This window comes from Pseudomonas luteola NBRC 103146 (assembly GCF_002091675.1).
Lineage (GTDB): Bacteria > Pseudomonadota > Gammaproteobacteria > Pseudomonadales > Pseudomonadaceae > Chryseomonas > Chryseomonas luteola.
The window spans coordinates 1-115,343 of sequence record NZ_BDAE01000014.1 but is presented as its reverse complement, the minus strand read 5'-3'; the positions used below and the strand labels follow the sequence as shown (position 1 = coordinate 115,343).

At 54.2% G+C, this 115,343-nt stretch carries 101 protein-coding genes and 4 pseudogenes (1 of these 105 running past the window's edge); 60 read left to right on the top strand and 45 right to left on the bottom strand.

Features of this window, described 5'->3' with window-relative positions; translation table 11 throughout:
• From PLU01S_RS15755 to PLU01S_RS15725, 7 genes are all read left to right on the top strand, one after another.
• A protein-coding gene (locus PLU01S_RS15755; protein WP_074828298.1) for an EAL domain-containing protein crosses the window boundary here: on the top strand, positions 1-2,433 show its 3' portion. The gene continues 18 nt to the left of window position 1, outside the view; the window shows 2,433 of its 2,451 coding nt (coding positions 19-2,451); its start codon lies off the left edge, out of view; it ends in the stop codon at positions 2,431-2,433.
• A 195-nt stretch (positions 2,434-2,628) separates the two neighbouring features.
• On the top strand, positions 2,629-3,033 hold the full coding sequence (dksA, locus tag PLU01S_RS15750) for an RNA polymerase-binding protein DksA (protein ID WP_074828302.1): 405 nt from the start codon (positions 2,629-2,631) through the stop codon (positions 3,031-3,033).
• Positions 3,017-4,255 carry a zinc metallochaperone GTPase ZigA gene (gene zigA / locus PLU01S_RS15745; protein WP_074828305.1) on the top strand — a complete coding sequence of 413 codons (1,239 nt, stop codon included), beginning with the start codon at positions 3,017-3,019 and terminating at the stop codon, positions 4,253-4,255. The genes dksA and zigA overlap by 17 nt, the downstream gene beginning before the upstream one ends.
• 188 nt (positions 4,256-4,443) lie before the next feature.
• Positions 4,444-5,514, top strand: coding sequence for an ABC transporter substrate-binding protein (locus PLU01S_RS15740; protein ID WP_233432214.1), 1,071 nt, complete (start codon positions 4,444-4,446; stop codon positions 5,512-5,514).
• Positions 5,511-6,551 carry a FecCD family ABC transporter permease gene (locus tag PLU01S_RS15735; RefSeq protein WP_074828310.1) on the top strand — a complete coding sequence of 347 codons (1,041 nt, stop codon included), beginning with the start codon at positions 5,511-5,513 and terminating at the stop codon, positions 6,549-6,551. Before PLU01S_RS15740 ends, PLU01S_RS15735 begins: the two co-directional genes overlap by 4 nt.
• Complete coding sequence (locus PLU01S_RS15730; protein ID WP_010798953.1) at positions 6,548-7,309, top strand: ABC transporter ATP-binding protein; 762 nt, start codon at positions 6,548-6,550, stop codon at positions 7,307-7,309. Before PLU01S_RS15735 ends, PLU01S_RS15730 begins: the two co-directional genes overlap by 4 nt.
• Before the next feature lie 402 nt (positions 7,310-7,711).
• Positions 7,712-8,509 (top strand): undecaprenyl-diphosphate phosphatase, encoded by a 798-nt coding sequence (locus PLU01S_RS15725; protein WP_074828313.1) that lies wholly within the window; start codon positions 7,712-7,714, stop codon positions 8,507-8,509.
• 324 nt (positions 8,510-8,833) lie between these two features.
• On the opposite strand, the gene PLU01S_RS15720 is transcribed toward PLU01S_RS15725, so the two are convergent.
• Positions 8,834-9,451, bottom strand: a complete 618-nt coding sequence (locus tag PLU01S_RS15720) for a histidine phosphatase family protein (protein ID WP_074828315.1) — start codon at positions 9,449-9,451, stop codon at positions 8,834-8,836.
• Between the two features lie 130 nt (positions 9,452-9,581).
• Positions 9,582-11,945, bottom strand: a complete 2,364-nt coding sequence (locus PLU01S_RS15715) for a DNA polymerase II (RefSeq protein WP_074828318.1) — start codon at positions 11,943-11,945, stop codon at positions 9,582-9,584.
• Between the two features lie 279 nt (positions 11,946-12,224).
• Here PLU01S_RS15715 and ppnN point away from each other — a divergent pair, with 279 nt between their 5' ends.
• Entirely contained in the window at positions 12,225-13,598 is a 1,374-nt protein-coding gene (ppnN, locus tag PLU01S_RS15710; protein WP_074828321.1) for a nucleotide 5'-monophosphate nucleosidase PpnN, read from the top strand.
• Between the two features lie 135 nt (positions 13,599-13,733).
• Positions 13,734-14,753 (top strand): transporter, encoded by a 1,020-nt coding sequence (locus PLU01S_RS15705; protein ID WP_074828324.1) that lies wholly within the window; start codon positions 13,734-13,736, stop codon positions 14,751-14,753.
• Positions 14,754-14,761: 8 nt separating this feature from the next.
• Here PLU01S_RS15705 and PLU01S_RS15700 read toward each other — a convergent pair whose 3' ends face one another.
• The 9 genes and pseudogenes from PLU01S_RS15700 to PLU01S_RS15660 form a co-directional block, all read right to left on the bottom strand.
• Complete coding sequence (locus tag PLU01S_RS15700; protein WP_074828326.1) at positions 14,762-15,586, bottom strand: ABC transporter ATP-binding protein; 825 nt, start codon at positions 15,584-15,586, stop codon at positions 14,762-14,764.
• Complete coding sequence (locus PLU01S_RS15695; protein WP_074828328.1) at positions 15,583-16,644, bottom strand: FecCD family ABC transporter permease; 1,062 nt, start codon at positions 16,642-16,644, stop codon at positions 15,583-15,585. Before PLU01S_RS15695 ends, PLU01S_RS15700 begins: the two co-directional genes overlap by 4 nt.
• Complete coding sequence (locus tag PLU01S_RS15690) at positions 16,641-17,645, bottom strand: FecCD family ABC transporter permease (RefSeq protein WP_074828330.1); 1,005 nt, start codon at positions 17,643-17,645, stop codon at positions 16,641-16,643. The genes PLU01S_RS15695 and PLU01S_RS15690 overlap by 4 nt, the downstream gene beginning before the upstream one ends.
• The gene (locus PLU01S_RS15685) at positions 17,642-18,562 is read right to left on the bottom strand and encodes an ABC transporter substrate-binding protein (RefSeq protein WP_074828333.1); all 921 of its coding nucleotides are present in this window, start codon (positions 18,560-18,562) and stop codon (positions 17,642-17,644) included. Before PLU01S_RS15685 ends, PLU01S_RS15690 begins: the two co-directional genes overlap by 4 nt.
• Positions 18,563-18,628: 66 nt before the next feature.
• Positions 18,629-20,845, bottom strand: a complete 2,217-nt coding sequence (locus tag PLU01S_RS15680; RefSeq protein WP_074828336.1) for a TonB-dependent siderophore receptor — start codon at positions 20,843-20,845, stop codon at positions 18,629-18,631.
• 95 nt (positions 20,846-20,940) lie between these two features.
• Positions 20,941-22,294 (bottom strand): annotated as a pseudogene (locus tag PLU01S_RS15675) (histidine kinase sensor domain-containing protein).
• Positions 22,291-23,001 carry a response regulator transcription factor gene (locus PLU01S_RS15670; protein WP_074828338.1) on the bottom strand — a complete coding sequence of 237 codons (711 nt, stop codon included), beginning with the start codon at positions 22,999-23,001 and terminating at the stop codon, positions 22,291-22,293. The pseudogene PLU01S_RS15675 and the gene PLU01S_RS15670 overlap by 4 nt, the downstream one beginning before the upstream one ends.
• A gap of 216 nt (positions 23,002-23,217) precedes the next feature.
• Positions 23,218-24,045 carry a M48 family metallopeptidase gene (locus tag PLU01S_RS15665; RefSeq protein WP_074828341.1) on the bottom strand — a complete coding sequence of 276 codons (828 nt, stop codon included), beginning with the start codon at positions 24,043-24,045 and terminating at the stop codon, positions 23,218-23,220.
• Positions 24,046-24,237: 192 nt separating this feature from the next.
• A complete protein-coding gene (locus PLU01S_RS15660; protein WP_074828343.1) occupies positions 24,238-25,254 on the bottom strand; it encodes a zinc-binding alcohol dehydrogenase family protein in 1,017 nt (338 codons plus the stop codon).
• 334 nt (positions 25,255-25,588) lie between these two features.
• Here PLU01S_RS15660 and PLU01S_RS15655 point away from each other — a divergent pair, with 334 nt between their 5' ends.
• The 7 genes from PLU01S_RS15655 to PLU01S_RS15625 all read left to right on the top strand — a co-directional run bounded on the left by PLU01S_RS15655 (position 25,589) and on the right by PLU01S_RS15625 (position 33,147).
• Positions 25,589-25,846 (top strand): hypothetical protein, encoded by a 258-nt coding sequence (locus tag PLU01S_RS15655; RefSeq protein ID WP_010798938.1) that lies wholly within the window; start codon positions 25,589-25,591, stop codon positions 25,844-25,846.
• Positions 25,847-26,019: 173 nt separating this feature from the next.
• Positions 26,020-27,984, top strand: coding sequence for a DNA topoisomerase III (locus PLU01S_RS15650; RefSeq protein ID WP_074828347.1), 1,965 nt, complete (start codon positions 26,020-26,022; stop codon positions 27,982-27,984).
• Positions 27,985-28,136: 152 nt separating this feature from the next.
• On the top strand, positions 28,137-29,051 hold the full coding sequence (locus tag PLU01S_RS15645; RefSeq protein WP_074828350.1) for a DUF2242 domain-containing protein: 915 nt from the start codon (positions 28,137-28,139) through the stop codon (positions 29,049-29,051).
• A 116-nt stretch (positions 29,052-29,167) separates the two neighbouring features.
• Entirely contained in the window at positions 29,168-29,413 is a 246-nt protein-coding gene (locus tag PLU01S_RS15640) for a hypothetical protein (RefSeq protein WP_010798935.1), read from the top strand.
• Between the two features lie 214 nt (positions 29,414-29,627).
• Positions 29,628-31,352, top strand: coding sequence for a ubiquinone-dependent pyruvate dehydrogenase (poxB, locus tag PLU01S_RS15635; RefSeq protein WP_074828353.1), 1,725 nt, complete (start codon positions 29,628-29,630; stop codon positions 31,350-31,352).
• A 257-nt stretch (positions 31,353-31,609) separates the two neighbouring features.
• On the top strand, positions 31,610-32,245 hold the full coding sequence (locus tag PLU01S_RS15630) for a DUF6348 family protein (protein ID WP_010798933.1): 636 nt from the start codon (positions 31,610-31,612) through the stop codon (positions 32,243-32,245).
• Between the two features lie 338 nt (positions 32,246-32,583).
• Positions 32,584-33,147: a DedA family protein gene (locus PLU01S_RS15625; RefSeq protein WP_019364552.1), complete on the top strand. Its 564-nt coding sequence runs from the start codon at positions 32,584-32,586 to the stop codon at positions 33,145-33,147.
• Positions 33,148-33,187: 40 nt separating this feature from the next.
• Here the strand turns inward: PLU01S_RS15625 and PLU01S_RS15620 are convergent, their stop codons facing one another.
• Positions 33,188-34,159 (bottom strand): dienelactone hydrolase family protein, encoded by a 972-nt coding sequence (locus PLU01S_RS15620; protein ID WP_074828355.1) that lies wholly within the window; start codon positions 34,157-34,159, stop codon positions 33,188-33,190.
• 332 nt (positions 34,160-34,491) lie between these two features.
• Between PLU01S_RS15620 and PLU01S_RS15615 the strand changes: the two genes are divergently transcribed.
• Positions 34,492-35,226: a FadR/GntR family transcriptional regulator gene (locus tag PLU01S_RS15615; RefSeq protein ID WP_074828358.1), complete on the top strand. Its 735-nt coding sequence runs from the start codon at positions 34,492-34,494 to the stop codon at positions 35,224-35,226.
• A gap of 41 nt (positions 35,227-35,267) precedes the next feature.
• Here the strand turns inward: PLU01S_RS15615 and PLU01S_RS15610 are convergent, their stop codons facing one another.
• The 7 genes from PLU01S_RS15610 to PLU01S_RS15585 all read right to left on the bottom strand — a co-directional run bounded on the left by PLU01S_RS15610 (position 35,268) and on the right by PLU01S_RS15585 (position 42,546).
• A complete protein-coding gene (locus tag PLU01S_RS15610; protein WP_074828362.1) occupies positions 35,268-36,434 on the bottom strand; it encodes an oligogalacturonate lyase family protein in 1,167 nt (388 codons plus the stop codon).
• 127 nt (positions 36,435-36,561) lie between these two features.
• Positions 36,562-37,206, bottom strand: coding sequence for a hypothetical protein (locus PLU01S_RS25415; protein WP_139208874.1), 645 nt, complete (start codon positions 37,204-37,206; stop codon positions 36,562-36,564).
• Between the two features lie 15 nt (positions 37,207-37,221).
• Positions 37,222-38,292, bottom strand: coding sequence for a sodium:solute symporter family transporter (locus PLU01S_RS25410; protein WP_139208876.1), 1,071 nt, complete (start codon positions 38,290-38,292; stop codon positions 37,222-37,224).
• Positions 38,293-38,425: 133 nt separating this feature from the next.
• Positions 38,426-39,988 carry an MFS transporter gene (locus tag PLU01S_RS15600; RefSeq protein WP_074828365.1) on the bottom strand — a complete coding sequence of 521 codons (1,563 nt, stop codon included), beginning with the start codon at positions 39,986-39,988 and terminating at the stop codon, positions 38,426-38,428.
• 184 nt (positions 39,989-40,172) lie between these two features.
• Complete coding sequence (locus tag PLU01S_RS15595; RefSeq protein ID WP_019364558.1) at positions 40,173-40,907, bottom strand: oligogalacturonate-specific porin KdgM family protein; 735 nt, start codon at positions 40,905-40,907, stop codon at positions 40,173-40,175.
• 153 nt (positions 40,908-41,060) lie between these two features.
• Positions 41,061-41,324, bottom strand: coding sequence for a hypothetical protein (locus tag PLU01S_RS15590; RefSeq protein WP_074828370.1), 264 nt, complete (start codon positions 41,322-41,324; stop codon positions 41,061-41,063).
• Positions 41,325-41,391: 67 nt separating this feature from the next.
• Positions 41,392-42,546 carry a mandelate racemase family protein gene (locus PLU01S_RS15585; protein WP_074828580.1) on the bottom strand — a complete coding sequence of 385 codons (1,155 nt, stop codon included), beginning with the start codon at positions 42,544-42,546 and terminating at the stop codon, positions 41,392-41,394.
• Positions 42,547-43,327: 781 nt separating this feature from the next.
• Here PLU01S_RS15585 and mqo point away from each other — a divergent pair.
• The gene (gene mqo / locus PLU01S_RS15580) at positions 43,328-44,959 is read left to right on the top strand and encodes a malate dehydrogenase (quinone) (protein WP_074828373.1); all 1,632 of its coding nucleotides are present in this window, start codon (positions 43,328-43,330) and stop codon (positions 44,957-44,959) included.
• Positions 44,960-45,435: 476 nt separating this feature from the next.
• Here the strand turns inward: mqo and PLU01S_RS15575 are convergent, their stop codons facing one another.
• The gene (locus PLU01S_RS15575) at positions 45,436-46,383 is read right to left on the bottom strand and encodes a LysR family transcriptional regulator (RefSeq protein WP_074828375.1); all 948 of its coding nucleotides are present in this window, start codon (positions 46,381-46,383) and stop codon (positions 45,436-45,438) included.
• Positions 46,384-46,469: 86 nt separating this feature from the next.
• Here PLU01S_RS15575 and PLU01S_RS15570 point away from each other — a divergent pair, with 86 nt between their 5' ends.
• The 8 genes from PLU01S_RS15570 to PLU01S_RS15535 all read left to right on the top strand — a co-directional run bounded on the left by PLU01S_RS15570 (position 46,470) and on the right by PLU01S_RS15535 (position 53,438).
• Positions 46,470-46,898 carry a DMT family transporter gene (locus PLU01S_RS15570; RefSeq protein WP_074828379.1) on the top strand — a complete coding sequence of 143 codons (429 nt, stop codon included), beginning with the start codon at positions 46,470-46,472 and terminating at the stop codon, positions 46,896-46,898.
• A gap of 10 nt (positions 46,899-46,908) precedes the next feature.
• Positions 46,909-47,397, top strand: coding sequence for a DMT family transporter (locus PLU01S_RS15565; RefSeq protein WP_074828382.1), 489 nt, complete (start codon positions 46,909-46,911; stop codon positions 47,395-47,397).
• Positions 47,398-47,770: 373 nt separating this feature from the next.
• Positions 47,771-48,217, top strand: a complete 447-nt coding sequence (gene aroQ / locus PLU01S_RS15560; RefSeq protein WP_010798918.1) for a type II 3-dehydroquinate dehydratase — start codon at positions 47,771-47,773, stop codon at positions 48,215-48,217.
• 5 nt (positions 48,218-48,222) lie between these two features.
• Complete coding sequence (locus PLU01S_RS15555) at positions 48,223-49,083, top strand: shikimate dehydrogenase (RefSeq protein WP_074828386.1); 861 nt, start codon at positions 48,223-48,225, stop codon at positions 49,081-49,083.
• Between the two features lie 41 nt (positions 49,084-49,124).
• Positions 49,125-50,453 carry an MFS transporter gene (locus PLU01S_RS15550; RefSeq protein ID WP_074828388.1) on the top strand — a complete coding sequence of 443 codons (1,329 nt, stop codon included), beginning with the start codon at positions 49,125-49,127 and terminating at the stop codon, positions 50,451-50,453.
• Positions 50,454-50,548: 95 nt separating this feature from the next.
• Positions 50,549-51,097 carry a TRAP transporter small permease gene (locus tag PLU01S_RS15545; protein WP_074828391.1) on the top strand — a complete coding sequence of 183 codons (549 nt, stop codon included), beginning with the start codon at positions 50,549-50,551 and terminating at the stop codon, positions 51,095-51,097.
• Complete coding sequence (locus PLU01S_RS15540; RefSeq protein ID WP_074828395.1) at positions 51,097-52,377, top strand: TRAP transporter large permease subunit; 1,281 nt, start codon at positions 51,097-51,099, stop codon at positions 52,375-52,377. The genes PLU01S_RS15545 and PLU01S_RS15540 overlap by 1 nt, the downstream gene beginning before the upstream one ends.
• A 50-nt stretch (positions 52,378-52,427) precedes the next feature.
• Positions 52,428-53,438 (top strand): TRAP transporter substrate-binding protein, encoded by a 1,011-nt coding sequence (locus PLU01S_RS15535; RefSeq protein WP_074828399.1) that lies wholly within the window; start codon positions 52,428-52,430, stop codon positions 53,436-53,438.
• 57 nt (positions 53,439-53,495) lie between these two features.
• Here PLU01S_RS15535 and PLU01S_RS15530 read toward each other — a convergent pair whose 3' ends face one another.
• The gene (locus PLU01S_RS15530; protein ID WP_019364568.1) at positions 53,496-54,170 is read right to left on the bottom strand and encodes a TetR/AcrR family transcriptional regulator; all 675 of its coding nucleotides are present in this window, start codon (positions 54,168-54,170) and stop codon (positions 53,496-53,498) included.
• Between the two features lie 94 nt (positions 54,171-54,264).
• Entirely contained in the window at positions 54,265-56,175 is a 1,911-nt protein-coding gene (quiC, locus tag PLU01S_RS15525; protein ID WP_074828403.1) for a 3-dehydroshikimate dehydratase QuiC, read from the bottom strand.
• Positions 56,176-56,578: 403 nt separating this feature from the next.
• Here quiC and PLU01S_RS15520 point away from each other — a divergent pair, with 403 nt between their 5' ends.
• The 5 genes from PLU01S_RS15520 to PLU01S_RS15500 all read left to right on the top strand — a co-directional run bounded on the left by PLU01S_RS15520 (position 56,579) and on the right by PLU01S_RS15500 (position 62,510).
• Positions 56,579-57,028, top strand: a complete 450-nt coding sequence (locus PLU01S_RS15520; RefSeq protein WP_074828406.1) for an MEKHLA domain-containing protein — start codon at positions 56,579-56,581, stop codon at positions 57,026-57,028.
• Positions 57,029-57,101: 73 nt separating this feature from the next.
• Positions 57,102-57,803 carry a response regulator transcription factor gene (locus PLU01S_RS15515; protein WP_074828408.1) on the top strand — a complete coding sequence of 234 codons (702 nt, stop codon included), beginning with the start codon at positions 57,102-57,104 and terminating at the stop codon, positions 57,801-57,803.
• Positions 57,803-59,158: a HAMP domain-containing sensor histidine kinase gene (locus tag PLU01S_RS15510; RefSeq protein ID WP_074828410.1), complete on the top strand. Its 1,356-nt coding sequence runs from the start codon at positions 57,803-57,805 to the stop codon at positions 59,156-59,158. The genes PLU01S_RS15515 and PLU01S_RS15510 overlap by 1 nt, the downstream gene beginning before the upstream one ends.
• Positions 59,159-59,307: 149 nt before the next feature.
• Positions 59,308-61,542 (top strand): TonB-dependent siderophore receptor, encoded by a 2,235-nt coding sequence (locus PLU01S_RS15505; RefSeq protein WP_074828413.1) that lies wholly within the window; start codon positions 59,308-59,310, stop codon positions 61,540-61,542.
• Between the two features lie 50 nt (positions 61,543-61,592).
• Positions 61,593-62,510: an alpha/beta hydrolase gene (locus PLU01S_RS15500; RefSeq protein ID WP_074828416.1), complete on the top strand. Its 918-nt coding sequence runs from the start codon at positions 61,593-61,595 to the stop codon at positions 62,508-62,510.
• Between the two features lie 117 nt (positions 62,511-62,627).
• On the opposite strand, the gene PLU01S_RS15495 is transcribed toward PLU01S_RS15500, so the two are convergent.
• On the bottom strand, positions 62,628-63,401 hold the full coding sequence (locus PLU01S_RS15495; protein WP_074828419.1) for an SDR family NAD(P)-dependent oxidoreductase: 774 nt from the start codon (positions 63,399-63,401) through the stop codon (positions 62,628-62,630).
• Between the two features lie 188 nt (positions 63,402-63,589).
• Between PLU01S_RS15495 and PLU01S_RS15490 the strand changes: the two genes are divergently transcribed.
• A complete protein-coding gene (locus PLU01S_RS15490) occupies positions 63,590-65,848 on the top strand; it encodes a xanthine dehydrogenase family protein molybdopterin-binding subunit (protein WP_074828422.1) in 2,259 nt (752 codons plus the stop codon).
• 43 nt (positions 65,849-65,891) lie between these two features.
• Here the strand turns inward: PLU01S_RS15490 and PLU01S_RS15485 are convergent, their stop codons facing one another.
• Positions 65,892-66,104, bottom strand: a complete 213-nt coding sequence (locus PLU01S_RS15485; protein ID WP_074828423.1) for a hypothetical protein — start codon at positions 66,102-66,104, stop codon at positions 65,892-65,894.
• Between the two features lie 162 nt (positions 66,105-66,266).
• Positions 66,267-68,480: a TonB-dependent hemoglobin/transferrin/lactoferrin family receptor gene (locus tag PLU01S_RS15480; RefSeq protein ID WP_074828426.1), complete on the bottom strand. Its 2,214-nt coding sequence runs from the start codon at positions 68,478-68,480 to the stop codon at positions 66,267-66,269.
• A 182-nt stretch (positions 68,481-68,662) separates the two neighbouring features.
• Between PLU01S_RS15480 and PLU01S_RS15475 the strand changes: the two genes are divergently transcribed.
• The 4 genes from PLU01S_RS15475 to PLU01S_RS15460 are packed head-to-tail and all read left to right on the top strand — an operon-like array spanning position 68,663 to position 72,400.
• The gene (locus PLU01S_RS15475; protein ID WP_074828429.1) at positions 68,663-69,721 is read left to right on the top strand and encodes a hemin-degrading factor; all 1,059 of its coding nucleotides are present in this window, start codon (positions 68,663-68,665) and stop codon (positions 69,719-69,721) included.
• On the top strand, positions 69,691-70,605 hold the full coding sequence (locus tag PLU01S_RS15470; RefSeq protein WP_074828432.1) for a heme/hemin ABC transporter substrate-binding protein: 915 nt from the start codon (positions 69,691-69,693) through the stop codon (positions 70,603-70,605). The genes PLU01S_RS15475 and PLU01S_RS15470 overlap by 31 nt, the downstream gene beginning before the upstream one ends.
• 50 nt (positions 70,606-70,655) lie before the next feature.
• The gene (locus PLU01S_RS15465) at positions 70,656-71,633 is read left to right on the top strand and encodes a FecCD family ABC transporter permease (protein WP_162493727.1); all 978 of its coding nucleotides are present in this window, start codon (positions 70,656-70,658) and stop codon (positions 71,631-71,633) included.
• Positions 71,633-72,400 carry a heme ABC transporter ATP-binding protein gene (locus tag PLU01S_RS15460; RefSeq protein WP_074828437.1) on the top strand — a complete coding sequence of 256 codons (768 nt, stop codon included), beginning with the start codon at positions 71,633-71,635 and terminating at the stop codon, positions 72,398-72,400. The genes PLU01S_RS15465 and PLU01S_RS15460 overlap by 1 nt, the downstream gene beginning before the upstream one ends.
• A 47-nt stretch (positions 72,401-72,447) precedes the next feature.
• On the opposite strand, the gene hemB is transcribed toward PLU01S_RS15460, so the two are convergent.
• Positions 72,448-73,422 (bottom strand): porphobilinogen synthase, encoded by a 975-nt coding sequence (gene hemB / locus PLU01S_RS15455; RefSeq protein ID WP_074828440.1) that lies wholly within the window; start codon positions 73,420-73,422, stop codon positions 72,448-72,450.
• Positions 73,423-73,759: 337 nt separating this feature from the next.
• Between hemB and PLU01S_RS15450 the strand changes: the two genes are divergently transcribed.
• Positions 73,760-74,083 carry a DUF6482 family protein gene (locus PLU01S_RS15450; RefSeq protein ID WP_019364224.1) on the top strand — a complete coding sequence of 108 codons (324 nt, stop codon included), beginning with the start codon at positions 73,760-73,762 and terminating at the stop codon, positions 74,081-74,083.
• 206 nt (positions 74,084-74,289) lie between these two features.
• Here PLU01S_RS15450 and PLU01S_RS15445 read toward each other — a convergent pair whose 3' ends face one another.
• The 4 genes from PLU01S_RS15445 to PLU01S_RS15430 form a co-directional block, all read right to left on the bottom strand.
• Positions 74,290-74,469, bottom strand: coding sequence for a hypothetical protein (locus tag PLU01S_RS15445; RefSeq protein ID WP_074828446.1), 180 nt, complete (start codon positions 74,467-74,469; stop codon positions 74,290-74,292).
• Positions 74,470-74,690: 221 nt separating this feature from the next.
• Positions 74,691-75,278 carry an SIS domain-containing protein gene (locus PLU01S_RS15440; protein ID WP_074828449.1) on the bottom strand — a complete coding sequence of 196 codons (588 nt, stop codon included), beginning with the start codon at positions 75,276-75,278 and terminating at the stop codon, positions 74,691-74,693.
• Between the two features lie 123 nt (positions 75,279-75,401).
• Positions 75,402-76,073: an HAD family hydrolase gene (locus PLU01S_RS15435; RefSeq protein WP_074828452.1), complete on the bottom strand. Its 672-nt coding sequence runs from the start codon at positions 76,071-76,073 to the stop codon at positions 75,402-75,404.
• 69 nt (positions 76,074-76,142) lie between these two features.
• Positions 76,143-77,381, bottom strand: a complete 1,239-nt coding sequence (locus PLU01S_RS15430; RefSeq protein WP_074828455.1) for a hypothetical protein — start codon at positions 77,379-77,381, stop codon at positions 76,143-76,145.
• Between the two features lie 1,001 nt (positions 77,382-78,382).
• Here PLU01S_RS15430 and PLU01S_RS15425 point away from each other — a divergent pair.
• Complete coding sequence (locus PLU01S_RS15425; protein ID WP_074828458.1) at positions 78,383-78,625, top strand: hypothetical protein; 243 nt, start codon at positions 78,383-78,385, stop codon at positions 78,623-78,625.
• Positions 78,626-78,823: 198 nt separating this feature from the next.
• Here the strand turns inward: PLU01S_RS15425 and PLU01S_RS15420 are convergent, their stop codons facing one another.
• Both PLU01S_RS15420 and PLU01S_RS15415 read right to left on the bottom strand, forming a co-directional pair.
• Positions 78,824-80,131 (bottom strand): ABC transporter substrate-binding protein, encoded by a 1,308-nt coding sequence (locus tag PLU01S_RS15420; RefSeq protein WP_074828460.1) that lies wholly within the window; start codon positions 80,129-80,131, stop codon positions 78,824-78,826.
• A 392-nt stretch (positions 80,132-80,523) separates the two neighbouring features.
• Positions 80,524-81,462, bottom strand: coding sequence for a L,D-transpeptidase family protein (locus tag PLU01S_RS15415; protein ID WP_074828462.1), 939 nt, complete (start codon positions 81,460-81,462; stop codon positions 80,524-80,526).
• Between the two features lie 306 nt (positions 81,463-81,768).
• Here PLU01S_RS15415 and mrdA point away from each other — a divergent pair, with 306 nt between their 5' ends.
• Positions 81,769-83,616, top strand: coding sequence for a penicillin-binding protein 2 (gene mrdA, locus PLU01S_RS15410; protein WP_376748348.1), 1,848 nt, complete (start codon positions 81,769-81,771; stop codon positions 83,614-83,616).
• A 37-nt stretch (positions 83,617-83,653) separates the two neighbouring features.
• On the opposite strand, the gene PLU01S_RS15405 is transcribed toward mrdA, so the two are convergent.
• Both PLU01S_RS15405 and PLU01S_RS15400 read right to left on the bottom strand, forming a co-directional pair.
• Positions 83,654-84,580, bottom strand: coding sequence for a TIGR03571 family LLM class oxidoreductase (locus tag PLU01S_RS15405; RefSeq protein WP_074828466.1), 927 nt, complete (start codon positions 84,578-84,580; stop codon positions 83,654-83,656).
• 12 nt (positions 84,581-84,592) lie between these two features.
• Positions 84,593-85,798, bottom strand: a complete 1,206-nt coding sequence (locus PLU01S_RS15400; RefSeq protein WP_010798884.1) for an MFS transporter — start codon at positions 85,796-85,798, stop codon at positions 84,593-84,595.
• Positions 85,799-85,896: 98 nt separating this feature from the next.
• On the opposite strand from PLU01S_RS15400, the gene PLU01S_RS15395 reads away from it, so the two are divergent.
• From PLU01S_RS15395 to PLU01S_RS15370, 6 genes are all read left to right on the top strand, one after another.
• Entirely contained in the window at positions 85,897-86,814 is a 918-nt protein-coding gene (locus PLU01S_RS15395) for a LysR substrate-binding domain-containing protein (protein ID WP_074828469.1), read from the top strand.
• Positions 86,815-87,100: 286 nt separating this feature from the next.
• Complete coding sequence (locus PLU01S_RS15390; RefSeq protein WP_074828472.1) at positions 87,101-88,807, top strand: putative bifunctional diguanylate cyclase/phosphodiesterase; 1,707 nt, start codon at positions 87,101-87,103, stop codon at positions 88,805-88,807.
• 190 nt (positions 88,808-88,997) lie between these two features.
• Positions 88,998-89,195 (top strand): hypothetical protein, encoded by a 198-nt coding sequence (locus tag PLU01S_RS15385; RefSeq protein ID WP_074828475.1) that lies wholly within the window; start codon positions 88,998-89,000, stop codon positions 89,193-89,195.
• Between the two features lie 309 nt (positions 89,196-89,504).
• Complete coding sequence (locus tag PLU01S_RS15380; RefSeq protein WP_074828476.1) at positions 89,505-90,113, top strand: TetR/AcrR family transcriptional regulator; 609 nt, start codon at positions 89,505-89,507, stop codon at positions 90,111-90,113.
• A complete protein-coding gene (locus PLU01S_RS15375) occupies positions 90,110-91,339 on the top strand; it encodes a multidrug effflux MFS transporter (RefSeq protein WP_074828479.1) in 1,230 nt (409 codons plus the stop codon). Before PLU01S_RS15380 ends, PLU01S_RS15375 begins: the two co-directional genes overlap by 4 nt.
• A gap of 89 nt (positions 91,340-91,428) precedes the next feature.
• Complete coding sequence (locus tag PLU01S_RS15370; RefSeq protein WP_074828481.1) at positions 91,429-91,890, top strand: nuclear transport factor 2 family protein; 462 nt, start codon at positions 91,429-91,431, stop codon at positions 91,888-91,890.
• 83 nt (positions 91,891-91,973) lie between these two features.
• Here the strand turns inward: PLU01S_RS15370 and PLU01S_RS15365 are convergent, their stop codons facing one another.
• A complete protein-coding gene (locus tag PLU01S_RS15365; protein ID WP_010798877.1) occupies positions 91,974-93,380 on the bottom strand; it encodes an APC family permease in 1,407 nt (468 codons plus the stop codon).
• A 517-nt stretch (positions 93,381-93,897) separates the two neighbouring features.
• On the opposite strand from PLU01S_RS15365, the gene PLU01S_RS15360 reads away from it, so the two are divergent.
• Positions 93,898-94,674 (top strand): hypothetical protein, encoded by a 777-nt coding sequence (locus tag PLU01S_RS15360; protein WP_074828484.1) that lies wholly within the window; start codon positions 93,898-93,900, stop codon positions 94,672-94,674.
• A 106-nt stretch (positions 94,675-94,780) separates the two neighbouring features.
• Positions 94,781-94,936: pseudogene (locus PLU01S_RS26750) on the top strand (response regulator); the annotation flags it as partial.
• Positions 94,937-95,076: 140 nt separating this feature from the next.
• Here the strand turns inward: PLU01S_RS26750 and PLU01S_RS15350 are convergent.
• Together PLU01S_RS15350 and PLU01S_RS15345 are read right to left on the bottom strand one after the other, a co-directional pair.
• Positions 95,077-95,448: a hypothetical protein gene (locus tag PLU01S_RS15350; protein WP_074828489.1), complete on the bottom strand. Its 372-nt coding sequence runs from the start codon at positions 95,446-95,448 to the stop codon at positions 95,077-95,079.
• A gap of 269 nt (positions 95,449-95,717) precedes the next feature.
• Complete coding sequence (locus PLU01S_RS15345; protein ID WP_074828490.1) at positions 95,718-96,596, bottom strand: glycoside hydrolase family protein; 879 nt, start codon at positions 96,594-96,596, stop codon at positions 95,718-95,720.
• Between the two features lie 686 nt (positions 96,597-97,282).
• Here PLU01S_RS15345 and yghU point away from each other — a divergent pair.
• A complete protein-coding gene (yghU, locus tag PLU01S_RS15340; RefSeq protein ID WP_074828583.1) occupies positions 97,283-98,122 on the top strand; it encodes a glutathione-dependent disulfide-bond oxidoreductase in 840 nt (279 codons plus the stop codon).
• Positions 98,123-98,267: 145 nt separating this feature from the next.
• Here yghU and PLU01S_RS15335 read toward each other — a convergent pair whose 3' ends face one another.
• The gene (locus PLU01S_RS15335; protein WP_010798870.1) at positions 98,268-98,699 is read right to left on the bottom strand and encodes a carboxymuconolactone decarboxylase family protein; all 432 of its coding nucleotides are present in this window, start codon (positions 98,697-98,699) and stop codon (positions 98,268-98,270) included.
• Positions 98,700-98,959: 260 nt separating this feature from the next.
• Between PLU01S_RS15335 and PLU01S_RS15330 the strand changes: the two are divergent.
• From PLU01S_RS15330 to PLU01S_RS25955, 3 genes and pseudogenes are all read left to right on the top strand, one after another.
• Positions 98,960-99,124 (top strand): annotated as a pseudogene (locus PLU01S_RS15330) (IS5/IS1182 family transposase); the annotation flags it as partial.
• 385 nt (positions 99,125-99,509) lie between these two features.
• Positions 99,510-100,085, top strand: coding sequence for a GAF domain-containing protein (locus PLU01S_RS15325; RefSeq protein ID WP_233432216.1), 576 nt, complete (start codon positions 99,510-99,512; stop codon positions 100,083-100,085).
• 30 nt (positions 100,086-100,115) lie between these two features.
• Positions 100,116-100,358 carry a hypothetical protein gene (locus tag PLU01S_RS25955; RefSeq protein ID WP_174588321.1) on the top strand — a complete coding sequence of 81 codons (243 nt, stop codon included), beginning with the start codon at positions 100,116-100,118 and terminating at the stop codon, positions 100,356-100,358.
• A gap of 252 nt (positions 100,359-100,610) precedes the next feature.
• Here the strand turns inward: PLU01S_RS25955 and PLU01S_RS15320 are convergent, their stop codons facing one another.
• Positions 100,611-100,862, bottom strand: a complete 252-nt coding sequence (locus tag PLU01S_RS15320) for a DUF1654 domain-containing protein (protein ID WP_074828496.1) — start codon at positions 100,860-100,862, stop codon at positions 100,611-100,613.
• 175 nt (positions 100,863-101,037) lie between these two features.
• Positions 101,038-102,099, bottom strand: coding sequence for a LacI family DNA-binding transcriptional regulator (locus tag PLU01S_RS15315; protein WP_233432217.1), 1,062 nt, complete (start codon positions 102,097-102,099; stop codon positions 101,038-101,040).
• A gap of 371 nt (positions 102,100-102,470) precedes the next feature.
• Here PLU01S_RS15315 and PLU01S_RS15310 point away from each other — a divergent pair, with 371 nt between their 5' ends.
• From PLU01S_RS15310 to PLU01S_RS15300, 3 genes are all read left to right on the top strand, one after another.
• Positions 102,471-103,394, top strand: a complete 924-nt coding sequence (locus tag PLU01S_RS15310; protein ID WP_074828502.1) for a TIM barrel protein — start codon at positions 102,471-102,473, stop codon at positions 103,392-103,394.
• Positions 103,395-103,419: 25 nt separating this feature from the next.
• On the top strand, positions 103,420-104,589 hold the full coding sequence (locus PLU01S_RS15305) for a Gfo/Idh/MocA family protein (protein ID WP_074828505.1): 1,170 nt from the start codon (positions 103,420-103,422) through the stop codon (positions 104,587-104,589).
• 377 nt (positions 104,590-104,966) lie between these two features.
• Positions 104,967-105,500: a glyoxalase superfamily protein gene (locus PLU01S_RS15300; protein ID WP_074828508.1), complete on the top strand. Its 534-nt coding sequence runs from the start codon at positions 104,967-104,969 to the stop codon at positions 105,498-105,500.
• A 118-nt stretch (positions 105,501-105,618) separates the two neighbouring features.
• Here the strand turns inward: PLU01S_RS15300 and PLU01S_RS15295 are convergent.
• The 5 genes and pseudogenes from PLU01S_RS15295 to PLU01S_RS15275 all read right to left on the bottom strand — a co-directional run bounded on the left by PLU01S_RS15295 (position 105,619) and on the right by PLU01S_RS15275 (position 108,594).
• A pseudogene (locus PLU01S_RS15295) lies at positions 105,619-106,049 on the bottom strand (HIT family protein).
• A 504-nt stretch (positions 106,050-106,553) separates the two neighbouring features.
• Positions 106,554-106,712 (bottom strand): hypothetical protein, encoded by a 159-nt coding sequence (locus PLU01S_RS26405; protein WP_349681642.1) that lies wholly within the window; start codon positions 106,710-106,712, stop codon positions 106,554-106,556.
• A 332-nt stretch (positions 106,713-107,044) separates the two neighbouring features.
• Complete coding sequence (locus PLU01S_RS15285) at positions 107,045-107,476, bottom strand: DUF3597 domain-containing protein (protein ID WP_010798861.1); 432 nt, start codon at positions 107,474-107,476, stop codon at positions 107,045-107,047.
• 140 nt (positions 107,477-107,616) lie between these two features.
• Positions 107,617-108,063 (bottom strand): DUF421 domain-containing protein, encoded by a 447-nt coding sequence (locus tag PLU01S_RS15280; RefSeq protein WP_074828511.1) that lies wholly within the window; start codon positions 108,061-108,063, stop codon positions 107,617-107,619.
• A 9-nt stretch (positions 108,064-108,072) separates the two neighbouring features.
• Positions 108,073-108,594, bottom strand: a complete 522-nt coding sequence (locus tag PLU01S_RS15275; protein ID WP_074828517.1) for a hypothetical protein — start codon at positions 108,592-108,594, stop codon at positions 108,073-108,075.
• 166 nt (positions 108,595-108,760) lie between these two features.
• Here PLU01S_RS15275 and PLU01S_RS15270 point away from each other — a divergent pair, with 166 nt between their 5' ends.
• From PLU01S_RS15270 to PLU01S_RS15245, 6 genes are all read left to right on the top strand, one after another.
• Entirely contained in the window at positions 108,761-109,162 is a 402-nt protein-coding gene (locus PLU01S_RS15270) for a low affinity iron permease family protein (RefSeq protein ID WP_074828518.1), read from the top strand.
• 173 nt (positions 109,163-109,335) lie between these two features.
• Positions 109,336-110,553, top strand: a complete 1,218-nt coding sequence (locus PLU01S_RS15265) for a methyl-accepting chemotaxis protein (RefSeq protein ID WP_233432218.1) — start codon at positions 109,336-109,338, stop codon at positions 110,551-110,553.
• 24 nt (positions 110,554-110,577) lie between these two features.
• A complete protein-coding gene (locus PLU01S_RS15260; RefSeq protein WP_019366686.1) occupies positions 110,578-110,952 on the top strand; it encodes a response regulator in 375 nt (124 codons plus the stop codon).
• A 21-nt stretch (positions 110,953-110,973) separates the two neighbouring features.
• Positions 110,974-111,291, top strand: a complete 318-nt coding sequence (locus PLU01S_RS15255) for an STAS domain-containing protein (protein ID WP_074828522.1) — start codon at positions 110,974-110,976, stop codon at positions 111,289-111,291.
• A gap of 9 nt (positions 111,292-111,300) precedes the next feature.
• Positions 111,301-113,481 carry a chemotaxis protein CheA gene (locus PLU01S_RS15250; protein WP_074828524.1) on the top strand — a complete coding sequence of 727 codons (2,181 nt, stop codon included), beginning with the start codon at positions 111,301-111,303 and terminating at the stop codon, positions 113,479-113,481.
• Positions 113,482-113,495: 14 nt separating this feature from the next.
• The coding region (locus tag PLU01S_RS15245; protein WP_084339933.1) for an MCP four helix bundle domain-containing protein at positions 113,496-115,343 on the top strand (1,848 nt) is incomplete at its 3' end.

Here is a 115,343-nt window from a genome sequence, read left to right as displayed (position 1 = left end):
GCCACCAGCCAACGTACTCATCGAGTCGTATGGCCCTTCATCTTTATCGTCTGCCTGCAGGCGCTGGTGGCTGTTGCCAGTCTGAATCTGCTGTCGACTGTCAGAGGCTATGTGACGGCTGAGAGCTTATGGAGCAAAAGCCTGGGCAACGCCATGCTGGCGTTGAACACTTACATCGATACGGGCGAGCCGAGCCACTACCAGATGTTTCTGGACTACTTCAAGGTCAATCAGCTCGATCGGCAGGCGCGTGACCTGCTAGCGGCACGTGGCAATCCTGAAGAGGCTTATAGACTGCTGGTTGCGGCGGGCAATCACCCTGCTGACATGCCGGGTATGATCCGCCTGTTTCGCTGGGCTCATACTGTCGATCCACTTCGGCAAGTTATCAATCATTGGCATGTGACCGATCCTCATATGGATGAGCTTCAGGCTTTGGCTCAAACGGTATACGCCCGCTCAGCGGACGCGTCGCTGCGAGACCGTGAGCACTGGAAGCAACAATTGCTCATGCTGCATAACCGTATGCTGCCGGAAACCATTGCCTTTTCTCGTGTGCTAGGGGAAGCCTCACGTCACTTCATTCACGTCCTGCTTCTCATCAATTTGGGAACTGCTCTGCTGCTGGTGGGCCTGACGACCTGGCGGATGCATACGCTAGTCATGCAGCGCCGCGCGTTCGAGCGGGCACTTCAAAAAGAGAAAGAACGGGCACAGATTATCCTCGCCTCTATCGTCGATGCCGTTATGGCAGTCAATGCCAATGGGCGTCTGGAATATCTCAATCCGGCCGCGGCGCGCCTGATTGGTCATACAGCGGAAGCGGCTGTAGGAAAGCCTGTCGATGCGCTACTGGATATCCAGACTGAAGACAGTGGCTCCTTAGTCCCAGCGCCTGTCAGCACTCGGCTATTTGCAGGCGAATGGCAATCCAGCGACGTAACCACGCACTACACCTTGCGCAGCAGTAACGGCAAGTCACTTCCCGTTGCCCTTGCCAGCGCTCCATTGGGACAGGTGAATGGACAGGCGGGCGCTGTCCTGGTGTTGCATGACCGGACTCGCGAACGGGAATACCTTGATCAGCTGGCATGGCAGGCCGCTCACGATCCTTTGACAGGGTTGCTTAACCGACGCGAGTTCGAGCGGCGGCTAACACTGCTGCTGGAAAACACACAGGACAAGCACGCGTCTCTGCTTTTTTTCGATGTAGACCAGTTCAAGATCGTCAATGACACCACCGGCCACTTTCAGGGCGACCGCCTGCTGCTGCAGCTCTGCACCTCCCTTCAAAGCCTCTTGGATGCCAACGACACGTTGGCAAGACTGGGAGGTGATGAGTTTGGTGTATTGCTGGAAAACTGCACCCCTGAGGCTGCCGAGTCCCTTGCCGAGCGCTTGCGGCTGCTGGCCCGCAGTCAGGACTTCCAGGCAGCAGGCCAATCCTTCAAGGTGGGCCTGAGCATCGGTATCGTCCATCTGGGCGGCCGGGAACTCAGTAGTGAAGATGCCCTACGCATGGCGGATCTTGCCTGCTATGCCGCCAAGGACAAAGGCCGCAACCGGATCCAGGTCTACACCTATGATGATAAGGAAATGACCCAGCGTCAGGGCGAAATGACCTGGGTGCAGCGAATTCACAAGGCGCTGGATGAGAATCGCTTCTGTCTTTACGCGCAGCCTATCTATGGAGTTGGCCCACAGACTGCACATGATCGCCATGTCGAGGTCCTGCTCCGGCTTCACGATGAACAAGGCACGCTGATAGGCCCGTTCGCGTTCATTCCTGCTGCCGAACGCTACGGCCTCATGGGATTATTGGATCGCTGGGTCATCAACGAGGCCTTTGCTATCTGCGCCACCTTGCCGCCGGAGCTGTTACGCGTATGCGCTATTAATCTGTCAGGCTCGTCATTGGGCGATATGTCCCTGATTGATTACATTCAGGATCGTTTGGCCCTGCACGCAGTTGCGCCCAACCGGATCTGCTTTGAAATTACCGAAACCCACGCCATAGCCAACCTCAATGCCGCACGTACGTTTATCGAGACCCTAAGAGAGTTGGGTTTTCGCTTCTCTCTAGATGATTTTGGCGCAGGGATGTCTTCGTTCACATACCTCAAACATTTGCCGGTGGACTATCTCAAGATCGATGGCAGCTTTGTGAAAAACCTGCTGGAAGATCCGGTCGACCGAGCCACTGTTGATGTGATCAATCGTTTGGGTCATCTCACCGGCAAACGCACCATTGCCGAATTTGCAGAGACTTCCGCCATTATCGAGGCCTTGAAAGTGCTCGGGGTGGATTATGTACAGGGTTATGCCGTCTCCCACCCTCAGCCATTCACCCGTCAGATATGCGCTCAATGGGCTACCGAACTATGGGCGCCTGAGGAGCCTCAGGCAGACACAAAGCCTGTTCATTTCAACTGAATCTCTCACTGCCCCAACGGATCGGTTGGGGCACGTTGACTTTTAATCCCCTTCAGATGCGTGGTTACACTTATAGACTGGCTGCGTAGCTCGGCCTAACTGATCTCGCTACCGTAAAAGGCACAGCTGGAGAGGCATTGATTCGTCCTAAACGATCCTGTATTGTTATGTTATAACATTTATAGGTTATTTCTTATGAACGAGCATGAGCTCATGGCACAACCTGTAGAAGCCTATATGAGTGAAGCCCAACAGGCTTTTTTCAAACAGCGGCTGGAGACCGAACGGAAAGAGTTGTCTCGCCAGATCGATGCTGAATTCCAGGCCCTACGAACGCTTGAGTATTCTGCAGATGCCGCGGACATCGCCACCCGGGAAGAGCAGCAGCAATGGCAGCTACGCCAACTGGAGCGCCAGAAAAAGCTGATCGACAAGATCGACGCCGCTCTCGATCGCTTGGCTCAAGGTACCTACGGCTGGTGCGAGGAAACGGGTGAGCCTATAGGCCTTGGCCGACTCCTGCTACGCCCGACGGCCACCCTTTGTATCGAAGCCAAGCAACGACAGGAACAACGTGAACGCCATGTCCGCCAGGATTGATCCCTCCCCTTCTCTTTCTTCATTGCCTGTAACGGTACTGTCCGGCTTTCTGGGTGCCGGCAAGAGCAACTTGCTGAACCATATCCTTAAAAACCGTGAAAACCGGCGGGTTGCGGTCATCGTTAACGACATGAGCGAAGTCAATATCGACGGAAGCGAAGTGCAACGTGACGTCAGCCTCAATCGCGCGGAAGAAAAACTGATCGAAATGAGCAACGGCTGCATCTGTTGCACGCTGCGTGAAGACCTGCTTGAAGAAGTCAGCCGCTTGGCACGTGAAGGCCGCTTCGACTACCTGCTCATCGAGTCGACTGGCATTTCCGAGCCGCTTCCGGTTGCCGAGACGTTTACCTTTCGAGACGAACAGGGTACCAGTCTTGCCGATCTCGCACGGCTCGACACATTGGTCACCGTTGTAGATGGTGTCAACTTTCTGCAGGATTACCAGAATGCCGACAGCCTGGCTTCGCGCGGTGAGACGTTGGGTGACGATGATGAGCGCTCCATTACCGACTTGCTAATTGAGCAGGTAGAGTTTGCAGACGTCATTCTGATCAGCAAGATAGACCTGATCAGCCAGGCCGAACGCGAAGAACTCGTTGCGATTCTGAAGCGACTCAATACCCATGCCCGTATTCATTCAATGGTAATGGGTGACGTCCCACTGGACATGATTCTCAACACCGGCCTTTTCGATTTTGAACGCGCCGCACATGCGCCGGGCTGGCTCAAGGAAATGCGTGGCGAGCATATTCCTGAAACGCAGGAGTATGGCATTGCCTCTACGTCCTATAAGGCACGCCGCCCCTTTCATCCCCAACGTTTCTTCGACTTTTTGAATCAGGATTGGCATAACGGCCGACTGCTTCGCTCCAAAGGATACTTCTGGCTGGCCTCCAAGCCAGAAGTAGCCGGTAGCTGGTCTCAGGCGGGAGGGCTCATGCGCCATGGCCCGGCGGGCCAATGGTGGCGCTTCGTCCCTAAAACGTCCTGGCCTCAGGATGAAGAAAGCCTGGAGAGCATCATGGCTTGCTGGAACCCGGAGGTAGGCGACTGCCGCCAGGAACTCGTGTTTATCGGTCAGAATGTGGACTTCAACCTATTGAAGAATGAGCTTGACTGTTGCCTGCTAACCGATCAGGAGTTTGCACTAGGGTCGCACGTCTGGCGTACCTGGCCCGATCCTTTTGGGGACTGGACAGACGATCAGGCAACCAACTGATCGGACACCACAGTAGATTGTAGAAGCGTGCTTCGCTCTTTCATGCCGAGCATTACTTGGTCGCACCGTTGTGAATGAGTGTAGAACCTGCCTTAAACCCTTTACGTTATTCAGGCTCAAGCATGGATAGCGGCTTGAGGGTTATCATGGGCGTTTAATGGGACGTGTCATCCCTTACAAGGAATATCATGCGGTTTGCTTGTGTTAAATCGGCGATGCCTGCTCGTCGACTCATTCCACTGCTGGGATTACTTCTGGTATCAGTCACCTCATTTACCAGCGTTGCCTTGGCTGAAAACCATACGACCTATCCGCTTACCGTGAACAATTGCGGACATACACTGACCTTTGCGGATTCGCCCAAGCGAGCCGTTACGCTGGGACAGGCCAGTACAGAGTTGTTGCTCTCACTGGGCCTGGCTGATCGTATGGTGGGAACAGGCATCTGGTTCGGTCCGATTCAGCCCACCCTCAAGGCCGATAACGATAAGATTCCTCGGCTTGCTGATAACGCACCCAGCTTTGAAGCGGTCGCCAACACATCGCCGGATTTCGTCGCTGCGCAATACACCTACCATGTTGGTCCGAATGGCGAAGTGGCCACGTTCGAACAGCTGGCGTCACTGGGTATCCCTGCCTATATAGCGCCGAGCGATTGCGAGGGGAAAGAGGTAACGGCTACGTCCAATGCCGACGGTAGCCGCACCAAACCGTTCACGCTCGATCTAATAGCTCAGGAAATCCACGAGCTTGCACGTATTTTTGATGTCCAGGCGCGCGGGGATGCCCTGGCCCATCAGTTGGATGAGCGCTTGAAGCAGGCTATTGCCCAAGCCGGGCAACACAAGCATATGCCTCAGTCGGTCGTGTACTGGTTTTCCAGCTCACGCCTGGAAGGTGATCCATGGGTAGCCGGTCAGCAGGGTGTCCCGGCGTATATTTCAGAGGTGCTCGGCCTGAATAACGTTACCCAGAGCAACGATGAATGGCCCAGCGTCAGCTGGGAGCAGATTGCCGCCCAGGATCCGGATCTGCTTGTCATCACGCGGATGGAGAGACGCCTCTATCCGGCAGACGATGTGGAGAAAAAACTTGCCTTTCTTCGCAGCGATCCCGTAACACGTCAGCTCAAGGCCGTCCGGAATAATCAGATTATCGTTGTGGATGCGCAGTCACTTAATCCTTCGATGCGCGTTCTGGACGGTATCGAGGCGATTTCCAGTGCTCTGGAAACGTCTCACTCCAGGCCAGTCCAATGATACAACCGCTGTCCAATGATCGCGGCAGGCCCTGGCGCCTGCTGTTTGCGTTGCTGTCACTGGTTTCGCTGGGCGTTTCGATATTAATGGCGGCATCGCTGGGAGAAATGCAGATTCCCTTCGATATTACGCTGAAGGCCATCCTCAATGGGCTGGGCTGGGGAGACTATGTACTTAACCCAATTCAGCAAGGCATTGTCTGGGAATATCGACTGAGCCGCGCTCTGGTCGCTGCATCCTGCGGTGCCGGGTTGGCATTATGCGGTGCGATTCTGCAAGCTCTCCTACGCAATGCGCTGGCCGAACCCTACGTGCTGGGCATTTCGGCGGGTGCGTCTACCGGAGCGGTTGTCGTTATGTTGCTGGGCATAGGTGCCGGCACCCTAAGTCTCTCAGTTGGGGCATTCCTAGGTGCAGTGCTGGCCTTCGTACTGGTTCTGCTTCTGGCAGCAAAGCTCAACAGTGGACCGACCCGCATTTTGCTGGCAGGCGTAGCAGGCTCCCAGCTTTTCAACGCCCTGACGGCGTATATCGTGTCGACGTCCGCCAACGCCGAGCAGGCTCGAAGCGTGATGTTCTGGCTCCTGGGGAGTCTGGGCGGTATCCGCTGGCCGGACGTCACCCTGGCCGTGGGTGCGGTCGGCATTGGCCTCGTGGCCTGCCTGTTTTTCGCCCGTACGCTGGATGCGTTCTCGTTTGGTGAAGAAACCGCAGCCTCTCTGGGTGTTCCGGTAATCGCCGTGCGCCTGATTCTTTTTGCGCTGACAGCACTGATTACCGCTACGATGGTCAGCCTTGTAGGCGCGGTAGGGTTTGTAGGCCTGGTCATTCCCCATGCCGCACGCTTTCTGGTAGGTCCGTCGCACACTCGACTTCTGCCCGCATCCATTTTGCTGGGTGCCAATTTTCTCGTGCTGGCGGATATCGTCTCTCGCATACTGGTTCCCCATCAGGTCCTGCCTATCGGGGTCGTGACCGCGCTGGTAGGTGCGCCGGCCTTTGCGCTGATCCTGTATCGTACGAGGACATCACCATGACCCTGGCTGCACATCGCGTCTCCTGGTCGGTGAGTCGTCGCCTGCTGGTGGATGGCGTAACGCTGGAAATTCCCAAGGGAGGCGTCATAGGTCTGATCGGCCCTAATGGGTCGGGAAAATCTTCGCTGCTCCGGTTGCTGGCAGGCTTGCGCACCCCTACGGACGGCAGCGTCACGCTGGATAACGACCCGGTAAGCCGCCTGCCTCGCCGTACGGTGGCGCGGCGAATCGCTATGGTCGAGCAGCACGCTTCGACCGAGGCTGACCTATCGGTCCTGGAAACGGTACGTCTGGGCAGAACGCCTCACCGAACGGTACTCTCGCCCTGGACAGCCAGGGATGACCAAGTGGTGGAGCAAGCGCTACAGCATGTTGGCATGCACAACAGCCGGCATCAGCGTTGGCACACGCTTTCCGGTGGTGAGCGCCAGCGGGTACAGATTGCGCGCGCCCTGGCCCAGGAGCCAACCGAACTGTTGCTGGACGAGCCGACCAACCATCTGGATATCCAGCATCAGCTCGAGCTGCTTTCACTGATTCACCGCCTTCCACTGACCTGCGTCCTGGCCATCCATGATCTGAACCTGGCGGCTATGTTTTGCGATACGCTGGCCGTTCTACACAAAGGCCGCTGCATTGCCTCAGGACGGCCGCAGGAGGTGCTTACGGCAGAGCTTATCCATTCGGTGTATGGCGTCAGAGCAGAGGTAGCCCCCTCCGCCTATCACGGAAGACTGCATATTCAATACCTGATATGAGTCGCGCCACGTCTCAAGTATCGAGGGGCCGGAATAACGCCTGCCTGTCAGCCCGAACCATAGCCAGTTTCAACAGCCATCTCACCCTGTGTATGTCTTCTTTATCCGACTGATACAGCCAGTACCGTCACCATCGCCAACCCAATCGGCAATGCTTCCTTACTAGATCGCTTGTAAAAATTACGTGAAAAAAATGTTTAACCTTTGTGGATGATTCTGAAAATGGGATCTTTTTGAGTGAAAGGAATCACACTCTCAAAATCATATTGGCTTTGAAAGGAACTAACCCCATTTTTGTCCCCCAATGCAATTCATGTTTGGGCAACTGCCTGCTGTGTTTGCATCGCAGGGCTAGCAGTGTCCAGCTTTAACTCAGTTACCGCTATGCAGTAAGGACACCTAATGGAATGGTTCCACGTATTAATCCTTTCACTCATTCAAGGGATTACCGAGTTTCTACCTGTCTCCTCCTCCGCACACCTGATTCTACCCTCCCAGCTCTTTGGCTGGCCGGACCAGGGGCTCGCCTTTGATGTGGCCGTACATGTAGGAACCCTTCTTGCGGTGGTTCTGGCCTTTCGTCATGAGGTTCTGGCGACAGCCATGGGCTGGACCCGCCAAGTTGTAACGCGCCAGTCGAGCCCGGAAAGCCGGCTTGGCTGGGCGATCATTATCGGTACTATTCCAGCAGCACTGGCAGGCCTCATGCTGGAGCATTACATCGAAAGCTATGCCCGTGCAGCCTTGGTAATCGCGACCTCCACCATCGTTTTCGGCTTGATCCTGTGGTGGGCGGACGCCAAAGGCAGCCGTACCCGGGACATGGATAGCCTGAGTTGGCAATCAGCCCTGGTGATTGGTCTGGCGCAAGCACTAGCGCTGATCCCCGGCACATCACGCTCCGGTATCACCATGACCGCAGCGCTACTGCTTGGTTTTACGCGTCAGGCAGCAGCCCGTTTTTCCTTCCTGCTGTCGATTCCGCTCATCCTGGCTGCCGGGGGACTCAAGACCGTTGAACTGATCCAGACGGGCACCGATGCACAATGGGTCGATATTGCCTGGGGTGTCGGGCTGTCGTTCATCTCAGCATTGCTGTGCATCAAGCTGTTCCTGAAGGCCCTCGACAAAATCGGCATGCTTCCATTTGTGATCTATCGCCTCGTGCTTGGCGCAGTGCTGTTCGCCTTGTTTATCTAAATCACTCACACAGGGCGGTCTGCTACAGGCGGCCTGCCCTGGTGAAAACTAGATGTTTTCAGCGCAAAAACAAAAACCCCGCCGAAGCGGGGTTTTTTACTCACTCTCTCTGCATCCTGCAGAGCAGCCATCCTGGCTAATCAATCATCCGTGATCTGATGCAGCACATCCTGTGCTCAAGTGATGCGCATAGAATACAGAGCAATACAGGAACGCCATAGCGCCAACCCTGCACACAGCGTGTAAGCCTTTTGCTATACCGAGCGGGAAATAGGCTGACACGGTTCTAAAACCCCTAGTCTCAGCATTGGCAGATGGCAGAGCTCAGTTGCCGCTGGGAGCCTGACTTCCCTTTAGCCAGCAGAAGGATTCAGGGCGAAGCATGAGTACCTGCCCTTGCGGAATCAGCAGGTGTGGCGCCTGTTCGTATGGAATACACCCATATAGCGCCATCAACGTTCGGATAATGCCTGCATGGGCAACCAGCACGGTGTCTTGCTTCAGATCTTCTCGGAAATAAGCCAGTCGAAGCAGGGCCTGGGCATAACTTTCGCCCTCTTCGAACTGGAAGTTAAAGGCGTCCTTTCTCCAGTGGGTAAAGGCCTCAGGATAGCGGCCCTCAATCTCATCCCAACGAAGCCCCTCCCATGTACCAAACGAAATCTCAGCAAGGCGTTCGTCGGCACGATACTGCTCGGGTGCCAACGTGAGCTGGGCCCGAACGATCTCCATTGTTTCACGGGCGCGAATCAGAGGACTTGAAGCGAAGTCCAGCGCACCAGGACTGGGTAACAGCCAATCGAGCAGAACCCCCACCGCCTGTGCCTGCTCTCGACCCTTGGCGTTGAGCGGTATGTCTCGGCGGCCCTGCATGCGACTCTCAACGTTCCAGTCGGTCTCTCCATGCCGGATCACATAGAGCGTTGGTGCCTGAGCAGTCATCACATGCTTCCTTATCGGATCAGTTAAGCGGCGGGACCACAAGCCTATCACTTCACCTCTTCATATAAACATCTTATGGCCTCTTGCCGTATCGGTAGCCTGAAAGAGCGCTTGATGGATGCGTCTACTATCAAAAGAGATCCAGCTGAACATCGATCAACCTGGCGAACCGGTCATTCACGAAAGGCAGGATAGCGTCAGCGATGGGCTTGAGCTGGCGCTCGATGTAATGGTCATAATCCACCGGCGATCGACGCGCTTCGAGCGGTTCCGGGCCGGCTTTCGTCATCAGGTAACTGATCCATCCGCCGTTCTGGTACTGCCTCGGTCGACCTTTTTCGTCGTTGTAAGCATCTGCCATGCGGGCCGCTCGTACATGCGGTGGCACATTGCGCTGGTAGTCATCCAGGCGACGGCGCAGGCGCTTACGATAGACCAGCAGCTCGTCCAGTTCGCCTGAGAGGGTCTGGCTGACATAGCGCTGGACGTAATCCTGGTAGGGCTCGGCATTGAAGATGCGTAGATAAAGCTCCCGCTGAAAGCGCTGGGCCAATGGCGACCAGTCGGTGCGTACCGTTTCGAGCCCTTTAAAGACCATCTCGTCCGTACCGTCAGCGCCTTTTACCAACCCCGCATAGCGTTTTTTACTGCCCTCTTCAGCACCGCGAATGGTGGGCATGAGAAACCGATGGAAGTGCGACTCGAACTGCAGCTCAAGGGCGCTGGCCAGGCCGTAGGTCTCCTGTAGATGCTCGCGCCACCAACGATTGATGAGTTGGACAAGAGACCGACCTATCTGCTGAGCCTCGGCCTCGGCATGGGGACGACCGAGCCAGACAAAGGTCGAATCGGTATCGCCGTAGATGACGGTATACCCCTGGGCCTCGATCAGCTCGCGCGTCTGGTGCATGATTTCATGCCCGCGCATCGTGATTGATGACGCAAGACGGGTATCGAAAAATCGACAGCCGCTTGATCCCAATACACCGTAAAACGCATTCATGATGATCTTCAGCGCTTGGGAAAGCGCCTTGTTCTGTTCCCGCTTGGCCGCCTCACGCCCTTCCCACACACGCTCCACCATCGCGGGCAGACAATGCCGGGTGCGGGAAAAGTGCGCACCCTTGAAACCAGGGACAGCGTAGTCATCGCCGGGTTGGCGCAGCCCCTCGATCAGCCCCACCGGGTCAATCAGAAAGGTCCGAATAATCGACGGATACAGGCTTTTATAATCCAGTACGAGCACAGAATCATACAGCCCGGGCCGCGAGTTCATGACGAACCCTCCCGGGCTCGCCTCCGGCACCTTTTCGCCTAGATTGGGCGCCACGAAACCCTGCCGGTGCATGAGTGGCAGGTAAAGGTGCGTGAAAGCTGCCACCGAACCCCCGCTACGGTCTACCGGCAGGCCCGTTACGCTGGCTCGCTCCAACAGGAAAGGCAGAAGCTCCGTCTTTTCAAAGATGCGGGTAACCAGCTCGCAGTCCTTGAGGTTGTAGCGTGCAAGCGAAGGTTTATCCTGCGCGAACATGCGATTGATCGATGCCATCCGTTGATAGGGATTATCGATGGCCTTGCCTTCGCCCAAGAGGCTCTGGGCAACATTCTCCAGGCTGAATGAGGAAAAGGACCACGTAGCTGAACGCAACGCTTCAATTCCATCGAGTATCAACCGTCCCGGTGCTGATACGAAATAGTGCCTATGCTCGCTCCCCTGCTCCCTCCATTCGACGGCCTCGTTGCCACGCCCCAGCATGAGTGGCATTCCGAAGCGTTGCGCATGTTCCCGCAGGATGCGTAGGTCGAACTGTACGAGGTTCCACCCAATAATGGCGTCGGGATCATGCAAGGTGAGCCAGCCATTGAGCCGCTCAATCAGCTCGGCACGTGTCTGGCAGTATTCCAGACAGAAATCAACGGCCTCGGTGTCACCGTTGGCGGGTCCGAGCATATAGACCTGCCGCTGGCCACACCCGTGCAGACCTATGCAATACAGATCGCCTCGTTCGTTGGTTTCGATATCCAGGGAGACCAGTTTTAAATGCGGTCGGTAGTCAGGCGCGGGCTTGAGCTGGGCCTGCAGGACTGCGCCGTGCGCGTCAGGAGTACCGGTGAACCAGACAGGTGCTGTAATGAAGCGCTCCATCAGATATCGCTCGGGTGGCCGGATATCCGTTTCGTAGATATCCAGCCCGGCGTCCTTGATCTGTCTGGCCAGCTGGATCAGCTGTCGATGCTGGTGACAATAAAGCCCCAGGACTGGCCGATGACGAAAATCAGACAGCGCCAGCGGGCGCAGTTCCACCTCCCGCTCGTGCTCAATCAGTCGACGAATCGGCTCAACCTGTTCCAGCGGCACAAACGCCACGGAACGCTGCATGGCCAGGCGTACCCGCCGTGGTCCCTCATCGGTCGCCAACCAGAACTCTACTTCCGTACCGGCCGCTGTATCACGCCAATGGCGGGTCAGGACGAAACCCTGTTGTAGATCCACCGCTACTTCCTCAGTACTAACCGCCGCATTCTACCCAGTTGCCGCGTCATGCCTGTATTGGTAACTCACGTGAACAAGGGATAGAGTGGGATACATGCGCCACTTGCGTTGGGAATCTTTTCGCGTCAGGGAGAAGCCAATGATACAAATTGCTGTGATTTCACAGCTCGCCGGTGGTCAGTACCGAAGAGAACACTCTGCACTACACGATCGCCTCGGCGATCATCATCCTGATGTTACACGCGTTAGCGTGGTGGTATTCGTCATAAGGAATCAAGCATGGCTCCAAGACACGTTATCAATGCCTCCGTCAGCCCCAAGGGGAGCCTGGAAACACTTTCGCAACGCGAAGTACAACAACTGAGTACTGCCGGTTCAGGAAGCGTCTACACCCTGTTCCGCCAATGCGCCCTGGCGATCCTTAACACGGGCGCCCACAGTGATAATGCCAAGACTATTCTTGAGGCCTATCAGGATTTTGAGGTTCGCATCCATCAGCAGGATCGAGGCGTACGGCTGGAACTGATCAACGCACCGGCAGATGCCTTCGTCGACGGCGAAATGATTGCCAGCACTCGTGAGATGCTGTTCAGTGCACTACGGGATATCGTCTACACCGAAAGCGAGCTGGAAAGCGTTCGGATCGACCTGAATACCTCGCAAGGCATTACCGATTACGTATTCCACCTGCTACGTAATGCCCGCACCCTGCGACCCGGTGTAGAGCCTAAGATGGTTGTCTGTTGGGGCGGCCATTCAATCAGCACCGAGGAATATAAGTACACCAAGCGGGTCGGTCATGAATTGGGCCTACGCAGCCTCGATATCTGTACCGGTTGCGGCCCGGGCGTGATGAAAGGCCCAATGAAAGGCGCCACGATTGCCCATGCCAAGCAGCGGATCTCGGGCGGTCGCTATCTGGGTCTGACCGAGCCAGGCATCATTGCCGCCGAAGCCCCCAACCCGATCGTTAACGAACTCGTGATCCTGCCGGACATTGAAAAGCGTCTGGAGGCTTTCGTACGGGTTGGCCACGGCATCATCATCTTTCCAGGTGGAGCAGGCACGGCGGAAGAGTTTCTCTACCTGCTCGGGATTCTCATGCACCCCGAAAATGCCGGTCTGCCTTTCCCGGTGATCCTGACCGGCCCAAGCAGCGCTGCACCGTACCTGGAACAGCTACATGCCTTCATTGGCGCCACATTGGGCGAAGCGGCGCAAAAGCATTACAAGATCATCATCGATGATCCCTCTGAAGTGGCGCGTGAAATGGCCAAAGGCCTCAAGGCCGTCAAACAGTTCCGTCGCGAGCGTAACGATGCCTTTCACTTCAACTGGATGCTCAAGATTGAAGAGAGCTTCCAGCGCCCCTTCGATCCAACCCATGAAAATATGGCGAGCCTCACCTTGAGCCGCGAGGTGCCGCCCCATGAGCTGGCCGCCAATCTGCGTCGGGCGTTCTCAGGCATTGTGGCAGGTAACGTCAAGGACAAGGGTATCCGGCTGATCGAGCAATACGGTCCCTACACAATTCATGGTGACCCGGCCATCATGAAACCGCTGGATCATCTGTTGCAGGCCTTTGTGGACCAGCATCGGATGAAGCTGCCCGGTGGCGCGCCCTATGTACCCTGCTACCGTGTCGTCACCTGAGCCAGATCTGGGAGAGCAGCCCATGCTCTCCCAGTCCTCGAACAACAGGATGTTCCACATCCGCTCACCCGTCATCCTTTTGTCATATTCTTTGGTTTTACTCAGCGATTTATTACTCCTCCGTTTTGGGCTGGCATGGATCAATCGCTGCTTTCAGGCGTGCAATACTCTGACCTTTCCGGAATCCTTTATGGATTCATATTCCGCCCCGGCGAGCCTGGCGAACAGATCGACACACTTCGAGTAACAGAGGCACTTGAGCGACTAGAGGAACGAGACGAGTTTGTCTGGTTGCATCTGAACCTGGCCCATGCCGCTTGCAAACGCTGGATGATGACCCACCTGGATCTGCCCGACTACTTTTTTGAAATCCTGAGTGAAGGGTCACGCTCTACTCGTCTTGAACATGTCGATGCAACCCTGCTCGCGGTTGTCAACGATGTCGTCCTGAACTTCGGACAGGCTGCCTATGATGTAGCCACGCTGTATGTCTGTGCCAACCGGCGCATGCTGATCAGTGTACGGCATCAACCGCTTCGTTCGGTGGACCGCCTGCGCGCGGCGGTCAAGAAGGGCGAGGGCTTTCGCTCCCCGCTGGAACTCCTGATCCACCTGCTGCGTGACCAAGAAGAGGTACTTACCCAGATCGTTCGAGAAACCAACCTGAGTGTTGATCGTATCGAAGACCGCCTACTTTCTACCCGACTTGCCGACAACCGCGCCGAGCTTGGCAACATGCGTCGTACCCTGGTGCGAATCCAACGCCTGCTGGCCCTAGAACCCAACTCCCTGATGCGGCTGCTCAATCGCCCGCCGCGCTTTCTCATGGAGGAGGATGTAAGGGAGCTACGGGCAGCGACCGACGAGTTTTCACTGGTTATCAGCGACTTGGCCGTGCTGATTGAGCGGATCAAACTCATTCAGGAAGAAATCGCCGCACAGATCAACGAACAAACCAGCCGCACCCTTTTCACCCTGACACTGGTCACGGTGCTGGCCTTGCCGATCAATATCGTGGCAGGTTTCTTTGGAATGAACGTGGGCGGCATCCCCCTCGCCGATGCGCCTCACGGCTTCTGGATATTGGTCATCCTGGTTGCCAGCTTTACCTTATTGGCAGGACGCTGGGCCTTCAGGAAAAGAAACGACTATTGAGCGTCCCATTAGCGCGGGCTGACCCCGGCGATCAAAGGTGTTCCGCTAACCGGATCCTTCAATAGAACACAGCGGACGCCATACAAGGTCTCAACAAGCTCAGGGGTGACAATGTCGGCCGGGACACCTTCAGCAATAATACGACCAGACTGCATGGCGACCAGATGATCGGCGTAGCGGCAGGCCTGAGAGAGGTCATGTACCACCATGACCACCGTCTTGCCCGCATTGGCCAGCATGCGAATCAGCTCAAATACCTCCAGTTGATGCCCAAGGTCCAATGCAGAGGTTGGCTCATCAAGCAGGAGTAGCGGCGTCTGCTGAGCAATGGCCATGGCAATCCAGGCACGCTGGCGCTGCCCACCCGACATCGAATCAAGCGGCCGCTCGGCCAGTTCAATCAGATCCGCTGCTTTTAATGCCGCATCAACAACAGCTTCGTCATCTGTAGACCATTGCCTTAGCAAGCCCTGATGAGGCTGCCGGCCAAAGCGGATTAGGTCAGATACGGTCAATCCATCCGGTGCGCTGGCATCCTGGGGCAGCAGTGCAAGCTGTCGGGCAACCTGCCGGGAAGGCAGCTCACCAATGACCTTCCCATCGAGTAGAACCGCACCCGCACGCGGCTTGAGCAGTCGAGCAAGACCCGCCAGAAGCGTAGACTTCCCGCACCCATTGGGCCCTACAATAGCGGTGACCCGCCCCGGCTGGATCCTAAGATTAAGCCCATTGATAATAGTCGTCTGACCATGAGAAAGCTCGAGAAGACGGGTCTCCAAAATAACCGAATGCTCATTAGTCGCTATCAGCAACGGTGAAACAGTACTACTCATAACGACTTCCGGACAGGTTGACGCAATAAAATCCAGAGCAGGTAAGGTCCGCCGATGACAGCAGTCACTACACCTACTGGAATTTCAATAGGAGCAAACCAGGCTCTTCCCACCCAGTCTGCCAGGATCATCAGAAGGGCTCCTGCTAATGCAGAGGTCACGATAGGGACACCGCGCTGTCCGACCAGATAGCGGGCCGCTTCGGGTGCCAGCAAGGCGATAAGCCCAACAGGACCGGCAACCGCGACCGCTAACGCCGTGAGCAGAACAGTTAGCATAAGGATCTGTACCCGGGCCAGGCGTATACGCACGCCCAGCCCGATGGCGACCGAATCGGAAAACCTGAGAACCTCTAGGGTGCGTCCCAAGATCTTGGCTAGCGGTAAACCTATCAGCAAACCAATAGCCAATAGTTGAACCGAGGCTGGGGAGCGTGCGTTAAGACTGCCAACCGTCCAGGGATAGGCCTGGTTGGCCGCATCGATGGACGAACGTGCCAGCATCAGATTGGTCAAGGCGCCAAACAATGCACCAACTCCGATTCCAACAACAATGAAGCGATACCCACGTGCGCCAGCACCACCGCCCAAGGCAAACGCCATGGCCGCCGCAGTTGCAGCACCACTCAAAGCAAGAACCGACGGCGCAAGGCTTGTCGAGACAGCAACGATGGAAGCGACAGCAAAGGCCGTTGCACCATTGTCGATACCAATAACCCCGGGCGTTGCAAGCCGATTACGTGCCAGGGTTTGTAACATGCACCCTCCCAACCCGAATGCGGCCCCTGTCAAAAGTCCAGCCAGGAGCCGGGGAAAGCGAAGCTCTTGAATCAAAAATAAATGCATGGGATCGCCGTGCCCGATGACAGCCTTCAGCGCCAGCCAGGGATTAAGCCCGGTTACGCCATACGCCAGGCTGATACCGCTCATGAGGATCAACAGCACCGCCAGGCACAGCGCAACGACACTGCCTCTCCGCGAGACGAGTACACTCACCTGACGGCCTGCCTGTAGCCACCAAAACCGAGCTGTAACTGGAGATGAAAAAGGTTTGGTCATAGGGAAGGCAGGCGATGTTGACGGACGACTATCATCAGGATTGGCGCACCGATGAAGGCAGTCACAACACCAATGGGAAGCTCGTAAGGTTTGACCAAAAGGCGCGACAAGATATCAGCCAATAGCAGCACCGCGGGCCCCAGGACAAGTGATAATGGAAGGACACGGCGGACATCAGGCCCGACCATTCTCCGCGCCAGGAACGGCACAACCAATCCGACAAAGCCAATAGGCCCAGCTACTGCAGTGGCAGTCCCTACTAAAATGGCAACGCCTAGTAGTGCGATCAATCGGGTCAATTGAGGGTGATGCCCTAATCCAATGGCCATACGCTCTCCCAAGCTCAAGGCGGCCAGGGGTCTGACCAAAGGGGCCACGACCAACAGGCCTGCCAGTGTGCCCGGCAGCGCCCAGGACAGGGTATTTGCGGGCCTGCCTGCCAAGGCGCCAATGACCCAAAACCGAATTTCATCGGCAGTACGCTGGTCATACAGGAGCAGTAAGGTACTGGCGGCGCCCAGAATTCCTGTGAGCGCCATTCCCGCCAGGATCAAGCGAACAGGGTCGGCGTCAAATCCGCGCACTTGAGTCACCGCCACAACGAGCAGGCATCCAAGCATGGCTCCAGTAATGGCCATGCCAAGATTGACAGTAGCTGCGCTGGCGCCGAGCGCAATGGCAACCACCATGGCAAAGGATGCACCAGCGCTGACACCCAGGAGTCCGGGCTCCGCAAGCGGATTGCGGGTTGCCGTTTGCAAAACGGCTCCACCAACGCCAAGGGCCATACCTACAAGAAGTCCCAATAACGTGCGCGCCCCACGCAGCTCGAGGACAACAAAGCGAGCTTCATCGTCCCCACCCCCAAGCAAGACATTGATGCTACGGAGCACGGAAACCTCCCCGGCACCAAGCAGCAAGCTGGTGAGCAGAATCACCAGCAGCGTTAGACAACAGGCAATAAGCGGAACATCCAAACGAGGCGAAGCGGACACCTTCATTTGAGAACGATACGCTCCACGTCATCCAGTACATGCTCAGCAGCCAGCGGACCTGACCCGCTGCTCCACACCTGCCCATCAACCGTGGCCACCTGCTTCGCCTGAACGGCCTTCAAGCGAGTAAAGGCAGGCTGCTTGCGAGCAGCCTCCAAGGCCTCATCACCTTTCTCATTCAAGGTGGCCAGGAAAATCCAGTCTCCATCAGCGCTGGACAGGTTCTCAAGGCTCAAGATATCGCTATGAGGACGATCTTTGAGCTCTGAGGCCAGTTGCGTACTGGCAAAGCCTAGTTGCTCCAGTAACTGGCCTGCAAAGAGATGGCTCGACATGACCATCGGTCCCTGTGGATTCCAACGAACGACCGACAACACTTGCCCTGGTTTGACTTGCGTCTTCAATTTGACAACACGCTGGTCTATCTGATCGAACTGCTTTTTCAATTCATCACTACGGTTGAGCGCCTGGGCATAAAGCTCTGCGTTGGCTCGCCAGTCAGCTAACGACTCCCCTCCTTTTGGTACTACCGTCGGAGCAATCAGGCTAAGTTTGGCATATTGTTCTTGCGGTAAATCCTGTCGCGCCAGGATAAGGTCCGGCTTCTGGTTGAAAACTGCTTCCAGATTAATTTCACGAGCCGTACCCACGATAGCGGGCTGCCCCGCCTGATCCTGCAGATAGTTTGATACGCTGGTGCCACCACGACTCGCCAGCGTAGCGACTGGTTTAATACCTACTGCCAGCGCGGTATCCATAGCCGCCTCATCCAGCACCACGACCCGCTTAGGTGTATCCGGGGTTTTCAGCTCGCCGTGGGCAGTGGAAACAGTAGCCGCCAAAGCTGAACCTGCCGTGGTAGTTAGCACGAGACTGCATAAAAGAACGCTAAGACGGAAAATACTGGAATCAACACGCTTCATGACACAACTCCACAATAGAAATACGGCACGGGCAGCGGGTTAGCCAGGCGGCCCAAGTAAATAACATTAAAACGAGGCGGTAAAGGAAGCAAAATACGCACGACCCGGCTCGTTGTATGTAACCGCACCGGCGCTCGAAGCGTTGCCCTCTCGATAGATGCGCTTGTCGAACAGATTATTCACACCAAAACGCACTTTGTAATGCTCGTTGAACTCATAACCACTGCTGACGCCTACCAACGTATACGGATCAATGTCCTTCTGGGCAGCAGCCTCATAATCCTTATTGGTACGCCGAGAGTATGAAGGAGCCTCCTGCTTTCCATAATGGGTAACATTAAGCTGTGCAGAGAGTTTTTCAGTGACGTACCAGTCCAGCGTACTGTTGATGGTGTATTTGGGAATAATGCTCAAGGGGTCGCCTGTCTGCTTATCCTTGGATTCGATCATATAGGTAAAGTTGGTGTTCCAATCCACGGTATCAGTCAGCGGAATGAACAGGTTGCCTTCAACCCCTTGGACAACCGCCTTACCGGTGTTCTCCCACTCCAGTACACGAGGCCCGGTGTCGCCCAATCGATAGATAAATTCGTTTCCGCCCACGATTTTGTTTTTGTAATCGTTACGGAAATAGGTCGCACTGGCTCTCCATGTTCCGACATCATAAGCCAGACCCAGCTCCTTATTGATGCTGATTTCAGGCTTTAAGTTTTCGTTACCGACCAGATAGCAGCCTCCGTTTCCAGACGTAATCGCTGTACAGCCGTTACCACGGCTGTACAGAAGATAGTTTGGATTGCTCTGATACAGATTCGGTGTTTTGTAAGCACGCGCAATCCCACCCTTGAACGTCAGTCGGTCCGTGATCTCATGGGACAAGTTAAGACTTGGGCTCCAATTATCACCATAGGTCTGATGGTCATCGAAGCGTAGTCCAGGGGTCAGCACCGTCCGGTCTGTAACCTGCACATTATCTTCAACATAAAAGGCGTAGCTGTTGGCTGTCGTCTTGGTCTGGGTGCGATCAAAACCTGCTATCTGGCCAGGCTCAGGATCAGAAGACTGAGCACGCAGAGAACCAGGGTCACTTAGCGACTCGTGTAAATACTCGGCGCCAATGGTTAAGACCTGAGGCATTGCGCTGTCGATAGGCAGATCAAGATTGCCAAAGGCGCGGGTATTGCGCAGGCGCGACATAAACGCGCCATCCCCTTCACTTGGCCCACCCTCTGTACGGCCTGAAAGTCCCTCGTTCAGACGCCAGTTGCGGGTGTAATCATAGGAAAGGCCCAGTGTGGAATTACCCCAATCCCACGTTCCCTTATGCTTCAACGTAAAGCTGGAGCGCTGCAATACATTGGTTTCATGGCCGTACAGACTTCGAACAAAGGCATCGTTGCCGCCAGAGTTATTGAGCATCGTGTCGCCGGCATAAATGTTGCCCTGGCGGCTGTAGGAAGTTTCAAAATCGAGGACTTGCTGCGGATCAAGTTGCCAACTGAGTAGAGCATTGATGTCCTTGTTGCGTACGCCTTCCCGACCCGCCGTGACACTGCCTTCCGAGGTCTGATGTCCTTCATTGATGCTCAAAGCATCTGCATCAGTCCTGGCGATATTGCCATAGACTCGAAATGCCAGAGCTTCCGTCAGCGGACCGCTCAGGTTGAAATTGGCACGGCGTCCGTTGCCTTCATCGCCGCTTTCGGGTTCCAGGGCATAAAACGTCATCGAGCCATGCCATTGCTCCGTAGGACGCTTGGTAATGATGTTGATGACCCCACCCATGGCACCGGAGCCATAACGGGCCGCCGCCGGGCCACGCAGGATTTCGATACGCTCGACTTCTTCAGCTGGAACCCAGTTCGTCTCACCCCGCGTATCACGGTCACCGTCCCAACCATAGCGGACGGCATTTCGGGAGGTACTGGGCAGGCCATCGATCAGAATCAGCGTGTTCTCAGGCCCCATACCTCGCAAGTCGATTTGCCGATTGTTACCGCGCGCGCCACTGGCACTGTTGCCTGTGAGATTGACACCGGGCTGGCGCCGAATAATCTCCGACAGATCATTGGCCGGTGGTTGCCTGGCAATATCCTCTGCAGTAATCACTGAGGAACCCAAGGCCTGCCTGGCCTCTTCCTCGGCGGTACCCATAACCGTGGTAGCTTCCATCTCAACCGGCTCGCTGGAGCCATACTGGGCAAGCGCAAGGCCGGAATGACTGGCAAGAGCCCCACACAGTACGATGCTCAGTCGCGTGGATGAATGAGGAATACGCAGCATGACCAACTCCTGTTTTACAAATCTCGAAACGAGACCGCTCCAAAGTTGGCGCAAATGCTATTCATTCCCATTTGAGAAGAAAGCTTTTTTACAATCTATACAATTTCAGCAGCAGGCAAGCGCACGGTCACACGAAGCCCTGGATTGCAGTTTTCAGCCCAGATAGCTCCGCCCTGAATCATCAGTGCCGATCGGGCGATGGAAAGACCCAGGCCGAATCCGTCACCGCCAGGCCGGGCACCATTGAGCCGGGTAAACGGCTCGAAGATGTAGTCGAGCGCACCTTCTGCAACCCCTGGACCTTGGTCTTGTATCCACAGCAACCACTCGCTGCCCTCACAATGCCCCCCCCAGAATCACATCTCCTCCTTCCGGTGAGTGACGAATCGCGTTGCGCAAAAGGTTTTCCAGGGCACGGGCCAGACTATTCAAATGAGCCTGTACACAGCAATTGTCTGGTAAGCGATATACAAAAGCGTCTCGTGACCAACCCGTCTCGAAACAGGCATCCTCAATGAGGATATTCCAGAGCGACTGCATGTTGATCGGCTCGCATAGCAGCGAGGGTCTATCCGTATCCAGCCAGGCCAGCTCCAGTGTGGTCTCGACCAGCTCCTGCATACCGGCTAACTCACGCTCAAGGCGGGCACGCAACGTATTCGCATCCTCGGAGGACTCGCACAGCACACGCAGCCGTGACAGCGGTGTGCGCAGCTCATGGGACATATCTCGCAGAAGTCGTTGCTGGTAGTCGACATGACCTTCCAGCCGCTCCGCCATGTGATCAAAGGCGCGTCCCAGCTCACCCAGCTCATCGCTGCGAGCGCTTACGCCGATTGTAGGCTTTCTGCCTGAGCGACAAGCAGAGGATGCCTGCTCTTGGAGCCATCTCAAAGGCACCATGAGCTGACGATAGAGCAGAATACATAACAGAAACATGGTAGCCATGGGAAACAGCCCATGGATCACCAGACGGCCCAGAACGGAAGGCTTGCCGGACCACATGCGCTCGGGCAATTCCATTGCCAGACGGCCCGCTGCAGGATGTTGAGGAAATGGAATATCCATTACAGGCAATTCGGTAGCACGGCCACTCAACGGCCAATCCAGACGGCGCATAAAGCTGAACCGATCGGCATCACCAGGCGTCAGAGCGCGCTGACCTAACGGCTGATAAAGACGATCAACTGCTACAGCCCAAACCTGTTCTCCCTCTCGGATACGTCGTAATGCAGTTTCAACGCCCTCCTTGCCTTGTGTCCTCCATGCCTGTTCAACGGAAGCAGCATAATTCAGCAGTTCCTCTTTATCGGCTTGTGCCAGTTCGTAATGACTGTGCTCCATGCTGCGTCCCCAGCTTAAGCTCAGCCAGACGATGACCAGACAGGCGGCGATGGTAAGACCAGACAGCTTCCAGAACAGGGAATGCCGATACGGGAGTCGTATCATGAAGACGAACACACCAGCACGTAGCCTTTCCCCCAGGCTGTACGAACTTCGCAAGCCGAGTAATCAATGCTCTGGAGCTTGCGGCGAATATGGCTGACATGCATGTCAAGACTACGATCGTAGCGTGAGTAGGCACGTTGCAGAGCTTCCTGATACAACACTGGTTTGCTGAGTACCTCTCCAGCGTGCCGGTTCAATAGCTCGAGAATACGAAATTCCGTTGTGGTCAGTTCCGCCCATTGCCCCTTATAAACCACATCGGTCCGGATAAGATCGAAGTACAGCTCTCCCTGCACGGTTGGCGCTGTCTCCATGGCCGAGCGCTCAAACGCGATGCGCCGGAGCAGCGCTCCGATTCGCACATCCAGCTCCGCCATGCTAAAGGGCTTGGGTAGATAATCATCTGCTCCCTTTTGAAAGCCGACGATACGATCAGACTCGCTACCCAGCGCCGAGACCAGGATAACCGGCACGGCACTATAGGAACGAATCTGCTCCAGTAGGTGAAGCCCATTGCCATTGGGTAACAGAATATCCAATACTACCAGATCGAACACCTGTTCTTTCAACAGTGTGGCGACTCGACAGGCATCACTGCATAGCACTACCGCATATCCCCTCGCCGATAGCTGAGCCTGCAGGTGCATACCCAACACCGGATCGTCTTCAACGACAAGAATATTGAGCAGGGAAACAAAGGAATTCATAGCGTTTGGGGAACAGCCAAAGGGTTTTAAAAGTACCCGTCCGAGGCTTTTTTCACGTAGACAGGTGTTAACACTGATGTTAACTCGAAAGCAGAAGAAGGGTATTGCTGCTCGTTAAGATACCCGGGCGGATCTTAATTAATGTCTTAAAATCGCCTGAATAAGGATATCGCAGTGCATATCCTTATCCATATAAGCCATGGATAAAGATCGAACTCAAGACTTGCGGCTGGCTTGGTACAAGGGCATCACCTTGGGGACGGCTGCTTGAATCGAGGCCATGCGGCTCTCATCAGAGGGATGCGTGCTCAGAAGCTCAGGTGTCTTATTGCCCATCCTGGCTGAGGCTTGTGCAAATTTCTGCCAGAGGCTCAACGCCGCATTGGGGTTATAGCCCGCCCGGGCAGCCAACTCCAGGCCAATCAGATCTGCTTCGTTTTCATTTGATCGACTGAACGGGAGAGATAAACCAACTTCCGTTACCTTATTCGCAATTTGCATTGACGATTGGTTGAGGCCCAGCAAGGCGCCACCAAGGCTTTGGCCTAGTTGCAATGCATACGCCCGAGACATTTTTTCCCTGCTGTGCTCACGGAGCGCATGGGCAATTTCATGCCCCATTACCGCTGCAAGCTCATCATCGGTAAGTTTTAGCTGTTGGATCAGACCGGTATAAACAAAGATCTTGCCGCCCGGACCGCAGTTGGCATTGAGTTCATCATTTTTGACCAAGTTGACCTGCCAATCCCAGGCAGCAGCATCGGGACGGAAGTAGCTAACCCTATCGATCAGCCGCTTGGCAATCGTACGGACACGCTTGCCCTCTGCTGTCTCGTTGGCGAGCGCACCGGATGATTTGGCCTTGTTGACTGAACTGGAATACGACTCTGCGTACATCCGATCAACCTGCTGGGCAGACAGCATGCTGAACATGTATTGCTTACGCTCGACCCCTACTGCTCCGCCACTGGTTGTATTGACTACTTGGCAGCCAGTAAGAAAAAGCGAAAACGAAAGACCCGTTATGAATAAGACACGACGCATATGCTTTCCCTAGCGTATGTTGAGCCGACCTGCTTGTCAGCACGATAAATGAATCAAAAACAGCCTATGGCTGGTGCGTTAGTGTAATCGATTTAAATTCTAGAAACATATACCACCGCCGGATGAATAATTGACGCAGGCGCAAGCGAGGCCGTAAAGCAGAAGCGATACGGCGTCGTGGTATCGGAAAGGTTATCGCTCGATCAAAATCTTCAAGGTTGAAGCGCGCTCCGCATCCCAGTACGGCAGGGCCTGCTCGGCATCCTGGAAGGGAAACACCTTGGAAATCAGATCATCTGGAGAGTGATCCAAGGTCTCCAGATAGCGAACGACGGCTGTAAAGTCTTCGGCTGTTGCATTACGGGAGCCCATGATGTCCAGCTCCTTCAGGTTGAACAGTTGCGTCTTGTAGGAAACCGGCTCCTTGGCGTACCCCACGTACACCACACGTCCAGAAAAGGACACGATATCGATCGCCTGGGTAAACGTGGCCGGCAGGCCCACACATTCGATGACGACATCAGCCCCGTCACCGTCAGTCAGTGCTTCGATCTGCTTGTCCACATGACCAGACGAGGCCACGATAGTATGTGAAGCACCGTATTTACGCGCCATTTCGGTCTTGGTCTCGGAGACATCCATCGCGATGACTGTTGCACCCCGTGACACAGCTCCGGCCACGGCGCCCATGCCTATCATTCCACAGCCAATGACCACCACTCTGTCCCCCTTGGCAACCCGCCCGCGTCTCGCGGCATGGAAACCTACCGATAGGGGTTCAACCAGTGCCAGATGCCGTGCTGGCAAGGTATCGTTCAGGATGAGCTTCTCGTAGGGCAGTACGATCTGCTCGGCCAACCCGCCGTTCTGCTGAACGCCGAGTGTCCGGTTCGTCTTGCAGGCATTCACGCGTCCCTGACGGCACGAGGTGCAGTGACCACATGCAGTGTAGGGCACCACAATGACGCGCCGCCCTGCACGATAGTCCAGCGGTACGCCCGGTCCTGCCTTGATGATTTCTCCACCGATCTCATGGCCAGGAATACGAGGCAGTGCCACTAACGGATTCAACCCTTTATAGGTATTGAGATCGCTACCGCAGAGTCCTACATGGCGAACCGCTACCTGAACCTCTCCAGGCCCTGGCTCGATGGCCTCGACCTCATGGAAGCGGCACTGCAACTCCTGTTCGATCATGAGAGCTTTCATAGGGATCCTTTCATTGTTGTGATTATTAAAGGTTTCGCCATTGTGAAACGACGTTTCATTTTAGAGTCTACTGTCAGGGGTCGGATCGTCAAGGTGCATATAGCGTTTACATTCAGCCAGGAATATCACCCTGCCTTGCAACATAGTCGTCAAGTTCTGGTCACATGAGTCGATTACCTTCAAGGTAGATCCAAGGGACTGCTGACTTGCCGGGTTGACCTGGCTCAACTTCCGACGAAGTAAGCGATAAATATGCGTTTTTGTAATACGGCCATCATTGAATCCTCATGCATATCGCATTACGCTCAGAGGGTCGAAATCACTGGATTAACTCATGCGTGACGAAGCGTGCTCAGAAGGGCTAACGCGACTGGCTACCTCAGCGGTAATGAGAGGACGGCCTGAAAATGAAATTCTGGGTTGGATGCTGAACAACGGTATTCGCCCCTCTGCAGCCATCAAGGCGTTAACAAAGGCCAAGCGCCAGCGTCAGGAGTCAGGCTTGAAAAAGCTTAAACTCTCACTGGTATGCCTTTTTACCCTGATGTTCTCTACTGCCATTCTTAACATGGTGGATCTCTTGAAGTTCTAATGCAGAACCGGTTGGGCCGAATGACAGTATGATCGACGGCCCACTTCGTACTTTATCGATTCGCCAAATAAAGCTGGCAGCGTGCATTATCTGTATGCATATACAGATTTCGATTGCCTCTGCGCTGCGGTTTTAGCATGCTTACGCTATTGTTGATTTGAATGACGATAGCTATGCGGCTCTTCCTGTGCGAAAAACCTTCCCAAGCCAAAGACATTGCCAAGGTGCTGGGCGCTACTCGCCGTGGCGAAGGCTGCTGGACAGGCCCGCAGGCCACTGTAACCTGGTGCATTGGCCACCTGCTTGAAACAGCCCCGCCAGATGCCTATGACGATCGGTATAAGCGGTGGAATCTGCAAGATCTGCCTATCATCCCGGAAAAGTGGAAAATGCTCGTCAAGCCCAAGACCGCAAGCCAATTCAAGGCGGTCAAAAGGCTGCTTGGCGAAGCCCGGGAATTGATCATTGCAACGGACGCTGATCGCGAAGGCGAGATGATTGCCCGCGAACTGGTCGAACATTGTCGCTACAAGGGGCCTATCCAGCGTCTGTGGTTGTCGGCGCTGGATGATGCTTCCATTCGTAAGGCGCTGGCTACGCTAAAACCCGGCGCTGATACCTTCAGCCTCTATCATTCGGCGCTGGGTCGCTCGCGTGCCGACTGGCTGATCGGCATGAACATGAGCCGTCTGTTTACATTACTGGGCCAACGGTCAGGGTATCAGGGCGTCCTGCCCGTAGGACGTGTGCAAACCCCTACCCTGCGACTGGTAGTCGACCGTGATCGCAGCATTGCCAACTTTGTGCCTGTACCGTTCTGGGCAATCGATGTGTTGTTGTCTGCCGAGGGCCATCAGTTTACGGCCCAATGGAAGGCTCCTGAGGATGTCTGCGACGATCAGGGCCGCTGCCTGCGCCAGGATATCGCCCAGAGTGCAGCAGAGGCGATGCGCCAGACAGACACTGCTCAGGTGATGAAGGTACAGACCGAACGCATGCGTGAGCTTGCTCCATTGCCGTTTGATCTGGGCACGCTGCAAGAGGTGTGCTCGAAAAAGCTTGGCCTGGGCGCCCAGGAAACGCTGGATATTGCCCAGGCGCTATACGAAACCCATAAGGTCATTACCTATCCGCGCAGCGATTGCGGCTATCTTCCCTTGAGCCAGCATGGCGAAGCCCCAGCCATCATGGCGGCGCTTGAGCGCTCCGACTCCTCCCTTCTGCCTCTCAAGGCGCACCTGGACCTGAGGCGCCGCTCGCGGGCCTGGAATGATGCAAAGGTCAGCGCACACCACGGCATCATTCCAACCGCAGCTATCAGCAGCCTGGATCGGCTGACGGGCAAGCACAAGGCAGTCTATACCTTGATCCGCGCCCGCTACCTGGCGCAATTTCTCCCAAACCATGAGTACGACCGTACTCAAGCCGATTTTGACTGCGCAGGACAGTTGCTCAGGGCTGTAGGCAAGCGCATCGTCGAGCCAGGCTGGAAGCGAGCCCTGCCGGAAGCACTTACGCCAGCAAAGGGAAAGGAAGCGCCAGCACCACAGCCGCTGCCCATGCTTTCCAAAGACCAGTTATGCACTGTGGTGGATGTTCAGCTCAAAGACCTTTGGACACAACCGCCCAAACCCTTCACCGAAGGTGACCTGATCAAGGCCATGAAGAAGGTAGCCAAACTGGTGGACGACCCCAAGCTCAAGCAAAAACTGAAGGACACCACAGGTATTGGGACGGAGGCGACACGCGCCGGGATCATTCAAGGGCTGCTGGACCGCGGTTATCTGACCAAGCAGGGTAAGGCTCTGCTCGCCACGCCTGCTGCCTTCAGTCTGATCGACGCTGTGCCTCGGGCTATTGCCGATCCCGGTACAACCGCTATCTGGGAGCAAGCGCTGGATATGGTTCAAACCGGAGAGATGAGCCTTGAAGAGTTCGTGACCAAGCAATCCGCCTGGATGAGCAAACAGGTCGAGCGCTGCATGGGGTTGAACCTGACCTTTAGCGGGCCGGCTATTCCAGCGGGGCGTAAGTCCACGCCGTTCAAGAAAAAGCGCAAGGCGGCTCCGCGCAAGGCCTCAACCAAGACGGCACTAGGTAATGGCAAGCGGTCACGCCAGCTTGTCAGTCCGGCTTGATAAGAGGACACATCCGGTCACCTAGCACCCACTTGATATCTTTTTAGCCTTACTCTTCCGTAGTAGCATTGCATTCTGTTTAATGCGTTCTCTTCATGCCCGTTGTACGCCATGCGCTTCTTGTCTGGCGTTGGCTGTTTTCAGGATCTGCAATGTCAAAATCGATTGGTATCGGCGCACTGGCACTGGCCACTATGCTGACCGGCCTGGCTGGCTGCTCGAACAACAAGCCTGCCGTGTACGAACACGAAAATTTCGATGACTCGGGTACGTTTTCGCGTAGCTATCCGGTAAACGATACGGCTGCCTGCGAAGCAGCTCGACGTGCGCTGCTCAGTCAGGGCTATATCATTACCAGCAATGATCCAAAGCTCGTCAGTGGCCGTAAGAGCTTTCAGCAGACCGGAGAGAACCACCTCGAAATCAGCTTTAATGTTGTCTGCACGGCCAATACCCCCAACGATCATGGATCAACCATCTTTGCCAACGCGCTTCAGGACCGTTATGCGCTGAAAAAGCTCAATAACTCGGCGAGCCTGGGAGTAGGTGTGCTCGGCTCGGTATCGATGCCTATCGGCTCGACAAACGACTCCATGGTCAAGGTCGCCAGCGAGACGGTTACGTCAGGCAAGTTCTATAGCCGCTATTTTTCCCTGGTAGAAAGCTTCTTGCCGGCTCAGGCCCAAAAGGCCAACAAAGGAATACATCAAACAAAAGCAGCGCCCGCGCCGAGCCCACTCGCCAGCACGCCCTCTTCTGCACAGCCCAGCCAACCTGCACAGGCGCTGGCACCGAAGCCAGCCTCGGCGGCACCTGCTCCTGAGACACGCCCGGATCCTGATGCGGGGTTTTCTTCTGTACCCGTACCATTACCGCCCCAAGCGCCGCCCATTACACCTATCGACACGTCAGCCTTCGAGCAATTTACTGCGCCAGCCGCCGCTCCAGCCTCTCCCACAACCGAGCCCGCCGCTTCGCCAGCGTCGGCTGACACGCCCACTTCATCAGGTCAGCCTGAAAACGCCACGGCACCCTCGGATGACTTGCTGGAGCTGCTTGAAGAGTGAGGGTCGGGTATGACTCTGGATTGCCGAAAGCCTGCAAGGCGTTGAGGTCAAGAACTCTAACCATGCGCGCTACGTCTATAGCGTAACGCCGTGCAGGCAGTCGATAGAGTGACACCATGAAACAACGCACCGTTCAGGACGAAGGCAATACCACGTGGACCTGTGTAGAGGCTTTCTCGGGAGGAAGCCAGAAAACGGCCAAAGCGGCCAAGAGTCTTACCAAAGATGCCGAAGGCAACGTTACCGTGGTATGTACGCCTAGTGGTGGTGAGCAGTCAGTACGCGTGAGCTTGCCTGAAGCATGGATTGACAAGACGTCTGACCAAGCCCTGCTGGACGCCATTCAATCCGCCAAGGGTTAGTCCTGCCCTATCTTCCTCCAGAAATCGATTGAACTTAGCCTGGAACGCCTGCTTCGAAAGAGCTTCGATGGCAGGCTGATCTAGAGCGTACTTGTTTGCAGCATCGCTATCTCATCATCTGGATGGCTGCAATCCCTGGCGTTAAACCGAACCCAGCCACGTCCTATGCTGCCTTGAGCCATCGATCATTTACTTTGTCAAAGGACGAATCGTTATGGCTAAGATCACCATTGCCCAGCAGTTGGCTACCACACTGGAGCAGGCAGGCGTACAGCGTATCTGGGGCGTCACCGGAGACAGTCTGAATGGCCTGAACGATGCCTTGCGCAAGATGGAAACCGTCGACTGGATGCATGTACGCCACGAGGAAACCGCAGCCTTTGCGGCCGGGGCGGAAGCAGCAGCTACGGGCAAGCTGGCGGTATGTGCAGGCAGTTGTGGGCCAGGCAACCTGCACCTGATCAACGGACTTTATGATTGCCACCGAAACCACGTACCGGTCCTGGCAATCGCTGCGCACATTCCCTCATCGGAAATTGGTCTTTCCTACTTTCAGGAAACCCATCCTCAGGAGCTTTTCAAGGAATGCAGTCATTTCGTTGAGCTCGTCAGTAACCCGGCACAAATGCCCGAAGTCCTGCATCGTGCCATGCGGGCCGCCATCCTCCAGCGCGGCGTTGCGGTCATCGTGATTCCCGGCGATGTGGCGCTGCTGGAAGTGGACGTCGGGAAGACCGCCTGGCCGGTTCTCAATCCGCCTCGCCTGATGCCTTCGGAGCAGGATATCAACAGACTCGCCACCTTGCTCGCGGATAGCAAAGCCGTGACATTGATGTGCGGTAGCGGCTGTGCGGGCTACCACGACGAAGTCGTTGCGCTGGCCGATACGCTCGGTGCACCTGTCGTTCATGCGTTACGGGGTAAAGAGCATGTCGAATGGGATAATCCGTTCGATGTTGGCATGACGGGCCTGATCGGCTTCAGTTCCGGCTACCATGCGATGCTCAATTGTGACACGCTGATTTTGCTCGGTACTGATTTTCCCTATCGTCAGTTCTACCCAACCAATGCCAGGATTGTACAGGTCGACATCAACCCTCAGGCATTAGGCCGCCGAACCGCCCTGGACTTGGGAATCACCGCCGATGTAGGCGAAACCATTCGTGAGCTTTTGCCACGACTGGAGCATCGTACCGATCGGCACTTCCTCGAGGATTCGCTCAAGCACTACGCCAAGGCCCGTGAGGGACTGGATGATCTGGCCAAACCCTCCCAACCCGGTCGACCTATTCATCCGCAGTATCTGACCCGGGTCCTGAGTGAGCTGGCGGATGAGGATGCCATTTTCACGGCAGACGTCGGAACCCCAACGGTATGGGCTGCCCGATATCTGAAAATGAACGGCAAACGCCGCCTGATCGGCTCGTTCAATCATGGCTCCATGGCCAATGCCATGCCTCAGGCGATAGGGGCTCAGGCAGCTTATCCCACGCGCCAGGTTATCTCGATGTCCGGTGACGGTGGTTTCGCCATGCTCATGGGTGATTTCATCTCGCTGGCCCAACTGGGTCTACCGGTCAAAGTGGTGGTTTATGACAATGCCACATTGGGCTTTGTCGCCATGGAAATGAAAGCCAGCGGTTATCTGGATACTGGTACCCAGTTGCAGAACCCGGATTTTGCTGCGACGGCCAATGCGATGGGCGTCAAGGGAATTCGTGTCGACAGTGCCGAACAGCTGGAGCCTGCCTTACGGGAGGCCCTGGCCCATGACGGCCCGGTACTGGTCGATGTCGTGACGGCTACACAGGAGCTTGCCATGCCGCCCGCCATCAAGCTCGAGCAGGCCAAAGGCTTCAGCCTTTATCTGTTGCGGGCGGTTATGAATGGCCGTGGCGATGAAGTCCTGGAGCTGGCACGTACCAATCTGTTGCGCTAACGCTGCTGTGCAAAAAAGTTCACCACGCACACCGCGTGGTGAACTTGAATGTTTCAAAAGATGAGCAAGAACTCAGATCCAATAATGTAAAGGCATTTGGATTGCTCATTGCCGCTGCGCTCCCTATGATCCGCGCCTTTATGAGCCACGCGTGATCGCCGGCAGATTTTACTCTGCGGCCCGGCCTATTGACTCTCGTCAGTTCTGAGCCCCGGCAAACTCGGCATGCTCTTCCTTATTTACTGACGGCTACTCCTATGACGACCTTGAACCCAACCGACGCACTCAAACTGATTCTAGAAAAACACGGCCTGACCGGTGCTGTATATGATGGCTGGGTAGCGCCCAACAATCAGCTCCCGGCCATACGTGCCCGCTGGTATCCCGGCGAAGGCAGCGGGCGCCTGGATATTCATGTGATGGTCGAAGAGGGCGTGCTGGTCGAAGAGATTTTTGCAGGTATCGGTGAGGGTGATGAGGGGCTGGCAAATGCCTTCGAAAACTTTATCGCCAACTCATTGCATGTCTTGTTGGCAGCGTTCTGGGAAGTCGATGCAGCCGAACACGTTTCGGTTGAAAACTGGCTGATCAATGAGCGTCGCTACCGGGCCTATGTAGGCAACCTCGGAATCCGCGCCGCCAAAGGAAGCACCAGCGAGCTGCCGGAGAATCTGGTGCCGTCGATTCATACCACCATTCAAAACATGCCGTTGAAAGGCAACACCCACTGGTTTCGTACGTTCTTCTGCAACTACAACCAGGAGCACCGCTTTGAGGCACTCAGTGACAATATTCATTGGGAAGAAGGTGCTTCGAACCTGCAGGCGCTTCCGTGGAGCCGTGACGACGGCTACTTCAGCGTACGCAATTTCGTGGTGCTGCGGGCAGTCTAACTCAACAGCCTAGCGCCAGAGCGGTTTATCCCATGAACCGCTTTGGCGCTATCGGCAGTATCGGTGAATCATACCTGTAAGCCATCAAGGATCTCGCTAAGTGATCATCAACGGTGCTTCCCTTGATCAGGTGCCAGTAACTCTCTAGCTAGCTTGGCAAAATGGCGATCCGTTTGCGAAATCCTTTCGTATAGCGATACGCAGAGGGTTCATTTGCCCTTTCGAAAGGCGGTTATGCCAAAATTCCCGGATCGCTATCTCAACGAGGCCTGGTACGCGCGACCAACGCCTGGACGGTATTGTTTTTGAGACAATACCTGGATTATCAGGACCGCAACATGCTTGAACCGAACGAATGGATAACCCACTACGGCTACCTGGCCGTCATGGTCGGGCCGCTTATCGAAGGCGACGGCTTGGCCATATTGGCAGGTGTGGCTGCCCGCCATGGTTATCTGAATTTTTTCCTGACCATTCTGATGACGGCCATTGGCGCAATGATCAGTGATCAGTTCCTCTTCTTCATCGGAAGGCGATATGGCGATCCCGTCCTGAAGAAGTTTCACCGTCATCAGCACCGAATCGAGCGAGCACGCCAACTGATTCAGCGCTATCCATCGCTATGGGTGATCGGGACGCGGTTTGCGTATGGCTTCAGAACCATTGGCCCAATCATCATCGGCACCAGCGGCATCCCTGCCAGACGCTTCGTACCACTGAATATCGTTGGCGCCTTTCTCTGGGCAACCATCATGGTCAGTATTGGCTACGGTGTGGGAGAGTTCGTGCAACGGCTTTTTGCAACCCAGCCACATGCCGGACTATGGCTGGCAGGAATAGCCGCCACCTTACTGGCTATCGTTGCCGCAATCTGGTTCTTCCGTCGGCGTCGCCACGCCTGATCCTGTCACCCAGCCTTGGCAAGAGGCTGGGTAATTCGTTTTACGGTTTATCCAATACGTTTTTCAGAAACGCCAATACATCCTCTGTGGCTTGCCGTGTGGCATCGGCATTGGGCCCTACATGGGGATCATGCGCGACGCAGGCGTCGGTATAGCGGAACGGCTCCCCCGTTTCCTGATTGATCAGCGCGCCCTGCTCACCCTCAACAATCTGGCATGCCCGTACCGTCTGACTGCCTTGTGCTACACGTACAGGCTGAGAGGCAGGACTGTCGAAACCATGGTGGGCCTCAGGATAGCGAAACACCTTTACATCGGCGCCTGCCTTGGCCAGGCGATCCAGGTAAGGAGTGCACCGGGACAAGGGATCGTAGTCATCTGTCTCGCCATGAAAGACCCGAATGGGTTTGTTTACCACCTTGTCTTCATCCTTGAAGGAAATGGAGCAGTCAGGATAGAAGGCAATATAGGCCGCGAAGCGGGCGTCTCCCGCCATCCATTCCTTCTGGAAGCGAGCAAGGCTGGCATAAAGCGACGCCTGGCCACCTCGAGAGAAGCCCATCAATACGATACGGGAGGCATCGATACGAGGCTGACTGGCCAACAGCGCCAAGGCTCGGTATTCATCCAGAATGAAATTGAGCCGTCCCAGCTGAGCTTGGTCCTTACCGGTACTGATCAGCTCGCGGCCGGTGAATCCATCGAGCACAAACGTGGCGATTCCCTGCTGGTTAAGGGTGCGCTGCCAATAGGCAATGTTATCGCCAATACCACCGGAGCCATGTTGGAGAATGACCGCCGGAAACGGTCCCTCCCCAGCTGGCAGGCTCAATCCGGCAGTTAAGGTGACAGGCCTGCCTGACTGCCCGGTAAGGAACTGGGTATCACTCAGGGTCTGGGAGGCATAGGCATAAAACTCCTGGCGCGCGGGAATATCCGAGTGCTCCTGGGCCTGGGCAACTGCCACCAGACTTCCAAGTACCGCCAGGGTGGCAAGGGCGGAACGTTTCATTCTTGTTGTCTCGCTTATGGCTATGGCTTGTACCTGACCATAGCAAAACAACCCGGTAGGTTTATACCCTGCTCTGCCTTACGGTCCGAGCAGCCTGACTGATCAGTCAGTAACCGAGACCGTCAATTTTCATGTGACGCAGATCGCTCTGATACCAACGTGCCTTCAGGCATGTTTCAGGCATCAAAGCTCAATGGCATCGAAAGCCATCTTCCTTGCACAACGGCACATAAAGGTGTTCGGTTCGCCATGCTTTTCTTCTGAGCGGATCAGCCGAAATGTGTATGCTTGCTGCGGAAGTCATCGAGCCCAGAAAAATAAATGAGCCCCTTATGATCGACAGGCCTTCCCAAAAGCCAAAACGTCTAGCTGAAGAACTGGTTGCCCGTTTGTCGCAGTACATTCGCGATGGGATTTTCAAGCGGGGAGAAAAATTGCCTTCGGAACTGGAAATTTCCAGTAGCGAAGGATTCAGTCGCAGCGTGGTGCGAGAGGCGCTGCTGCGTCTGCAAGCGGCGGGTCTGGTCGAAACACGCCGCAGTGTCGGCACCTTTATTGTTGATATGCCGCCCCCGCCTACTCTGCAATTGGGACCGGAAACGATTTCCACGCTGCAGGATGTGTTGAGCCTGCTGGAGCTACGCATGAGTCTGGAAGTCGAGGCGGCTGGGCTGGCAGCGCAGAATCGTAGCCCGCAGGAGCTCAAGGAGATCGAGCTGGCCCTGCTTTCCATGAAAGACAGTGGCCCGAAAACAGGCATTGCCATCCATGCGGACTCACAGTTTCATCTGCGCATTGCCAAGGCATCCGGCAACGCCTATATGTTCGACATCATGAAGCATCTGGGTACAAAGCTCATTCCACGTACCAAGATGAATTCGGCCTATGCCGCTCAGAAGGATCGCGTCGCGTATCTTGATCTGGTGTATCGCGAACATGAAAAGATCTATAGCGCCATTGCGCTGCAGAGCCCTGATTCGGCACGGGCGGCCATGTACCTGCATTTAAGCAACAGTCGTGTACGCCTCTATCAGGCTCACGAGGCTCGCCATACACTTTACGAGTAAGGGCGCTCATGCCCAGCCACTGGCCGGGCATGACATGTCAATCAGGTAAACAACGTGTCGGGCAGCGTTGCCAGATACACGGCGGGCTTGCCTTCGAAATCGGAGCTGAATAACACCTTGCGATTATCCGGCGTGAACGATGGATGTGGATGGGTCACCTGTCTGTCGCCATCCAGTACCCGCCAGGAGCTATTGTGCGCAGCCAGGCGCGCAGTTTGCTGGCGTTTCACGTCGAAGACATAAAGCCAGGGGTCGTTCTCGATTGTATACCCCTGAGTGTCCTTTACATCGACAGGCGTACCGGAACCGTCACCTACCAGCATCGTGCCGTCTTCATTGCTCATCAGGTGCGAGCAGGCCGGCATCTCCATCAGCATCTCATTGGTTTCGGTGTCGGGATCAAATCGCCAGATCTGCCGCGCCTGCTGGCCCTTTGGATAGATGACATAGATCATGGCGGAGCCATCCGGCACCCAGAACTCGTGGGTACAACTCTCCCCCGGCTTCTGCTCCCGCACCTTGCGTACATTGGAGCCGTCCTCATCGACCAGCCACATCCGGGCATCCACCATGTCATGAGGACCTTCATGGCAGAACGCAACAGTATGATCGTGATAGGGGCGATAAATGGGATGCCCGAGCCAGATCGTGTTTTCGTGAACGACACGAGCCTCTCCTGTGCCCAAATCGACGCGAATCAGTCGGCAATGGGGGTTACTGGTAAAGAATGTCCGGAACACTTCCCAGTCGGTCAGCGGCGTCCAGTCCGAGCGGGCGATCTCGATTCCAACTAGGCTTGTGCAGGCACTGTTCGCTACCCATGTACCATACCCAACCCAATCACCGGCTACCTGATAGACCGTTGTTTCCTCCAGCGTTGCCAACTCCACACGGCGTAACTGACGCTCGTTTTTCACATAATAGAGATAACGGTCATCTTGAGATAAAAAGCCGCCAAAAGTATTATCACCAGCGCCTTCCGTTAGCTGTACCGCCTGTTTTTTCTGAATATCGAGTAGATAATAATTACGGTTATTATCAAACTCGGCTGCAAATAACAGCTTGGCACCATCATTGGTAAAACATTTCTGATAAAAATAGTTTCGGTGACACACTGTATCGGTGGGTGTAAGGCGTGTTACTTCAGCACCAGTACCTTCATCACTATACGTATGGTAATCCAGTTCAATATGGGAACCCTTTGCCATAACACACCTCTGTTGTTTTCAATGACGTTCTATTGGACTGTTTATAAGTTGCTCAACAATATGGATTCGCCCTCTTCGCTATCGATAACGAAGTCTTAGTTCTGAGCGTTAAACACTTATTATCTGCTTATGTTCTACTACTGCCTGCCCAATGTCGCAGTGCTAATCCTGATATCAGTACCGTTCCTACAATAGCGGCATGCAACCAGCGCCCCTGGGGAGCCTCAGCCAATAGAAGAAGTGGAAGTAAAAGCAGCCCCATACCTGTTACCAGGGCGCCTAGCCTCCTGGCTTGGGAAGGATCGACGCAGGCAATCTCATCGGGCTGCAGGGGACGATACATATTGCGAAAGAATAGCGTGAGCTGTTGCCGCCTCTCGGTGTTACGGGTAGGGCTATACCAGACGCGGGTCCCGATAAAAAAACCACCCGTGAAAACCACATGCGCCAGAACCGTCACCCCAAACTTCAGATCGCTCGCCTCACGTTCGGTGAGCGTATACGCACCCAACCACGCAGGAAGCGCCACGGGGTTGAAGCCAATATAAAAGATCAGCGATACCGCTGCGCCGACCAGCACCGTACTCCAACCCGCCCAATCCGGGGTCTGTCGTACGACCACAGCCAACAGAGCAGGAATGGAAAGGGGCAGAAGAAACAGGGAGCTGACCATCATTGCCAGCTCGAAGAACCCTATGCCTTCCTGCTCGGCCATCCACCACGCTGTCAGGGTGGCCAGGGCGCCATTGAGCAGCGTCACCCAGCGACCCATGGCAAGCAAGTGGGCCTACCCATGGGCAGGACGCTGATAAACATTACGAATAAAGATCCCCGCATTGCGATTGAGCGCAGTGCTCATGGGAGCAATGGTCGCAGCCACCATCGCGGCTAATGTAAGCCCGACCGTACCGGCTGGCATTGCCTGTTGAACAAAGTAGAGATAGGCCGCGTTTCCTGCCTGCTCGCCCAGTTGAGGGTACTGCCCCACAAGATCTGCACCTTGCGTGGCGGCTACCCACGGCGGAATAAACCATAGGACAGGGCCGACCACAAAAAGAACCCCGGCCAGAAAGGCTGCCCGCCGAGCCTCATGCTCGTTTCGAGTAACCAGAAAGCGATAGCAGGTAATCGCGTTGTTGGTCGACAGCACCTGCTGCATCAGGATCATGGCAATCCAGAACAACAGGATCTGCCACAAACTCATGTCGTGCCCCTGCCAAAAATCCACGGGAAAGCGCTCGACGATATTGCCTGGCCCACCGCCTGTGTATAGCGCAAAGCAGCCGGTTACCAGGGTAATTGCCAAGATCAGAACCAGCTGGATGACGTTGGTTGCGTTGACTGTCCAGGCACCGCCACTGGCGGAAATGAAGGTAATGACCGTACCGGTGATGAGCAGGGTCGGTACCATGCCAAAGCCGGTCATCGACGCGAGGATATAGGCCAATCCATTAAGCCAGATGGCGGCCGTGAGGGTTGAGAGCGGGAACTGCAACCAGGTAAAGAGTTGCTCGGTCGGCTTGCCAAAACGCAGGGCAATCACCTGCATCGAGGTTTCAACCCGAAGCTTGCGGTAACGTGCCGCAAAGAACAGACAGGCGATGAAAAATCCCAGAGCATTGCCCCAGAACAGGACCAGAACGGGAAAGCCATCGGTAAAGGCCTTTCCTGCGGCGCCGGTAAACGTCCAAGCGCTGAACTGCGTCATAAAGGCAGTCGCTCCGGCCATCCACCAGGGCATGGAACCACCGCCATTGATGAACTGACTGCTGCTCTGTGCGTAACGACGAAAGCACCAGGCTGCCCATACGATGAACAGCAGATACAGAGCAATAACGGTGATATCCAGAGCATTCATCTAGACAATCCAGTTGCAAGGATCAGCACTGCTTACATTTCGGCCCACCAAGCGGAATAGTCTTTTTATGGCGGGCGAATGCCTTGTCAGAAGAGTAAGCAGGCACCGGCACTGAGTACCAGTGCCATAGCGGTTACATGGCTGTCTTGGGCGTTGGTGCGAATTCTGGCGTAATCTGCATCCTCCTGCAGAGTGCATTGTTACCCCAGCACTCTTCGTAAGGATGTCCTACCAGATCTTCAATCACCGCACGGGCATCAGGCTTGATGTCCAGAGGGTTGCCACCTGCCTTCACACGAGCCACTTCATCCAGGACAACTTTGTGCGTCTGACGATTCAGACGCATCTGCGTGCTATAGACGATTGCGATCAAGGCAAGACTGACAACACCGATACAGAACACCAGGGCGATGGCCGTTACAGCCGTTTCCGGCTGGGTCTGAGCCTTGGACTGGAACCCGTAGTAGCTCAGGATAGCCCCCATAATGAAGACAATGATGGAGCGGACGATCTTGCCGCAGAATGTCATCGAACCTGCATAGATGCCCTCGCGACGACGGCCGGTATAGATTTCGTCCACATCCGCCAGGAAGGTATAGACCGTCCACGGGATGTAATACACACCACCCGTGCCGATACCGAAAATAACGGTGATAGTGAAGATCGCAATGGTGGCGACATGGGTTGGCAGGTCAAAGAAGTGCAACAGGCTGTAGCAGCCAACGGCAAACATTACGACGGACAAGGCAAGAATGTACGGCTTGCTGAAGCCCCACTTTACACAAAACGCTATGAAAAGTGCGGTGGAGAACAGCTGCATGATCGAACTCAAGCTGTTGAGTCCTGCAACGATAGTTGGGTCGTACTGCAAAACAAAGATCACGAAGTACGTGAATACCGTAGCAAACAGCCACTCTGCGCCAAATCCAAACAGATACATGCCAAGGTGCTTACGGAAAATCCTCAGCGCAAAGGTCGAGTACGTGTCCTGCACCAGTGACAGCAGCGTACGGCCCAATGACTGCTTGGCCTTGCGGATCTGGGTTTCTTCGCTACTGCGTTCCCATGTCGAGAAATACAGACAGGCCACTGCACCCATGAGAATCGCGCCGTAGGTTAATCCAGTCAGGAAAAACGGCTCAGCGGAGTTCTTTCCATAGATCAGGATGTATTGGCCGGGGATGAAGGCGGCCAGAAAGTTGGCAATCTTTCCGAAGATAGCCTTATAACCTGTCAGCTTCGAACGAACAGCGAAGTCGTCCGTCATCTCGGTCGCCAGGGTTTCATAGGGGACCATGATAGACGTATAGATCAGCTCAAAAATTACATATGTGCTGAGGTAATACCAAAAGCCGAATCCCTCCACCCAAAGTAGTGGGTAGAACACCATCAGCGGTACGCCAATCAACAGGAAAAAGCGGCGACGTCCAAAACGCCTGCCCAGCCAGGTATTACCGAAGTTATCGGTGAGATAACCCATCAAAGGATTACTGATTGCATCGATAACGGTTGCAATGGAAAAGATCAGTGACGCTTGGATCATCGATAGACCACAGAACGTCGTATAAAAATACAATAACCAGGCGCCGCTGATAGCAAGTGCTCCGCTACCCAGTAAGTTACCTCCTCCATACGCCAATTGATGCCTTAGCGTGATTTTCCGCCCTACGTGGTGCCCAGCAGTATCGCTTCTCATATTATTCACCGAATAAAAGAGAACATGACTTCGTTGTTCTGAAATGATGTTCTTGTTGTTTCAGAAGCACGAATGAAGGCAACGTCAATGAGTTACTTGAGATGCAAACCCGTGGGTCTGTATTTCAAATCATCTTCATTGCAACTTCACGATTATTTATTTTGCGTTTTATAGCGATTACTTTTTAAAAGCTGTAATGCACCCCTACACGTAAGCGCATTTGGCGATCACTATCAGTAGAGTTAACTTTTACATCACCTACTTCGAAGAACGGTTGCCAGCGTTTATCTAATTTATATTTAAAAGCCAATGCCTGTTCATAATCATTTTTCTTACCGTTATAACGGGTATAGTCGGCCTTGAAATAAACCAAGTTATATTCATATGACCATTTCCCGCCCGGGGCATAGCCCAGCCAGCCATCGAAGCGATGGACGTGCTGGTCACGCTTGGCTCTATCAGGCACGGAGTTGTCGACCTGATTGCGATCCAGCTTGCGGGCCTCGTAGCGGTAGCGTCCGCTGATTGTCCACTGATTGTTTACCTTGTAACCCAGGCGCGCGCCGGTTCGATAAGTCGTTGCGTTTTCCACTGCAACCAAACTTATAAAGGGTGCAATCGTCCATTGAGGAGTGAGGGAGTACCGATAATCAGCCGTAAATTCGTGACCATCCCCTACGGTGTTATCAAACGCGACGTCCTTACGGCTGCCTCCAGTCTTGTACTTCAGTTCCCCTTCGAAACCGAGTCCATTGTCCAGACGTATACCGATCAGAACGCGATCAGAGTGAAGTTTGGAGTCTTCTAAATACTGGTGCCGATAGTTGATATAACCCGAATCGGCAGCCTGAGCATTGCCTGCCAAAACGGTGATTCCCAGAGAGGTCGCAACAGCTAGCGTCTTTATTGTTATCTTCATGATCTTATTCTTGTTAATAACGTACAGAGAGATTGAATAGGCTTAAGCGGTAACAGCCCGGCATTCAGGGGTGTACGGCTCCCGATCTATTCGGCGGCACGATTGGTTCAGATGGTTAACACGCGAACGGCAAGCCAGGCCTGCCAGCGGCGCTTAGGCAGGACTTTTGGCCCGGCCGCGCCGACCATTACATCGGCCGGTCATCGCCAGAGGTAATGGCAGAGCAACAAGAGAACAGGAGCGGAAAGCCTGTAGCCGGTTGATACGGCAGGGTATCGAGGCGATGCACGAGGAGGACTGAGCATGAATGTGCGCTGTACCAGCCAGCCCCAGGTTATACAGTTCCGGTACTCGCCTGGAGATACGGGCCAGGCACTCGAAGAAGACATGCGAGAGGCGAAAGGTGTTCAGGTTCATAGCTCAGTCCTTTTTTATAATTGTTCAAGACCTGCCTGGGCATGATTAGCCCAGGCACAACCGTGGATCAGTGCTGGCTCACGATATGGGCTTCGATATAGGCAAAGTTGATGTCCTCACCCAGGCCAGGACGGTCAGGCAGGTGGACGTAACCGTCCTTGTCCATGGGGTCGACGATACTGTTGAGATAGGCAGGTACGTCGTCATACTCCAAGAACGGATGCAATAGCCCGCGCTCGTACCAGGAGCAGTTCTTGATTCCACCCACGACAGCCAGATTGGGTGCACCATTACCATGAACTTCACAATCCAATCCGAACGCCTCAGCCAGGTGAGCGACTTTGACGCATGGGCCAATACCGCCTACGCCAGCTACCCCGGCGCGTAGAATGTCACAGGACTTTCCACTCACCCACCCCGCGCGGCTGTGATACTTGCCGCCCAGGCTTTCAGGCCCCAATACAGGAATGGTGAGGTTTTCAGCCAGCCAGGCATACGACTCTGCGGACTCCTCCATCATAGGCTCTTCAAACCAGGCAAAACCCAGCTTTTCGATTTCGCGTCCGATGTAGAGGGCATCAGTACGGTTGTACCAGTGGTAGCCATCAAGCATCAGGGCAATATCCGGGCCTACTGCCTCACGTACGGCGGCACAGGCTTTTACGTCCATCTTGGCATCGGGTGCGAAGGAAATGGGCGGCATCCAGGTATGCAGCTTGATACCCTTGTAACCACGGGCTACGAGCTTTTCGGCAAAACGCGCATATTCGTCAGGTGTTGACAGGCCATCAGGCAAATCATCGCCACACATGGTAGAACCATAGGCCAAGACCTTGTCTCGGTAGCCACCCAACAGCTTGTAGACTGGGACCTGGAACTTGCGGCCAGCCCAATCCCAGAGCGCTTGCTCCACCAGGGCCAGGCTGCGGTCGGTAAGTTGACCTGCACTTCCCCGCTGCCAATGCGCCAGATCCTGCCAGAGTCGTTCACGATTAAGCGCGTTCTGTCCAACCAGTACCTTGCGTACAAAATTGTCAATGATGTATGGGCGAAGCAGTTCCGGAGCGCCAAAGGCATAACCTTCGCAACCGTCCTCCGTGGTGATCTTCAACAATGCCATACGGGCCTGGACTTCATCTCCCGGATGGGAATGCCCTGCGCTATCGACAGCACGGCGAGTGGGATAGGAAAACACATCGACACTGACACGGGAGATATTCATAAGAGGAAGGCTGTCCATGACTATTGTTCTTTTTGGAGCAATTTCCGGTATGTCGTCATACCACGTGACACAGTATTTTTCTTGAGCGCTATTTTGTCAAGGAGGCTACAGCTTCCAGCTTGAGACTTTAATAGAATTGAAAAATTACGCCAAATAGGCTCTAAAAGGCTAATCCTGGCGGATATGTAACCTCAGTAAGCTTATAAGCAGATCAAGTAATTTATTTTTTCAAATCTGAAAAGGTGATGACTGACCGGTCAGCGTCTCCTGCAGAAGACAACATGGTCGTCTTACCACGCGAGGATAGGAAGCCTAGGTGTTGATTGCAGGCTGGTACAGGAGGGAGGACAGAACGAGCAGAGCAATACCGGACGACCTGCACGTGTCGATGATAATGTCCTGCCGACTTCCTGCCAGACATTAAACTTTAGTCTTATTGACCGGAACTTTAAGGTGTGACTTTCCGTCGCGGCTTTTTCGCGATATTCTACTGGACACGTTTCACTGAGCGCCCAGATAAACCTCTCATGATGTATCCGCTACACCCAACGCAATGTAGTGACATTTTCGAGTGGATGTCCTGCCACCTCTTGATCCGGACCTTGAATTTTTTTGGCTGTACGCGTGTTTCATGTCGAATCGACCCGACCTTTCATTCGACCTGATGCGTTACAGATTCAAAAAAAAGTGTGCCTTGCCCACTCAAGCAAATGTGTAGATGGCCGATAAGACAGCGCTATCTGATTTCATTTGCTTGTATGCCTAACTAGAGAAAATCTGCATGAAAAAGCGTGTTCTCGCTGCTCTGTGCTCCAGCATGTTCGCGATGTCCGGACACAGCTGGGCCGACGATAATGCCCCTGTCGATGTTGTACTGATCGGCGGCGGTATCATGAGCGCTACCCTGGCTACCTACCTGGAAGAGCTTGAGCCCACCTGGACGATCAACATGTACGAGCGTCTGGACAAGGTAGCCGAAGAAAGTTCCAACGGCTGGAACAATGCCGGAACGGGCCATTCTGCCTTCGCGGAAATGAACTATACGCCCGAACTCAAGGACGGCACCATCGATGTCACCAAGCCTCCGAAGATTACTGAAGGCTTTGAGATTTCCCGTCAGTTCTGGTCTTTCCAGGTCAAGAACGGTGTATTGAAGAACCCCAGATCGTTCATCAATACCACGCCGCACATGAGCTTTGTCTGGGGTGACGACAACGTCAACTACCTGCACAAGCGTTATGAAACCATGCAGAAAAACGCGCTGTATGCGGGCATGCAGTACTCGGAAGACCACAGCCAGATCAAGCAGTGGGCACCGCTGATCATGGAAGGTCGTGACCCTGCGCAGAAAGTGGCAGCGACCTGGATGCCAGCAGGGACTGACGTAAACTTTGGTGAAATCACTCGCCAGCTGGTAGGTTCGCTGGAAAATCATTCGCAGTTCAAGCTTTCAGTGAACAGCGAAGTGCGCGATATCAAGCGCAACCCCGATAACACCTGGAAAGTAACCGTTGCAGACCTGGCCAATGGCGGCAAGGAAACCTCAGTGAACACCCGCTTCGTCTTCATTGGTGCAGGCGGCGCTTCTCTGATGCTGCTGCAGAAAACAGGTATTCCTGAAGCCAATGGCTATGCTGGTTTCCCGGTTGGAGGCCAGTTCCTGGTAACTGAAAATCAGGAAATCGCCAAACGTCACGGGGTAAAAGCCTACGGCCTGGCATCTGTGGGCGCGCCGCCCATGTCCGTGCCGCACATTGATAGCCGTACGCTGGATGGCAAGCGCGTTATTCTGTTCGGACCGTTCGCAACCTTCTCGACCAAGTTTCTGAAGAACGGCTCGCTGATGGACCTCATGCATTCCATGACCAGCAACAACACCTGGCCCATGATGCAGGTGGGAATGGACAACTTCGATCTGGTCAAATACCTGGTTGGTCAGTTGATGCAGTCTGATGAAGACCGCTTCGCTGCGCTGAAGGACTACTACCCGAACGCTCGCAAGGAAGACTGGAAGCTCTGGACCGCCGGCCAGCGCGTACAGATCATCAAGAAAGATGCGAACGGCAATGGCATATTGCAGTTTGGTACCGAAGTGGTTTCCGCACAGGACGGTTCCGTTGCTGCGCTGCTGGGTGCCTCGCCAGGTGCTTCGACTGCTGCGCCCATCATGCTTCATCTGATGGAAAAAGTATTCAAGGATAAGGTTGCGACGCCAGAATGGCAGAGCAAGCTTAAGGAAATCATTCCGTCCTACGGTCAGTCGCTGGATAACAATGCTCCGCTGATCAAGGAAGTCCGCAGCTACACAGCTGGTGTACTCCAGCTTAAAGATGCTACCGCTACCCAGCAGGCAGCGTCTGAAAACAAGGCTGAAGAAAATCAGCCGACTGAGGCAAAAACGGCTGCGCTTTAAACAGCTCGTTTACCTTGGTTAAGACGGCACCTTCGGGTGCCGTTTTTTATGTCCGTCAGCAAGCGTCTTCATGGCGCATTCCGCCTAGCGTTAGGGCCATCAACCATAGCCCAGACTGAATAGTACAATCCGCGCAAAAAGAATGAGTCCCAGCCAGGAAGCAATGAACTCGATATCGTCTTCGCTCATCTTGAAAACCTTACTTGAAGCCTTTAACGAGATGCAGATACAAGCTTGGTAAGACGAAAGATGAATGAGTTCGCCTGCGAACGGGCTTTTAGGCTGAAAGGGCGTTGTAGAGCGTCTATATCAGACTACTGGTACAGGATCAGATACTTGTAACGCGACTGAAGCGGTAAATAGTCGTGAAGCAGATTAACAGTATCGCGTTCTCCCACATAGCCGACGTCTGCCCAACTTTTCACGCGCATCCCAAAGTCAGTCGTGCGGGTACAGGCATCGAGGATTAAGCGCTCTCAACGCTGAACGGACAAGCCATTGTCCCAGTAGGGTGGCTGACCGACGTGATGAAACAGGAAATCCAGAAAAACCTTCACCTTGGCTGAGCGCATGCGGTTCTCCGGATAGATCACATGCACCGCATAGGTTTCGAGATCCTCTGACGCTTCCCAGTCCGTCAACACTGCCACCAGTGCACCGCTGCTTAGCGCCTGATGCACGAGCCATGTCGGGAACAGTACGATCCCCTCCCCAAGCACCGCCGCCTCAAGCAGGCATTCGGCATTATTGCTTCTAAAGCTACCTTTGGCCTGATAGGCCTGAAAGGGTGTCTGGCTTGTAGAGCGGAAATACCACTGACGCACACCGCGCATTCCCTTGTAGACCAAGCAGTTGTGATGCTCAAGCGCCCCGGGACTTTGCGGTATACCCTGCCGTTCCAGATACACCGGCGCAGCACACACCACGAACCGTTGCTCTCCTAAACTGCGCGCCACCAGGCTGGAATTTTCCAGGCGTCCTACTCGGAAAGTAATGTCAGCCCCTTCCTGCACAGGATCAATAAACGCATCCGTTAATGTCAGCTCGACGTCTATTTTTGGATATCGCTTTTGAAACTCTACCAGCAATGGAACCAGATGCAGACGCCCCAGCGCGACGGCAGCATTGAGCCGAAGTGTTCCCTGTGGCTCTGAAGTGTCTCCACCAATCTGCTCCGCCGCCATATCCAGCTGAAGCAGGGCGTCCCGAACATGCTGGTAATAGCGCTCCCCTGCCTCGGTCAATCGGACTGCCCGAGTGTGGCGATACAAGAGCCGCTGCCCCAACGTCGCCTCCAACGCAGAGATATGGCGCGAAACGGATGAGGCAGGCAAATTGAACTCTGCACCTGCCTGCGTAAAGCTCTTGACCGACGCGACCCTGACGAACAGCCGCAAGGCCAGCATGGAAGGCGAGTTGCTCATAAAACAATAGTTATTTGTCTGAAAGCCGATTGTTCCAATTATGACAACTTACTAGCGTAGCGCATTGTTTTTTCTTGAGGATGAACATGCAACACGCTCTGATTCTGTTAGTTGTGCTGATTGCCGGCATGGGTCTGTCGATGGAGGCGGGCCTGTTAGGGCCGCTGGGAGGGGAAATAGGTCACTTCTCCGCTACCTTGTCGATTTTTCTCGTTGGCGCCGCACTGCTCACATTTGCGCTGATTTTTGCGCGCCCGAAAATGGCCCAATTATTCAGTCAGCCACGCTGGCTGCTGGTGGGCGGCATTCTGGGTCCTATCTATGTCGTCGTACTGACCATTGCCACGCCGCTGATTGGTGTCGGGATGACCATGGTGGGCATCCTGTGCGGCCAGGTAGGAGCCAGTCTGGTTATCGATCATTTTGGTCTGCTAGGCAGCACACGCCGTCCCGTCGACCGGTATCGCGTAATGGCGTTCCTATTGATCTTGGTCGCTCTCTGGCTGATTCACTGAGGTATATCCTATGCTCCAGTTTCTGGTTCTTTTTGCCGTATTGGGTAGTGGCGCCGTACTCAGTGCCCAGTCCTCTATCAACGGCCGGCTTGGCGCGCAGGTAGGCGTGCTGGAAAGCGCCTGGCTGACTTTTACCAGCGGTGCCCTGCTTACATTTTTGCTGGTGTTTTTCTTCGAACCCCCTCATCCCATGACACTTTTCACTGCTCCAAAATGGCAGCTGATCGGTGCGCTGTTTGGCGTTGTGTACATGCTCGCGATGGTGTTTTCCATCCCTCGCGTTGGCACCGCTGCCGCTACGGTAGCCGTCATTACTGGTCAGCTGCTGATGAGTCTTCTCATCGATCACTTTGCTTGGCTGGGGAATGCCGAGCGACCCTTGGATGTGTCTCGACTGGTTGCTATCGCACTGCTGTTTGGCGCTCTGGCGCTGATCTACCAGAGTAATCGGATACAGGAATGTTCGCCTCAGGCTGATCCCGTGGAGGAGCGTACCTGACAAACTGGCAGGAGGTGTCTTGAGTGATGCCTTCTGCCATCCGCTCCTCCTTCCCTAGAGTTATAGGGATGCTTGTTCGTTGGGTAAGCGCCTAGGGCAGGCTTCTCTCTTTCCTCATCATGGACGATAACCGCACGTTTTTGTATCTCAGCACACTATCTCCTTCTCGACAGAGAAATTCGCGTTCCATCAATAATCTTTTGATCTTCCAGGTTTTTTTCCGACCTCTTTTGATGATGCTGTCATTGGTAAGTCGATTCCCCCAGGCAATAGATAAAAAGCACCTTCTAGGCGGATTGACTGTATTAACCAGTTAGTACACTTTGTTATTCAGCGTGTCCAAACATCATAAGAACAACACGGAGTGCTCTGGATGACCTGCTCTCTTCTCATCCTCAACGGCCCAAACCTTAACCTGCTGGGAACCCGTGAACCACAGATCTATGGTTACGAGACCCTCAACGATGTCGCTCAGCTTTGTCATGAAGCAGCCGACACGCTCGGCCTACAGATCGATTTCCGCCAAACCAACCACGAAGGTGAGCTGATCGACTGGATTCACCAGGCGCGAACCGCCCATGCTGGAATCATCATCAATCCCGCGGCCTGGACTCATACCTCCGTTGCGATCCGAGATGCCCTGACAGCGGTAGCGCTGCCCGTGGTGGAAGTCCATCTCTCCAACGTTCATCAGCGCGAAGCCTTCAGGCATCACTCCTTTGTCTCACCCATTGCCGTAGGGGTCCTATGCGGCTTTGGTGTGGCGGGCTATCGCATGGCCATCGAGTACTTCGCTCACGTCTTCACGAACAAGAAGTGACCATTATGTCCACTCTATTTTCTCCTTCTGTCCTGGCCGGTCTGATTGGCTCAGGTATTCAATCCTCCCGTACGCCTTCCATGCATGAGCATGAGGGTGATGCGCAAGGCATTCGTTACCTCTATCGGCTGATCGACCTTGATGCGCTTGGCCTTGAGGCGTCCGCTCTGCCTGAACTACTCACAGCAGCCGAGCGCATGGGATTCACAGGTCTGAATGTCACCTTTCCCTGCAAGCAGGCCATTATCCCACTGCTGGATGAGCTTTCAGAGGAGGCCTTGGGTATTGGCGCCGTCAATACCGTAGTGTTCAAAGCGGGCAAGCGGATAGGTCATAACACCGATTGTCTCGGGTTTGCGGAAGGATTTCGCCGTGGGCTGCCAAACGTCTCACGCGAGCGCGTTGTGCAGATGGGCGCTGGCGGTGCCGGGGCAGCCGTTGCTCATGCCTTACTCCGCGAGGGGGTAGCTGAATTGACGGTCTTTGATGTCGATAAGGACAAAGCCCACGCGCTCGTCGACAACCTCAAGGCTATTTTCGGTCTTGATCGTGCATGCGTGGGAACAGACCTGACCGCCGCCATGCAGGCGACTCAAGGGCTGGTCAACACGACACCGGTGGGTATGGCCAAGCTGCCAGGCATGCCGCTACCGGCCGAACTGCTCAGGCCCGAGGTGTGGGTAGCTGAGATCATTTATTTTCCACTGGAAACTGAACTGCTCAAGCACGCCCGCGAGATCGGTTGCCAGACGCTGGACGGTAGCCGCATGGCGGTCTTCCAGGCTGCGAAGGCGTTTGAGCTCTTTACCGGGCAGCACGCTGATTCCCAGAGAATGCAGGCGCATTTCGCCAGCCTGGGTGACTGACAAGCCTTCTATTTCGTGCCAAGCGACACAGGACAATAACAATGCATGCCGATAGTAAACTAGGCCAGATAGTGCAGGCCCCTTCTCACGCTGGAACCACATCCCAAAAGCCAACCCGGGCACGCTTCGTGATTCTTGCCCTGCTAGCGGTCGGAACCATGATCAATTACCTGGACCGGACCATTCTGGGTATCTCGGCGCCGGTCATGACCCAAGAGCTTGGGATTGATGCGGCGGTCATGGGTCTGATCTTCTCTGCTTTTTCCTGGACGTATGTGCTGGCTCAGGTACCCGGTGGCGTGTTTCTCGATCGGTTCGGATCGAAATTCACCTATTTTGCCTCGATCACCTCCTGGTCGTTCGCTACGCTGCTGCACGGATTTGCTTCAGGCTTCTATACCCTGCTGGGATTGCGCCTGATGCTGGGGTTTGCCGAAGCACCGTGCTTTCCCACCAACAGCCGAGTGGTCAGTACCTGGTTCCCTCAGCAAGAGCGTGCCCGCGCCACGAGTATTTATACCGTGGGTGAATACATCGGCTTGGCCTTTCTCAGTCCGGTACTGTTCATGATTCTCGCGCACTTTGGCTGGCGCGCGCTGTTCATGATCATCGGAGCCATTGGCATCGCCTTCGGCCTGCTCTGGTGGAAGCGCTACCGTGAGCCCCATGAAGACCCTGCCATGAATCAGGCGGAGCGGGAGCACATCCAGGCTGGCGGTGGCTTGTCAGCCCCCTCGCAGGAACGCGTTCCCTTTACGTGGAGCAATGTCAGCCAGTTGCTCAAGTACCGGCAGATCTGGGGAGCGTGCATCGGTCAGTTTGCCGGTAACGCCACCCTGGTTTTCTTTCTGACCTGGTTCCCCACCTATCTGGCCACCGAGCGCCATATGGGTTGGGTAAAGATGGGGTTCTTTGCGGTACTGCCGTTCATTGCCGCAGCCGTAGGTGTGATGTTTGGTGGCTGGTTGTCCGACTGGATCATCAAACGCACCGGTAACGCCAGCGTAGGTCGCAAGCTACCCATCATCAGCGGGCTATTGCTGGCTTCTACCATCATCGCGGCGAACTATGTCGACAATGACACCCTAGTCATCGCTATTCTCTCCATCGCCTTCTTTGGACAAGGCATGGTGGGCCTGGGGTGGGCAGTCATTTCTGACATCGCGCCCAAGAGGTTCATGGGCCTTACCGGCGGCATCTTCAATCTGGCGGCCAATCTGGCCGGCATCATTACGCCGCTGGTGGTCGGCTTTATCGTAGCCACCACGGGTTCGTTTGTGGGAGCACTGCTGTTTATCGGTGTTCTTGCCCTAATCGGTGCGTTTTCGTACATCTTCATTTTAGGAGAGGTGAAGCGTATAGAACTTTAAAAGGCCCGGCGCAGGGACGCGCGGAGCCTGGCTGTCGTTTTTTCTCGTGATTCATAACAAACACAACACACGCAGAGAAACCTAAAGGCATGGTCATGAAAACAATAATCGACCTGTACTTTCGCTTCATCAAACTTCTACTGGTGCTGTGCATGCTTGGCATGGTGGCTCTGGTGTTCGGCAACGTTGTCTTGAGATACGCCTTCAATTCCGGCATCAGCGTATCGGAAGAACTGTCGCGCTGGCTGTTTGTATTCATGGTGTTCCTTGGGGCTATCATCGGCCTCAAGGAGCGCTCGCATATCGGCATGGGTAGCCTGCTCGCAGCCCTGCCAGCCCGCGGCAAGCGCCTGTGTCTCACCCTTTCTCACCTGATCGTGCTGTACATGCTGTGGCTGATAATCCAGGGCAGCTGGCAACAGGCAGTCATCAATAAAGACGTACTGGCGCCGGCATCAGGACTGTCCATGGCAGTGTTCTATTCGGCTGGGCTCGTCTTTGGGATCACCTCGGTCGGCATCATGGTGTACGAACTCTATGCCGCACTGTTCCTTCCCCTGCCGTCTGTATCCTCGCCCTCCTCCAAGGACAAGCAGACACCGTTCGTAACCCCGCCCAAGACAGCCTCAGGGGAGCGCAGCTGATGATTCTTTCCGTTTTCCTGGGCTCTCTGGTCGGCAGTATGGTCATCGGCATGCCGATCGCCTTTGCGCTGCTCGTCGCAAGCGCCGCCATGATGTATTACCTGGATCTGTTTGACGCTCAGATCATTGCGCAAAACCTGCTTAACGGTGCCGACAGTTTTCCATTGATGGCGGTACCGTTTTTCATGCTCGCAGGCGAGATCATGAATGCAGGTGGCCTGTCTCGCCGGATCGTGAACATTGCGATGTCCATGGTAGGGCACAAGCGAGGTGGACTTGGCTATGTGGCGATTATCGCCTCGTGCCTTCTGGCTTCGCTGTCCGGTTCTGCCGTCGCCGATGCCGCCGCCCTTGCCGCCCTTCTGGTACCGATGATGGTCTCGGCTGGACACAGCCGCGAACGGTCGGCAGGCCTGATCGCAGCAGGGGGCATCATTGCGCCCATCATTCCTCCTAGCATTGGTTTCATCATTTTCGGTGTCGCCTCCGGTGTCTCCATTTCCAAGCTGTTTCTGGCCGGTATTGTGCCGGGGCTCATGCTCGGTGCGGCTCTGGCGGTTGCCTGGTGGTGGATCGCTCGCAAGGAGGTCGTAGAAACCTCACCCAAGCGTTCCGGCCGGGAAATTGCGCAGACGCTCATCGAAGGCAGCTGGGCATTGGGGCTGCCGCTGATCATCGTGTTTGGCTTGAAGTTCGGCGTCTTTACACCGACCGAGGCCGCTGTGGTTGCTGCGGTCTATGCGCTATTCGTGGCAACGGTGATCTACAAGGAACTGAAGCTCAGCGATCTGTATGAACTCATCCTGAGTGCGGCAAAAACCACCTCGGTCGTCATGCTATTGGTCGCTGCTGCCATGGTTTCGTCTTGGTTGGTGACCATAGCCGACCTCCCCGGCCAGCTGGTTGACCTGCTCGATCCGTTCATGGACAAACCCACCGTACTGCTGCTGATGATCATGCTGCTGATTATTATTGTCGGCACCGTCATGGACATGACGCCCACCATCCTGATCCTGACGCCTGTGCTGATGCCAACCGTTGTTCAAGCGGGTATCGACCCTGTGTATTTTGGCGTGCTCTTTTTGATCAACACCGCCATAGGACTCATCACACCTCCGGTCGGAACCGTCCTAAACGTCGTATGTGGCGTCTCCGGGATCCAGATGAATGAAATCATCCGCGGTGTCTGGCCGTTTCTCTTGGCGCAGTTGCTGGTACTGCTCCTGCTGGTCATTTTCCCGGTGCTAGTGACAGGTCCAATGAAATTCCTGGCGGGCTAAGTCACTGCACCCCGTTTCGCAAACAACAAAAACAAGATGGAGCTTTCAAGATGACGATGATCAAAACAGCTTTGGCTACCGCCTGCGCAATCGGTGTGTTGTATGCCAGCACGGTAGCTGCCGAGGTACGTAACCAGACCTTACGGTTTGCCTTCCAGAATGTGAAGGAACATCCTCAGGGTCAGGGCGCACAGAAATTTGCAGATCTGGTGAAGGAAAAGAGCGAGGGCAAGATCAAGGTGCGGCTCTTTCCAGGCGGCACGCTCGGCGGTGATCTGCAAACCGTATCGGCCATTCAGGGCGGCACACTGGACCTGACCGTCCTCAATGCCGGTATCCTGGCGGCCCAGGTAAAGGACTTCGCGATTCTGGATTTCCCCTTCCTCTTCAATGATGCTCAGGAGGCTCAGCAGGTCATGGATGGTCCGGTGGGCCAGGCACTGGCCACACGCCTGGAAGGCAAGGGCCTGCATACCCTGGGGTATTGGGACTTGGGCTTTCGCAACATAACCAACAGCAAGAAGCCCATCGCCCGCTGGGAGGATCTGCAAGGCTTGAAGATCCGTGTCATACAGTCACCCAGCTATCTGGAGACATTTTCCGCATTGGGCGCAAACCCCGTTCCGATGCCCTTCCCCGAAGTGTATACGGGCCTTGAGCAGCGAACCGTTGATGGGCAGGAAAACCCTAATACCGTGATTCTGGGCAGCAAGTTCTACGAGGTGCAGAAATACCTGTCGGTGACACGCCACGTGTACAACCCGCAATCGTTCATCATAGGCGAAAAGTCATGGAGCAAGCTGAACGAGGACGAGCGCAAGGTCATTACCGAGGCCGCCGCTGAGGCTCAGGCTTATCAGCGCATGGTCTCCGGGCAGGCTCAGGACAGTGCCTATCAAACCTTGAAAGGCCACATGGCCGTCAATGAAATCACGCCGGAAGAGATGGATCGGTTCCGGGAAAAGACCAAGCCAGTCATTGAAAAACTGGCGAAGGATGTCGACCCCGCTCTGGTCAAGATGCTGGATGACGAAATACAAAAAGCGCGGAAGTCACGGTAAGCCCGCCTCTCGATACCGCTGCATGAATTGATGCAGCGGTATTCGCGTTCCAATCAGTCATTTGCAGACATAGCGCAGCACTACGTCGCAAATGAGTTCCTTGTGCCGCTCCCGGTTATCTGCATCCGTCAGGTCGATCTGGTGGATCGATGAAAAGGTATAGCGGTTGGACACCCGATAGAAGCAGAACGAGCTCATCATCATGTGCAACTCAAGCGGATCCAGCCCCTCCCGAAAAACGCCCTGTTCTACGCCACGCACCAGAATCCTAGAGATGGTCTGAACAATCGACGAGTTGACTGAGGTAATGGCCTGTGACTGGCGAATGTAATTTCCCTGATGGATATTCTCGATACACACGATCCGAACGAAATCGACATTCAGATCATGGTAGTCAAACGTGAACTCGACCAGTCGCCGAATGGCCTCTACCGGTTCGAGCGCATCCAGATGCATCTGGGACTCGGTCGAGCGGATCTCCCCGTAGAGCTTTTCCAGCACCGCAGAGTAGAGCTGATCCTTGCTCTCGAAGTAGTAATAGATCATGCGCTTCGATGTTCGGGTGCGCTCGGCAATGGCATCGACTCTCGCCCCGCTCAGGCCGTTTTCCGCAAACTCGGCAACCGCCGCCAGGAGGATTTCCTGCTTGGTTTCTTCGGGGTTGTTCTTTCGTGGCAGTCGGGGAACAGACTGCGTTTTTACAGCATCGGGGCTAAGGGATTCGGCAGCCATTATTGGTTGTGTCATTGGCAGGTTCAAAAACCTTATGGTAGTTGTTGTTATTGGATTAAGGTAGGGCTATGCCACGTAGGGCACAGCCCTACCTTCAAAGACGTCCGGCCGTCTTTCGGGTGCGCGCCTGAGCCATGGCCGCCAGGCGGACCGGCGTATTGGCAGCACCATAGCCACTGTAACTGTTTTTGCGTTGTAGAACTTCGAAAAAGAAGCGATCCGCGAACGGCTCCGTATAAACATGGAACAGCTCGCCTCCCTGTGCGTCCCGATCATAGAGCACATTGTAATAGGCCAACCGGCTCAGGTAGTCATCGTCAAAGCCGTACCGCGCTGAGAGGTCGTCGTAGTAGTTATACGGAATCTCCAATAACGGCACTCCGGCCTCCTTGGCCTGGGCAGCGGCCGCAAAGATGTCATCACATTCGAATGCGATATGGTGGACGCCTGATCCACGGTAGCTCGACAAGGCTCGGGAGATGGCCGTATTACGGTTTTCCGAGATGTTGAGCGCCATACGTATCGACCCGCAGGGACTGCGCAGCGCACGGCTTTTCACCAGACCATAGGGATCCGGCAGCACAACTTCATCGTCAGCCTTGAAATTAAGCAGGCTCTTGTAGAACAGTACCCAGGTGTCGAGGCTGTCTGCGGGCAGCGCCATGGCCACATGATCGATGGTGTTGAGTACATCGTCCGTGGACGAGGTTGCGCTCAGGTTGAAGTCTGTATCGTAGATCGAGCGCCCATCCGTGCCAGAGGCGACAAAGTAGATCAGGCCTCCATCCGGTGCACGTACCGCAGGAATCTCACGCTCGTTCGGGCCTACCAGGCCGCGATATGGCTGCGCACCATACTGGCAGGCACGTTCCATGGCCTTTGCGCTATCACTGACCCGCAGGGCCTTGGCACACAGCGAAGGTCCATGAACTTCGAAAAAGTTATGGGCAAACGAATAAGGCTCGGCATTGAGTACGAGATTGGTGCTGCCTTGCCTGAGCAAGGTAACGTTCTTAGAGCGATGCTGCCCGGCCTGAGCAAAACCCAGACGGGTTAGCCATTGCGTAAGTTCTGCACGAAGTGGCTCGTCTACGGCAAACTCCAGAAATTCGATACCGTTAAATTCGAGCGGCGGCACCGGATCGAACAACAGCTCCGGCGCAACCGTATCGGCAGGCGGTTCATTGGCCAGGCGGTTGCGGGTTTGTTCCTCCAGGTAAAGCAAGGAACGGAAACCATCAGCCGCATTGGCCCGTGGGGGTGCTGCGCGAAAACCATCGTTGAATACTTCAAGTGAGAGCGGACCGGTATACCCCGAGCGCAGGATCGGCGCCAGGAAACCGGCCAGATCAAATTCACCCTGCCCCGGGAAGCAACGGAAGTGCCGGCTCCACTCCAGTACATCCATATTGAGAATCGGTGCATCAGCCATTTGCACAAAAAAGATCTTGTCACCCGGAATACTGGCGATACCGGCAGGATCATCCTTCAATGACAGGGTATGAAAACTGTCCAGCAATACGCCCACGCTGGGGTGATCGATCTGTTGCACAATCGACCAGACCTGATGCCAGGTCTTGACGTGCCGCCCCCATGCGAGGGCTTCGTATCCTATGCGCATGCCGCGTGCACCCGCCCGCTCACCCAGCAGGCGAAGGTCATCCACCAGAATAGCTTCCTCGCCTATCGAGTCGACCGCTACGTTGCTGCACACCAGCATCAGATCCGTACCGAGCTCCTGCATCAGGTCAAACTTGCGCTCGGCCCGGTCCAGGTTACGGGGCAAACGGTCACGCGGACACCCCTCGAAATCGCGGAAAGGTTGGAACAATGTGATGGCAATTCCCAGGTCAGCGCATAATCGACGGATTTCTCGCGGCGTTCCGCCGTAAGTGAGCAGATCGTTTTCAAATATCTCTACACCGTCGAAGCCTGCGGCAGCAATGGCTTCCAGTTTTTCAGGCAGGGTTCCACTCAAGGAAACCGTGGCAATCGAGCGCTGCATAATCAGACCCTCTTGGCAGGCATATTGTAGGACCCAGGCCGCTCGGCTGCCCGGATCGGTTTTCTTTGCGCCTACAGCGGTAATAGGTATCAACTCTGGATAGCTTTCACCTTCATAGTGCCACTTTTATAAATTATTTTGTACTCACTGGTTAGTTTATGTTCGATAAACGAACATATCTGCCTTGCTGTTTTAGGTACTTCTGGGTAGCGGTAAGCAAACTTAAACATCGATACACGGTATGGCTCGCCCAAGGGAGGTGATCATGTCCCGGAAAAAAGAGGCAGCCTTCTGGTATTGAGCAGATTGACAGGACTAGCTCTTTTCACATGAGGGCGGCTTTTGTACGTTGGCACTCCCTTCATGGTTCATGCACGGCGCCTTTATGAAAGAAGCAACTCCTATGAAGACTGATGTCCTGCTGTTTACGTTACTGGCTACGTCCTACGAGCAGCACGTGGGCAAACGTCTTGTACCAGTGCCGCTCGCCGGGCAAGCTGCGGCCGATTGGTTGTACTACTCCGCCCCTTTCTGCGTCCTGGCCCATAACGCCGAAAATGACCCTGTGTTCATGTACGCTAACCAGGCGGCGCAACAGCGCTTTGGCTATAGCTGGGAGGAAATTACCCAACTCCCCTCACGCCTGTCTGCCAGTCCACAGGATCGCGAGGAGCGGCAGCGCTTCATCGATCAGGTGAAGCGCGACGGTTATTCCAGCGGTTATAGCGGTGTTCGGGTCATGAAGAGCGGCCAATGCTTTCTGATACAGAACGCAACGCTCTGGCAGCTTCATGATGCGCAAGGGCATTACCAAGGGCAGGCGGTGCTGATTCCTCAGTCAAAAGACTTATAGCGTTAATCCGCATTTGCTTTCAGATATCGGCATTCGGATACTACGCACCCGTTAATGACTCTCATCTGCATTCATGTCCGCACAGCCTCATGTCCTACTTGTTGAAGATGACCCGGTTCTAGCCGAAGGCATTCAGCAGCACCTGTTAGCCCGTGGCTTTACCCTTATCCATGAGAGCCGTGGTGATAATGGCCTGGACGTGGCCTGTACACAGCGCTTCGATCTGGTGCTGCTGGATATCCTGCTGCCAGGGCTCAATGGTCTGACAGTACTGGAGAGGCTCAGAACCCAAAGTGCAGCGCCGGTCATACTTATGTCCGCACTGGGCGCTGAACAAGATCGAATCACTGGTTTTACACGGGGTGCGGATGATTACCTCCCCAAGCCGTTCAGCCTTGCCGAGCTGGATGCCCGTGTAGATGCGCTTTTGCGTCGAGTCTCCATGGAGCGGCAGCGAAATATTAACCCACCCGTGGCGGCTCCCGGGCTGCCACACACCGATGATCAGCGACAGGATATCCGTCTGGCGGGCCAATGGGCTGAGCTCACACACTCTGAATACCGACTGTTTACAACGCTGCTAAGGCATCAGGATGAAACACTCAGCAAGGCCTATCTTTACCAAGAGGTCTTCAGTCGCAGCTATACCCGACTTGATCGCGGACTCGATGTGCATGTTTGTAACCTGCGCCGCAAACTCCAGCGTATCCATTGCCAGCGCGTGGTGATCCAGTCTGTCTGGGGAAAAGGTTACGTGGCACGGATACAGCCCTGATGCGCCTGCGTCATTCGCTTTTCTGGAAACTAGGTCTAATGCTGGCCGCCTTCTGCCTGCTATTGGTATGGCTGGTGTGGACGTGGGGGTTGCAGGTTGAGCGAAGCAGTTATTTTCTCGACACTTCCGCTCGCGCACTCCTATCCCGTTATGCTGCCGAGGCAGAGCAACTATGGCTACGAGATCAGAATGCCGAGGCGATAGAAACCTGGCAACGTCAGCTCGAAACCAAAGAAAACACCTGGGCACGGGTAATAGGGCCGGACCTCCGAGCACTTGGTGAGACACCCCTGACACCCCAGGAATATGCTCGCCTTACCTTTATGCGCAAGCTGGACTGGCCCATGAGTCGCCGGCTACAGGATGAGCTCCCCTACGTCAGCATCGAGTTCCCTCTCCATCCCGAGCAGGGTCGGCTGGTTCTTCAACTACCGCAGCGCTTCTTGCCCACAGGGCTTACCCCCTGGACCCATATCGTGACTCACGGTGTAATGCCGGTATTGTTGGCGCTCACTCTTGGCCTGCTTCTGTATTGGCATCTAATCGTACCGCTCTCAAGATTGCGCGAGCGTGCTGCAGCCCTGGAAGCAGATATTCTTGAGGTCCCATTAGGTGCGCCGCTGAGCAGACGGCACGATGAATTGGGCGAGTTGGCCCGCGCCTTCGATCACCTGACGCGCCGGCTACTGGATCAGATAGAACAGCAGCGCCGATTGCTTCGCGACCTTTCCCACGAGTTACGTACGCCGCTGGCTCGCCTGCGGGTGGCCAGCGACAGTCATCTGGCCTTGCCTCAACTCAAACGTCGCCTCGAAAGTGATGTACAAGATATGCAGCAACTCGTAGATGACACACTTGACCTCGCTTGGCTGGATACCGAGCGCCCCCGCCTTCATCAGGAGGACGTATCGCTTCTCGGGATCTGGGAGGCGCTGGTTGAAAACGCCTGCTTTGAAAGCGGCTGGGCACCAGACCGTTTGATGTACACCGTGGACCCGGCCTGTGTAGTCCGTGTACATATCAATGGCATCATGCAAGCGCTGGAAAACCTTTTGCGTAATGCTATCCGGCACTCCCCTTCGAGCGGACGCGTGCAGCTGACCGGAGCACGTGAAGGCGCTTACTGGTTGATTCATCTTGATGATCAGGGACCTGGCGTTCCTGAACATGAACTGGAAAACATCTTTCAACCCTTTTACCGGCTCGCAGAAGAACATTCCTCACGTAGCGGCTTTGGCCTGGGGCTGGCCATCGCGCAGCGAAACGTTCGTCTTCAAGGCGGCGACCTTTGGGCCCGAAACACAGGTCGTGGCCTGCGCATGACGTTGCGCCTTCCTGCTGGGCAAAGTGTTTAGATTGTTAATACGCTTTACTGGCAAATAGCAATGACTATCATTTGCGCAAACACACCGACTGCGTTCTTATCCCATCAGCGCCGAACGCCCAATGGGCAGGCATTTTGCTGCTGGCGCGATACGGAAGTCGTTTCTACAGGAGTTTGCGTATGCCCTCGATTCCCGCCCGCCGAACCCGCCTTGGTCTGGCCGTTCTGAGCTGTCTGTACGCTCATGTTACCGCTCTTCACGCTGAGGAAAATGTCACGCAGTTAAACGATGAGGTGGTCCTCGGTACCGCCGAACAGGAGCTCAAGCAAGCGCCTGGGGTTTCGATCATAACCGCTGAGGACATTAAAAAGCGCCCTCCCGTCAACGATCTCTCACAGATCATTCGAACCATGCCAGGCGTCAACCTAACCGGCAATTCCAGCAGCGGCCAGCGCGGTAACAACCGCCAGATCGATATCCGTGGCATGGGTCCGGAAAACACGTTGATCTTGGTAGACGGTAAGCCTGTCGCCAGCCGCAACGCCGTGCGTTATGGATGGCGAGGCGAACGTGATACTCGAGGTGACACCAATTGGGTGCCTGCGGATCAGGTCGAGCGCATCGAGGTCATTCGCGGACCGGCTGCCGCACGGTACGGCAATGGTGCGGCCGGCGGTGTGGTCAATATCATCACCAAGGGCACGACCCAGGAAACTCATGGTTCAGCCACGCTTTACCACAGCTTTCCCCAGCACAGCGATGAGGGCGCAACCGAACGGGCCGACTTTGGTCTTAGCGGCCCTCTTACCGAGACGTTGAGCTATCGCGTCTATGGCAACGTCGCCAAGACGGACTCGGATGATTGGGACATCAATTCGGGCCATGAGTCTACCCGTACCGGTAACCAGGTTGGCACACTACCGGCAGGCCGAGAGGGTGTACGCAACAGGGATATCAATGGGCTACTCAGCTGGCAGCTTACACCTGATCAGACGCTGGAATTCGAGGCGGGATTCAGCCGTCAAGGCAATATCTATACGGGCGACACGCAAAATACCAACAGCAACAGTTACGTGAAAAACCTAATGGGCCACGAAACCAACCGGCTCTACCGTGAGACCTACGCTGTTACCCATAAGGGTAACAGGGACTTTGGAAGCAGCCTGGCCTATCTGCAATATGCCAAGACTCGTAACAGCCGCATTCAGGAAGGTCTGGCCGGCGGTACTGAAGGTATCTTTTCCGGAAATAATGCAAACACCTCCGTGTTGCGGGATATCACCGCCCATGCCGAGGTGAATATGCCATTGCAGACGTCGGAGGTCGATCATGTGCTAACGCTGGGCAGCGAATGGGTCCATCAGGAGCTTGACGACGCCACTTCCACCAGTCAGAGCGTCAGTGAAGGTGGCAGTGTCCCCGGGCTTTCGGGCAGCAACCGCAACAGTACCGCATCAGCAGAAATCTTCTCACTGTTCGCCGAGGACAATATTGAACTCAGGCCAGGCACGATTCTGACACCCGGACTGCGCTTCGATCATCATGATGTAGTTGGCGACAATTGGAGTCCCGCACTCAACCTTTCACAAACGCTGACGGATACCGTCACGCTCAAGGCAGGTATCGCCCGCGCCTACAAGGCGCCGAACCTTTACCAGCTCAATCCCAACTACCTGCTCTATAGCCGTGGTCAGGGTTGCTATGGACAGAGCACAAGCTGCTATCTACAAGGCAATCAAGACCTTAAGGCTGAGACCAGCATCAACAAGGAGCTGGGACTTGAATACCAGCATGATGGCGTTGTCGCCGGTTTGACCTACTTTCGTAACGACTACAAAAACAAAATCGAGTCCGGCCTGAACCCTACAGGGCGTGCGAACGGCGGCACCGGCAGCTACGCTAACTCTAATATTTATCAGTGGGAAAACATCCCTAAGGCATTGGTAGAAGGCCTCGAAGGCACGCTTACGCTGCCGCTATCCAAAGACGTGACCTGGCGTAACAACTTCACCTACATGCTGAGATCCAAAAACAAGGAGACCGGGGACGTACTGTCAGTGACGCCCAAGTACACCCTTAACTCCACCTTGGACTGGCAAGTGCAGGAAGACCTTTCACTTCAGCTCAACGTGACCTGGTATGGCAAACAAAAACCCAAGAAGTACGATTATCAGGGTAATCGCGTAACAGGCTCGTCCAACAACCAGCTCTCGCCCTATGCCCTTGCAGGTCTTAATGGCACCTATGCGCTAACTAAGAACGTCAGCGTAACGGCAGGTATAGAGAATCTGTTCGACAAGCGCTTGTTCCGTGAGGGTAATGCCCAAGGCGTCAACAACATTGCAGGGGCTGGGGCTGCTACCTATAACGAGCCAGGCCGCACCTTCTTCTCCAGCGTAACCGTTTCGTTCTGACTGTAAGCCCCGCTGCGTAATAGCTCCGCAGCGGGGCTAGGATTGACCTTATGCGTATCCCAATGATACTGGCGGCGGTGCTGACATGCCTTGTCAGCCTGCCCTCACTGGCCCGGCCTAATCTTGAAGAACCCATGGACAGCCATATCCTGTCGCAGTCTAACCTTCCCTACGGATTCAGCGACTTCCACCTACGAAGTCAGGATGGAAAGCGCGGCTACCATATCTGGATCGCTACGCCGCATCGGCCTGCTCCCGCGTCCGGCTATCCGTCCCTGTTTCTGCTGGACGGTAATGCTGCCCTCGGAGCATTGAGCGAGGATAACTTGAAGCAACTGGCAGAAGGTAGTTCGCCTGTTCTGGTGATTATTGGACACGACACGCCTCTGCGATTCGACCCGGATACGCGGAGCTACGATTTTACTCTGCCTACCCAGGCGACTGGACCGACCCGAGATAGCCTAACCGGCTCGCCAACTGGCGGAGCTGACCATTTTCTAGACTGGCTGGACCTTACGCTGGCGCCTGAACTGGCAAAGCGGATCATGCTTGACCCCAACCATAAAGCGATCTGGGGCCATTCGTATGGTGGGCTCTTGGTACTGCATGCCCTGTTAACGCGTCCCGGCAACTTCCGGTCCTACTATGCGGCCAGTCCTTCACTATGGTGGGGTAACGGCCAGCTCTTGCAAGAAGAAGCCAGCTTTGACAAACGCCTCGCAGATACCTCTGTATGCCTCTTTGTCTTGCGTGGTAAAGACGAACCCGCCTATCCGTCCAGGCTGCTGGCGGAATCGGCATCTCGGGTAACCACTTCCACAGCAGAAGCACTTACTATGCGGCTGGTTCAGACCCCCGGGGTGAGCGGTCAATACCGTGAGTTTGAGGGGCTAGGCCATGGCGCGATGTTTAACCGATCGCTGAGCTGGACACTGACGCATTATTCAGCAGGTAATGCTTGTAACTGACGAAAGCCGCTAGCTAATAGGTATGAGGCTAGCGTTTGCGTCTTCAAGATAACATCAGATCTGGTTGGTACAGCATCGCCAACCAGATCCGTAGGTATTCCAACACCAAGTACGCCACTAAGCGCCCTGCCCCCAATTCATTTCCAGCCCGCCATCAATCGTAAAGTTCTGACCGGTGACGTAGTCGGACTCAGGGCTGACCAGATATAGCGCCAGCTCAGCAATCTCCTCAGGATAGCCGGGACGCTTCCAGGGAATATTGGGCAGCTCTTCCTCGCGCTTTTGCGGATCGTCGACTCGAGCCTCTGTCATCGGGGTTCGGATAAGCCCTGGCGCAATAGCGTTCACATTGATCTTGAGCGGCGCAAGTTCCAGCGCAAGGCTGCGCGTCATGGTAAGAAGCCCACCTTTGGCAGCACCGTAAGGCACATTATTGGGGCTGGGGATTGAGTCATGAACAGACGTGATATTGAGGATCTTTCCCTGCCCGCCGGCCTGCTGGCGGCGCCGGATGAACTCACGGGCACAGAAAAACGGCCCGTATAAATCGGTTTTGATCACCAAGTCGAATTCTTCAGTAGTCAGTTCGGTAATGGGTTTGCTTTTGCCCGTACCGGCGTTATTAACCAGAATATCGGGTGTCCCCAGTTCCTCGTCCACTGCCTTGAACAGGGCCGACACACTGTGTTCGTCTCTGACATCCACTTGCCTTACCAGACCGCGGCCCCCTGCGTTGCGGACTTGCTCGAGGGTGTCCTGAGCACCTTGCTGATCGGAGTGATACGTAATCGCCACATGAGCACCTTCCCGCGCGAGCACGGCTGCCATCGCCTTTCCCATACCCGAATCAGCACCGGTTATAACCGCGATTTTACCTGCCAGCTTGCTCATATCGTCTCCTTATAGGTAGGTTGAGATGTATGAGGGCCATACCCTCACGGTTATTACGATGGACCGTGTGTATCCCACCTCTACTGCCCCACTCGTCAGGCAAAGGAACAAGGCACCTACTGGAACCGCCTTTTTGACCATGGTGTCCCCATTAGAGAGAGGCTGGCTTCTGTTATGAGGTTTCTGCAATGAAAGCGCCACACCGTCTCGAAGCGTATGACAAAGTCACCGGCAAGGCCTGCTACACAGCGGATCTTGCCCATGGGCCGGGAGACGGACCACTGGCTCATGCAGCCGTGGTTCAAAGTACGCAAACAACAGGACGCATTGAGGCTATCGATACGGCCGCCGCGCTCGCACTGGAAGGGGTGCACTGTGTGATGACGCACATGGACGCGCCAAAACTCAAACCCGTTCATACCCTGCCAGGTGGAGAGCTGACGCGTTTTCAGCCGCTCCAGGATAGCCGGCTGCATTACAACGGGCAGCCTGTTGCGCTGGTGATCGCTGACACTGCTGAGCAGGCACAGCGCGCCGCTGCCTGTGTAACAATACGTTATGCAGCCCCCGAGCAGCTGCCCTTACTGGTTTTGGACGAACAAAAGGCCGAACGGCCACAAATGGTGGGGGCCGGTGAGCCTGGCACGACGGAGCGAGGCGATCCTGATACCGCCTTTGCAATGGCCGAGCAGACATTCGAGCAGGTCTACGAGACGGCTTCTCACCATCACAACGCCCTGGAGCCTGGCGCCGCAATCGCTGCGTGGGATAGCCATGGGCGACTGACACTGTACCTCGGCACGCAATATTCCTATGGTGATGCATATGGCTTGGCTCAGGCCTTTGACATGGGCCTGCAAAAGGATTTCATGGAGGTCATGAAAACCGGCTCACCTGAAGAGGCATTACGCGACAAGGTCCGGATAATCGTGCCCTTCGTGGGTGGCGCCTTTGGAGGCAAAAAGGGTAATGTTCACCCGCTCTTGGCGGCCATGGCGGCAAAGCGGACCGGGCGACCCGTCAAGCTTGCCCTGACACGACGCCAGACCTTTTCCATGATGCCCTATCGCGGGGCCACCCGGCAGCGGGTCCGTCTGGGTGGTGGGAAGGATGGCCGATTACAGGTACTGATGCAGGACGCCTTGATCCAGAACTCCACCACATCTAACTTCATCGAACCCGTTGGCGAAATGACGCCCAAGCTCTACGCCTCTAAGCATCTACGTACGCAGCATAAAACCGCAAGGCTCGATGTTAATGCACCCAGCTGGATGCGTGCGCCCGGTGTGGCGGTAAGCCAGTTCGCGATTGAAAGCGCTATGGATGAATGGGCCTATCAGCAGGGTATTGACCCTTTGGAGGCCCGCCTACGTAATTATGCTGACCAGGAACCGCAGAGCGGTCATGAGTGGTCAAGCAAATCCCTCAAGGACTGCTATCAGGCAGCGGCTGAACGTATTGGCTGGCAATCACGCGATCCTCGTCCGGGCGCACACCAGGAGGGCCGATTCAAGGTCGGCTACGGCATGGCAACGTCCATTTACCATGTCGCACAGATGGCCGCTTGCGCCCGTATGCGGGTAAGGGCAGACGGAACAGCGGTCGCCTCTTCGTCAACCCATGAGATCGGTCAGGGCAGCGCCACGGCCCTGTCACAACTTGCCGCCGAAGCGCTGGGGCTGCCGTTGGGCAGTGTCACACTGGAATGGGGAGACACACGACTGCCCTACAGCTCATTGACGGCCAGCTCGTCGACAACCCTGAGTCTTGGCGCAGCGCTTCACGCCGCAGCCGATGCGTTGCGCCTGAAGCTGGGTACGCTAGCCAGTACAGATCCCGCCTCGCCGCTTTATAGGACAAACCCGGCAGAACTGAAGCTCCAGGAAGGCGGCCTTGTTTCACAGACAGGTCGCCAGGAGTCATTCGTATCGTTACTGACGCGTCACCAACTGGATTACCTTGAAGCCGAGGCCGGTACCGCAGATCAGATCAATCCACCCGAGGTAGGACGCGCCGCGTTTGGCGCACAATTCGTCAAAGTGCTGGTAGATCCGCAATTGGGTACTCTCAGGGTTGAGCGTCTGGTAGGCGCCTTTGGCTGTGGTCGCATTGTGAATCCAACCCTTGCCCATAGTCAGCTCTTGGGCGGAATGGTATGGGGGCTGGGACAGGCATTGATGGAAGAGACGCGTCTTGACCGGCACAACGGCCGCTGGATGAATGCAGACCTCTCCGAGGCTTTGATTCCCACTCAGGCAGATGTGCCGGATCTAGATATCATCATGATTGAAGAAGATGACCGCCGCGGCCATCCCCTTGGCATCAAGGGTCTTGGCGAGATTGCTGTCGTTGGCGTAGCCGCTGCTGTCGCCAACGCCATTTTCCATGCAACGGGACAGCGGATTCGAACCTTACCCCTAACCTTGGATAAGCGGCTTATTCTGTAAACAAGCTACCAGCCGATAACACTGTCAGGCTTGTCATAGGCGCTCAGACTTGCCCTGCCGGCGTATCAGCAACCGCACGAGGGGGCGTCGTATCAATCACGGGAGAGAATCCATGCACTCGTGTCGGCGCTGGCTTGAAGAACAAGGCAACCAACCAGCTGGCCATGAGACTTAGAACGGCAGGAAGCGCATGATCCGCTTGCATAAAGGCAAAGCAGGCGGCGATACCCAGCCAGATAATAACGTAGTAACGCATAATGACTTCCTCACCAAAGTGGACTTCGAGGCCATAAGCAACAAGGCGAGCGGATTTTTCCCTAAAGTGAGACTTATGTCCAAAGATATTTGTAGACCCGCCTCCAATTCGAAGGTAGAGGCGGTCAGCTCCTGTTTTACTGACGCCCCTTACCCCAAACACTCAAATTTCCCAGACAATATTCATCGATACATTTCGGCCAGGCTGACTCAGGCGGTCGATATTGGCTGGCGCCAGCATTCCGCCCTCTCCGGTTGTGTCATAACCTCGTAGGTCATCCCACAGCCAGTATTTCCTGTCGGTGAGGTTGTAGAGTCCAGCGTTGACCGTGAGATCGCGGGTGAGCTTGTAGTAAGCCGTAAGATCCAGTACGCCAAACCCCGGCGTGCGAAACTGCGTACTACCGTCGGCAGCGTGATAGCGCGCGTCATCGACACGCTTCTTGCGTTGTACCAGTGTCCAGTCGAGACGACCGCCATATTGACCTGCACGATCGTCGTATCCGAGGCTGAAGACCCCTGTCAGCGGACTCACGCTATTGAGCGGCTGACCAGTATCATCGTTGCGGCCCCAGGCGTAGGCGATGGTGCCTTCGCTGTAGGCGCCCTCAGGCAGGCCAACGGTGTCCAGTTCCAGATGCCCTTTGGCTTCGGCGCCTTTGATCGTGGCATGACTGATATTGCTGGACTGGAAAACAGCATAACTGCCCCCTCCGCCCAGGGCATCCTCTTCAATAAAATCGCGATATTTGTTATAGAACACCGCGACACTGAAATTGCCCTGATCGAAGTGTCCTCTAAACCCCAACTCAACGCCACGGCTGGTTTCCGGATCAAGGTCGGTATTGCCCACCACTTGGTAACCTGCGCTTTCATTGGTGAAGTTGCCATATAACGCTTTGGGTGTTGGTGTGCGGAAGCCCTCGGCGTACTGGCCGAAGGCACTGTAATGATCATTGAAGCGATAGGTCACGCCTAGTTTTGGTGAAACGTGGTGCCAGCTCTTTTCGCTATCATCGAAAGCCGTACCGCTGGCCAACCCGGCGAGATAGGCTGTATTGGCATCCGGCTTCAGCGTCGTATGGTCATAGCGTAACGCTGGCAGAAAGGTCCAGGCCCCTATATCGATCTGGTCCTGAACAAACGTTCCCCAGGTGTCCACCGCAGGCGATGGAAAATCGCTGGCATAAAGATTAGCCACACCACGGTTGGATGTCCCTGTCCGCAAGCCGTTGACCTCCTGGTGCTCATAACGCAGTCCATAAGTTACCAGATGCTCGCTCTCGCCCATGGCGAAATGCTTGTCGAGTTTGTTATCGAATGCCCAAGTATGCTCTTCATACGTGGTCTTACGGTAATAGCTGGCGCTGCTATTGGGCTGGTAAGTGCGCTGATCCGTCCCACCGTTTTGGTAGCTGAGCAACGTGGTCCAACGATCAGCGAAGCCGGTAGTCAGGCTCAGTGCGTTTTCTAGACTGAAGCGCTCTCGTTCCTCTACATCAACGACATTACGTCCCAGATAACTGCGCGTCTGTACGCCGAAAATACGGGTCGGTGCACTTTTGATATCACCGTCCAAACGTGAGCGATAATGCTCATAGGCCAATTGCAAACGGCTGTCGTCACCGTAGTGATAGCCTAGTTTCGCCAGCACGTTGTAGCTGTCGTGATCCTCCGGGTTGGCTGCGGTACGGCTGCTACCGAGTCCATGATGGCCCCCATACGACTCCGTTTCGTGCCCACTGCGCTTGCCATAATGCACCAGCGCATCGAAATCGCCGGTCCGGCCTGCCACTGTACCGGAGGTCAACCAACTACGATCAGCGGAGCTGTATCCTGTCTTGAACCGGGCACCATAGTTCCTACCCTCTCTGAGCAGATCTTCTGGATCAAGCGTGAAGTAGCTGACAGCACCACCGATGGCATCACTTCCATACAGAGCAGAAGCCGGGCCACGCAGAATCTCTACCCGCTTGACAAGGTCGGGATCGACATAATTTCGCCGGGTATTGGCATAAGGACCAAACGCATACGCGTCCGGTACCGTCACGCCATCAATCTGGGTCAAGACTCGGTTGCCGTCGATCCCCCGGATATTGAAACCGTTAATGCCAGCTGCGTGCCCTGTACCTCCTACACTGACACCCGGCTCATGCCGCACCAGATCCCTGATGGTATTGATATTTTCCCGGTCTATATCCGTCTGTTCCTTGACCGTGACGGTAGTGGGAACGGCGGTGATCGGCTGTTCGGTAAAGGTTGCAGTAATTGTAGTGACTGGAAGAGCGCTGGCGCTTTCGGCGGCGGCTGTAAAGCCAGGTGTCAGGCACAACAGGACAATCCACGGGCGAAGCGGAAACGGCGGAGACATATTCATAGAGGGCTCGGTGTTTTTAATGCATTTGATAATCATTACTATTCGAGCGATATCTGTAAAGCCAAAGATGAGAATTAATATCATCTTTATTGTAAATGATTATCGTTTTAATATACTCGCACTGGTTCGCTAGACGGATGTCTAGCCATGCCGCTCTACCCTAACCTTCAAGGAAATCCCCTATGAGCCTGTCTACGTTAGGGCCTGCCGTTGCGTGCGATCTCTTCAAGGAGTGGCAACGTCTGCGCCTGGAAAAACCCTCTATACGTGCACGTGATGCCGCCCAACAGCTGAAGGTCAGCGAGGCGGAGCTTGTAGCCAGTCGGATTGGGAACGATGTGATCCGCCTGCGTCCTGAATGGAAAGCGCTACTGGGAGAGCTTACCAACTTGGGACCTGTCATGGCGCTTACGCGCAATGAATACTGCGTCCATGAGCGCCAGGGGCCGTACCGCGAACTGGCCATATCAGGAAATGGTCGTATGGGGCTGGTCGTCTCGCCCGACATCGATTTACGGCTGTTTCTCTCAGGCTGGACATTTGCGTTTGCGGTAGACGAAGTGACTTCGCGCGGCCTGTTACATAGCCTTCAGGTCTTTGATGCACAAGGGATGGCGATTCATAAAGTCTATCTGACTGAGAACAGTCATAAGGATGCCTGGGAAGCGCTGAAGACACGCTTTAAGGAAACTGAGCAAAGCTGCGAACTGACACGGGTACCGTTGAAAGCGCGCGTACCGCCCTGTTCCGATCAGAAGGTTGATATCGAGGCCCTGCGCTCAGGGTGGGCGGAGCTAAAGGATACCCACCACTTCCATGCGCTCCTGCAGCGACTGGGCATCGCCAGAACCCAGGCCTTACGACTGGCGGGCAAGGAGTGGGCTGAATCATTGAGTGTGGACGTGCTGCCCCAGGTCATGAACACTGCCGCGGCACAGCAATTACCCATCATGATATTTGTGGGCAACCAGCACTGTATTCAGATCCATACCGGAACCCTCACAACACTCAAGTGGGTAGACACCTGGTTCAATGTATTGGACAGTGCCTTCAATCTGCACCTGCAAACGTCGGGTATCCATACACTCTGGCGCGTGCGTAAACCGAGTGTGGACGGCATCATTACCAGCCTTGAGGCGTATGACCACAACGGAGAACTGATCATGCAGATGTTTGGCGCACGTAAACCTGGCCAACCCGAACGTGCACAATGGACAGCCCTGGCGGAGTCTGCTCAGTGAAAAAGATTCGTCTTGCCATCGGACTTCTGCTCTGGGCTACCGCCGTGGTCGTTTTATCTGCCGAGCAGCCCCAACGCTGGGTCAGTGCAGGCGGCTCGCTGACTGAATGGATCGCCGTACTGGGCGGTCAATCCCGACTGGTTGGCGTAGACACTACAAGCCAGCACCCCGAGTCGCTTCAAACGCTGCCCAGGATAGGTTATCAACGCCAGCTCAGCGCTGAAGGCATTCTTACTTTGCGGCCAGACATACTGGTAGGCAGCGAAGAGATGGGGCCGCCTCCCGTACTTGATCAACTGCGCAGAACAGGAGTGCGAGTAGAGACCTTGTCGGCCGAAGCCAGTCTGGACACCCTGCACCGTACCCTGGAAGCACTGGGTACCTGGCTGGGGAGACCGGAAGAGGCCCAAAGGCAATTTGCCCGCTACAGTGATGCGTTGCACAGCCTGGAATCCCGCATTCATGCAGCTCAGGCGCATCACACCAGCCCTGGCGTGCTACTACTGATTGGAGGCACGGGAGATCGGCCGTTGATCGCAGGGCCCGGTACACTCGGCGATTGGCTGATCAAGCAGGCAGGAGGTATCAACCTGGCGACGCAGCCAGGATACAAGGCGCTCTCCAGCGAAGTGCTGGCTGGGCTTGACCCGGCGTATATCATTATTGCCGACCGCCGCCTTGAGGCCGCTGCTGCTGCGCAGGCGCTGTTAAAGCAGAATCCTGCCCTAGAGCAAAGTCAGGCCGTGCGTGAAGGACACCTACTGCCTATTGATGCCACCGTACTGGTAGGCGGACTGGGACCTCGTCTGCCGGAAGTAGCGGAGCACCTAGCCGGACAGTTTTACCTGCAAGATCTTCCAGAGCCGGCAGCCGGACAACCATGAGCCTGCGCGCGTCGCCTCGGTTATTGCTTATAGGGCTGATCGGCTTGACCCTGCTCAGCCTGTGGCTGTCACTGGCGCTGGGGCCGCTTCGCCTCCCCCTGGGCGAAACGTTGCGCGCGCTGGCTCATCTTTCCGGTCTACCTGTTACCGCCAGTGACCAGGCTCTACTGGTAGTTGGACAGATTCGTTTGCCTCGCACCCTAATGGGCCTGATGGTTGGTGCGGTGCTGGCATTGACGGGCGTTGCCATGCAGGGGCTTTTCCGCAATCCCCTTGCAGACCCTGGCCTGATTGGAGTGTCCAGTGGAGCGGCGTTGGGCGCAGCCCTGGCAATTGTCGGTGGCGAGTACCTCTTCATCCTGCCGATTGGGCTCCAGCCTTATCTGCTGTCATTGTTTGCCTTCATGGGCGGCCTGGTAATCACTGCCATCGTTTACCGGCTGGGTTGCCGGCACGGTCAGGCACACGTCGCCACCATGCTCCTGGCAGGTATTGCGTTAACGGCCATGGCAGGCGCTGCCATAGGTCTGCTCACCTATCTAGCTGATGACACCACGCTGCGCCTGTTGACCTCCTGGAACCTGGGGAGCCTGAACGGTGCCAGCTATGCCCGGCTATGGCCGCTGGTGGGGATTGGCCTGGCCGTAGCGCTATGGTTGCCCCGGCGTGCCGACGCCCTGAATGCGTTGCTTCTTGGAGAGTCCGAGGCACGACACTTGGGTATCGATGTAGAGCGACTCAAGGGCGAGCTGATCCTGTGTACTGCCTTGGGTGTAGGTGCCGCAGTCGCAGCAGCAGGCCTGATCGGCTTCGTAGGACTGGTCGTGCCACACCTGCTCCGCCTGATTGCAGGGCCCGACCATCGGGTACTCTTACCCAGCGCACTGTTTGGCGGCGCCAGCCTGTTGCTTCTGGCCGATATCATTGCACGCCTGTTGCTGGCGCCCGCCGAATTGCCAATAGGGATCGTGACTGCTTTTATCGGGGCGCCCTTCTTTTTGTTCCTGCTGTTGCGACGGGCCATGTAATGCTCAAGGCAACAGAATTAAGCGTTCAGCATGCCAACGGGTGGCGTATTCGTGACATTGATCTGGAACTGCGCAGCGGCGAAATCCTGGGAGTTATCGGTCCCAACGGCGCGGGGAAAAGCACACTCTTTGGCGCGTTATGTGGAGACATACGACCGACCTCAGGCGATATCATGCTTGGAGCAACGCCCCTGGCAGCATGGTCGCCCGAGGCGAGGGCTCTTAATCTGGCTGTACTGCCTCAAACCTCGACGTTAAGTTTTGCGTTTACGGTAAGACAAGTTGCAGGTTTCGGCAGACTACCCCATGCAACAGGCCTCCATACCGATACCCGAATCGTCGATACGGTACTTGATCTTTGCGACCTGACCGAGCTTGCGCAACGCCACTATACGACCCTGTCCGGCGGGGAGCGCCAGCGAACCCATTTGGCCCGTATACTCGCGCAGCTATGGCCTGCCACCTCTGACAAGGTGCTCTTACTGGATGAGCCGACGTCAGCCCTCGACCCCCATCATCAGCACAGCATTCTGAAGGTGATCAGGCAGATGGCCAATCAAGGGTTAGCCGTAGCCGTCGTGCTGCACGACATGAACCTGGCGGCCCGCTACTGCGACAGGCTGCTTCTGCTCAAGCATGGTCAAATGGAGGGCTTGGGCAGCCCTGAAGAAGTCTTATGCCCCGATCGCCTCAAGGCAGTGTTTGATCTGGACGTCCTGATTCAAGAGCACCCAGTGCATGGCCATCCGCTGGTGATCTACCTGTAGCCTTGAGCGGAGCCGGCGAAAGGAGTGCCGGCTCGCTATTCGCAGCGTTAGATACCGTCTTTGGCCAGGTCCATGGCGAAATAGGTAAAGATCAGGTCGGCACCGGCACGCTTGATCGAGCCCAGGCTTTCCCGTACCACGCGGTGTTCGTCAATGGCCCCGGCGGCGGCCGCAAACTTGATCATGGCGTATTCACCGCTGACCTGATAGGCGCCCAGCGGTAGCCTCGAGGCCTCACGAATGTCTCGAATGATATCCAGGTAGGCGCCAGCAGGCTTCACCATCAGCGCATCCGCGCCTTCCTGCTCATCCATCAAAGATTCACGGATCGCTTCACGGCGGTTCATGGGATTCATCTGGTAGGCATTGCGATTGCCCTTGAGCGCGCTACCACCGGCCTCGCGGAACGGGCCATACATTGCCGACGCAAATTTGGTGGAGTAGGACATGATCGAGGTATTGATAAAGCCTGCCTCATCCAAAGCGCTGCGAATCGCATGCACCTGTCCATCCATGGCTGCCGACGGCGCAATGAAGTCTGCACCGGCCTGAGCCGCAGCAACGGCTTGCTTGCCCAGATTGATCAGCGTGGCATCGTTATCTATGTGGTCATCATGAACGATGCCACAATGACCATAGGTGGTGTACTCGCAGAAACAGGTATCGGACATGACGATCATTTCCGGTACCGCGTCTTTGCAGATACGCGCCATACGTGAAACCAGGCCGTCCTCATGCCATGTATCGCTTCCGTCATGGGACAGGTGATGAGACACGCCAAAGGTCATGACCGACTTGATACCGGCGCGAGCATAACGCTCGATTTCGCTAGCCAGCCTGGATTCGGGGATACGCATGACACCCGGCATGGCTTTGATCGGGACGAAATCATCGATTTCTTCCTCGACAAAGATCGGCAGTACCAGATCATTGAGGCTCAGCTCTGTTTCCTGAAACATCGAGCGAAGCTGATCGGAACGACGAAGACGGCGTGGGCGAGAAAGAGGGAAAGAACTGGGCACTTGAAACCTCGCAATAAACAAAATCTGTAGCAGATTTGACGTCTGACGAGCGGAGGGATGGCCATGGCAATAGGAAGGATTCTGAAAGTCGAGCCGAAAGACTCAGCGGATCGTCATTTCATTAGCATACTACTGAACAGACGTTTTATGTCGCCCCTTCAGCGCGTCACGTTGCCGCGCATCGTTTTCATCGTAGCAAGGTAGATGATGGGCACCACAAGGCCGTGCAGATATCACAAGACGGACGTTCCTCTATTGAACTCGCCCACCCACCACGTTTCAAAGAACGATAGCGAAACGCTTATTTGAACAACAACCCCAGCACTGGAGAACCTTCATGAAAGTGGCAGAATTGACCAAGCATGTGAAGGACGGAGATGTTAAGGAAATCCATTTCGTTTCCATGGAGGGCGGCTCTTTCGTCATACATGCGTTAATGAATAATGAATCCCATCCCGTTGTGAACGATCACGGTGAAACGCTGCATATCGCCTCGGTCGAAGAAGGCCGAAAAACACTGGTTAATCTGAAGGGAGACGTTCAGCTGTTCCTGGTTCAGCCTGCAGTCTACGAAGAGATGGTCGGGCAAGACAGCACGCCCCAGGCTTCCAAGGAGCCCATTCCCCTGCATGGCAACTCAATGGGCCAAAGAAACAACTAGGACTGCTGAGCCTGATGTATTCAGGCTCTGTCGTTCCATCCTAGCAACGGACACCAACTGCCAAATAGCTTTCCACGACCTCAACATAGCTCTCATCAAGGTACGCGCATAAGGCTGGATGCCTCTCTGGTTGCACTGCAGCCGGCTTATACCTCGTATAGTAGATTCATACAGTCTCAGAGGTACTGCTTGCGAAAGCGCTCATACTACTCATGCAGCTCTCGTGTACAGGCGTCTGCATCATCGAGTTGATATAGCTGCGTTTTAGCAGCGTCTACGGCAGCATCATGGAGCTTTCGTGCAAAGGCCAAATAGTCCGCACGCTCCATATCAACCGTCTTTTCCAACACATCACCAACCGCTCCGCTGGCGTTGTCCGTAGGCATCTGCGCTCCTTAATTTCACTACTTCATTGAATTAAGACACGCTGATTCTAACCATAGCACTTTGCTATTAAGCAACGTTTACGTGACCTTTACGAACGGATACATTGACGTGAGGCAAAGGATGCTGTGCTTAAACCATAGAGAAGCCTTTGAGTAGGATTACACGTCACGTCACGGCATGGCATGCTCAACATGCCGTTAAGCATGAGCTGCGTAGTGCTTCACGCATAATTGTCAGGAAACAGCCCCCGTTCCACTAGCTCAATCAAGATATGAACAACTTTGATGTGCAGCTCTTGAACACGGTCAGCATACCTCCCCCCAGGCGCACAGATTTCTATATCGGCTAGCGCTCCTAGTAGTGAGCCTTGCCGCCCCGTCAGAGCCACCAACAATATGCCGTTTGCTTTGGCATATTCCGCCGCAGCTACCACGTTGGCACTTGTTCCGCTCGTACTAAAAGCCAGCAGGCAGTCTCCGGCTCGTCCATGCGCCTCTAGATAGCGCGAAAAGACCTGGCTGTAGCCCATATCATTCGCAACGCAGCTCAGGTGGCTAGGATCACTGATTGAAACTGCCGGCAGACCTCTTCTATCTTCACGATAGCGGCCTGACAATTCTTCGGCAAAATGCATGGCATCACACATAGAACCACCATTGCCACAACTAAAGACGCGACCGCCCTTAGTAAACGTATCAACCAAGAGCTGCCCGGCCTGGGCAATGGCCGAAACCGCAAGCTCATCCCGCATGAACGCGTCTAATGCCGAGCGGGACTCGGTCAGGCTTGCGACAACGTGCTTCTCCATTGTTACCTCTCTTGTCTATCTAAATTGTGTAGTAGTGGCTTCTATAGGAGCACAAGAGATCTATCTTGACGGCGCTCCTTTAAAGAGAACTCAAGTAGTAAACCTACCCACATGGGCCATGCATTAAACCGGGGCGTTTAACTTTTTGATCAAGGATGGCATTTCGCTCATATCGCAAAAGACAGCGGAAGCGCCCGCGTCCAGCAACCGCTGTCGATGCCCTGCGTCACAATGAGCGCCGCCTGCAAAACCGAGCACATGCATTCCAGCACGTACTCCAGCGGTTACACCCGCTACGCTATCTTCCAGAACCAGACACTTCTTCGGGCTGGTCTTCATCCACCCGGCGGCAAACAGAAAAACATCCGGCTCCGGCTTTCCGCGTGCAACTAAGGTTGCACTGACTACATTGGGCATGAACCGCTCATACAGCCCAACCGTCTCCAACCCTAAACGGAGCTTTTCAGGAAAACTGCTCGAAGCGACACAGACTGGCAGATCGATCTGATCCAGGGCCTCCATAAGCCGCGGCATGATCTTGAGCTCTGTTGCATACGACTCAACCGTCCGCGCATTGACACTTTCGCGGTAGCCCTCTGGAATAGGCCTGCCCCACTCGTGCTCGATCTCAGCTCGCATTTCGTGGTCAGGCCGACCCGCGAAGCGTTGAATGACTTGCTCCGTTGTAATGGAATAGCCAAGTTTGGTCAGCTCCTCCGCCGCAATGCGGCACACCAATATTTCGCTATCGATCAGCACTCCATCACAATCAAAAATCAACGCCTCAAATTTCATTCCGCTAAGTCTCCTCTTCATGTTTGGTTCGAGGCTTCAAAGCGCCCCAGGTAAAAGGTTGGACTTCGACTAGCTGGCTTTGTCCTGCTCGACAGGGTGGGAATCGATATAAGTACCCGAGGCTTGCAGACGAAACAGGTTGAACAGCCCTTGTGATGCACTTTTAGCAGGTAGCCCCTTTTGCTCCTGATACGCCTGTAACGGCTCTTCGATACGATGCAGAAAACGATCGATGAACTTCTGTACCGTTGTTACCTCATCAGGGCACGGGGCGCGAAAGCGGGCCAGAATCCGATTGATCGTGTCAGAGTTTGCCTCGAAACGGCTCAGGATGGATTTGGCGGCCCCATCCAGATATGCCGTCACGTCAACATCCCGGACAAAGTCGGCATACTTGGGTTTGGAGCGCAGCAACGCTTCAACCCCATCGCGCATCTCATTGATGACCTCCGAGGCGTAAAGCCGATGGTTATCGGTCTCTTGAATGAACTCGTTGAGCTTGATTTCCGGCCTGCCACCTGTTTCCTGAAAGGCTGTTAGTGCGATAAGCCAATGGGAGCCATTGAGCAGTGAATTTTTGATTTCCTTTTCGATATCCAGATAACGACTGAACTGTATCCGGCTACCCTTGAGAATCTGGGGCAACTGCTCGGTACGGGGACATAGTTCAACTTTTAATGCGCCGTACTCTTCCGCTCGTACCACCAGCGTAGGTTCATTATCGAGTACGGCCTCCTCCAGCTCGACACACACGCGATCCACTAAAGCGGGTACACAGCGAACACACTGGCGAATATCGTCGGAAATCATCCCCTGTAGACTTTCATGATCTAGCACTTCGCAAGCACTTACGGTGTTTTCACAGGCAATAAGATAAATATTGCCTATCGAGCCCTCTTCATCAGTTTTTGCCTTGCAGATCAGATTGAGTGCTTCGATAACCGGGCTATAGTTTTCTGCTGCCAATACGGACGCTGTGACAATGACGCCCTTGGACTTTCCCTCGGAACGATCGAGAATATCCCGAATCGGCCTCTCAATACTCTTATCTTCATAAGTGAAGAAATCGTTGTAGGTTACTCGCTCTCTTGGCTTCATCTCGCCTTCTGGTGTCGCGATGACATATTCTTTTCGAGAGTGGTTGAGAAGGAGCTCATTACGGCGCTCGGGACTAACGGCCGTAGAGCCTGTTGCGCTACCCCCAGAAACGGCACGGTTGAAGAGATAGAGTTCTGAGCCTGGAGCCTGAAAAAAAGGAGCGACCAGACCCAGCCCGAGCCGGCCCGTACCAAAATGAATATGCAGCATGATTATTCTGTACTCCGCTTATACATGAAGATCGTGTTTCAACCCTCCATGGCTACTAGCAGGAATCCACAGATAAATAATTGGTGAGACGCGAACCTACTTAAATAGCCACATAATGATGCAGCCATTCTTAAATACTGATAATCCTCACAACATATAATTCAATGACCTTCACACTTTAATATAGTAACGTAACATTATTAAATCTCGTCTCTTCTTTCTCAGGCAAAGCCATTCCTCTGCTATGGTTTTTACCATGCACTTAAATCATGATCTGCGCAAATAAAGCAGTACCTGAGAAAAGATATAAAGCTACAGCAGAAAAACCAAAAACTTGTATAGACTCACCTAAAGCGTAACCGTAACGGAACAACCTCTATTATTATCTCTTTTTCGAAAGGCATTATAAGAACATCCCTTACACTATTCTGATATTAAGGAGTTATAATAGTTTCACAGTGCAGACGAACGGACAGCAACAAAAACAATATACAGGTCTAACTTATAGGGCCGCCGGCTCGTTTGTATAATTTATTCGCAGCCAAGCTAACCGTTGCTAAAGGGCCGAGCACTTTGCTTTTGTACAACATACCAATACCTGTACAGTTTATATGTAGGTTTATCAAAAACCTACAGCTCGTCTATATTCAGGTCTCCGCCGCTATGGACCTAGTGCCTAGGCAGCCAATGAATGCAAAAGCAACGGCCCTTCTAGGGGTCAGTCTCGATAAAAACAAATCGACTTGAATAAAGTGTGCTCCTCTGTAGCTGTACCTGCCGAATGGTCATCGTGACAAGAAACCTCTTTACCAGAATACAATCCATACTTATGCAAGAGGTGCATTCCAAACACTCGACACTGCCAATCTAGCTTTTCATGATAACTCCTATGACTGCATCTTTTACTCCGACATTATTCGTAGTTCCTATATTGCCACAGGTTTTGAACTGTTGAGCGCACAAACCTAAGGCAATGCATTCACTTTTAAGAGGATTCAGACATGACTGTAAGCGAACTTATAAAAGAACTTGAAAAACTGAATCCTGATCTTTTTATCGTAGCAACCTGTGAAGACCGTGAGATCTTGGAGCCTGAGCAGACTATACGTATCCTAGGGCCTATTTCCGTATCCAGCGAGTTTGTTGAGATTTACAGAGATGCCAAAGGGAAAACCCGCATAACACATCAAACCATCGGCGAGGCGCAAGAAGTAGCATTTATTAAATTGACGACAACTCTTTAATAAGTAGTTGTATTAATTAATAACCTTATTAACGGGTAAGCCTGTAGTGCAAGGCTTACGCTTAATCTCGGATAATGGTTTACCTGGACGGCTGGATAAACGTTAAGTAGGTGCCTGAGGTTACCAGCATTTACTAGTAACCTCTTTGGGTCTCCTCTGTCACGACTTCATGAAGAGCTATTGCACCTACCATAGCGCTTATTTGGGATAACCTGCCCGTTTCATCTCGCGGGTCGCAACCTGTTGGGCTGCCTGCAAGGCCTGTTGAACTGGCATATGGCCGGTCAGCGCTCCCGAGAAGACAGTACCCACCTGGGTACCAAGCGATTGAAATTCCGGAATCAGGACATACTGTACACCGCGGTATGGCACTGTCTTCAACGTTGGGTGGGCCGGATCGGCTTGCTCCATCATCTCCAGTGTGACACTTGCAAAAGGCGCGGCTTTCAAATAGGCCTCGCTGTACGTTGATTTACGCGTCCCCGGCGGTACATTGGCCACGCCATCTTTTTCGGCTACCAATTGTATGTACTGCTTTGAGGTAGCCCAGGTTATAAAGCTCAATGCGCTCTGTTTGTGCTGTGAGCTGGTCGGGATCGCAAGAGACCACGCCCATAGCCATGAAGAGCCTTTGGTTGTGACTTGCTTTGGCGAAGCTGCAAAGCCCACGCTGTCTACAACAGTACTTTGGGTACGGTCCGTTACGGTGGAGCCCGCCACACTGGCATCCACCCATATTGCACATTTCCCCGTGCTAAACAGTGCGAGATTCTCATTGAAGCCGTTACTGGACACCCCTGGTGGACCGTATTTCTTCATCGTGTCCACATAGAAAGTGATGGCCTTGGTCCACTCTGGACCTGTAAATTCAGGCTGCCATTGCTCGTTGAACCAGCGCGCACCGAATGAGTTGGCCATGGTTGTGATAATTCCCATGTTTTCTCCCCATCCTGCCTTACCGCGTAAACAGAGGCCGTAATGGTCCTTATCGGGTTGATGCAGTTTGGAAGCCAGCTCCCCAAGCTGCTCCCAGGTAGGCTGTTCCGGCATCTGAAGACCCGCCTGTTTGAATAGGTCAGACCGGTAATAGGTAATGGAACTCTCTGCATAAAAGGGCAGCGCGTATAGGGTATTGTCGACGGACAATCCTTCACGCACCGAGGGGAAAAGATCTTCCACATCGTAATCCGTCGGTAGGTCTTTGATGGGGGTCAACCAGCCCCTTGCTCCCCACAGCGATGCCTCGTACGCACCAATGCTGACAACATCAAACTGGGCACCCTGCGTAGCGATATCGGCAGTCAGTCGCTGTCGAAGTGTATTCTCTTCCAGCAAAACCCAATCCAGCGTGATGTCAGGATGCCGCTCTTCGAAAACCTTCGACAGTTGCTGCATACGCACCAAATCATGGTTGTTGACGGCTGCAATCGTCAGGGTTTCGGCATGAGCTGTGATAGTCACACAGAGGCAGGCCGTAACCATCAGCACCTTGGGATATCTATTCATTGAAATGCCCTGCTCCCATGCCTTTTGCAGCACAGGTTTATTATTGTTGCCTAAAGGAATGAGAACGTGCCGGATCGATTGTTTCCAGCAACCAAGGTGTACGCCTTAACCGCCAGGAAACAGTAATGACTGGAGTCGTTTCAAGTAATTAGACCGACTATCAAAGAGAAGTTACGGCTTAGAGCAGTGCCGGCTGTCAGACCCAGCCAGTTTCAAAGCTCCTTCTGCGGGCACTGTGTAAGCAGCTCCCGCAGTGGGTAGACCATAACCGGATCGATTGCTCAACCGAGCATGAGTGGCATGGAAGGCCTTGCTAACGCTGGCAATCCAGATGTCTCTATCACTGCTTACTGCTAATACGTAGTAGAGGTTGCCGTTGTTACCTGAGAGGGCTATACGCCAGGCTGGCCTAGTGTCGCAATCTCGACCGGCACGCCGCTCAAGGTTTTTACAGCCTCATCGATTCTGGTCCAGTCCACTTGGGCGTTCAGCCCCAGATCCGTCCGCTGAATGAGCGCATTGACCAAGGCAGTTTTCTGATCGATCACCGCTGGCTGCCCTGTTTTTGTCGATAACGGCTGGTGGGCCTGGATATAGAGCTTTCCGCCGCTGACACCAAACTCATAGGGCTCATTGATGAAGCGCACTGGGGTTCCTACAGGAACCATGCCTACCAGTTCCGTTACGTCCTTGTTGAGCAAGTGAATGCACCCATGGCTGACCTGCATGCCAGTCCCGAATTTCTGATTGGAACCATGGATGAGATAGCCCGGCAGGCCCAGGGTCAGCTTGTAGGACCCCAGCGGGTTGTCCGGCCCGGGCGGTACAACCGTAGGCAGGATGTCGCCCTCCGCTGCATGTTCCGCGCGGATGGACGCGGGCGGATACCAGCTAGGGTCCTTGATCTTGCCGGTGATCTTCGTTGTGGTTACGGGCGATCCCCATCCCTCGCGGCCGATACCGATAGGATAAGTAAAGACCGTATGACCATCTTTGGGGAAATAGTAAAGACGATACTCCGCCAGGTTTATTACGATGCCTTCACGAGGCCCCGGCGGCAGAATGAAACGGGTAGGCAGTACAATCTTGGTACCTGCCCCTGGCAGCCAGGCATCGACGCCCGGGTTGGCAGCAACCATTGCGTTGTAGCCCAGATCATAGGTGTCATCCAGGTCAGCGAACGTGTCTTCGTACTTGGCCTCGATCACCTGAACCTGCCCGATGATGTCCTCACCCGGCGGAGGCAGAGGAAACTCAAGCGCCATAAGCGGGCTGGAAAACAGGCTGACCGCCCATGTCATCCCGACCACAGACAAGGCACGTGTCCACATAGGAAGATCCTTCGATAGTACTTGATCAATGAGATGACTATTAGATTGAGCCGGCACGACTTAAGACACACTTGGTAAACAAACATTACTTGACGCTCTTCTACTAAGCCCATCCAGGTGCATCATTTGCACCCCTATCATTTCATTAATCGGCTCGCGAAGCCGTTTCGCCGGTACACTAGGGCAGTTATTACGCCAGTACGCCTTCATCTTCTCACTCTGTGGCTGGCCGGTCTTAATTCTTTAGCTCAGCGTTTATTCATGTTCTCAAAAATTCCGCTTCAGGATCACGAGCGCAACGCCAAGATGGCAAACCGCCGCGTCTTCGTTTTTTCGGTAATCACGTTCTTTCTGTTTCTCGTCCTGATGGGCCGAATGTATTACCTGCAGGTCATCACCTATGGTTACAACACGACCCTATCGGAAAATAACCGTGTTCATGTTCTTCCTATCCCACCGGCTCGGGGTTTGATCTATGATCGCAACGGTGTCGTGATCGCGGACAACAAGCCAAGCTTTGACCTCACCCTGACCAAAGAGCGTGCCGGAAAGTTGGATGAGGTCCTGCATAATGTCATCAAGACGCTGGATCTTTCTGAGGAAGACCTGGAGGATTTCGAGCACGTTGTGCATCAGGTTCATCGTCCCTACCAGCCCATCACGCTGATTTCCGATCTGTCGGAGGAGCAGATTGCCAAGCTGGCCGTCAATCAGTTCATGCTGCCCGGTACGGATGTCGAAGCGCACTTCATTCGCCATTACCCCTACGGTGATGACTTTGCTCATGTAGTTGGTTATGTCGGGCGCATCAATGATGCAGAGCAGAAGAAACTCGACGAGACCAATTACAGCGGCACCGATATCATCGGCAAGACAGGTGTAGAACACTTCTATGAAGACGAACTGCACGGGCAGGTTGGCTACGAAGAGGTCGAAACCAATGCCCGTGGTCGCATCCTGCGTACCTTGAGCCGCACCAATCCGATACCGGGCAAAGACATCACGCTGAGTCTGGATATCAACCTGCAAAAGGCCGCTGAACACGCCCTGGGTGATCGCCGAGGCGCCATCGTGGCCCTCGACCCGAACACAGGCGAGGTTCTTGCCATGGTGAGCAAGCCCAGCTTCGACCCCAACCTGTTCGTCAAAGGCATCAGCTTCAAGGATTATGCCCAACTGCGGGATTCCATCGACCGTCCTCTCTACAACCGGGTGCTGCGCGGACTCTATGCTCCCGGCTCGACCATCAAGCCGGAAGTCGCCATCGCAGGGCTGGATACCGGCGTGATCACACCGGCCACGCGCATCTTCGATCCCGGTTATTACGAGCTGCCCAATTACGATCACAAATATCGAAACTGGAACCGTAATGGCGATGGCTGGGTGGATCTGGATGCCGCCATCATGCGCTCCAACGACACCTACTTTTATGAGGTGGCCCATCGTCTGGGTATCGATAACCTGCACGACTATCTGTCGCACTTTGGATTAGGACAGCGTGTGTCCATCGACATGGATAGCGAGGCGACCGGCCTGATGCCGTCGCGGGAATGGAAGCGCGCCACACGTCGCCAGATGTGGTATCCCGGTGAGACGCTTATCCTGGGAATTGGCCAGGGCTATATGCAGGTCACACCGCTTCAGCTCGCCCAGGCTACATCGCTAATTGCCAGCAAAGGCGTATGGCATCGCCCCCACCTGGCCAAGCTCATAGGTGACTCGCCGATACAGGACCCAAACCCGATGCCCAACATCAAGCTGCATGACCCGCGCGAGTGGGATGCCGTGAACGAAGGCATGCAGATGGTGATGCATGCCCCACGAGGCATCGCACGACAGGCAGCTCAGGGGGCGCAGTACCGTATCGCCGGCAAGAGTGGTACGGCGCAGGTGGTCGCCATACGGCAGGGTGAACGGTACGACCGCACTAAGGTCAAGGAACGTAACCGTGACAATGCGCTGTTTGTAGGGTTTGCCCCGGCAGAAGATCCGAAGATCGTGGTGGCGGTCATGATCGAGAACGGTGAGGCGGGAGGCCGTGTAGCAGGCCCTGTGGTGCGGGAGGTCATGGACGCCTGGCTTCTCAATGCAGACGGTCATCTGAAGGAGCAGTACGCGCACAGCCCCAAAAACTCCTCGGATGTACACGGCTAAATCTGGAGTGACCGGGCCGGTTTACGGCCCGGTTTTCTTATTTAGCGTGAAAAACCGGCAGAACGTACTCTGCAATCTCCTCCATCGTCTGGGCTACAGGCCGCTGATTACGCCGGAAATGCAGGCCGATATGCTGCACACCGGCTGCCTTCATGGCCTCAAGCTCTTTGATCAGCTCCCGACGCCCTGCCGCAATACCAAAGCGATGTCGCACCAGGGAGGCGTTCGGGTCCGCCAGCAGGTCCAGATGGATAAAGCTTATGTATGGCTTGTCACCGGCAACACTGCGCCAGAGTGCGCTGCGCTGTACATGCTCAACAGGTGTTCCAGGATAAGCCAGCAAGCCATCCATCTGCTCACCGATCCAGTCTGGCCGCTGCTGGGCCATACCGGCGACTAACAGCGGTAACGGCTCTACCGGACGGGGCAGCAACCGTATACCCGCAGGCAGTTTGGTCGCGCCCCAATCGCGGAACATGCCGATCTGGGTTCGAAACGCATGGCTGCGGCTGTCATAGCTTTTGCCAAACACCGGATACTCCACTGGCCTGTCGCCGCTGGCGACACCTAATAGCAGCCGTCCCTTGCTCAGTTGGTGAATGGTTGCGGCGGACTTCATGGTCAGCATCGGCTCACGCAGCGGCAACACAATGGCGGCCGTACCAAGCAGAATGCGCTCCGTAATACCGGCCAGATAACCCAGATAACTAAACGCCTCGAATACTTGGGCGGCATCGCCAAACTCCGGATCGTATAGCGGCACATCGCGTATCCACAGGGCCCGGTATCCTAACCGATCCGCCAGCCTTGCCAGTTCAGCATGCGCCTCAAGGTCAGGCTCGCCGGGTAGGCGGCCGGCATGCTGCCGTGCCAGCCCACCCGCTGCCGTCCAGTCATTATCCAGAGGAAGCTCGATCCCAATGCTGAAGCCTTCGGCAGTCAATGCTCTCAATGCAGACGACATACAAGACTCCTATCAGTGACTTGGCGTGAGTGTAGTGCGGGATGGCATCGCTGCACTCGGGTTACGCTGATCCAATCGGCCACTGAGTAGGGTCAGCCCCAATGCAACCAAGACCACCAGCCCGCCGATCCAGGCCGTATGAATAAGCCCGACCTGCGCAACAATATGCCCACCCAACCAAGCGCCCCCGGCAATGCCTAGGTTGAACGCGGCAATGTTAAGACCGGAGGCCACATCCACCGCCTGCGGCGTATGCTGCTCCGCCTGCTGGACAACATATACCTGCAGACCCGGCACGTTGCCAAACGCCACCGCTCCCCAGACCAGTACGGTTGCCAATGCCAGCCAGATATGGCTTGCGGTAAAGGTCAATACGAACAACACCGCAGCCAACAGTGCAAAGATAATCATCAGTGCACGGATAGGACCTCGTTTATCGGCCAGCTTACCGCCCCAGATATTACCAATAGCCACCGAGATACCGTATATCAGCAATACCAGGCTGACCGCATTCGCACCAAGCCCGGTGATGTCTTGCAGTATCGGCGCCAGGAACGTAAAGGCAATGAAGGAGCCACCGTAACCTACTGCAGTCATGGCATATACCAGTAGTAGCCGAGGGGCTTTCAGTACTTGCAGCTGTTGTAGCAAAGACGCAGGCTTGCTGTGCTTGATGTCTGAAGGAACAAACATCAGGCTCCCAATAAAAGCCATTATTCCCAATGCCGAAACAGCCAGAAATGTTTCTCGCCAGCCCACATGCTGCCCAATGAATGTGCCCAGCGGGACACCTGTCACCAGCGCAACCGTAAGGCCGGTAAACATGATGGCAATGGCACTTGCCGCTTTCTCTTTCGGCACCAGACTAGTCGCGATGGTCGAGCCGATGGAGAAGAACACACCGTGGGCCAGGCCCGTCACGATACGAGCCAGAATCAGCGACTCATATCCAGGTGCCCGCCACGCCAGAAGGTTACCTAGCGTGAATAACACCATCAGCGCCAGCAGGAGAAACTTACGTGGAACCCGGCCGGTCAGGGCGGTCAATACAGGCGCCCCTACCGCAACACCCAAAGCATACAGGCTGACCAGCAGACCCGCTGATGGCAACGTAACCTGCAAATCAGCCGCAATGGTAGGAATAAGACCGACAATGACAAATTCAGTGGTCCCAATGGCAAAGGCGCTAAGCGTTAGCGCCAACAAGGCAATAGGCATGAAAAAGACTCCGTTGAAGTAGATGAAGCCAGTCTGCGCGTCTTATTCATGCCTAAAAATAGGGTTTCAAGCATATTATTTTTGATTAAAATTCACGAATGAAAACGACCCTCGATGAATTACTTGCGTTTACCACCGTAGTGGATACCGGTTCCATTACCGCAGCCGCCGACCATTTGGACCAAACGGCCTCTGGTGTCAGCCGGGCCCTCAGCCGACTCGAAGAAAAGCTCGACGTCACCCTGCTCAGACGGACGACGCGCCGGCTTGAGTTGACGGAGGAAGGCGAGACGTTGCTGACTCAGGCGCGCAAGATCCTGGCGGCCGTTGAAGAAACCGAAGAGCAGATGGCCATACGGCGGCAACGCCCGGCGGGACGTTTGCGCGTGAATGCCGCCTCGCCCTTCATGCTGCATGCACTGGTCCCGCTTGTAGAAGGGTTTCACAAGCGTTATCCCGAAATCGAACTGGAGCTGCACAGCAGTGACCAAATCATCGACCTGATCGAACACCGTACGGACATCGCCATCCGGATTGGTACGTTGAAGGACTCAACTCTACATGCTCGACCGCTTGGCAGCAGCCGGTTACGGGTACTAGCCAGCCCCACTTACTTGAAAGCGAACGGCCAGCCTCATTCCGTTGACGAACTGGATCATCACCAGCTGCTCGGCTTTACCCAACCCGAAAGTCTAAATCAGTGGCCCCTGCGTCACCCACTGGGAGACAGCCTCTCTGTTAACCCTGCGCTCAAGGCTTCCAGCGGCGAGACGCTCCGTCATATGGCCTTGCAAGGCATAGGGATCGTTTGCCTGTCCGATTTCATGACGCAGCGCGACCGAGTCTCCGGTGAGCTGATAGAGCTGCTCTCCCGGGAAACGGTCGAGGTGCGACAACCTATTCATGCGGTTTATTATCGCAACACCGCCCTCGCCTCCCGCATCACATGCTTTCTGGATTACGTGACCATTGCGCTGGGCCAGGAGCCTTGGGCTCAGGTGGGCACACCGCCTTAGAAGGCTCTAACTCCAGCTGGCAAAGCAGCACCCATAACCAAGAACACTAATCGTGTTCTTCTGGTCCCATATGTTATAGAGCCAGGCACTTCCGCTATGCCCGACCTAGAACAGCGATTATCGGATCAACGGTGTGCTTGCAGCGGGCACAAACCGCCGAGGCAGTGCTAACGTCGCTGTAAGCCCGGATCGTACTCCAATCTCTAGTCCTGGCTTCGGTAGGCGGGAAGCGCTTCGATAGATCAAGCTGCTTGAATATCATTCTTTGCGGTAGTTGCTATCTAACATGACCGATAAATACAGGACTGCGGTAGACGCGGCTGCCATTTTCTCCGAAACCGATCCAGACGGGACTATTACCTACGTCAACGATCAGTTCTGTGCCGTGTCGGGTTACAGCAAAGAGGAGCTTCTAGGCTCCAACCATCGTATTCTGAACTCGGGCCAGCATCCGCAGGAGTTCTACGATAGCATCTGGGCCACCATCACCCGGGGTGAGATCTGGAAGGGAGAGATCTGCAATCGCCGCAAGGATGGCTCCCTGTATTGGGTAAACAGCACCATCGTGCCGATTACGGACGACGAAACCCAGGAAGTCGTCAAATACATCTCAATCCGCTTCGATGTGACCGAGCATCAGGAGCTGCTTCAAGCACTGCAGTGGCGGGCGTCCCATGACGTGTTGACTGGCCTGCCTAATCGGGCATTGCTGCATGAACGCCTGGGCATGGCTATTTCCTCAGCTCGCCGCCATCACCGCCTACTCGCGCTGGGCATGCTTGATCTGGATGGGTTCAAAATCATCAATGATACCTACGGGCATGCCATCGGGGATCGCCTGCTGGTAGAAGTGGCCAATCGATTGCACGAAACGCTCCGTGAGGAGGATACGTTGGCCCGAATGGGGGGCGACGAGTTTGTCCTGATCCTCAACGACATCCAACTGCAAACACTCCCCATCAGCCTGCGCCGCCTACTCGAGACGCTCTCTCAGCCCTATGAGATTGATGGACAGAGTCTGGAGATTGCCGGCAGCATCGGCGTTACTATCTACCCCAATGATAACGAGGATCCAGATACCCTTTTGCGCCATGCCGACCAGGCTATGTATCAGGCCAAGCAAGACGGACGAAACCGCTTTCAGATTTTTGACGTGCCAACCAACAACGAAGCGCGGGCAGCCTCCCTGATGCTGGCACGTCTGGAGCAGGCCCTGATGAGGCAGGAACTGCGCTTGTATTACCAACCTAAGGTCAACCTGCAGACCGGCAAGGTTATCGGATTCGAAGCCCTGCTACGCTGGCAGAGCCCCTATGAGGGATTGGTTCCTCCGCTTCAATTCCTGCCTTTCGTCGAACGCAATGACCTCATCGTGGAGATTGGTGAATGGGTCATCGATCAAGCCCTGCGTCAAATCAAGCAGTGGAGTCTCCTGGGTCATAGTTGGCCGGTGAGTGTCAATATCGCTGCCCGGCACTTTCAGAAACCCAACTTTGTCGAGCGCCTGCGGACGATACTGGACCGGCATCCGGAAGTTTCACCAAACCTGCTGGATATCGAGATCGTTGAGTCGACTGCCATCGAGAACATGGAGCATGTCACGCATTGCCTGATGGCCTGCCAAGCCATGGGTGTGACATTCTCACTGGATGACTTTGGGACGGGCTACTCCTCCCTGAGCTACCTCAAGCGCTTGCCCGCCCAGACCATTAAAATTGATCAATCGTTCGTGCGCGACATTTTGACTGACAAGGAAGACCTGGCTCTTTCCGAAGCCATTATCGGTCTGTCCAAAGCCTTTGACCGAGAGGTACTGGCCGAGGGCGTCGAAACGCGCTCTCAAGGCAAAATGCTGCTTGAGATAGGATGCCAGCTGGCCCAGGGATATGGCATCGCCCGGCCCATGCCTGCCGATCAGGTCTTGAAATGGGTCGAACATTATTCCCGATCGCCTTCCTGGGAAGGTGAGAGCCAACTAGATTTGAGTCCATAAACGGACCGTACGCTTTTACAGCAGCCAGCATATCGGAATGTGTTTCACCTCTATGACACCTTCAGGCACACGCAGTTGCGATATCGGCCTTATAGTTTTAAAAATCGAAATAATTCATTCACTGGCAGCCCAATTATTTCCTAATTCAAGCATTGCATAATGGACACATCAACCCACACGAGTCACCGCAATGACCATTATGAAAGCTGCCCTTGTCACCACCACGCTCCTTCTCGCTGCTCAAGGTGCCTACGCTGAAGAGTCATCCCTGATGCAGGACAAACTACTGACCAAGAATCAGCAAGCCATCCTAATGCAGAAGGAAAAAGCAGAAGCGTCCGCTACCGCATCCGTCAAGCAGGCTGACCCGCAGAAGAAAAACTGCTGAAGTCAGTACTGAGACCAGAAGGATACGTTGGAGTCAGCGACTGTACTCCAACGTGTCGTTAGCTGCAGGCGTCTAGGCCAAGGACGACAAGCGGATAACATAGGAATCCTTTTAAAGACTAGCTTTTTATTATTCGCTCTTAATACTGCAATCCCGCCCCTGTTTGACGTAATGCCTGCTCACGCCTTTATCTGGTTACCTTTTTGATGGGCACACACACAGAAATAATCGCTTCTTTACCTACCGACCGGTAGGTAGCTATTATGATGGCTTGAACAGCTAGTACTGCCACTATTAAAGGCTCCAGTTATGAATCGCTCTCCCGCTGCCGACCGCATTGTTTCAGCAGCCGTCACTCACTTTGCCCACCGCGGTTATGACGCCTCGTCTCTTGCCGACATCGCTGAAGCGGTCGGTATTCGTAAAGCCTCTCTGTACGCGCACTTCGATAACAAGGACGATCTGTATATGCAGATCTTTGCAGAGGCATTGCGCATGGAGCAGGACATAGCGCACCAGTGTTTTGTATCGGAAGAATCCAAAACCCTACCCGGACTCACCTATTGCACCAACCTGATCGCGCGCTACGATGAGTCCGATTACCTTAAGTTTCTGTTACGTGCAGGCTATATGCCGCCAGCCGTTTTGGCGGTACCTATCTACAGCGGCCATGAGACTTATCTCGCACAACTGCAGGAAGCTTTTACGGGTCGCCTGAGAGCCTGGACCGATACCCCAGACACCTTGGCAGATGAAGATGTCCAGCTCTATAGCCACGCGTATATCGGAATAGTCGACAGCCTTCAGGTCAAGCTGGTCTATACCGATACTGCCCATGCAGCCGTACGACTCACGGCACTGGAGCGCATGCTATCGAACGCCTTGGCAACTGCAATCAAGTCGGGGGCAGTGGCATGAGCCGGATACCAGCTACACGAGACGCCAACACGATTGGCCTGGCACTGGTTCTCCTGCTTGCGCTGGTCACTGCCCTGGATGCGATGGCTATCGACATGTATCTTCCTGGGATGCCCGCTATGGCAATGGATTCGCAGGTCTCAGAGGGTCGTATTCAACAAACACTTTCCATCTTCCTGGCAGGCCTGGCGGTTGGTCAGGGCGTTTATGGTCCGCTGCTCGACAGCTTTGGCCGACGTACCCCTTTACTGATCGGTGTCGGTATATTTGTTGCCGGCTCTGCCCTTGCCGCGCTGGCCCCTTCGATAGAGTGGCTCATGGCTGCACGTTTTCTGCAGGCCTTGGGCGCAGCGGCTGGTCTGGTGACGCCACGAGCCATCGTCGCCGACCTTTGCACCGTGAAGGAATCCGCACGCATTTTCTCACTGCTGATGCAGGTGATGATGATCGCTCCAATCACCGCGCCCCTCTTGGGTGGGTTCTTTCTTGAGCACGGTAGCTGGCGACTTATTTTCTGGTGCCTATGCAGCCTTGGTCTCGCCGGGTTTGTATGGAGCCTTGCGGTTCTGCCCGACTCTCAGCCCAAAGCCCAACGTGCGCCGCTGAATGTTGGCCGAATCATGTCTGCTTACGTTCGACAGATGCGCCGGCCCGTTTTCATGGTCTATACCTTAGCTGGAGGATTCATCCTCGGCTCGCTGTTTACGTACATCAGTGCATCAGCCTTTATCTTTACCCAACATTTCACCCTTTCCCCAATCCAGTTCAGCTATTTATTTGCCGCCAACTCAATAGCGCTGGTCGTAGGAGGCCTGATTAGCAACAGCCTGCTCAAACGTGGATGGAGCGCCCGAGCGATTGCACTGGCTGGTATGGGATTACATGCGCTGGCAGGAGCCGGGCTGTTTTTACTGGCTCAGGCAGGGCATGCAACGCTAGAGATCTATGGCAGCCTGCTCGCACTCGCAATCGGTGCGCTGGGTCTGGTATTTGGCAACCTTACCGCACTGACCATGGCCGATGCAGGTAAGCAAGCCGGCATTGCATCTGCACTGATGGGCGTCATGCACTATCTCATGTCTGCCGGTGTGGGTTATGTGGTGAGTTTTGCAGCCGCCGGCATAACTTCGCTTCCAGCAACCATAGGGGTCTGCGGTGCACTGGCGCTGGTTTTGTGCGCGTCTATACGCTCTGGTCATGCCATGGAAGAAGCCTCTTCGCACTGAAGTCGCATGGCAAGCAAAGGTCTTGTTATCCAAGCTTCACCTGACATCAGGCGAAGCAGCAATAGCGTTCCATCCAAAAGGACATCACTATGAACATTATGTATAAGCTAAGTGTTGCGGGTCTTGGTCTGGTCATGAGTGGCATTGCATTGGCGCAGCCACCTCGAGACCTGACAGCTGAAGAAGCCAACCGGACGTTGGTCCTTACATTTTACGATCAGTTCTTCAATCGTCATGAAACAGCCGAGGCCGCCACAGTGATTGCTGATAACTACCGGCAGCACAACCCTGAAGTACCGGATGGGAAGGCACCTTTTGTGGACTATTTCACAGGTTTCTTCAAGGACAATCCCAATTCAAAGGCCAAGGTTGTACGCAGCGCTACCGAAGGGGATCTGGTGTATCTGCACGTACATTCTACTAATGGGACGAATGATCGAGGCCAGGCGGTGGTAGATATATTCAAGGTCGAGAAAGGCAAGATCGTCGAGCATTGGGATGTCATTCAGGATGTCCCTGAGCAGGCTGCCAACGAAAACACCATGTTCTAGCGACCGTTAATAGCCGTTGATGAAAGAATCAACGGCCTGCTTGATGAAAAGGGCACACCCGTGCCCTTTTCTACATCGCTGGCTCAGGAAAGATCAGGCTCGAACAGCTTGCGCTTCATGTAGACCTTTACCCAGAACGCCGCAACAAGGCTGACCACTAGCAGAATACCGCCGGTAATCTTGTAGACCTGCTCGGTTATCTCTGGCGAAGGTGAGTTATGGAGCGCGACATAGCCCATCCCCAGAATGCCCAGCAATTGAGGCAATGGGTAAAACGGTGTCTTGTAGGGGCGAGCGTGCTCAGGCATGCGCCAGCGAAGAACGATCACATTGATATGAGCTACCATGTAAGCCAGCAACCAACTGGTAGAGGCAGCAATGACCAGAGTGATGAGCGATTCAATGCTGCCGAGCAATACTGGCAGGGAAACAATTGCAGAGAGAAAAAGAATCGCCACCCATGGCGTTCCAAAGCGCTTGCTCACACACTTGAACTGTGGAAAAACCTGGCCGTTCTCAGCCATCCCCTGCAGCATACGTGCAACCGCGGCAAGAACCGTGTTGATGGTACTGCACGTTGCGGCACAAGCCATGACTGTCGCAATCAGCAGACCTGCCTTGCCAAACACCGCATTCGCATAGTCAAGATAAGGCAGCGGTGAAGTAGTCAATGTCTCGACGCCGAGATAGTAGGACGCACCGACGGCAAAGGTCAGAAAGATCGCCAGCATTACCAGCAGCGACAGGAACATTGCACGAGGAATATTGCGTTCAGGTCGATGGACTTCTGCAATCATGGGACAGATGAATTCGACGCCTACCATCAACCACATGGCCAGCGCGACTAATCCCAGAAAGCTTCCATCCCGGATAGAGACAAAGCTCCAATCCACTCCGGTTTCCGTAATATCCGGGTGCGGTGCCACAAAACCCGTTACGGCAGACAAGCCAATCAGGACTAGGGCGCCTACCAAAATAAAGGCCAGCATGTTCTGCACCCGAGCAAACACATCGGCCCCCACCAGATTGGTAATCGTCAGAATGATCAGAATGGCGATAGGCACTACCTTGGGCGGAAACAGGCCAGGCAGCAATTGACCGACAATAGCATCTACCAGAAACATCTCCACAGGCAGTGCTAGCATTGCGACCACGACATAACCAGCAAATACCGCCACGATAGCGGGAAAATGACCAATCGCCTTTTGCGTGTACGTAGCCAACGTCCCGGCCTGAGGATACATCAGGGACAATTCGGAGAACGTCATGGCATTGAATAGCGCAAGCGTAAATGCCATGATCATGGCGGCAATGAACCCCATTCCGCCCAAGCCAATCCCCTGCGTCGCTGAAATCATCGACCCCTGCACGATGACCACACCGACGCAGATCGACATCATGGTGAGAAAGCCCAGCTTTTTCCTTATGGGTACTGTTGTTCCGGTAGAAACATTGGCGTTCGCAAGCACTGAAGCACTTTTCGAATTCATAGTGTCACCCTCTCCGCATCATGGCGTTGAGCATTAACTGCTGCGCTGCAGGACGATGTGCCTACAGATGCCTGCTACTGTGAGGCGCAGCCGCCAGGATTACTTGTCTCTGGATGCCGCCCTTTTTGCATGAGGGTGTCAGCTTGATCGTACAGCCGTTGACACGGCCATGAGCCATTACTACGCCTTCAGCGAATCGATGGTGAGCGCGCACGGGCAGCAATCTGAAAATGGCCTGGGAGATAGAAGATGCCAAACAATCGACCTGCCTGTTACAGACTGGTCATGCGAGTCTTGCGGCTATTGTCATGTCGAAACCTGATTTTGGAACGTCATGGTCACTCACGGTCAGCACAAGTGCTATTGAAACATTTGCATTAAGGCCTAGAGCTAATTCTTTAAACCAGTAAACCGCATCGTTTCCACCCTTTAGAGCGATAGCCTGATCCTGGCTACAGGCAGAGAATCAGAATTCAGTTCGTCCCGGTCAACTGTCATGGAAAGGATGGAGCGCGCTATGTTTGGCCATAAACCACTTGTTGTCACTGCCCTATTGTCAGTCAGTTTTAGTGCTTTAGCGGAAATGAATACCGCAGAACTTACTCAGGAAGGGGATCGTATCTCTGCATCAATTGAACAAACAGCGACCAATAGCCATGCTATTGTTTATCAGCAAGGCAATGAGGGTGTTGTTAATCTTCAACAGTTACAGGGCGACGGTAACCAAGCGGTAGTGACACAAAGGAAAGAAAGTAACCAAACCGATCTAGTTCAGAGTGGTAGTAACAACAAGGCTGATATACAGCAAACCACTTATTACAACAGCGTAACTGCATCGCAGGTCGGTTCTAACAACGAACTTCTCATATCATCAGGTGAGTATCTTTCTAGCTCAACCATACGCACCAATGCTCAAGGTAACGACAACAGTATCACCATCAAGCAAAGTTCAGATGGTAACAGCCTTGACTATGATGTGGTTGGAGATGCCAATACTGTTCACATTGACCAAGCCACTATGTATGAGACCATTGCCGGTACCACAGTAGGCAATAATAATACCGTAGAGATACAGCAGAGTGGACAATACACCGGTTCGATCAGGCTGGATCAAGAGGGCAGCTTCAATAGCGCCTTTATAGATCAGGCCTCATACGAAGGCGCCAGCCACACCGTTATGTCACAAACCGGGACGTTTAATAATGCCTACGTGGAGCAGTTACGGCACTATGCGGGCAGTAACACGACGCTGACCCAGACAGGAACCGGCAATAGTGCACGCGTCATTCAATAAGCTATTCGTCCAAGCGGACGCTCAAGTTACTACCACTGGGCATGGCCATAAGCAAAACGGCCATGCTCATATTCATTCAATTAATACTCCCCTATCTGTGTCAGCAATTACCGATGCAGGGCGAGAAGTTCGTCCCACGCTGAAAACCCTGTCTATCACGGGATACACCGAAAGCGCAGCTATTGGTAACGGTCACCTTGATCCTGGCATGCAGATACTGACCAAACCTTTTGCAATCGACATGCTCTTGCTGCCCGGGTAGGCAAATTGATGAACGCCTGACGTTTGCAGGTATCGATAGCGCACCGTTCAATCGTGCTAGACCCATCTCTCCAGGTTCCCTCCGCATGAGGCAGGCGAACCCTTTGCTCTACCAAAGCCGCTTTGAATAGCCGTCAGGTCTCAAGAGGAGCGCTCCAGGGATGATCTGTGTGGCAGCAGGCCTACACGCCAGGAAATTTGATGACCATTACATTGAACGAGCATGCTGCGCTCACGATACGCTTCGCGGGAGGAAAGGGTTTCCGCCTCTTCCTCTGTGATGCCATCCAGACGGTTGCGGCTGATCACACGATAACTCTCATCTCCACACAGTAGCGCCGCTTCCGAATGGCAGGACGACCAATGGCCTAACAAGCCGTTGCACTCCACGGCGTATCCAGCTGTTCCGTCCTGCAGATAAGCCGTCTGGGAAGTGGCACAGCCTGACAACAGGATCAGTCCGAACAGTAAGGCGCCCATGCTGGCGTTATGAAAGAGAGATGAGAGAGTCATGGCTGAGTGCTCAGGTGGGTATGAGCACTATGGTAGGAGGCAACCTGACACTCAAAAAATTGTTTGCCGAGATACCTTCTATTACGTTGAAAGATAGTTATCTCTCAAGTCCGGCCCCTGCGTCAGTCACCTCATTCAATCTGGCACCTGCTGAAGGAGCTGCTCAGAATAAACCGCAACAGCGCTCTCATTAAGCTAGCTGCTTACAGGACGAGCAAACGTCGAAGCGGCCTGTCCACACATTGTTATAACGGCTATAAAGACGATATTTACTGGGCGCCCTGATTGAATGGAAGCGATATATAGTGTCGGCCCAGCTCCGTCAGCGTGCCGTCATTGGCCAGGAGACTCGAGTGATGCACATCATTATCGACTCGACCGGAAAACCAGGCATAACGAAATACATCGGAACGGGATTCTAGCAGGGCGACCATTTCGGTCATCTGCTGCTTCTGTTTTTCTACGGAGTCGATCTGCGCTCCGTCAGGCAAGGAATGCCAATTCGCAAATTCAGTAACCCAGAACGGCCGACCATAGCGGGCAAGGCGATCAAGCATTCCAGACAGCCCATAGTCGTACCAATGAAATGCCAGATAATCGATTTGCGGATCTCGACCTGCGTGGGCCGAACTGTATGCAGCAAAAAAAGCGTCGAGCCACGCAACCGGGTCTGAATAGCCTGAAAGAGTGCCCCAATTCATTGCTGGACCCACCAGCTTGACGCCCGTGTTGCGGGAGATGGCCTCGAGGCGAGGCCACAGGGCGGCTGCTGCCTGGGGCGTCAAATTAGCTTGATCCAGTAGATTGGGTTCGTTGATCACAAGCAGATAACGTATAGCGGGATGAGCTGTCAGATACATCTGCAACTCTCCATCATTAAAGTTCTCATTCCATACCATGGGAATGAAATCCATTTTATATACGTCCGCATAGTTATAAGCACTTACGGCATCACTAGGACGGGGACTCCAGTTGTACCACCAACTTATGCCCGAAGATAACGCACTCATATCCTTTCCAGAGGTTAGATCATATGCAATGCCCCGTTTAGGACTTTTACTAGATGGGTCCGCTTGAATCAATGGTGAACCTACAAGCGTAACGAGTATGCCCAGCGTTACTGCTAGTCGCCGTATAAAAGATCTCATCCCCTCTCCTTGTAAAAATGCCTCAGAAGTGCCGTTTCAGACAATATCTATGGAGCGTAGGCGACTATAATTCTCTGTCAACCTGACGCTTAACTGGTCAATTTCAGCAGATTACGGTGAGACTTTTATAGTCTAGTCACCTTACTTATTAAAATAGGTCCAAGTCTCGCTATAGCATAACCAAGTTTAATCATTACAACGACATACCCGTATAAATAGTTGACTAAAGCCGCCATTCTATTAAATCAAGAATATATCAAGCAGTAGCCTTTATATATTTTATACCGCTTGAATATACGCTCTTAAAAGATATGCTCTTAAACATCGATATACATGATCCTAAGCGAATACCGAGTCTATTCGTTGTATCCAGTACCGATGGGCAGGTATCTTGGTCTTAGATGACTTATGCTTGCTTACTGCATCATGAAAGAGCAGATACGGTTTCATCATAAAGCTACTGTTCTGTCATACTCGGTTGAAACGCTTTAAAGCGGTTGAGTCAGTCTGATGCAGTCATACCCGCGGCTGTCCCTCAGTCAGGGCGTTGATTTCCAGCCATGCCGAGTGCCTCTGCTCTTTCGCTAGCCTATAGCCTGGCGCAACTGGAAACGTACTGCTGGTCAGGCGGTCCCATCATCACATTTGACGACCGCACTTTATTAGCTCCGGCCAAGGAAACTGTCATGAGTGATACCACTTACGTCCCACCCAAGATCTGGAAACCTACCACTGCCTCAGGTGGTACCTTTGCCAATATCAATCGCCCCGTAGCCGGGCCAACACATGAAAAGGCTCTTCCAGTTGGTAAGCACCCCCTGCAGTTGTATTCGCTGGCTACGCCAAACGGCGTAAAAGTTACCATCATGCTGGAGGAATTGCTTGCCTTGGGCCATACCGGCGCCGAATACGATGCCTGGCTGATCAAGATTGGCGAGGGCGACCAGTTCTCCAGCGGCTTTGTCGAGGTCAACCCTAATTCAAAAATCCCTGCTCTCGCCGATCACGGCGGTGACGCGCCTGTTCGAGTATTCGAATCGGGCTCCATTCTTGTGTATCTGGCCGAAAAGTTCGGTGCCTTTCTACCAACCGACACACTGGCACGTACCGAAACCCTAAACTGGCTGTTCTGGCAAATGGGTTCGGCCCCTTTCGTAGGCGGCGGCTTTGGGCATTTTTATGCCTATGCTCCAGAAAAGCTCGAATACCCCATCAACCGTTATGCCATGGAAACCAAGCGCCAGCTCGACGTGCTGGATCGGCAGCTGGCCGAACGTCGTTATATTGCAGGCGATGAGTACACCATTGCCGACATGGCCATTTGGCCCTGGTACGGCGTTCTTGTACAGGGTGGTCTATACAATGCCGCCGAGTTTCTCTCGGTGCAGGACTACACTCATGTGCAGCGCTGGGCAGCTGACATTGCCAAACGCCCCGCCGTGATTCGCGGACGTAAGGTCAACCGCACATGGGGTGAAGAGACCGACCAAGTACCCGAGCGGCACGACGCGTCGGATCTGGACTGATCTTCAGCAGCGTCGGCCATCAGATGGCCGACGCGACACGCGAGCAAACGGCTCTGCTTTCAGTCACCGTCCTGCTTGTTTTGCCTTAAACACCGCTCGCCGAAATGTTGCACAGTTAAGCCCAACACATTATCAAGTGCTTCTGCTAGAGCTGCATCCCTACCGCCAGTCGGTTGAACGCATTCATCAGCGAAATGGCAAAAGTTAGATCGGAAATTTGCGCATCGCTAAAATGTTCTTTCAGCGGCTGGTATACAGCATCGGGTGCCCCCTGGCTGGAGACATGGGTAAGGATCTCCGCCCAGGCAAGGGCGGCCTTTTCCCGCGCATCAAAGTGCTCGCTGATACGCCACCCGGCCAGGCAATCAAGCTTGGCCTGAGCCATGCCTGCTTCACGTAGCGCTTTGGCATGTTTACCTAGGCAATAGGCGCAGCCGTTAATCTGTGAAACACGTAAATAGACAAGCTCCACCAGCGAAATGCCAAGTGAACCCTTGACCAGGGCATTATTGGTAGTCAGTAAACCTTCATAGGCGGCTGGCGATAAGGTAGCGAAAGGAAGACGCATCTGGCTCATGAAACTCTCCTGCCATGAACTATAGATCGAGTTAATTTTCAATTGGCGATGACGCTAACGTGTGAAACAAAGGCTCCCGAGCTAGCTGCTAGCGCGCGCTGGTCAAGGCTTCACGTGCAGTGTCAGCACGCGATGCCAGCCCCTCGAGATAGTAAAGTGCACATCGAATAAGGCAATGGTATTCAGGACGTGACGCAGATAAGAACTCAGAAAATCTGGCTGACGCGCCCGGGAGCCTTGATGAAAGCCTCTAGAGCGGACCCATCCTCCCCCTATGTCAGCTACATCGCCGCCCCAGGACAGGCCTGCCCAGACTCTTTGACCAACCCGCCTATCGTAAGCGTAATGCTATCGAGCAGCTCTTTAACTGGCTTAAGAAGCATTGTCGAACAGTCACCCGTTTCGAGAAGCTCACCAGCAGCTTCTAGGCCATGATTTCTCTGGCTTGCTTACGGATTGCTTGAAAAAATCTTTTTTAGACAGAGGCCTACAAGCCACACAGTTTGCTCACACCTGAATTCGAGGCTCCAAATACCTGGATAACAGCGGTGACAGCGTCAAACAGCTATTCATCAGTCGTTTTTTACCTTTGAGAACCCAGGAGTAGATTTAAAGCACGCCTGGAATAATGTGACATATATCACATTAGATATTGATTACATCGGGCTTATCCATTTTCGTTCAATCAGCCTCCTGGTTAGTTGCGCCTTTCTTGGCTGTATCTAACTGGCTTCGCAAGGTCAGACTGCTATGCCACTTTTACGACCCAGGCCCTTAGACACAACAGGCAAGCCCTCGGATATAAAAATTATGAAAACTCCTCAACTTCACCCTGTTGAAAAGGAGCGCCTAGAGGCGCTTCATTCACTTGGCCTGCTCGATAGTCAAAAGGATGAGCGTTTTGAGCGGTTTGTTCGGCTTGCCAAGACCTTGTGCGATGTACCTATCGCAGCGGTGTCGCTGGTAGATGTAAATCGGCAGTGGTTCTTAGGGTGCGCTGGACTTGGAGTCAGTGAAACGTCTCGCGAAATTTCGTTTTGTGGCCACGCAATTTTAGAGAAGTCAGTTCTTTATATCCCTGATACCAAAGCCGACTTGCGTTTCGCCGATAATCCCTTGGTCACTGGAGACCCCTACATTCGGTTTTATGCAGGTTGTCCCTTGTATATGCCAGGTTATCTACCTATCGGCACGCTCTGCATTATTGATACTCATGCCAGAACATTAAAACACGACCAAATGATGCGCTTACGGGATCTGGCTAACTGTCTCCAGCGTGAAATTATAATGCACAAGCTCATACAAGACATTAGTCTACTAACCAATAGTCCGGCGTTGGCTGCATTGAGCGAGCCTGCTTACAACTTGAATGAGGAGAGATATTAGCTGCGCGTTCGACCAGCGCCAGTAGAACTGTTGCGCCCTGGCCGTGTCATTGGCCAGCTGCACAGCTTGGGCTGCGGGAAGGCTCAGGGCGCAACAGTTACTTTGCCAGATCCTAAGCAGACCGGCATGTACGGCCCGCCAGAGCACCGTTACTCGAAAGAGGCCATTTTGAACCTGCCCTACTCCATCGATGACACGCGCGTGCTGATCCAGTACGCCCTGCACAGACTGAAGCACATCTATCAGGATGGGCTATGCCTACGCCAAGTTTGAAATCCTCCTGATAGGCCTTAAGCAACGTGACGAATATTCCATGGGGCTATTCCAGCCCGAGCAGTCAGCAGGTGCCGACCGGCTCGGAGCGAGTTACGGCTGATCCATCCGGACTGAGCTATGCGGCACTAGCTGATAAGCTAGAACTACACCACACGGCTGGATCAATCATGGACGGTGCGCAGCTAGGTGATGTTTATACATAGGTGATCACTTTGAATCGAGCCGCAGAGAAACCGAGAGGGCTTCAGATCAGCCCTCCTGCGGAACGGTCCAAAAAATCTGGACGTTCCCATCATCACGAAAAGCCAAGGTTACGTTATCGGTTTCCTCAAGCTCCGCCATGATCTGCTCCCATACCTCATCCGGATCGCTTTCGAGCCGCTCAAGCAGGGCTGTTTTTGCGTGCTGTGCGGCTGGACTGTTGATAACCCGCTGAAGACGCATAGCAAGTAAGTCATAGGGTTTAGGGGTAGGTGGAGAGGACGTGGTTTTCTTAGCCATACGCATAGCTCAACACTGTATGCATTTACAGTATTATATCTGTGTTGTGGAGATCAAGCCGTTTCATGAACCAGCTCCCGAGCGTATGTAGTTACGCGACCGATGCTCATCCTGTATGTGGCTGTCCTCTCACAGGACGTTCGGCCCTCCAGGAAGTTATTAACTTAAGGAGTGATTACACACTTTCGGGTGTACTGATATGCGGCGCAAGCGCATTTCGCCCCATCGGCAGTGGCTCCGGTGCAGCAAGAGCCGCCTTTACCAATTCATGCACAGCATCCTGCGCCATGACGCCGAGCGGATGCGACAATACCGCCTGGACGAGACCATCCTTCAAGGCAGCCTGGGTAAGAGGCGTCAGATCATGACAGACCACTACGGGTAAGCGTCCTTGCCGCTCGCGTACCTCCCTGAGCGCACGCAGTACCCCTTCTATCCCTCCTCCCGCCACGTACAGCCCTGCCAGATCAGGCTGGCCTCTTAATAAATCCAAGGTGTTCTCATAAGCGAACATTTCATCTTCCAGCGTAAGCCTGGGCACCAGAAGCTCCCACTCCCCGGCCCGCTCGCTCAAATAACTTCGAAAGCTCATTTCACACAGCTCCTGACACTGGAAGCGCTGAGTGCCGATCAATAGCGCCACCGCCCCTGGCTGGCGAGCCAGCTGGGTAATGAACCAGCCGGCTGTACGTCCCGCCCGGCGGCTATCAAGCCCTACATAACCTGCACCCGCAGAGGCTGCCAGATCAGACACTAGTGCGATTACAGGCATACCGTCTGCGCGCAAGGAGGCCACCGCTTCGCATACTTCGCGGTGATCGGCTGCAACGACACCTAGTGCATCTACCTGACCACGCAACGCTAGAATCCGCTGCGCCGTGGTAGAAGGGTCGAAGTCATCCAGATAGGTAATCACAACCCTTACCTGTGCCTTAAGCGTGGTGGCGGCTGCCTCGGCTAGCGCTTCGGCTAACCTTTGGTAAAACGCCACGCCCTGCTTCATGAGCAGAAAGCCCAGCCGCACGATGGGCCGCTGCCCTGCCAGATGTTGCTCGATAATGCCCCGTGCATGAAAACCCAGTTGAGATGCGGCATCGGCGATACGCCGCGCTGTGTCTGCACGCACTCTGGCTCTCAGATTGATGACCCGGTCCACTGTTGACAGGCTGACCCCTGCCAGACGGGCTACATCTTCCATAGTAGGGCGACGCGACGAGACACTAGAAGGCTCTGACATGCGTGGATTACCTAAGCCGCTTGTTTGACAGGTTTTGATAGGTTCCGTCGCGACTATAGCACCTGCTACTAGCAAAGAGGCCCTGCGCTGCAGGCTACTCTATTACAAATGGATTGGCTTACACGCTGTTTGTAGCATAGCTCTCTTAAGACTTATGCGTTCTCTTTTCGATAGTTAAGTCCACCAGAAAGACTTCAATGCCTTCCTAAATGGCATGCGTGCGTTTCTGCCAGGAAATGAAAGTCTACTCTATTTGTTTGAAAGGTTTTGACAGATAACGCCATCCCTTCTCTAGCTTTACTTTTCTAGGCCTTCTAGCCTTTCGATCACGTGCTACAGCCCCGTCATAACAACAAGCCTCGGAGCGCAACATGGCCATAAAAATATCCACTGCCCCTTGCTGTTGGGGAGTTGATGACGTCAACAATCCTTTTCTTCCCCCTTGGCAGCATGTACTGCACGAAGCCTCGCAGGCCGGTTACCGCGGGATTGAACTAGGTCCTTATGGATATCTTCCGCTAGACGTTCACACAGTTGGTGATGTTCTGACCGCACATGATCTGCATGTGGTTGCCGGAACTATCTTCGATAACCTTGTTGACCCTCGAAACCTGTCAAATCTTCTAGAGCAGACGCACACTATTTGCTCCTTACTTACGCACCTACCCGTTATCGAGCAGGAGCCCGGCCAACGTTTCCGTATGCCCTATCTGGTTGTAATCGACTGGGGACATGAAGAACGCGACTATAACGCTGGCCATTCTGACCAAGCTCCGCGTCTTCCCCAGCAGGACTGGCAGCACATGATGAGTCACATCCGTACCATAGCCGACCTCAGCTGGAAGGAATATGGCGTGCGAACGGTGATTCACCCGCACGCCGGTGGCTATATCGAGTTCGCCGATGAGTTGGCGCAGCTGGTAGAAGATATTCCCGACGATGTTGCGGGTTTGTGCCTGGATACAGGCCATTTGTATTACGCCGGCATGGATCCGATAGCGACGCTCCGCCAGTACGGAAGTCGCCTTGACTACCTGCATTTCAAAGATATCGATCAGGCGATATTCGATCAGGTCATGGATGAACGCATTAGCTTCTTTGATGCCTGTGCCAAAGGCGTCATGTGCCCAATTGGACGCGGCGTCATCAACTACCCTGCCCTATACGAACTCATTCAAACACTGGGTTATCAGGGCTACATCACCGTCGAACAGGAGCGCGATCCGCGCAACGCCAAGGGCACCTTGCACGATGTTGCGGCCAGCCGCAGCTACCTCTCTACGATCGGTTTCTAACCCACTCTGCTAAAGGACAATAACAATGATTAATGGCAGCAAGCGTATCCCCCACCCCATCCGCTGGGCCATGGTAGGAGGCGGTCGTGATAGCCAAATCGGCTATATTCATCGTTCGGCCGCCTTGCGTGATCAGAACTTTGCCTTGGTAGCTGGAGCATTCGATATCAATCCTGAACGCGGCCTCGAATTTGGCATAACACTAGGTGTCGATCCTGAACGCTGTTACCCAGACTACCTCAGTCTGTTTGAACAGGAGGCCCAGCGACCGGATGGTATTCAGGCGGTATCCATCGCCACGCCCAATGTCACGCATTACGCCATTACCAAGGCGGCGCTGGAGGCAGGCTTGCATGTAATCTGTGAAAAGCCCCTGTGCTTTACAGTGGCGGAAGCTGAAACATTGCGTGAAGTAACTTTGGCGAAAAACAGAATCGTAGGCGTGACCTATGGTTACGCCGGCCATCAACTGATCGAGCAGGCCCGCCAAATGATTGCCCAAGGCGAACTGGGCGAAATTCGGATGGTACACATGCAATTTGCCCACGGTTTTCATAGTGACTCCGTAGAGTCACAAAACGGGGCCGCCCTATGGCGTATGGACCCGCGCATAGCGGGCCCTAGCTACGTGCTAGGCGATATAGGTACCCATCCGCTGTATATTTCAGAAGTTATGTTGCCTGACCTGAAGATCAAGCGCTTGATGTGCTCGCGCCAGAGCTTTGTCAAAAGCCGTGCCCCGCTGGAGGACAATGCCTATACCCTCATGGAATATGACAGTGGTGCCATGGGCATGGTCTGGTCCAGTGCTGTAAACGCAGGTTCCATGCATGGTCAGAAGGTCCGCGTGATCGGCTCCAGGGCCAGTCTTGAATGGTGGGATGAACGTCCTAACCAACTTTCATTCGAAATCCAGGGTCAACCAGCTCAAGTGCTGGAGCGCGGCATGACCTACCTCCACGCCAACGCCCTGATCGACGACCGCATCGGCGCAGGCCACCCCGAGGGGCTTTTCGAGGCGTGGGCCAATCTCTACTACCGCTTCGCCCTGGCCATGGACGCGACGGACCGTAACGATAGCACGCTATTAAAAACGCTTCGTTACCCAGACATCCATGCTGGCGTCGAGGGAGTGCGTTGGGTTGAGCGCTGCGTACAGTCTGCAGGTCAGGGCGGCGCATGGGTTGACTATTGACCTGCATCCTGAACAGCTAAGCCTTTACGATGGTCGTCCCTATGAACAACCTACATTCAGTGCAGCTGCGACCTGCTCAGCGAAAGTTTCTCATCACTGAAATACCACTCATTATGGCTTTCTCGCTGCGCATGAGAGGATAGCAATCACTTGCCCTGATCAGGCACCGCTGCCTGCCCTCTTGGAATTGGGTAGGCTCCTTCTAAACGGCTCGGCATGGAAGGCCTAAGGGAGTACTATCGTGGCGGGCCGTTGCTGCCTGCCGCTCGCACCCCTTGGGTAAGGTGAAAGCATCCATGTTTTCTCCCAAATCGCTTCTCTGATCACCGAAGCATTGGTAATGCGAGCTCCAGAATGCTTCGCTTTCAGGAGGAACGATGATTTCAATTGAGCAAGCCAAACAGATGGCTAGAAGATTGCGTGCTTCATTGGCAGAGCGTAATCAAGACATACCCCACTCTACTGCGCTTGAGTTGATCTCACATCAACTGGGTTACAAGGATTGGAACACTGCCTCAGCAGCACTTTCGAAAGAAGACCAAACGCAAAACAACCCTATCTTCGGAAGATCTGTCCCTATACTTCGGATATTTGATGAAACCAAGGCACGGGAGTTTTACCTGGACTTCCTGGGTTTCAGCGTCGAGTTCGAACATCGATTTGAAGCTCATCTGCCGCTTTACCTTGGTATTGACCGAGGCGGTCTCAAACTTCATTTATCCGAACATCATGGCGACGCCAGTCCGGGGTCCACGATCTTTGTACCGATGCAAAACATCAAGGCCTTTCGCGATGAGCTATTAGCAAAACACTATAGCTACGGACGCCCAGAAATTGTTCACCAGCCGTGGGGAAAGGTTATGGAAGTCCATGATCCTTTTGGTAATCGCATTCGTTTCTGCCAGGACTGATTAGCTCACTGAGCTTTGTAGTCGCTTGGGTATAACTCAACGACTACCCAGCCCTGAACGACAATAGCGATCAGCCAAAAGGAGGTTTGATTCTGCTAGGTAAAGCAACCACTCAGCTTTATGAAGCCAAAAGTTGAGCAATTTTCTTCTGCAGATTTCCATGAACTTCTTCTGTGTATGGGGGAGCGGCTTTCCAGTCATAGAACCAAACAGGCATTTTACGATGCTGTTCGGGTTCCGATGCATAGCGGGGAAAATGTGACAATGGAGTTCTGGTTCTGAATTACCCAATATTTCGTAATTCATACGCAGTGCCCCGGTAGCCTCTAGAACAGCATTGCCGATACGTGTCATTTCGAGTAGGTAGGTGGTTCTAGACTCAGCATCAAGATCATTCAGGCTAGGAACAACAGGATCTGGAAGCAACAGGCAATAGCCTGGAAGAAACTGTACATCGCCCATAACTGCCCAGTCAGAGGCCATACGGCAAATAACTTTGTCGTTTGCTCCAGTACGTGCGAGCGCCACACGATCTGAAATGAGTGACATGCTTGTCCTTAATAGCGGCATTACCGGCTAGGTCTTTGTTCAGAATTCTCTGACTTTGGTTTGATCATTTCCCTTATGACGATTGCCACCGCACTTTCTCGCAAGTACAAAATCTTCCGTATCAAACACTAAAGCGTGTGGCGACCCTTTAAAAGGGCAGCATTGATTAAATTTTCGAATTATCACTTCCAGCCAATAATTTGCATTTAAAATGCTGTTGTCTTTCAGATATAACCCAGCGACTACCGCATACCATACAGGCATATCAGTTAAGGTAAGAGGTAGAGCTTATGGATTGACCTCAACTGTCTTATCTACTGAGCACAGCGAACGCCCTGCTGGATATAGATATTGAGTTGCCGTCGGGGTCTTTAGCATTCGCAAAAGAATAACCGTCAGCATGATGAGTAATGCCAAACCTTAACCCCTGGGTCATGCACTGCTCTTTGAAGCTATCTACATCCTTAACATCAAAAACGAGTTTGACGGCAGCTTGTCCTATTTTTATGCCCTTCCCGGCAGGATGAACCATAATAATGGCACCGCCATCTTTATCTTTGGTATTAGTTCAGCGATAAGATCATCAACGTCAATCTTACTAGCGAAACCGAAATAGCGTTCATAAAAGGTACAAGTAACCTGGACGTCTCTGACGTACAGCATGATGCGATTCAGCTTTGGGTACATGCTTGTAGCCTGCTTTTTGATTTATGAATGGAGTCGAGCATATACCGCTTCGGCAACTACCACTTCGAAAACCAAAAATTAAAAAGCCAACCTCCTTTAAAAGCCTACTCTAACTACGAGTAGTTAGAAGCAGTCGAAAGCAACTTCATAGTAGACATTGGGATATAACTCAACGGCTACATATTTTTTTATAGTAGCTATCGGTCAGTTGCAGCGTTATTTCTCACGAGCGCAGGCTAGATATCCCTTGGCCTATTTATCCAAGATATTACCTGCCTGCGCTCATCAGTAAGGCTTCGCTAGCGACACTAGTCCAGCAGATCTGCGGGTACGTTGCCGCCGTTCTCAGCCAGCTTTTGCAGTACAGCTTTGTGCAGCCACATGTTCATCTGCGCGGAGTCCTGCAGTTTGTCTGCTGGGCAGTTCAGTTCTTTGGCGAGCTCCTGACGAGCAGACAGGCTGCTGTCCAGGTCAAGCAGCTTGAGCAGATCGACGATGGACGTTTTCCAGTTGAGCTTTTCGGCATGGTTGGCCGCCAGCCCGTCGAGCTTGGCAGCCACATCCACCTGACTGATGGCCTGTGGTGCGGCTCCGGTAGCTGTATCCGTGGACGAGGATGACGTGCCAGCGGGCGTACCTGCCGCTGCATCAGTGCTGCCCGGCTGCTGCGCGGTAGGTTCGGCAGCGTGTGCTTCTTTACCAATACCAAGCTTGGACAGGATATTGCCAAATAAGCTCATATAAACTCCTCATCTATCAATCGAGACGGTGACCTGCTTGTGCAGGGCTTGCCTATCTTCCGACCGCTGTGTCGTGGAATTAGTTTGAAATAAATGCCATTAGTTTGAGACCAGACCCAACATCTTCATTCCAGTTGGTGTTACTTCTCCTTCGGAATAATGGAGATGGCACCATTTTTCTCCAGAATCGCATATTTGATCTGATCCATTCGCTCAAGCCCATGCGTGGTACGGGCCGCCTCCAGGATGTCCTCCTCGGCCAGACGTACCTTGTTCAGTCTCGCCTTGAGCACCTGTCCATTCTCCACGATGATCATGGGCATCCCGTCTATGAACCGCGCAAGCTTGGGCGACCGCTCCTTGACCAGCGATAACCCGATATCGATGACTACCAGGGTCACGATGATGAGCGCTGCGTTGGTTACGGAAAAATCATCGCCCAGCAACGCCTGTTGGGTCGCCTCGCCAATAATCAGAAGTAGCACAAAATCAAACGTTGTGATTTCAGCCAGGGTACGCCGCCCGGCAATCTTGAAGATAATAAAGACCACCAGATAAACCGCCGCAGCGCGTAATACCGCGTCCATGATTGCTCCTTACGGATAAATGAATTGCGTCAGTTGCAGGGCGGGCCCTGAAGTCAGCGTTGAAACGACACTGCGAGACAGACCAACCCCCTGTGCCCGAAGACTCAGGTGCGTCTGGACCCAGCCTCGATCATCAGCCAGGTAGGTAAGGCGCATCCCTGAGCCGTAGCTGCGGGATTCGACTGGCTCGGGTTGCAGGCTGTCGACACTGAATGAGTCCAGCAGACTGCCGTCGAGCAGGATGGTCGCTTTTCCATCTGCTCCAGCCTTGGCCTTGATGGTGACCGGCATGGATGCACCATTACGTGCAAAGCACTCGTAGACAATGATCAGTTCGCCATCAGGACTCTGGATTTCGGTATGACTTAGTGGACCCTTGGAAAACAGACCAAGCAACGTCAGGATGACAATGGCGCACAGCATGTACCAGCCTATACGCTCGATCATCCAGATCCGTTTCTGTACGCAAAGGTCTTCTTGGATCGGATACTGGCGGCTGGAAAACTCGTTCTTATCGTCTAGCGTTGACATATTTACGTCCCTGGCCTGTTGTTACGGTTGAAAGCCGGGACACTCATTAGTTCTGCGCGCACACGCCGTGCCTCGCCTCACCCCCCTATCGCAGCACACCGCATACAGCGGCCAGAAACCAAACTCTTAAGCATTACGTCTGCAGGTAATACCTTGAGGGTGCACCATGACATTCAATGAACTCTCGGCAAAATTCTCAAATTGGGCAGGCCAAGCCCGCACGTTTCAGCTGGCTGTCGCAGGTATCATTCTCTGGGCTATTACAGGCCCGATCTTTCATTACAACGCTACGTGGCAGCTGATCATCAACACCTCCATGACCATCATTACGTTTCTCATGGTGTTTCTGATCCAGAACACACAGAACCGTGACAACGTTGCCCTGCACATCAAGCTCGACGAATTCTTGCGCGTTACCCAAGGCGCCCAGGATCGCCTGCTCTACCTGAAAAGTCTCGATGCCAGTGAACTCAAAGCGCTGCGCAAGAAGTATGAGGAAATAGGAAAAGAGGCCAGTGCGCTCAAGCGCCGAGACCCAGAGGCCGAAGAAAAGACTGAGCAGGCCTAAAACAACGTGACACCAATCACAGTTAGAAAAATCCAACCTCAGCAATGGCACTAAAGCATCATCAGATTATTGACATGTAAATAAATCCTATAACCGCCATTAAGTTTCAAGCGTAGAAAACGATAACCCCTCCAATGCGGTTCTCTGCGCAATCGACTTAATGGTGGTGCTTGATGCCTTCCTCTGATGTTTCTCTCGATCATTCCATTTCTGGAGCTTCCAACCACGCCTCAATGACAGGTACCGTCTGGATTCCGCTTGCGCTGTGTGGCGTAGCTGGCGGAGCCGGAATTGTCTGGGCAGGAAACGCTTCCTTGTTGAGCTGGGTGCTGGCGGCTGCGCTACTGATTGCAGCCGGGCTTTTGGCTGTCTGGGGCCAGGCGCGCCAGCAGCAGGTGCTGAAAGCACTTTCTGCCTCACAAAGCGAGGCGCGCGGCATGACCGGCAAAAAGGCCCAGGAAGGTGCTGTGGACGGGATCTGTATTGAAGTGCTCCCGGTGTGGGCACAGCAGATCGAAACAGCGCGTAGTCACACGGAAGAAGCCGTTACCCAACTGACCCATCGCTTTGCTGAGCTGGCAGGCCGTATTCAAATGTCAGTCGAAGGGTCCCATGATGGCAGTGCTCAGGCGCTTGTTGCGCTCCTGTCCTCCAGCCAGAACGAACTCAACGGCATCATTACCGGCCTGCGTGAAGCCTTGTCAAGCAAGGCAGTGCTCCAGCGTGAAATCACGCAACTGCATGAATTTACCGGCCAGCTTCAGGCCATGGCCAAGGATGTTGCCGATGTTGCCAAGCAGACGAACCTGTTGGCCTTGAACGCGGCTATCGAAGCTGCACGTGCAGGCGAGGCAGGCCGTGGATTTGCGGTAGTCGCCGATGAAGTTCGCAGCTTGTCGACTCTGTCAGGCAACACCGGACAAAAGATCAGCGAAACGGTGGAGACCGTTAATGCCGCCATTCGCCGCACCCTGGAGGCGTCCGAGCAGTACGCCCGTCAGGATGCTGAAACCCTGGCGAACTCCGGAAACGTCATCGAAAACGTCATCACCCAGTTCAATGCCAGCGCCAGTCATCTGGTGCAGCAGAGCAACACCTTGCGCGAGCAAAGCGAAGCCGTGGGCGCTGAAATCTCGGACGTCCTGGTAGCCCTGCAATTCCAGGATCGCGTCAGCCAGATGCTGAGCCATATCCGCAATGATTTGAACAAGCTGGAACAGCGCCTGCTTGACCGGCGTACTCAGGCCGCGCAGGGCGAGGCGTTGAAGCCGATCGACACCAAAGCCTGGCTTGATGAGCTGGCCAAGACCTATACCACAGCGGAGCAGCTGGCTGTCCATCACGGCAAAACGCCGGCCTCAGCCGCTTCGTCCGATATCACCTTCTTCTAAGCCACACTTCTGTTCGAGACCATTATGAGCACGAAAAAAACCGTTCTTATCGTTGATGACTCCATTTCGATCCGCCAGGTCGTCGGCATGACACTCAAGGGCGCCGGCTACGACGTGATCGAGGGCTGTGATGGCAAGGACGCATTGGGCAAGTTAGACGGCCGCAAGATCCACCTGATCATCAGCGACGTGAACATGCCCAATATGGACGGCATTGCGTTTGTTACAGCAGCCAAGAAGCTGCCGGCCTACAAGTTCACGCCGGTCATCATGCTGACCACCGAGTCGGGTGCCGACAAGAAATCAGCCGGTCAGGCCGCAGGCGCCAAAGCCTGGATGGTCAAGCCCTTCCAGCCCGCTCAGATGCTGGCGGCTGTTTCCAAACTGATTCTGCCGTAACCCTGCTACGAGATCGTCACCATGACCGAAGCCGCTATTGAACTGCATCACCGTGTGGCCCTGGATGGCCCGTTGACTATTTATACAGCAGCTGAGAGCAAGGCCAAGGTGCTCGATCCGCTCAAGGCCAGCGCACTTGTCGAATTTGATCTGGCAGGAGTAGATGAATTCGATTCGGCTGGCCTGCAGCTGCTCATCCTTGCAAAACAGGAAGCAGCCAGGCGTGGCTGCTCGCTTAGCCTGTGCAACCACAGCCCTGCGGTTGTGGAGTTGCTTGAGCTAAGCGGGCTAGTCAGCTTTTTTGGCGACCCTCTTCTTAGTCAGCCGCATCTCGCTTGAGGCCACGCCGTGAATATCGATGACGTGTTAAAGGTTTTTATTGCCGAAAGCCAAGAGCTTCTCCAGCAGATGGAAGATGCTCTGTTGCAGATCGAGCAGAACCCGCATGATCCAGACCTGATCAATGCGATTTTCCGTGCTGCCCATACAATCAAGGGTTCAGCAGGCCTGTTCGGGCTGGACGGTATCGTCAGTTTTACCCATGTGGCAGAAAGCGTTCTGGATCGCATTCGCAGTGGCGAGCTTGCCTTCAACGATGCGTTGGCCGCCCTATTCCTGCAGGTATGCGATCAGCTCAACGCCCTTATTACGCATGTAGAAGCTGGCGGCTCGCTGGATGAATTGGAGCCGGCACTGCACAAGCAGGGGACAGCCCTGGTCGAGACCTTGAGCCAGTATCTGTCTGGCAATGCCGTACCGACCTCGATTGTGGAAGCGGCTGCGCCCGTGGCCCGTGAGATCAGTGACAAGCCTGGCGAGCATTGGCATCTGTCACTGCGCTTTGGTCCCGATGTGTTACGCAATGGCATGGATCCCTTAGCGTTTTTACGGTACCTCAATACCTTCGGGCAGATCACTCATATCGTCACGCTAACTGAACATGTTCCTACGGCTGACGAAATGGACCCGGAAACCAGCTATCTGGGTTTTGAAGTGGCTTTTGCAACGGATGCCGATAAGGAAACGATTGAAGGTGCCTTCGAATTTGTTCGTGAAGACAGTCAAATTCGTATCTTTCCACCGAACAGCAAGACGGCCGATTATATCCAGTTGATCAACGAGCTACCGGAAGAAGATCTGCGCCTGGGTGAAATGCTGGTACGTTGCGGTGCGTTGACACAATCGGAGCTGGAAAAAGCACTTCAAAAACAGTCAGAGCCAGAAGCAGAAGCAGCGCCTATTGGTCAGGTACTGATCAATGAGAAGAATGTCCAACCACAAGTCGTGACCGCTGCGCTGCAGAAGCAAAAGCAGGTCAAGGACAACCGGACAGCTGAAGGTAACCTGATTCGAGTGGATGCCAACAAGCTTGATCAGCTTATTAACCTGATCGGTGAGCTGATTATTGCAGGGGCCGGTACCCAACTAGCCGCTCAGCAAAGTGGCGTTGCCCAACTGGTAGAGTCTACTGGCGTACTGTCGCGCTTGGTGGAAGAGGTACGTGATTCAGCCTTGACCCTGCGAATGGTACAAATCGGCACGACATTTAACCGCTTCCAGCGCGTCGTGCGTGATGTGTCCAAAGAGCTGGGTAAGGACATCGTTCTGGAAATCAGCGGTGGTGACACCGAACTGGACAAGACCGTAGTCGAGAAAATCGGCGATCCGCTGACCCATCTTATTCGCAACTCCATGGATCATGGTATTGAGCCGGCCCCTGTTCGCCTCGAGCGTGGCAAGCCTGCTCAGGGTACGGTGCGCCTGAATGCGTATCACGAGTCCAGCAGCATTGTCATCGAGGTATCGGACGACGGTGGCGGTCTCAATAAAGATCGCATCCTACGCAAAGCCATAGAGCGCGGACTCGTCAGCGACAACCAGAGCCTGACCGACAAGGAAATCTTCAACCTGATTTTCGAGCCTGGCTTTTCCACCGCTGAGCAAGTCAGCAACCTGTCCGGTCGTGGCGTTGGGATGGACGTGGTAAAGAAAAATATCACGGCTCTACGTGGCACAGTGGATCTGGACAGCGTTGAAGGCATAGGCACTACGATTAGTATCCGCCTGCCCCTGACACTGGCCATTATTGATGGCTTCCTGATCGGCGTTGGCAAAGCCACCTATGTGGTTCCACTGGACATGGTTGAGGAATGCATTGAGCTGACCAGCGACCAGTCCTCTGCGGCAAGACAAAGTACGAGCGATTACATCGATTTACGGGGCGATGCCCTGCCCTTCATCCGACTACGTGAATTGTTTGCCGTTGAAGATGAACCGCCACGCCGTGAAAACGTGGTTGTCGTGAACTACGCGGGTAGTCGTGCCGGCTTGGTCGTAGATCAGCTCATGGGTGAGTTTCAGACCGTTATCAAGCCACTCGGCAAGATTTTCGATAACAACCGCGCCTTGGGCGGCTTCACCATATTGGGTAGTGGTGCCGTGGCGTTGATCCTCAGTGTGCCGGGAATGATCGGCACAATTACACAAAGGCAGGCCGCTTCCAGCGCCGCCATGACCATCAATTCCTGATTGAGACAGCTATCATGAACGAAACGAAAAAAATGGTGCTGCTGGTAGTCTCTGCATTACTAGGCATCCTGGTCCTGGCCGGCGCTGCGCAGTACCAGATCAGCCGGGTATTCGAGGCAGCAAACTTCGGCAACGAGAACGCAGTGCCGAGCTTATTGGCTATCGCAGCGGTCAACGATCCTACCAATAAGTCTGTAAGAGCTATGTTCCTTCACTTACAGAGCAACGATGCCCTTGAGAAAGGGCAGCTGGCTCAAGAAGTCCATGACCTGCAGAACAAGGTCCAAGGTGCTCTGAAAAACTATGAAAATCTGGTAGCCAACGATGAAGATCGTCGCCTGCTGGAGCAGGACCGTGAAGCCATCGGAGCCCTGTTTGCCCTTCAGGATAAATTGCTTCTGCTCTCCCAGCAGGGTCAATTGGATCAAGCCAGGGAAATACTGATGGCTAACCGCCCGGCGTTCACCAAGCTGGCCGAAGCCTTGGGTACTCATCGTGAGTTCAATCAGCGCCTGGGTGAACAAAGTGCTCAGCTGGCAGCCAGCATCAAGACCAATGCAACAATTACATCCATTGTTATCGCCCTGGTGACTCTGCTTGCTATCGGCTTTATTGGTTTCGTCATCATCCGCAGCCTGCAAAAAGTCGTAGCCGTAGCCAATCGCGTGGCTAAGGGCGATCTGCCGGATGACATTGTAGTCAAGGCAAGCGATACAACTAGCCTCATGGCGGCCATGAGTCGCATGGTAGGTACGTTGCGCAATCTGCTCAACGAGATGAATCACATGTCCAAGGAGCACGACAAAGGGGATATAGATGTTTTCATTCCCGCTGACCGCTTCGAGGGCAGCTACCGCACCATGGCGCAAGGCGTGAACACCATGGTGTCCAGCCATCTCGAAGTCCAGCAGAAAGCCATGGCATGCGTAAAGGCCTTTGGTGAGGGCAATCTGGACGCCTCTCTTGAGCGCTTCCCCGGCAAGAAAGCGGTAATCAACGATAACATCGAGCAGGTACGTGCAAACATCATGCAGCTGGTCAATGAGATGCAGCGCATGTCCCGTGCTCATGATAAAGGTGACATCGACGTCTTCATCGAAGCAGCCCGTTTTAGCGGCTCCTATCAGGCGCTGGCGGAAGGCATCAACACCATGGTCGATGGCCACCTTGAGGTACAACGCAAGGCCATGGCGTGTGTACAGGCTTTTGGCGAAGGTGATCTTTCTGCACCGCTGGAGCGCTTCCCAGGTAAAAAGGCAATAATCAACGACAATATCGAGCAGGTACGGGCCAATATCCAGCGGCTGGTAGATGATGCCAGCGCGCTCAGCAGTGCAGCCATGGCAGGCCAGTTGGCGACCCGCGCCGATGCTAGTCAGCATAAGGGTGATTTCCGCCGTATCGTCGAAGGCATCAACGGGACGCTCGATGCGATTGTCAGCCCCGTTAATGAGGCCATGAGCGTTATGGCCAGCCTTGCCCAGGGTGACCTCAGCCGCACGGTACAAGGTAATTACCAAGGTCAGTTGCTGGAACTCAAGCAATCCATTAACAGCACCGTTGGAAAGCTGAACCAAATCATCACGGACGTTCGCGATTCGGCCGATGCACTGGCTAGTGCGTCAGAGGAGATTTCAGCAACTGCCCAGTGCATGAGCCAAGCCTCCACAGAGCAAGCGGCATCGGTTGAGGAAACCAGCGCGTCCATGGAGCAGATGTCCGCTTCTATCGGCCAGAATACCGAAAACGCCAAGGTCACTGACAGTATGGCCAGCAAGGCTGCCCAGGAAGCATCCGAAGGTGGCAAGGCCGTGAAGGACACGGTCGCAGCAATGAAGACCATTGCCGACAAGATTGGCATC

Coding starts and splice junctions, on each gene's coding strand:
- dksA (WP_074828302.1), top strand. CDS start 2,629: ATGAACGAGCATGAGCTCATGGCACAACCTGTAGAAGCCTATATGAGT.
- zigA (WP_074828305.1), top strand. CDS start 3,017: ATGTCCGCCAGGATTGATCCCTCCCCTTCTCTTTCTTCATTGCCTGTA.
- PLU01S_RS15740 (WP_233432214.1), top strand. CDS start 4,444: ATGCGGTTTGCTTGTGTTAAATCGGCGATGCCTGCTCGTCGACTCATT.
- PLU01S_RS15735 (WP_074828310.1), top strand. CDS start 5,511: ATGATACAACCGCTGTCCAATGATCGCGGCAGGCCCTGGCGCCTGCTG.
- PLU01S_RS15730 (WP_010798953.1), top strand. CDS start 6,548: ATGACCCTGGCTGCACATCGCGTCTCCTGGTCGGTGAGTCGTCGCCTG.
- PLU01S_RS15725 (WP_074828313.1), top strand. CDS start 7,712: ATGGAATGGTTCCACGTATTAATCCTTTCACTCATTCAAGGGATTACC.
- PLU01S_RS15720 (WP_074828315.1), bottom strand. CDS start 9,451: ATGACTGCTCAGGCACCAACGCTCTATGTGATCCGGCATGGAGAGACC.
- ppnN (WP_074828321.1), top strand. CDS start 12,225: ATGGCTCCAAGACACGTTATCAATGCCTCCGTCAGCCCCAAGGGGAGC.
- PLU01S_RS15705 (WP_074828324.1), top strand. CDS start 13,734: ATGGATCAATCGCTGCTTTCAGGCGTGCAATACTCTGACCTTTCCGGA.
- PLU01S_RS15700 (WP_074828326.1), bottom strand. CDS start 15,586: ATGAGTAGTACTGTTTCACCGTTGCTGATAGCGACTAATGAGCATTCG.
- PLU01S_RS15695 (WP_074828328.1), bottom strand. CDS start 16,644: ATGACCAAACCTTTTTCATCTCCAGTTACAGCTCGGTTTTGGTGGCTA.
- PLU01S_RS15690 (WP_074828330.1), bottom strand. CDS start 17,645: ATGAAGGTGTCCGCTTCGCCTCGTTTGGATGTTCCGCTTATTGCCTGT.
- PLU01S_RS15685 (WP_074828333.1), bottom strand. CDS start 18,562: ATGAAGCGTGTTGATTCCAGTATTTTCCGTCTTAGCGTTCTTTTATGC.
- PLU01S_RS15680 (WP_074828336.1), bottom strand. CDS start 20,845: ATGCTGCGTATTCCTCATTCATCCACGCGACTGAGCATCGTACTGTGT.
- PLU01S_RS15670 (WP_074828338.1), bottom strand. CDS start 23,001: ATGAATTCCTTTGTTTCCCTGCTCAATATTCTTGTCGTTGAAGACGAT.
- PLU01S_RS15665 (WP_074828341.1), bottom strand. CDS start 24,045: ATGCGTCGTGTCTTATTCATAACGGGTCTTTCGTTTTCGCTTTTTCTT.
- PLU01S_RS15660 (WP_074828343.1), bottom strand. CDS start 25,254: ATGAAAGCTCTCATGATCGAACAGGAGTTGCAGTGCCGCTTCCATGAG.
- PLU01S_RS15655 (WP_010798938.1), top strand. CDS start 25,589: ATGCGTGACGAAGCGTGCTCAGAAGGGCTAACGCGACTGGCTACCTCA.
- PLU01S_RS15650 (WP_074828347.1), top strand. CDS start 26,020: ATGCGGCTCTTCCTGTGCGAAAAACCTTCCCAAGCCAAAGACATTGCC.
- PLU01S_RS15645 (WP_074828350.1), top strand. CDS start 28,137: ATGTCAAAATCGATTGGTATCGGCGCACTGGCACTGGCCACTATGCTG.
- PLU01S_RS15640 (WP_010798935.1), top strand. CDS start 29,168: ATGAAACAACGCACCGTTCAGGACGAAGGCAATACCACGTGGACCTGT.
- poxB (WP_074828353.1), top strand. CDS start 29,628: ATGGCTAAGATCACCATTGCCCAGCAGTTGGCTACCACACTGGAGCAG.
- PLU01S_RS15630 (WP_010798933.1), top strand. CDS start 31,610: ATGACGACCTTGAACCCAACCGACGCACTCAAACTGATTCTAGAAAAA.
- PLU01S_RS15625 (WP_019364552.1), top strand. CDS start 32,584: ATGCTTGAACCGAACGAATGGATAACCCACTACGGCTACCTGGCCGTC.
- PLU01S_RS15620 (WP_074828355.1), bottom strand. CDS start 34,159: ATGAAACGTTCCGCCCTTGCCACCCTGGCGGTACTTGGAAGTCTGGTG.
- PLU01S_RS15615 (WP_074828358.1), top strand. CDS start 34,492: ATGATCGACAGGCCTTCCCAAAAGCCAAAACGTCTAGCTGAAGAACTG.
- PLU01S_RS15610 (WP_074828362.1), bottom strand. CDS start 36,434: ATGGCAAAGGGTTCCCATATTGAACTGGATTACCATACGTATAGTGAT.
- PLU01S_RS25415 (WP_139208874.1), bottom strand. CDS start 37,206: ATGGGTCGCTGGGTGACGCTGCTCAATGGCGCCCTGGCCACCCTGACA.
- PLU01S_RS25410 (WP_139208876.1), bottom strand. CDS start 38,292: ATGAATGCTCTGGATATCACCGTTATTGCTCTGTATCTGCTGTTCATC.
- PLU01S_RS15600 (WP_074828365.1), bottom strand. CDS start 39,988: ATGAGAAGCGATACTGCTGGGCACCACGTAGGGCGGAAAATCACGCTA.
- PLU01S_RS15595 (WP_019364558.1), bottom strand. CDS start 40,907: ATGAAGATAACAATAAAGACGCTAGCTGTTGCGACCTCTCTGGGAATC.
- PLU01S_RS15590 (WP_074828370.1), bottom strand. CDS start 41,324: ATGAACCTGAACACCTTTCGCCTCTCGCATGTCTTCTTCGAGTGCCTG.
- PLU01S_RS15585 (WP_074828580.1), bottom strand. CDS start 42,546: ATGAATATCTCCCGTGTCAGTGTCGATGTGTTTTCCTATCCCACTCGC.
- mqo (WP_074828373.1), top strand. CDS start 43,328: ATGAAAAAGCGTGTTCTCGCTGCTCTGTGCTCCAGCATGTTCGCGATG.
- PLU01S_RS15575 (WP_074828375.1), bottom strand. CDS start 46,383: ATGAGCAACTCGCCTTCCATGCTGGCCTTGCGGCTGTTCGTCAGGGTC.
- PLU01S_RS15570 (WP_074828379.1), top strand. CDS start 46,470: ATGCAACACGCTCTGATTCTGTTAGTTGTGCTGATTGCCGGCATGGGT.
- PLU01S_RS15565 (WP_074828382.1), top strand. CDS start 46,909: ATGCTCCAGTTTCTGGTTCTTTTTGCCGTATTGGGTAGTGGCGCCGTA.
- aroQ (WP_010798918.1), top strand. CDS start 47,771: ATGACCTGCTCTCTTCTCATCCTCAACGGCCCAAACCTTAACCTGCTG.
- PLU01S_RS15555 (WP_074828386.1), top strand. CDS start 48,223: ATGTCCACTCTATTTTCTCCTTCTGTCCTGGCCGGTCTGATTGGCTCA.
- PLU01S_RS15550 (WP_074828388.1), top strand. CDS start 49,125: ATGCATGCCGATAGTAAACTAGGCCAGATAGTGCAGGCCCCTTCTCAC.
- PLU01S_RS15545 (WP_074828391.1), top strand. CDS start 50,549: ATGAAAACAATAATCGACCTGTACTTTCGCTTCATCAAACTTCTACTG.
- PLU01S_RS15540 (WP_074828395.1), top strand. CDS start 51,097: ATGATTCTTTCCGTTTTCCTGGGCTCTCTGGTCGGCAGTATGGTCATC.
- PLU01S_RS15535 (WP_074828399.1), top strand. CDS start 52,428: ATGACGATGATCAAAACAGCTTTGGCTACCGCCTGCGCAATCGGTGTG.
- PLU01S_RS15530 (WP_019364568.1), bottom strand. CDS start 54,170: ATGGCTGCCGAATCCCTTAGCCCCGATGCTGTAAAAACGCAGTCTGTT.
- quiC (WP_074828403.1), bottom strand. CDS start 56,175: ATGCAGCGCTCGATTGCCACGGTTTCCTTGAGTGGAACCCTGCCTGAA.
- PLU01S_RS15520 (WP_074828406.1), top strand. CDS start 56,579: ATGAAGACTGATGTCCTGCTGTTTACGTTACTGGCTACGTCCTACGAG.
- PLU01S_RS15515 (WP_074828408.1), top strand. CDS start 57,102: ATGTCCGCACAGCCTCATGTCCTACTTGTTGAAGATGACCCGGTTCTA.
- PLU01S_RS15510 (WP_074828410.1), top strand. CDS start 57,803: ATGCGCCTGCGTCATTCGCTTTTCTGGAAACTAGGTCTAATGCTGGCC.
- PLU01S_RS15505 (WP_074828413.1), top strand. CDS start 59,308: ATGCCCTCGATTCCCGCCCGCCGAACCCGCCTTGGTCTGGCCGTTCTG.
- PLU01S_RS15500 (WP_074828416.1), top strand. CDS start 61,593: ATGCGTATCCCAATGATACTGGCGGCGGTGCTGACATGCCTTGTCAGC.
- PLU01S_RS15495 (WP_074828419.1), bottom strand. CDS start 63,401: ATGAGCAAGCTGGCAGGTAAAATCGCGGTTATAACCGGTGCTGATTCG.
- PLU01S_RS15490 (WP_074828422.1), top strand. CDS start 63,590: ATGAAAGCGCCACACCGTCTCGAAGCGTATGACAAAGTCACCGGCAAG.
- PLU01S_RS15485 (WP_074828423.1), bottom strand. CDS start 66,104: ATGCGTTACTACGTTATTATCTGGCTGGGTATCGCCGCCTGCTTTGCC.
- PLU01S_RS15480 (WP_074828426.1), bottom strand. CDS start 68,480: ATGAATATGTCTCCGCCGTTTCCGCTTCGCCCGTGGATTGTCCTGTTG.
- PLU01S_RS15475 (WP_074828429.1), top strand. CDS start 68,663: ATGAGCCTGTCTACGTTAGGGCCTGCCGTTGCGTGCGATCTCTTCAAG.
- PLU01S_RS15470 (WP_074828432.1), top strand. CDS start 69,691: ATGGACAGCCCTGGCGGAGTCTGCTCAGTGAAAAAGATTCGTCTTGCC.
- PLU01S_RS15460 (WP_074828437.1), top strand. CDS start 71,633: ATGCTCAAGGCAACAGAATTAAGCGTTCAGCATGCCAACGGGTGGCGT.
- PLU01S_RS15450 (WP_019364224.1), top strand. CDS start 73,760: ATGAAAGTGGCAGAATTGACCAAGCATGTGAAGGACGGAGATGTTAAG.
- PLU01S_RS15445 (WP_074828446.1), bottom strand. CDS start 74,469: ATGCCTACGGACAACGCCAGCGGAGCGGTTGGTGATGTGTTGGAAAAG.
- PLU01S_RS15440 (WP_074828449.1), bottom strand. CDS start 75,278: ATGGAGAAGCACGTTGTCGCAAGCCTGACCGAGTCCCGCTCGGCATTA.
- PLU01S_RS15435 (WP_074828452.1), bottom strand. CDS start 76,073: ATGAAATTTGAGGCGTTGATTTTTGATTGTGATGGAGTGCTGATCGAT.
- PLU01S_RS15430 (WP_074828455.1), bottom strand. CDS start 77,381: ATGCTGCATATTCATTTTGGTACGGGCCGGCTCGGGCTGGGTCTGGTC.
- PLU01S_RS15425 (WP_074828458.1), top strand. CDS start 78,383: ATGACTGTAAGCGAACTTATAAAAGAACTTGAAAAACTGAATCCTGAT.
- PLU01S_RS15420 (WP_074828460.1), bottom strand. CDS start 80,131: ATGAATAGATATCCCAAGGTGCTGATGGTTACGGCCTGCCTCTGTGTG.
- PLU01S_RS15415 (WP_074828462.1), bottom strand. CDS start 81,462: ATGTGGACACGTGCCTTGTCTGTGGTCGGGATGACATGGGCGGTCAGC.
- mrdA (WP_376748348.1), top strand. CDS start 81,769: ATGGCAAACCGCCGCGTCTTCGTTTTTTCGGTAATCACGTTCTTTCTG.
- PLU01S_RS15405 (WP_074828466.1), bottom strand. CDS start 84,580: ATGTCGTCTGCATTGAGAGCATTGACTGCCGAAGGCTTCAGCATTGGG.
- PLU01S_RS15400 (WP_010798884.1), bottom strand. CDS start 85,798: ATGCCTATTGCCTTGTTGGCGCTAACGCTTAGCGCCTTTGCCATTGGG.
- PLU01S_RS15395 (WP_074828469.1), top strand. CDS start 85,897: ATGAAAACGACCCTCGATGAATTACTTGCGTTTACCACCGTAGTGGAT.
- PLU01S_RS15390 (WP_074828472.1), top strand. CDS start 87,101: ATGACCGATAAATACAGGACTGCGGTAGACGCGGCTGCCATTTTCTCC.
- PLU01S_RS15385 (WP_074828475.1), top strand. CDS start 88,998: ATGACCATTATGAAAGCTGCCCTTGTCACCACCACGCTCCTTCTCGCT.
- PLU01S_RS15380 (WP_074828476.1), top strand. CDS start 89,505: ATGAATCGCTCTCCCGCTGCCGACCGCATTGTTTCAGCAGCCGTCACT.
- PLU01S_RS15375 (WP_074828479.1), top strand. CDS start 90,110: ATGAGCCGGATACCAGCTACACGAGACGCCAACACGATTGGCCTGGCA.
- PLU01S_RS15370 (WP_074828481.1), top strand. CDS start 91,429: ATGAACATTATGTATAAGCTAAGTGTTGCGGGTCTTGGTCTGGTCATG.
- PLU01S_RS15365 (WP_010798877.1), bottom strand. CDS start 93,380: ATGAATTCGAAAAGTGCTTCAGTGCTTGCGAACGCCAATGTTTCTACC.
- PLU01S_RS15360 (WP_074828484.1), top strand. CDS start 93,898: ATGTTTGGCCATAAACCACTTGTTGTCACTGCCCTATTGTCAGTCAGT.
- PLU01S_RS15350 (WP_074828489.1), bottom strand. CDS start 95,448: ATGACTCTCTCATCTCTCTTTCATAACGCCAGCATGGGCGCCTTACTG.
- PLU01S_RS15345 (WP_074828490.1), bottom strand. CDS start 96,596: ATGAGATCTTTTATACGGCGACTAGCAGTAACGCTGGGCATACTCGTT.
- yghU (WP_074828583.1), top strand. CDS start 97,283: ATGAGTGATACCACTTACGTCCCACCCAAGATCTGGAAACCTACCACT.
- PLU01S_RS15335 (WP_010798870.1), bottom strand. CDS start 98,699: ATGAGCCAGATGCGTCTTCCTTTCGCTACCTTATCGCCAGCCGCCTAT.
- PLU01S_RS15325 (WP_233432216.1), top strand. CDS start 99,510: ATGAAAACTCCTCAACTTCACCCTGTTGAAAAGGAGCGCCTAGAGGCG.
- PLU01S_RS15320 (WP_074828496.1), bottom strand. CDS start 100,862: ATGGCTAAGAAAACCACGTCCTCTCCACCTACCCCTAAACCCTATGAC.
- PLU01S_RS15315 (WP_233432217.1), bottom strand. CDS start 102,099: ATGTCAGAGCCTTCTAGTGTCTCGTCGCGTCGCCCTACTATGGAAGAT.
- PLU01S_RS15310 (WP_074828502.1), top strand. CDS start 102,471: ATGGCCATAAAAATATCCACTGCCCCTTGCTGTTGGGGAGTTGATGAC.
- PLU01S_RS15305 (WP_074828505.1), top strand. CDS start 103,420: ATGATTAATGGCAGCAAGCGTATCCCCCACCCCATCCGCTGGGCCATG.
- PLU01S_RS15300 (WP_074828508.1), top strand. CDS start 104,967: ATGATTTCAATTGAGCAAGCCAAACAGATGGCTAGAAGATTGCGTGCT.
- PLU01S_RS26405 (WP_349681642.1), bottom strand. CDS start 106,712: ATGCTGTACGTCAGAGACGTCCAGGTTACTTGTACCTTTTATGAACGC.
- PLU01S_RS15285 (WP_010798861.1), bottom strand. CDS start 107,476: ATGAGCTTATTTGGCAATATCCTGTCCAAGCTTGGTATTGGTAAAGAA.
- PLU01S_RS15280 (WP_074828511.1), bottom strand. CDS start 108,063: ATGGACGCGGTATTACGCGCTGCGGCGGTTTATCTGGTGGTCTTTATT.
- PLU01S_RS15275 (WP_074828517.1), bottom strand. CDS start 108,594: ATGTCAACGCTAGACGATAAGAACGAGTTTTCCAGCCGCCAGTATCCG.
- PLU01S_RS15270 (WP_074828518.1), top strand. CDS start 108,761: ATGACATTCAATGAACTCTCGGCAAAATTCTCAAATTGGGCAGGCCAA.
- PLU01S_RS15265 (WP_233432218.1), top strand. CDS start 109,336: ATGCCTTCCTCTGATGTTTCTCTCGATCATTCCATTTCTGGAGCTTCC.
- PLU01S_RS15260 (WP_019366686.1), top strand. CDS start 110,578: ATGAGCACGAAAAAAACCGTTCTTATCGTTGATGACTCCATTTCGATC.
- PLU01S_RS15255 (WP_074828522.1), top strand. CDS start 110,974: ATGACCGAAGCCGCTATTGAACTGCATCACCGTGTGGCCCTGGATGGC.